Below are 90,746 nucleotides of genomic sequence, written 5' to 3'. Positions count from 1 at the left end.
GCTGCGCGGCTCGGCCTGTTGCTCACCCCACGCTGCGAGGCGTAACTAACCCAAGGACTCTGGTCGCCGCTGGATGAAAACTCAGAGGCACGTCAATGTCACCGGTCGCCATGAATGGTCTGTGGGCGACGGCCGATTGGTGCTCGACGCCAACGCCTCCTGGATCCTGGACTACGAAAACCGGACAACCCCGACCGCGCCGGCCGAAAAGGTCGCTGGTCTCATCGGCTATCCGTCAGAGTTGCGCGCGCGAACCGGGCTGACTTGGTTCCAGGGCGATCTCGAGGTGGGCGGCTACTGGAACCACGTCGCGGACTATAAGGACCGACTTGGCGCACAAATCGACGCCTGGAACACAGTCGACACCCGCGTCGCGTGGTCGCCAGACCGGCAGAGCGGCTTGCAGATCCAGTTGGCCGTCCAGAACCTCCTGGACCAGGACCCGCCCTTCTACAATGCGTCGACAGGTCTGGGCTTCGACCCGGGCCAGGCCAGCCCACTGGGCCGGGTGGTTTCGCTCCAGCTCACGCGTCGTTGGTGAGTTCGAACCATGCGGAGATTTATTCAACGCCTCGCCGGCGCGATGATGGCGGTTGCCTGGCTTGCAACAGGCGCCATGGCCAGCTCTGGGGATCCAGATCGCAGGCTGACGGTGGAAGACCTGCTCGGACTGGAGGCATTCGGACGCGCAGACATCTCGCCGGACGGCCGTTGGGCGATCTACGAGAAACGCGCCGGCTACAACACCATGACGGAGGTCCGCCTTGGCGGGCGGTCGACCTGGACGATCATGGACCTTTGGCTCGCGGACCTGAAGGAGCCCGCCACGCCACCGCGACGCCTTCTTCCCGCTGAAGGACTTGGACTGCAACGCATCGCCTGGTCCCCTGACAGCAAACGCCTTCTTGTTACCCGCCTGCGCGGCCAGACCTTCGAGTACGGGGTCGTCACGATATCGGACGGAGCCGTGACTTGGACAGGGTTGACGCCCGATCTTCCGCTGAATGGCGCAGGCGCGTTCTGGGCGTCCAGCTCCGTCCTCGTCTTCGTCGTTCGGCCGGATGGCAGCCTGCCATTGGTGTTGGGTTATGACGGCGCCGCGACGACGCGGCGCGCCGAAGCCTGGGAGCGGACAGCGGGGGCCCATGAGCCTTCGAGAACCGTGATCGAAGCCCACGGGGGCGTGGTGTCGACGGAGACGCCGGAGCCGATCCAGCGTTTGGTCCGGTACGACACCGTGACGGGCGAGGCCAAAATACTATTGGAGGCCCGGATCGGTGACTTCGCCCTATCGCCTGACGGGACCAAGGCCGTCGTGATCAGGCGTGCCGAGCAAATGCCGTTGGGTCGGCCGGAGCTTCTGCATATGGAGGATGACCGGCGGCATCGGGTGGCGATCATCGATCTTGAAAGCGGACGAGTTGTGGCGTCCCCCGACGATCTGGACGTCGCCTTCCATCTCCTCAGGTGGTCTCCCGATTCCCGAGGCGTGCTGGTGTGGGCCCGCCAGGATGGCGAACGCTGGGCCGAGGGCCGGCTGGGCCGGGTCTCGGTCGATGGCGTGGACTGGTTCGTGCGAGACAAGCTGGATGTCGGCACGTCGGCCGAGGTGGCGCTCAACGGCGTAAAGGCGGACTGGATCGGCGCATCGCCCGTTGTCTACGCCAAGGATGATGAAACCGGACGCCGCGACTGGCATCTGCTGTCGCCAGACGGACCGCCTCGGGCCTTGACGGAAGGGCTGGCCACGGCGCCGACGCGTATCGCGGCCGCCGGGCCTGACGTCCTCTATGCGTTCGCGGACGGCGCCTATTGGGCGCTGACAGGCTCAGGCGTGCGAAGGCTCATGGAGACAGGAGCCAACGTCCGCGAGGCGCTTGTGTTCGATCCGATCCTCGGCCGCCGACTGAAGGGCAATGAGGCGCCCCGGCGGAACTGGTCACCCGCGATCGCAGCAGATGGCGAGAGCCTTATCATGGGCGAGAATGGCGCGACCTCCTTCGGGGGGGTGGCAAGTAAGGATGACAGGGTCGTCGCCGTGTCCGCCGAAGGGCTTCTTATGCTGCGGTCTGAGGGTTTGTCGGAGACCCTGATCCGGAGAAGCCTCGCTCCCACCCGGAACCTCGACAATATTAATCAACGTCTTTCGGATGTCGTTCTGACCGAGGCTCAGCCGATCGTACATCTGGATATCAACGGGCGACAGACCACCAGCTGGCTGTTCCTGCCCAGGGGCGCGGCCCGTGACATCCGGGGTGTGATCGTCAAGGTCTATCCCGGCTGGGCCGACAACCTCGCCCGCGTCGATCCGTTGGCCATGACCTACAGCACTCGACCCGAGGTGTTCGTCTCCGCAGGCTATGCTGTTTTGAGTCCATCGATCCCGGGCGACCTTTCCGTCCGGGATCGCGGGGACGCCTACGTCCGGAGCGCCGACCTCGCCGTCGATGCCGCGCGTGCTGCTTTCCCCGAGGCTCCCTTCGACCGCATGGTTCTGTGGGGTCATAGCTTCGGCGGCTATGCGACATTGGAGATCGCCACCCGTTCGGATCGCTACCGGTCTTACATCGCCTCCGCCGGATACAGCGACATGCCGGGTGTATGGGGCGAGTTTGACAGCCAGGGTCGAATCCAGCCGGAAAACGGCATTTTCTTTCGCTTCAACCAAGGCTGGACGGAGGTCGGACAGGGCGGATTGGCGGCCCCCCCGTGGAGCGATCCGGACCCCTATATGTCCTCAAGCCCGTTCCTGCGCGCCGACCGGATCAAGAGGCCAATTCTGTTCCTGACCGCCGATATGGACTTCGCGCCCATGAGCCAATCGGAGCGGATGTTCAGCGCTGTTCTGAGGAACGGTGGCGACGCCCGGATGGTGACCTACTGGGGCGAGAAACATGTGATCTGGAGCCCCGCCAACATTCGCGACTACTACGCGCAGATCTTCGACTGGCTCGACCGAACCCTTTCGGACCCGGATCGGTTCACGCGGCACGCCCCAGGCGATCTTCCCAAAGACGTGTCCATCCCTCCAGCGCCGCGATCCCCAGGATGACAGAATGCTGGCCACGCCAGATCAGCGCTTCCGGTGTCAGTTCGGTCTCTGCGGTCGCGCGATCGATTAGACCGAGGGCGGCGAGGCGGCCGTCGATCAGCCAGGGCCTGAGAATGTCCAGATTGTCGACGATCAAGCGCCCATAAATACGGGTCATCTCTCCCTTGGATCGCCGGTTGACGATTGTGTCCGGAAGCCCCTCTCTGAAGACTTGCCGCGCCAGTCCGCGATCTCGTCCTCCCGCCGTCAACAACGCGGTGGGAAGGGCGAGGCAGGCCTCCACCACAGGTTGGCTGCAAAGCGGATGTCGGACATCGACGGCTCGGGAGAGGACAGACGGCCCATGGTGGGACACGCTGTCGGCGACCCCGGCGATGTGAAAGGCCTTGCTGGGCCCAAAGACGTCGAGATCCTGAAGCCAGGGATGGCCGACGAAAGGCTCGGTGAGCGGGGACAGGATTGGGTGAGCTTTGCGCGGAGGCGTTTGACCTGCTGCCGAGTATCGCACCGCCGTCCGGATCATCGACCAGATCGAAATCTCGTTGCCCGCCGCGAGTTCTGCGAGGTCCGGATGTCCCAGTGCTCGCCAGCCCCGCGACTTCCACAGATCCGTAAAGACATCGGTGGTGGCCGCCTGGAAGAGGATGCTGTCGCCCCCCTTGCCGGTCATCAGAGCGCTTGCGCCCCCATCGACGACGTGGCGCGCCCAGGCGACATCTTGGGGGTGATCGAGCCCGTTCAGTCCCGGACGGAAATCTCCGGCCATCGCCGCGAGCCAGTCCGGTGTCATCCTTCCGGTCACGTGCGGAACCGAAAGAGGCTTGAAGCCGAGCGACTGGCCCAGAATGGCGACGTAGGCGCGCTCATCGGACTCCGGCGTGGAGCCGTAGGCGTTGATCCAGAGCCGCTGACCGTCAGGCTTCTGTCGCACGAGACTCGAGGCGATGATGCTGGAATCCAGCCCTCCCGAGACTTCGGCGGCCAAGGCACCGGGCAGGCTTGCAAATCCAGACACGGCCTCATCGATCGACGAGCGAATAGCTTCCATGGCCGAGTGCGGATCGGGTGAGGTCCAGAGGCTACGGCGAGCGATGTCAGCTGGAGTCCACACGGCCAGGGCCTGCCGCTCAAGCGGGAGCGGTTGAACGGTCCCCGGCTCGAGCGCGGTGGGGCCGTCAATGAGAAGCGCGCCCGTCCCCGTAACGACGGCGTGAAGCTCCTGAGCCAGTCGAGCGCTGTTGATGCGCCACGCAGGACGTAGCGCTTTGATCAACCACTCGAAGGCCGTCGAGGCGACGATGGTCAGCCCCTTTTCGGACCAGGCCACGCATTCCAGAGCGCCGGAAGGGTCGCGAAGGAGAGCGGATAGCTGATCTCCCGCGCCGAAGAGAACGCCAACATAGCGGCCCCAGAACCTTGCCACTAACTTCCGTTCGTACCCCCAGGGATCGTCGGGATGCGCATAGGGAATGACGGGTGAGCGACGATCGAAAACGTCCCCGATAAGCGTCCAGCCACCGACCCGGACCGGCGTGGCAGGCGACGAACTGGGGACCGCAAGCCAGGCGCGTGGGTTGAGTGCAGAGACTACAAGTCCTTGCGCTGACGCCTTCTTGGCAAGGTCTTCCGACAGCGCTTGGGAAGGGAGGTCATCGGCAGCGCGGCAAACGAGCAGAAACTCTCTCACCTTCAGGCCCGCAGGATCGGTGCGTACCGTCGCACGCGTTCAAGACGATCGCCGACAACAAGGTCGCCGATCTGCAGCCAGCAATGAGCGCTGAAGGGCCAGGTCCGGACGCCGAAAATCCAGTCCGCTGCCACGCCTCTTGATGCGAGGTAGTACCGGAGCTGAAATGAACGCTGCAGACATTCGCCCTCGAACGGTATCCAGGGCCGCACTCGCCGGGCGGCTCCCGCCAAATCCGCGAGCCACGCTTCGTCCTGTTCCTCCGCCCGACCGCGCAGCGCCTTATGGTAGTCCACAAGGACGGATATCGGCTTTCCCCGGAAGATGAGGGTCGCGACGATCCAGGCGAAGGCGGCGCGAACCATCTCGGAGCGAGGCGGGCGCGACGCTGGCGTGAGTTCACGCGTCGGAGGGACAATGGGCCTGCGTACCGGGTTTGGGGCGAGGTCGCCGGCCAGCCCGGCGGTGCGCAACTCGTCCATGATCGAGACGTCCGCAAGCCCGATCCGTCCGTCTGCTTCTGGCTGGAGGAGTGATGCAGCGCCCAGCAGGCACTCGTAGCGATCGCCCGCCACATCGAGGACGACTACATCTTCGTCCACCACGGTCAAATAGATGTTGGGATGACACCAGAGGTCAGTTGTCATGGCGTTTGCAACAGGGCTTCTTGGTTGTTCAAGCGGGGCGGTGAACGTCAAGGCGGCGGCTAGCGGACGACCGCGTGTATGCGGACGTCCGCCGTACGCTCAGCCCTCGGTCGGGCGAAGGCCGTTCTTGATGCCGGCTTCCTCGAACACGGTCCCCAGCCCGTCACGGGTGAGGGCCTTGGCGCTGCCGAAGCGGACGAGGCGCAGTTTGGTCGTCTTCATCTCAGTCTCCTTTGGTTGATCGCCACGGATGTGGCGCAACCAGTGAGCGCGCAGATCAGCCGGCTGCAAAGCTATATCTGGAGTATATTTGAAACGGTTCGGGTTGGCGGGTTCGCTGTTTCGGTCCTCTTTGCCGGCGGCCCGACGCGTTTCGCACGATCGTCGCGGAGGTCCGACTGCTGCAGGCCACATTCGACGTCAGACGCAGACCGGCGGCTTCAGCCCGATGCTGGAGACACCGCTATTTTGGTTTTGGAGCCCTGCTTGGCGGGATCGTTTCCGATGCGCCCACGTCGCGCCGGCCTCGTTTGTGGTGACGAGGCGTGGACTTCGAACGATCCGATGGAGACAAGCGGACGACCGCCTGTTGTAGCCGTCGTCCGCCCTTCGCTCAGCCCTCGGTCGGATATTGACCGTTCTTGACGCCGGCTTCCTCGAAGATATTGCCCATGCCGTCGCGGGTCAGGGCCTTGGCGCTGCCGAAGCGAACGATGCGCAGTTTGGTCGTCTTCATTCCAGTCTCTCCTTGGTTGATCGCCACGGATGTGGCTCGCCAAAGGAGCGCTAGGATCGGTCAGCGGCAAAGCTATATCTGGAGTATATTTGAGCTCAACGCCCTGGTTTGGGTCGCTTGGCGCGCAGATTGGCCGAGCCTTTCTCGATCCAATCCCGGGCCGGATCTCTTTCGCGCAGCGCCTTGGCGAGCTCCTCGAACATTCGCACGATGGCGGCGATGATGCTCCGGCTGTCGAGGTTGCGGATGTCATCGCCAAGAAGGTGGTCGAACTGTTCGAGCCCGATGGTGTAGATGGAGCCCATCTGGTTCTCTGCGCACCGTCTGGCGTGCTCAGGCGATCCAATCGCCACCGCCATCAGGATCGCTTGGGCGTCGCTTTGCGTCGCGGCGGCGAAGCGGTGGATGTAGTCGAGGTTGAGACGGGTTTCTCCGGCCTCAAAGCGGGCATAGGTCCGGATGGCGATCCGCATGGCCGCAGCCGTCTCGGCTTTGGTCATCTTGCGGTAGCGGCGCAAGGATTTGAGAGTCGCCGAAAGCAGCGCGCCATCGTCTGGAAGTTCCGGGTCGTCTCGACTCATCCGCGCATACCCTTCCGTCTTCCGAAGTAGAATCAGTCCGGCTTCTGATCAACGATCACGTGTGTAGCTGGGAAAGAAAACAGGACAATCGGCCACAAAGCGGCATGTTTTGCGGCGCGTTCTGACCGAGGCTCGGACGATTTGCGACCGAGCCGGATCGGTTGGGGCTGCAACTCATTGGCGAGGCGTAGGCAGGCGCCATAGTGGGCGTTTGCCCTCGGAGGCCGGCTTAATGCGCAAGCATGATCCATTCACCCTAGCCTTGGAGAGCCTGCGCGCCCGGGCCGAACAGGGCTCCTTTACCCCGGGCGCTCCGGTGGTGATCATCGAGGAGGCGCGCCGTCTGAAACTGTCCGCGACGCCGGTTCGTGAGGCCCTCGGCTGGCTCTGCGGGTTCGGCCTCATCGAACGCGCGCCTTTGGGAGGTTTTCTGGCTCCCCGACTTGACGCTGCGCTTGTCCGCGACCGGTTCTCTTTCCGCCTTCTCTGCCTCACGACCAGCCTGAGGGGCGGTGATCCGGCGTCGCGGTCGGTCGTGCGCGGCGGTGGACAGAGGACATGCCGCAGCCTTTCCGATCACATGCTCAGGGCGGTTAGAACCACAGGCAATGCGGCCTTGGTGGACGCCTATGAACGGATGAACAGCACGCTGTTGCAACTGGCCGAGGCGGAACGTCGGCTGTTCGAGGATTTCGACCATGAGGCGGCGGCGCTGGTGGGTCTGTTCAAACGGTCGTCGGGAACAGATTTGGTCGACGCCTTGACCGCCTATCACCACCGTCGAATGGACGCCGCTCCTTCGTTGATCCTCGAAGCTGAGGCTGGCCGGGATGTCCGGCCTCCGGACTCCTGAGGTGTGGGCCAAGCTGACAGGATTGGGGCTCGGCCTCGCCGTGGGCGCCCAGGCCGCGACGGAGATGTTCGCCTGGACTTACCAGTGGGCCGACGCTCTGGGACCCACATGGCGCATCGCCCCCGACCTTGCCGTCTATCCGCCCTGGGCCATCCTGCAATGGCGGTCTGCTTTCGGTGCTGAGGCGCAGGCCGTCATGTCGCGGTGCGCACCGTTGATCCTGGTCGGCGGCGTCGGGGGGTTGGGGTTGGGGACGCTTGCGGGCGATAAGACCCATCGACGGATCCGGGGCTGGGGAGCGCTAAAAGACGCCAAAGGCGCCGGGCTGACAGCCCTCGGCGGATGCATCCTCGGCGTTCTCGGACGACGCGTTCTCGCAACGACCGACCTCCGTCCCAGTCTCGTGACTGGCGGCACCCGGTCGGGCAAGGGGCGCGGCCACGTCATGCCGACGCTGCTGTCATGGAACGCCAGCGTCCTCGTGCATGATCCCAAGCGCGAACTCTGGCGATTGAGCAGTGGCTGGCGGGCCCGGTTCAGCCATGCCCTGTATTTCGATCCGCGCGACCCGGCCTCGGCGTGCTGGAACCCTCTTGCTGAAATCCTGCCAGGACCTGGAGAGCTCGCCCACGTTCAACGCCTGGTCTCGATCCTGTCCGATCCCGGCGGCGCCCGTGACGACGAGGCGATCTGGGACAAGGCGGCGTCGGAAATCCTCGAGGCCGTGATCCTGCATGTCCTCTACACCGCCGACGACGCCGAAAAGACCCTGCTCAAGGTCCGCGAAATGCTCGCCGACCTCGACAGCGCCGCCGACGTCATGACCAAGACTTTGCACCGTCCGGGTCCAAGCGGCGAACCGGAGACCCACCCGTTCATCGCCACGGCGGTCAAGGGCTATGCGGCGATGCACGACCGCTTCCGGACTTCGGTCCAGGGGACGGCCCGGTCCTACCTCAAATGGCTCGCAGGCGAGGACATCGAGCGTTCGCTGTCCCGATCGGATTTCTCCATGGGGGATCTGATGTGCGCCGAAGCGCCCCTGTCTCTCTACGTTCAGGTCGCGCCGGCTGACAGCGCAGCGCTGAGGCCCTTGGTGCGTCTTTTCTTCTACGCCGCAGCCCAGTCCCTGACGGTTCGGGAGACCGAAGCCGCCGATGGGCGGCTCAAGCGCCATAACCTTCTCATGCTGATGGATGAGTTTCCGTTGCTCGGGCGGGTCAGTTTTTTCGAGAAGTCGCTGCGTCTGCTCAGCGGCTACGGGGTGAAGGTGATGTTCGTCGCCCAGTCTCTCAACGATATCGTCGAGACCTACGGCGCCAACAACACCATTCTCGACAACTTGCATATCTATACCGCCTTCAGCGCGCTCGATCCTCTGACGCAGGACAAGGTGTCGAAGCTGACGGGGTCCGTGCTGGAGACCCGGACCAGCCGCAGTTCACCGGCGGCGCTGGCAGCTGGGCGCAGCTCGGTGTCCCGGTCCCAGATCGAGCGGCCGCTGCTGGAGCCGGGCGAGATCCGGGCCCTTCCGGACGACATTCAGTTGGTGTTCGCCGCCGGCGCTCGACCGCTGCGGACGACCAAGCTCCTCTATGACGTCCGCGAACCGTTTCGGACGCGGGCGCTCGACCACGCGCCTGACCAAGAAGAACGGCTGGATGCGCCGCCCGGAACTCCGCACCCATGGGCAGGTCGCCGCAGTCTGGGCGAGGACGCCGACGCGTCCCTGCCGCTGTTCAAGGAGGTCGCGGCGGCGATGGACGACAAGAAGGTCGCAGCGCGTGTGGCCGATATCTACGGGCGGGTGGCGCAGGAGATGGCCGCGCAGGATGCGGCGCTCGATCATTTGCGAGGTCTAGGCGATGGCTAGGAAAGAAGCGGCGAGCGCCCGCGTGCAGGTCTATCTGACCGATCCCAAGGTCGTGTCCGGTCTCAATAGGGAGGCTCGCAGCGGCAAGATGCCTCTCAGTCAGGCGGCAGGTAGGGCCATCGCACGAGGCCTGCAGAAGAGCCCCCAAGCTGATCCAGAGGATCGGCTACTGCAGCTTGAACGGTCCCTTCGCGACCATATGAGATCCACGGCTCGCGACATGCAGATCGTCCAGGAATTGCTGATCGAGGTGGCGAGAGCCTTCTTCGTGCGGCTCCCCGACGCTATCGTCGACGAGGACCCCACGGTCCAGGCGGCCGTTGATCGTCGTATCGAACGACTGCTGGACGCCACTGCCGCCCGCATCGTCGCCGGACGTACTGAACGTCCCGTGCCCGACGAAGGCCGGGCGTTCGGCCAAGCCAACTAATGTCGGGCCATCCGATCATCGCCGAGCGCAAGCTCGAGGCGCTGCGCCATGCATTGGGCGACACCATTCTGGCGGCCCTGGTCGAGCCTGCGGTCGTCGAGATTCTCGTTAATCCCGATGGCCGTCTGATCCTCGACCGCAGCGGCGAAGGGCGTCGGGATACAGGCGCGACCCTGTCGGCCGAGTCGCGGGAGCGGGTCATTCGTCTGATCGCAGACTATGTCGGCGAGACCGTCACGCGCGACGATCCCCGACTCGCTGGAGTCCTGCCCGGGACGGGGGAACGGTTTCAAGGAATGCTGCCGCCAGTCACGAGCGCACCTGCATTCTCGATCCGCAAACGGCCCTCGGTGATCTGGAGCCTGGAGGACTATGTCCGCGACGGCGCCATGAGCCACCAACAGGCAGCCGTGTTGCGTGGCGCTGCGGAGCAGCGACTCAACATCCTCATCTCGGGAGGCACCGGATCCGGCAAGACCACGCTCGCCAACGCCGTTCTTGCGGAGCCGGCCTTCGCACGGGATCGGGTCTTCCTCGTCGAGGATACGCCAGAGCTTCAGTGTTCAGCCTGGGACACCGTGTCGGTGCTGACGCGCCGTCAGCCAATCTCGATCGGCGTGGTCGACCTGGTTCGGGACGCGCTGCGGATGCGACCCGATCGAATCGTCGTCGGTGAAATGCGCGACGGTGCGGCGGCGCTGGAGACTCTCAAGAGCTGGAACACGGGCCATCCCGGCGGCCTGTCGACCCTTCACGCCAACTCGGCCGACGATGTTCTGCGTCGTATGGAGGACCTAATCGCGGAAGTTTCGTCGCGAACACCGCGTCGGGCGATCGCACAGGCCGTCGATCGGATTGTCCACATCCGTCGTACCGCCTCCGGACGGCAGGTCCAGGCCGTACTCGGTGTCGAGCCTTTGGGCGACGACGGCTACGCGATCAGCCTCCTGGCCTGATTTTATTCGAACCAGAAACTACCGACTCAGCCTCTAGGCTGACCTTCGGAAGGTCCGCTCAAAGGGCTCGTCGGCGGCTTGAGTGGGGACATCACTAGGGGTGCGACTAAGGCCCCCCGGGGTGGTTGGCTGGCATTCGCTCAAGTCGGGCTTCTAAGCGGGCCTGTCTAGAAACCTGATCTCTGATTTCTGGCCGTGGCGCGGCTTGCAAGCTAGAGTATTGGCTCCATGTCCAAGCTCGGCCGAAATCAAAAATGCCACTGTGGTAGCGGGCGTAAGTTCAAGCACTGCTGCCTTGGATTTGAGATGGAGCGGACAGCCCCGCCAGAAATGCAGCGCGCCTACGCGGCTCATTTGGCTGACGAGGCGATCCGCCGGCGACAGCAGGGCTTTGGGAAGCCCATCATCGCGGTTCAGCACGGCGATCATCAAGTTGTCGCCGTCAAAAACCGGATCATGTGGAGCAAGAAGTGGCGGACGTTCCCAGATTTCCTGCTCGACTACATCAAGGACAAGCTGACGCTTGAATGGGGTGCGCGGGAGAACGAGAAGGCCCTCGCAGACCGCCACCCCATCATGCAGTGGCATGCCGCGTTCATCGAGTATCAAAAGCGCTTCAAGGCCGAGGCTGGGCCGATCAACAGCGCCCCGGTCACTGGCGTCGTCGTCTGCTATCTGGGCTTGGCCTACAGCCTCTACCTCATGGATCACAATGCCGACCTGCAAGCCAAGATGCTCGCGCGGCTACGGGATCCTGCTCAGTTTCAGGGGGCTTTCTTCGAAATGATGATAGCCAGTGCGCTCATCCGTGCTGGCTATGAGCTGGTGTTGGAAGACGAGGACAGCCGCAGGCAGCGGCACTGCGAGTTCGCCGCCGTAAAAACCGGCTCAGGCAAGCGTTACACGGTCGAAGCCAAGAGCCGGGCGGTGTCTGGCCTGCTTGGTCGAACAGACAATGACGGCGGCAGGGACAACCGACCGTTCAGCAAGCTGAAGACCCATCTGCACGACGCATTGGACAAGCCCAGCGACCACGAACGACTGGTGTTCATCGACATCAACGCCCCTCTGGGACCTGAGGGGGATTTGCCCAACGGTGCCCTGGTGCTCAGAGCGGTTCAAATACTCGAGCAGTATGAGGGGCATCCTGACGCCCCAAAGGAGAGCGCCTATGTCTTCGTCGTCAACATGGCCTTCCACCGCGCCTTAGAGGCCAACGCCGTTCTGGCGTTGGCACCCCTCGGCTTCCGCATCGACGATTTCAACAAGACGGGCGAAATCACCGTCATCGAGCAGTATCGGCGCAATCTCAAACACAGTGACGCGCTTGAGGTCGCTCGCAGCCTAGCCAGCCTTCACGAGTTTCCGATCACCTTCGACGGCTCTCTCGCCAGCGAAACGCTGCTTGGTGGCGAACCGCGGATCAAGATCGGTCAAGCCTACGATTTTGGCGGCCCCGATGAGCCGTTCGTGGGCATCGTGAGAAGCGCCACAGTCCTTGAGAACAGCCGTGAGTGCTACATCGTGGCCGAAACTGCGAAGGGCAATCATATCCTTAGCGAGAAGATGGACGACGCATCTTTCGAGGATTGGCAGGCCAACAAGGCCGCCTATTTCGGTGAGATTCAGGACGTGCCCACAAATGCCCAAACGCCTTACGAAATGTATGAGCGGTTCATGGACATGTTTGCGGATTTCGACCGGAAGGGTCTCGCAACGCAGCTTGGCAAAGCGCCCGACGACCCGTCTCTAGCGCATCTGGATGACAACGAGCTGCGCGAGTACATAAGCGATGGCTTCTTACGCACGTTGCTCGCGAAAAGGCCCGCTGAGACGGTAGTGTCATGACCGATCCCTACCGCGAAAAATACGTCGCATTCGTTGACATGCTTGGCTTCAGCGCCCTCGTGCAGTCGACAGCCGATGATCCGAAAAAACGCGCGAAAATCGTTGCTGCAATGGATCGACTGAGTGTGAGTACCTGCGAAAACCCCGCGCTAGGTATGAATCTAACTTACTTCTCAGACTGCATCGTCATCTCGACAGATCGGACTGAGGCTGGGCTGTACGAGATCCTCGAAAGCCTTACGACGATCGCTGAAAATCTCTTGCAGATCGACATTTTGGTTCGAGGCGGTCTGACCCTCGGAAACATACACCACGACGGTCAATTCATGTTCGGCCCGGCTATGCTGGAGGCCTACGGGATGGAGTGTAGGGAGACGATTTTCCCTACGATTCTGGTGAGTGAGAGCGTCAAGGCGGACTGTGACAGGTACTCATGGGGGGGCTTATGTCTCGTCCATGACAGCGAACAACCGGAACGCCAGTTCGTTCACTATCTGCGCCGCTTTGACGACTACGACCCGACGCCTGTTGCTGGAAAGGTCCTGCTCGACAAGCCTGCGAAGCTCATCCGTCATTACATCGCGAAGAGACTGGCGGGGCCGCCGGGCGCGGTGAGAGATAAGGCTGTGTGGCTGAAAACCTACTGGGACGACACCGCCGGCAAAAGCACAGTCCTAGGGAAGGTCAATCCGGTAGCTGACCTTGCGGAGCAGACCTACGAGGCGTCGGGTTACCGGATCGTGCGACGAATTCTGGGCTGAGCAGTCGCGTTGACCACTTTGCCAAATCGCTAAATCTGGCCCCCGAACGTCAGCTTCAGCAACACCGCATGGTCACAGGCACGGTCTGCAAAATCCCAACAGAGAAGGGGACTGATTGGGCTGCGGCTGTTGTCTGAAGCTCGACCTTCCAGAGCGTCGCTCGGCAGAGATGTAGGCTTGGAAGATGTGCGCCATCGCGTTCTGCCGACGAATGTCGCCTTCTCGGACTAGCGACAATGACCGCTCCTGGTGCGTTTCAGACCCAGGGCACGTCTCAGAGCTCTTGATCCAAGCTCCCACTATCTCACCTTGAAAGGACAGTTCGGGAGCCAGTCGTCCAATGTTTTCATCTGGACGCCTCGCCGCACGATCATCCACGGATCGATTGGATGTCCACATCTGGCGGACCGACACCGGACGGAAGGTCCAGGCTGTGCTCGATGTCGAGCCGTTGGGCGACGACGGCTACGCGATAGCCGTCCTGAACTGAAGCCAATCCTTCACCTGAAATTGAGGCGGTGTCGTTTGGCAACGAGCGCTGTCGGGCACGAAACGCAAGTCGTGCGAAGTCGCCATCGAAGTCGGGGCGACTTTCGGACCGCAAGTCATCACAAGTCGTATTTTGAGTCTTTGTGAGTTGTCGGACAGTCGTTTGTAAGTCGCGTAAAATAATTGATCCACAGAGTTGACAACCTGTGGATATATTTGCTTGCAATGTGGTGCATCGCGCTGAGACGCGCTGAACACAGGAAGCAAGACATGCGTGGAAGACTTGGGCGCCGCCTGTTCGGCGCGATGATGACGTGCGGCCTGATGATGGCCGGGCCGGCCCTAGCCGGAGGTTCAGGGATGCCCTGGGAAGGGCCGCTCCAGCAGGTGGTCCAGTCCATCACCGGGCCCGTGGTCCAGGCCGCCGCGGTCGTTGCGGTGGTCGTCTTCGGGGCCGGAATCGCGATGAGCGAGAACGGATCCTCGATGCGGCGCGGTCTGGGCATCATGTTCGGCCTTTGCATCGCCTTCGCGGCCTCGACCTTCTTCCTCGACTTCTTCGGCTTCGCCGGCGGGGCGGAGATCGGATGATGGCCGGCTCCCTCCAAGACGGCCGACCGGAGGGCTGGGATCTTCCGGTCGCCCAGGCCCTGACCGAGCCGATCCTCATGGCCGGGATGCCTCGGGACTACGCCATCGCCATGGGGACGATCGCGGTGGTGCTCGGCCTGGCTCTGCGGATCTGGTGGCTCGGCCTTCTGTGGTGGGCCGTCGCCCACGCGATCGGCTTGTGGGCGGCCAGAGCGGACCGCCGGTTCTTCGATGTGCTTCGGCGCCACCTCGCCCTGCCTGGCCATCTGGACGCGTGAGGGGCAGATGCGCTTTCTCGAAGAACATCGCAGACGCCCGGCGGCTCTGGCCGACCATCTGCCCTGGTCCGCCCTGGTCGCGCCGGGCGTGATCCTCAACAAGGACGGCTCCTTCACCACGGGCTTCCGGTTCCGGGGACCGGACCTGGAATCCTCGACCGAGGACGAGCTGATGGCCGTCCGGGCGCGTCTGAACAATGCGCTGAAGCGTCTCGGAACAGGCTGGTGCCTGCATATGGAGGCGCGCCGCCGTGAGGCCGCCCCCTATCCGGAGAGCGCGTTCGACCTGGATGTCGCCTGGCTTCTCGACGAGGAACGTCGGAGCCGCTTCGAGGCTGGCGACCCGGCCTTCGAGACGGATTTTCGCCTGGCCCTGACTTGGCTGCCGCCGGCCGACGAGACGCGGAGAATGGAGCGCTGGCTGTTCGACGGCCTGGCCAAGGGCGGCGCGGACTGGCGCCAGGCCGTGGCGGTCTTCACCCGTGAGGCGGCGACCACGCTCGACCTCCTGTCGGACGCCCTGCCCGAGATCGATCCGCTCGACGACACCGACCTGCTGACCTGGTTGCACGACTGCGTGTCGCCGAGGACCTTCCCGGTCGCCGCGCCGGATTCACCGATGTATCTGGACGCCTGGCTGGCGGACGCCGACCTTTCCGGCGGGATCGCGCCGCGTCTTGGCGACCGCTGGCTCAAGGTCGTGTCCGTGCGCGGCCTGCCGTCTATCACCCGGCCCGGCTTGCTCGATGCGCTCGGCGCCCTGCCGTTTCCCTACCGCTGGACGGCCCGCTGGATCGGTCTCGACAAGCCGGAGGCCGAGCGGGAGATCGTCAAGTTGAGGAAGCGCTGGTTCGCCAAGCGCAAGGGCGTGGGTGTTCTTCTACGGGAGGCCATCACCAAGGAGGAGGTTCCTCTCCTCGATACCGACGCGGCCTCCAAGACCGAGGAATGCGACGGCGCCCTGGCCGCTCTCGGCGCTGAGGCCTGCGCCTTCGGCTATCTGACCCTCACGGTAACGGTGCTTGATGCGACGGAAGAGGGCGTTGCCGCCAAAGCACGAGCCGTCGAGGCGGCCTTGAACGCCCAAGGTTTGCTTGCCCGGATTGAGGATTTGAACGCCGTTGAGGCCTGGCTTGGCTCCCTGCCGGGCGAGCCCTATGCCGACGTCCGCAGACCGCTTGTCTCGACGCTGAACCTCGCCGATCTGCTGCCGGTGTCGGCGGTGTGGGCCGGTCCGTCCATGGACCTCAATCTGGACGGCCCGCCGCTGGCGACGGCCCGAACGACAGGGTCCACCCCCTTCCGTCTGGTGCTCCACGTCGGCGATGTCGGCCATGCCATGGTGGTCGGACCAACGGGCTCGGGCAAGAGCGCGCTACTCTCGTTTTTGGCCCTGCAGTGGTTCCGCTATCCCGAAGCGCGGGTGGTTTTCTTCGACAAAGGCCGCTCGGCCCGGGCCGCGACGCTGGCCGCCGGCGGCTGCTGGCGCGCGCTGGAGCCCGGCGCCCGGTTTTCGCTGCAGCCTCTGGCAGGCATCGACCAGGAGATCGAACGGGCCTGGGCGTCGGAATGGATCGCCGAGACCGTCCGGCTCGCGGGGCTGGAGCCTGTTCCAAGGATCCGTGAAGAAATCTGGGCGGCGCTCGCAGCCCTGGCCGACGCCCCCGTGGCGCAGCGCACCCTGACGGTCTTCTGCGCCCTGGTTCAGGACAAGGCTGTCGCCGCCGCGCTGGAGCCTCTGACACTCAAAGGTCCGCACGGCGCCCTGCTCGACGGAGAGGGCGAGGCGCTGGTTCCCAGCCGGTTCGACACCTTCGAGCTCGAAAGCATGATGGCCACGCCCTCGGCTGTAGCTCCGGTTCTGTCGGCCCTCTTCCATCATCTGGAGCGCAGCTTCGACGGTCGACCCACACTGCTGGTGCTCGACGAGGCCTGGCTGTTCCTTGGGGAGACCGCATTCGCGGCCAAGATCCGGGAGTGGCTGAAGACGCTGCGCAAGAAGCGGGTCGCCGTCGTGTTCGCGACCCAGAGCCTGGATGACGTGGCCGCCTCGCCGATCGCGACCAGTCTGATCGAGAGCTGCCCGACTCAGGTCTTCCTGCCCAACCCCCGCGCGCTCGAACCGTCTTCGGCGCGCCTCTATCAGGGGTTCGGCCTGAACCGGCGCCAGCTCGAGCTGATCGCCTTCGCCACGCCCAAGCGGGCCTATTACTGGCGCCAGCCGCGCGGCCGACGCCTGTTCGATCTGCGCCTGACCGGCGTGGCGCTCGCCCTGTGCGGGGCCAGCGCGCCGGAAGACCAGACCCTCATCGACGACATCCTCGCCGCCTCCGGAGAGGCCGGATTCGCGCGGGAATTTCTCACAGCCAAGGGAGTGCACAATGTTGATGCTGTTTTCGACGCCTTCGCCCGACCGCTCGCGGCCGAATAGGCCGGTCCAGATACTGGCCATCGGCCTCGTCGCCGTCAGCCTGCTGGCGACTGCGACGCCCGTCCCTGCACAACAGGTCGTCTTCGACCCTCGAAACCATATCGAAAACGCCCTGCAGGCCGCGCGGCAACTGGAGAGCCTGGCCAACGAGGCCAAGAGCCTTGCGGCCTCGCCTTACAGCCACCTGACCGGCAACAGCCAGTCGTTGCGCGACATGGCCGAACTGGCCCGTACGGCGCGCGGGATCGCCAGCTCGGTCAGCGGCCTGGAGCAGCAGTTCCAGAGCCTCTATCCCGATGACCTGTCCGGTTCGGACATGCTGCGTCTTCTGGAGCAGGGGCAGGCCCGGACCGCCAACGCCCGGCGAACGGCCGAGGATGTGGCTCGCACGGCAGCCGAGCTCGAACGTCTTGGACAGGGACGCAATCAGCGGCTGACGGGCGCCCTCTCGGCCAGCGAGGCCGCTTCAGGCCAGACCGCCGCGATCCAGTCCTCCAACCAGATGCTGGCCGTCCTTGCCGAGGATCTGGCGGCCTTGCGCACCATCATGCTCGCCCAGTCCCGGCTTCTGGCCGAGGCGACGGCGCGCGACGCCGCGACCCAGGCCTCGGGGGACGAGGCCCGTCGCCGCCGCTGGGCGGGCTCGGCCGGAACGCCCGCCGCACCGACCTTCGATCCCCTGTCGCACGCGCGGGACTGAGGAGCGCAAGCGATGTCGGTCGGAGTGGAAACCCCCAATGAGCTGATGGTGGTGTTCTCCAACACCATCTCGGCCGGGTTCGACGCCCTGCAGGGCGCGGTCAACGGCGTCTTCGGGCTCCTGATTGTCCTGGTCGTCGCCCTGACCGGGATCCAGTGGGCGATGTCTTCCAATCGCGAAGTGCTGGCCTCCGGCTTTGGAAAGGTGCTGCTGATCGGAGCCTTCGCTTGGCTGATCAACGACTGGCAACAGCTGTCCGAGACGATCTACGCCGGGTTCATTGAACTGGGTCTGACGGCCGGGGGCGGATCGCTCAGCCGGGCCGACTTCCTCAATCCGGGGGCCATCCTGGCCCAGGGTTGGGAGATCGTGAAGGCGTTGGGCGAGACCCCTGCGCCCGTCGACAATCCGCTCGACGTGGTCGGCAACATGGCAGACGCTCTGATCCTGGGCCTGGCCATGATCGGCATCATGCTGGCCTTCGCCGTGCTGGCGCTGCAGATCATCGTGGCCCTGCTCGAGTTCAAGATCGTCACTCTGGGCGGGTTCATCCTCCTGCCCTTCGGCATCTGGAACAAGTCCGCCTTCCTGGCCGAACGGCCCTTGGGCTACGTCGTGTCGTCGGGCCTGAAGGTGCTCGCCCTGGCCATCGTGATCTCCGGGGCCCGAACCGTCTTCGACCAGCTCCAGCCTTCGGCCAATCCCGACATCTACGAAGCGTTGAGCATCCTCGTCGCCTCGATCCTTCTGGCCATGCTGGCGATGTTCATCCCCAATCTGGCTTCGGCCCTGGTGACGGGCGGGCCGGCCCTGGGCGCCGGGGCCGCCATCACGGCCGGAATCGCCGTCGGCGGCAGCGCCGCTTTGGCCGGAGCCGGGATCGCGGGTGCGGGCACGGCGGTCGCAGGCGGCGCGGCTAAGATGTCTGGCCCGGCCCGGGCCGCGGCCGGCGCTGGAGGCGGCCGATCCCCGACCCCGCCAATGTCGCCTCCGCCCTCGACGCCTCCCAAACCCTCCAATGACAATCCGTCGCCGTCCGGTCCGCGTCGACCATCGGGCGGGGCGATGTCAGCCGCGCCCTCGCCTTCCCCTGGCGGCGTGTCTGAGCCCGCCGTGGCTTGGCAGCCTCGCCAGGCATCGGGTTCGGCTTCGGGCGAAGCCACAGGATCCGGCGGCGCGGCCAACGATGGCGGCGGGGCGCGTCCGGGCCGGCCGGCCGAGAAGATCGCCGCGGAGACCAAGGCCGCCCGGTCCGACTTCCATCAGGCCGCCGCTCGGTCGGCTGCGTCCGGCGGGTCGAAGCCGCCTGCGCGCGCCCAGGCCCTGCAAGCCTTCTTCGTCGCCAACGCCGGGCGCGGCCTCATGCCTGCTGGCGAAACCAGCGGCGTCCTGTCTCCCAACCTGAGAAACGAGGAGTCCTGACCATGCACCCCTTCTTTCGTCCCAAACGCGCCTTGGCCTCGGCGCCCGAGACGACCCCCTATCAGCGCGCCGGCCAGATCTGGGACGACCGGATGGGGCTGTCCCTGGCCCATGCCCGGAACTGGCGCCGTATCGCGGTGGCCAATCTCGTCCTCGCCGGTTTCCTCGGAGCGGGCTGGTGGGTGCAGGCCGACAGGGCCGTCGTCAAACCCTTCGTGGTCGAGGTCTCCGATCTCGGACAGACCCAGAGGATCACAGCGATCGGCGGCCGCTACGAACCGACCGAAGCCCAGATCGGACACGCGCTGGCCGGCTGGGTGCGTGACGTCCGCTCCAAGTCGATCGACCCGATCGTGATCCGGCAGAACTGGCTTCGGGCCTACGACCTGATGATGCCCAAGGCGGCGAGCTTCCTTAACGCCTGGGCGCAGAGCCACGACCCCTTCGCCGAGGTCGGACGCGAAGCCGTCAACGTCGAAGTGCTCAACGTCGTGCGGCGCACCGAGCGGACCTACGATTTGCAATGGCGCGAGACCCGTTTCGTCAACGGCCAGCAGGCCGGCGTCGAGCGCTGGCGCGCCCTGATCACCACAACGACCCAGCCGCCCCGCACCGAGGCCGAGCTGATGAAGAACCCCCTTGGACTGAAAATCGAGGACGTATCATGGACCCCCGACGCTTCCTGATCCTGGCCGGCCTGGGCCTCAGCCTGTCCGGCTGCGCCGTGTTCGGCCGAACATCCGGGCCGCCGCCGATGTCGCCCCTGCCTGTCGTGGAGGCCGAGGCTGCCGTCATCGCCGAAGCCGGAGCCCTGCCGCAATCGACGGTACAAGTCGATGATGCGCTGGTCGCCGATGCGACCCTGGCGCCCGCCGTTCCCGTCGGCACGCCCTATGAAGCCCAGCCGACCGCCGTGGCGCCAGCGACGGGGATGACCGGCCGCCGCGCCATCGTCGCCGCCAACCTCGACGCCCGCGCCGCCTCGCGATCGGACGCCTTCGTCGGCGGGGTCCAGGTGTTCGCCTGGTCTCCGGGTCGGGTGTTCGAGGTCTGGACGGCGCCTCTGCGGGTCACCACCCTGACCCTGGGGGCCGGCGAGATCCTGGTCTCCAAGGCAGCCGGCGACACCGTCCGCTGGCAGATCGGGGAGACCACGTCCGGGGAGGGCGCAGGTCAGCGAACCCACGTCCTCCTCAAGCCGCTGCAACGAGGACTCGAGACCAACCTGGTCCTGACCACCAACCGGCGGGTCTATTTCATCGACCTGAAGAGCGGTGACGCCTCAGGGTTCAACGCGGCGGTCGCCTGGGACACCGGGGCGATGGATCCCCCGGCCATGGCGCCGATCGCCGAGGCGGCGGAAATCCGCGTGTCGGACCCGGTGGCGATGCCGGAGGGGCCTATCGACGCCCGCTATCGGATAGAGCCGCAAGGGCGCCGTGCACGGTGGACGCCGGCCTCGGTCTTCAACGACGGGCAGCGCACCTTCATCGCTTTCGACCCCGATCTTCAGATCGACGAAGCGCCGGCCCTGTTCGTGATCGCCGCCGACGGCGAGACCCAGATGGTCAACTACCGCCAGGCCGGGGGTCTGTTCATCGTCGATCGCGTCTTCGATCGCGCCGAGCTCAGGCTCGGCGATCGTCGCCCCCAGATCGTTCGTATCCGCCGCCTCCAGGGAGCCGCCCGATGAGCTCGTTCCAGGATACCCCCCACAATCCCGACGACGTCGCTTCTTCGGCAGGGTCCGGCGTCGACCCTGAGGTCAGACCCGACCTTACCAGCAAGGCCAAGGCGCCGCCGCCTGGTTTGTCGATGCGGGCGCCGCGTCCGCCGGTCACCCGGCTGCGCAAGTCGGTCGTCCAGACGATCGTGATCGGCGGCGTGATCCTCGTCTCCGGCTCCCTGGCCTGGGCCTTCGTCGTCCAGCCGGAACTGCGCGACAGCGCCCGGCTCCGCGCCGTCGAGGGCCGGGAAGAGCAGGCCCGGGGCTCCGTTCGACCCTCCGAAGCGGTCACCGACCAGCCCGCGACCTATGACCGGCTGCCCGAGCCGCGCCATGGGGCCGAGCCCGAGACGGCTGAGCCTGGTGTTCCCCCGCCGCCGCCCGCGCCGGCCCGGTATAGCGCCGGTTATGCGCCATCGCGGACGAACCGGGCGACCGGGCCAAGTCCGGGCGAACAGGCGGCGCGATCGGGCTTGTTCTTCGAGGGGGCGTCAACCGGGGCCGGTCCTGCCGCGCATGCCGGGGCGGGTCCAGCGACGGCCGGCGCTCGTGCGGACGCTGCGGACGTCGGCGCCACCTATAATGGCCACACCCTGACGGCGCCGCTGTCGCCCTATGAGCTGAAGGCTGGCGCGATCATTCCTGTGGTCCTGTTGACCGGGGTGGACACCGCGCGCGCCGGGCCGGTCGTCGCGACGGTGTCGCAGAATGTCTATGACACCGTCAGCGGCCGCCATCTCGTCCTGCCCCAAGGGACCCGGCTTATCGGCCGTCATGAGGGCGAAAGCGCCTATGGCGACCGGAGGGCCTTCCTGACCTGGGACCGGCTGATCCTGCCCAACGGCAAGAGCTTGGTGCTGACCGGTGAGCCCGGCGTTGATGCGCAAGGCGCCGTGGGCGTGCGCGGCCATGTCGATCGGCGGCTATTCCCCTTGCTGGTCGGAACCCTGTTCGCCGGCGCGATCACCACCCTCGGCCAAATCGCCCGAGACGGAGATGGCGAGGGTTCGGGCGGCCTGCTCGGCGACGCCGGGGACGCCGCCGCCATCGAGGGCTCCCAGGTCGGGGGGCGGCTCGTGGACCGGGAGCTGGACGTCCGGCCGTCGATCCGTCTGCGCGCCGGCGCGCCGGTCCGCGTGATGATCACCCGCGACCTGATCCTGGAGCCTTACCGGCCATGACCTGGACCCCTCTCGATACTGGAAACCGCTGGGCCGTGCTCGGCGTCACCGTCTTCTTCCTGAGCCTGGGCGCTCTGATTGCCGAGCAGACGCCAGCCCTGGCTTTGGTCAACGAGAGCCCCAGCGTGCCGCGTGGCCTCTATCTGCGACAGCCTGGAGGCGCGCCGGAGAGGGGTGCGATGGTCGCTTTGCCCCAGCCTTCCATCGCCCGGCACTACCTGGGCGCGCTCGGCATGCCGGCGGAATTGCTTCTGATCAAACGGGTCGCGGCGGTCGGCGGCGATCTCGTCTGCCGGCAGGGAAGTGCGGTTCGAATGCCCGGCCGCGTGGCTCACGTTCTGGATCGTGATCGGCGCGGCGCGGCTCTGCCCGGCTGGACCGGCTGCCGTCGGCTCGCGCCGGACGAGCTCTTCCTGCTCGGCGACACGCCGGGAAGTTTCGACAGTCGCTATTTTGGCCCCGTCCGGACCCGAGACCTGGAGGGGGTGTTTCGGGAGACCCTGACATGGTGAGACCCTTTCTGGCCGCTCTGGCCCTGGCGCTTGCAGCGGGTAACGCATCCGCTCAAACGGTCGACTGGCGCAACGCCGGCGGCGATCTGTTCGGCCGTCCCCCCGCGCAGTCTGTGTCGGACGTGGCGGGCGTCGACGACCTCACGCCCCGACTTCCGCCCCTGTCCCAGCCGTTCATGGACGCGATCGCCGTCGCCGCCGAGCGCCACGGGATCGACCCCAAGATGCTTCATGCCCTGGTGATCGTGGAATCCGCATACCGGGTCGATGCCGTGTCTCCGGTCGGCGCCGGTGGCCTGACGCAGTTGATGCCTGGAACGGCGGCGGATCTCGCGGTCAGGGACCGGTTCGATCCGATCGAGAACCTCAACGGCGGAGCGGATTATCTGGCCCGGCAGCTGCTCCGCTTCGGGGACGTCCGGCTGGCGTTCGCGGCGTATAATTCGGGACCGGATCGCGTCGCCCGGCTCGGGCGCATACCGAACATAGCGGAGACGCAAGCCTATGTGGCCGCAGCCGTTGACTGCTACCTCGCGCTCTCGGCCGGGAGGGGCGCCCGCAATTCCCGGGAGTGCCGGGCCCCGGAGCCCAGCCGATGATTCCCGCGACAGAACCGGTGGCGGCGGTGACTGACGCCGCCGATGAGGATCTGCTGACCCGCAAGGAAGCGTCCGCCTTCCTGATCCAGTTCGGCATCCGCATGAAGCCCGAGACACTCGCCCGGCTGTGGTCGACGGGCGGCAACGGCCCGCCTTGTCTCCACGTTCGGCACAGGCCCTACTATCCGCGCGGCGTGCTGCGCGCCTGGGCCTTGAACCAGGTCAGCGACCTTCGCGCGTCTGCCCCGCCCGCAGCCAGGGGGCGGCGTCATGGCTGAGGCGGGATTGGAAGGGTTCAGAACGGAGTGGGTGCCCAGCGTGGCGGACCTGCTGATCGACCCGGCGGTCAGCTTCGCCCTGAAGGACGTTCTTCGCAGCTGGGAGGTTCGAGATCCGGTGGATGCGGCGCGAGACGCCCGCTTGCTGGCCGAGGTTCTGGAGCGCCGGGCAGACGAGGCGGTGTCATGGACAGTGTGAGCGAGCCGCCTCCGTTCGACGATTTGGAAGACCGGATTCTCCCCTGGTCGCAGGTGAAGGTGATCTGCGGTCTGAGCCGGACAACGGTCTGGCGCATGCAGAAGACCGGAGATTTCCCGGCCTGCGTCCAGGTCTCGCAAAACCGGGTCGGATGGTGGCAGAGCGAGCTGCTGGCGTGGCGACGGGCGAGGACACCGAGGCGTCTGCCGGAGCCCCGGGCCATAGTGGCGGCGCCGGCACCGGTTAAACCGCCAGTCAGGAGAACCCTGGAAGAGCCGCCTAGATCACCGGCGCTTGAGGTTGCGACCGGTTCGGATCAGCCCGTCCGGAGCCGTCGGAAACGGAAATCTGGTGTTCCGGAGAACCAGGCTGCGTTCGACTTCGGAGGCTAGGGGGCGGACCGGGTCGATTAGACCCGCTTGAAACGGACGCGGTCGGCGCCGGCGATCAGAAAGGCGTCGAAGCCGGCGTCGCCCCAAGCCTTGCGTTGAACGTGGGTCGCGGCCGGGTCGGTTGTGTTCGCCCACCACTGCGGCAGGCTGGCGCTCTTGGGCAGCATATAGCCGATCTTTCGCTCCATCTCGGCGAAAGAGAGCTCGACTTCATCGGTCTTCAGTTTGCGGAGATAGTCCCGAAGCGGATCGTACTTGCCCATGACCTACAAAGCCGGACAGCGCCGCTATTGCCAAGGGACAGACGCGATGAAAACCTATGCGGAGGCGCTGGAGCCCGACGCCCGATACCGGATCGTAATGACGGATGACCCGGTCGACGGCCTGCGCCCGTTGAGCTTCCGCGACCACTACGACATGGTCGCGGATCTGGAGCTGCCTGCGGGCGCGCCGGACGTCGTGGTCAGGATCTACGCGCGCGCCCTGAACGCCTTGATCTACGGCTGGCTCGATTATGAACTGATGGTGGTCGCCACCGGCCAGGCCCTGGCCAGTCTCGAGTTCGCGCTGAAGACCCGACTGGGCGCTGACGCCAAGAAGATGCCCGGCCTCGCAAGGCGTCTGAGCTATGCGGTTGATCGGAACATTTTATCGCCGCCGCAAAAAAGTCAGTGGGGCGACGATCACCAGTTGCTCGTCCAGATTCGCAACGAGATCGCCCACGGGAGCGAGCACGTCTATCCGCCGAACCTGGCAGCGATCATATTCGATCGCTGTCGGGCCCTGATCTGTGAGCTCAACGACCTTCCGGCGTCGAACCTCAGACAGCGATGACGGCGTCGTTCTTCAGGGCCTGGTGAGACCGATATGGACAAGTTCGAGCTTCTGAGGACGTTCTGCGAAAGCGCGATCTCGCGATCGGAACAGAGCAGGCCGGTCGTCATTTCGTGGAGCGACCAGTCTCGGCTGCTCTGGCCGGAGGCGCAGTATTTCGCGCCGTGGCACGACGTCGCCTATGCCCCGGCATCGGAACCCGCAGCCGACGCGGCGATTGAGGATCGCGTGCGCCTCAAGCGCTGGAAACGGGTTTCGCCGGAGGCCGGCCGGGTGCTGGGCTCTCGCCTGACGCAGGCGCTTTCAGTGATCCAGGTCAATGAAATCGCCGGCGAGCGTGCAGGAACGACCTTTCCTTCGGGAATGGACGACAGGGCGCTGACCGAGGCCCTGTTGATCTACTGGTGCTACGCGATGGAGCTGCCCTTGGCGGAGTCAGGCGGCGCGCCGGCCGGACGCGCCTGACTACTCCCGACCCGCGAGCTCTGGAACCGGCGACCCCCGAGTCGATGTCGAACGAACGTCCGAATCTGGCGCACACTCGAGGCAGTCCGTCTTGAACATCCGGATTCCTCGATGACCGCATCCTTCTCACTCGTCATGCCCGACCTCAGAGCGGTTTCCGACGAGGACCTTGAGTCCCTGCTTCCTCAGGCAGACGGCGCCTGGAGCCGGCAAACCAAGGCCCTGATGCTCAGCCTGGGCGCGCAGAAGCTCAATCTGAACAGCAATTGGGCCGAGGTCCGGCGTGACTGGGTCTGTGAGGCCTGTCAGCGCCGCAAGCCCGAGATCGCGCGGGTCAGCGATAACGGTGTCCTTCTGTGCCAGCTGGAATGGCATCACGACCACCTGCGCGATCACGCCAAAAAGATGCTCCGCCCGCTCGTGAACATTGAGGACCGGACCCCGGAAAGCCGGGACCTTCGGCGCGGCGTCGACGCCTGCAAGGACCTCACCATGCGGTTCTTCACCACCCTGATCTGCAACGATTGCAATACGGCCGAGGGGAAGGCCAAGGGCCGGCTCGGCGACCTGATCCCCAGCTATTTCAGCTTCTCGCCCCGCGAGATCATGCGCTTCATCCGGGTTCAGCCCAACCGGATGCATGGGATCGACGACGAGGCGGTCCGTGACGTCTGGAACGAGGTCGAGCGCGACGTCGCGGACCGGCTCGCCTTTCTCGACATTCTTGCGGGGCGTCTGAAAGCGGGAGGCCATCGCATCCAGGGCAATCCCCCGCAGTTCTGGAGCCCACACGTCCTGACGTCGATCGTGCCCCGCCTCGCATCGCAGCAGGGCCACGACGCAGAAAGCCTTTATCGGATACCCGGCATCGTTTCGGAGCGCTCGGTGCGTCACGACGGCTTTGGCGTTTCGCCCCGTCTCAAGCGGACCGCCTCGCGAAGACCGAGCCTCGAAGACCTCGCGGCCTTCAGGACCTCCCAAGGCGTCGAGACACCCTGGCGGCGGGTCGTCCCGGACTGGCGGTGCGAGGTCTGCCGGCGCGATCGGAGCGAGGCACTCCGACTTTCGGGAAAGGGCAAATGGACCGGACGCCTGCATCGTCATATGGTTTTCACGGCCGAGGCCGATCCCCAGGCCTTGTTCTGGCGTGTCGGGGATGAGAGCTGGATGGGGGCGTTCCGATCCTATCGGGTCGTATACATCTGTCAGGACTGCCGCCAGGTCGTGACGGACCTGCGATCGATCGACGCCTCGTATTCGGAGAATGCGCTGAGCATCTCCGATCTTCGTGATCTCGCGACCGATATCGCGCCCAACCGAAAACACGACGTCGACATGCCCGCCGCGCGAGCGCGCGCAGATGAGAACTATGAGTATCTGGGGCTGATCGACGACTACAACCGGCATCGGTCCCAGAGCATCAGCCTGACCATCGAACTGACCACCCTGACGGGGGAGTTCCGGATGGGCCAGGAGGAGGCGCTCATCGAACTGACGCCGCTCGCCTGGGCGCCCGGCTTTTCTGACGATCAACTCCGGGAACGACTCGACTGGCTGCTCCTGGAGGGGCGTCGGCTCAGGCGCGAAGACCTCGAACGTGACGCGGACCTTCTTCCAATGGAGCCCCGAGCCTGACGTTGGCGATTGCAGGCGGACCGGTGGCTGAAACGCCGTCACGACAACAATAATAACATTAGATTGAATGGTAACATTGCCAGTGTTATCGTGCGGCCCAATGTTATCGAACGCGACATCTTTTGGGAGCTTGGGCCGTCTCTTCGACGATGCGGCGGCCTACGTCACGCAGCTGTTCGACATCCGATTGACGTTCAAGGAGGCCGACGTGGGCCTCCTGCCGTTCTTCCTGACGGATCGCTATCGTCTCGCCGAAACGAGCCTGTTTGGACGAAAGCTGCTCATTCTCGCCACGCCCGGCCAGGACGCGGAAACCCCGGCCACGATCGCCAAACATATCCAGACCGCCCGCTCGACATCGGACGCGTTCATGGTCGTCTTCCTCACGGACGCCCTGAGCTCGGCCAACCGACAGCGTCTTATCCAGCAGGGCGTCAACTTCATCGTTCCCGGCAATCAGCTGTTCCTGCCCGAGCTCGGCGCTGATCTGCGCGAGTATTTCCGGTCAGAGGTCCGGCCGGCCGTGGAGCAGTTGACGCCGGCCGCCCAGGTCGTGGTCCTGGCCTCGTTGCTTCGTGAGGACCTCGATGGCCAGACGCCCAAGTCCCTGGCCGAGCGGTTTCAATATTCCGCCATGAGCACTGGGCGGGTGGTTGATGAACTGCAGCGGCACGGCATTCTCGGCATCGATGTTCGCGGCCGGGAGCGTCGCATCGCTTTCAAGCAGGAGGGCGACGACCTCTGGCGGGCGGTCCGTGACTTGCTTCAGTCGCCCGTCCGTGCCCGTCGCTTGGTCAGGCCGTTTCCTGAGGCCCAGGCACTGCCGCTGGCCGGGGAATCCGCTTTGTCGGAGTACACCCTCCTCGGTCCTCCCGTTCATGAAGTCCGGGCGGTCTCCGCACGTCAGTGGAAGGGGCTGGTCTACCAGCACGACCTTCAGCCGGCCGACGATCGGGACCCGGAAGCCATCCGCATCGAAACCTGGTCTTACGATCCCCGTCTGCTTTGCCATCACGGACCCGTCGTGGATCGCCTCTCCCTGTATCTGAGCCTGGAGGATCGTCATGACGAACGCCTCGATCAGGCCGTCGACACCCTCATGGAGCCCTTCGGATGGTCGTAGGCATTGATGTGTTCAAGGCGGCCTTCGCGGGCTTCGAGGACCAGTACACATTGATCGGCGGCGCAGCGGCCGAGATTCACATGACCGGCGCCGGTCTGCCGTTCCGACCGACCAAGGACCTCGACCTGGTCCTCTGTCTCGAGGCCCTGAAGCCGGAGTTCGTCCGATCTTTCTGGGCCTTCATCGACGCCGGCGGCTACCAGACCCGCGAACGCAGCGACGGCGCGAGGAATTTCTTCCGGTTCACCCATCCCTCCGACAAGACCTATCCGGCGATGATCGAGCTGTTCTCGCGGCTGCCCGATGTCATCACCGTGCCGGAGGGCGCGCGCCTCACGCCCATACCGCTGGACGGGACGGTCGAGAGCCTGTCAGCCATGCTGCTCGACGACGCCTATTACGCGTTGCTCAAGGACGGAACGACAGAGATGGACGGCGTCCCTGTCATCGACGTCCAGACCCTCATTCCCTTCAAGGCGTTCGCCTACAACAACCTGGCGCGCGACCGGGCGGACGGCCAGCAGGTCGATAGCCGGAATGTCACCAAGCATCGCAACGATGTGTTCAAGCTCCTTCAGCTCTTGGGGCCGACGATGACCCTGGCGCTCCCGGACGGGATCGCCGCCGATCTGCGGGCCTTTGTCGAAGCGGTCGAGGCGGACAAAACCTTTGATCCGAAGGCGCTGAAACTCACGCCGCCTGACGCGGGGCGACTCGTCGCGCGGCTCAAGGCCGTCTACAACCTCTAGCGAGATCGCGACGGCGAAGCGTGCGACGGATCAACAAACAGCGCGGCGGAACAAAACAGGAAGAGTTTTGGAAATCACGCTATGGTTCCTGAGTGATTCCATCATCCGTGACCTCGCCATCGCCTCAAACGCCCGCCGGACTCGGCCGTCGCCTCGTCTTCATCAGCCATGCCAATCCGGAGGAGAACGATTTCGTCCGATGGCTCGGCGTTCAACTCGCCAGCGCCGGTTATGAAGTCTGGTCGGATGTCACCAAGTTGATCGGTGGTGAGCTGTTCTGGGACGACATCGAAGACGCCATTCGCCATCACACGGCGAAATTCATCCTCGTCGTTTCCGCCGCCGCCTTGAACAAGGAGGGCGTGAAAGACGAAATCCACCTCGCCGTCACGGTGGAGCGCAGCGACAAGATCGCCAATTTCCTCCTGCCGGTCAGGGTGGACGATGTCCCCTTTTCGGACTTCAAAGCCAATATCGCCCGCAAGAACGTCATCGACTTCAAGGCCGGGTGGGCTCCCGCCCTGGCGAGAGTCTTTCAGGTCCTTGAGCGTGACGGCGTGCCGAAGGGTGCAATCGCTCCGGCTGACGTCGCAGCCTGGTGCCTCCGACGGTCCGACGCCGATCAAATGCCCCGGATCGAGCCCGAGCAGCTGTACTCGAACTGGCTCCCGATTGCCGCGCTGCCTCCCAAAGTGTCCCTTTTCTCGCTCGGCGTCGCCGAGACGGCGGTCTCGGGCGTCATGTCCGGAACCCGTCTCCCCTGGTTCAAATACTTCAGGCTGGTGGGGACGTTCGGCACGGAAGTGGACCTGAAGCTCGCGCTGCCGGAACAGGTCATCGAGCGTCGCTACACCTTGCCGCTGGAAGACATGTTAGCCGGGATGCCGGCGGCGATGCCCGGCGTCAAACGCGCGGACGCCCGGCGCATGGTCGTCAATCTCCTGCGGCAATCCTGGAACAACGCCATGGCGGCCAAGGGATTGTCCGCGTTCGAGATGGCCGACAACTCGGTCGCATGGTTCTTCACCAAGGACGTGATCGAAAAGGATACCGCCTATTTTGTCGATCACACCGGCAAACGCAGGCGCAAGGCCATGGTGGGCCGGAGTGAGAAGCGGGGCGTCTATTGGCACCTCGGCTTCATCGCCAAGCCCGTCATGACGGACACGCCCCATTTCGTCATGAAGGCGGCCATCATCTTCTCGCACGACGGCAAGACGCCGCTCGACAGCGTGGAGAAGATGCACAAGCTCCGGCGCGGTTTCTGCCGAAACTGGTGGAACGGACAATGGCGCGACCTGATGCTTGCCTACGTGGCTTGGATCGGTGACGAGGACGGCCGTCTGAAGCTGCCGATGGGCGATTTCGCAGAGGTGGTCGTGGATGCGCGGCCAGTCCTGTTTGAATCGCCGGTCTCTTGCGCCGATCCCGCCGTGAAATCCCGGGCCGTGGTCCCGGACGATGAGGACGAGACGCCTCCGGAGGCGCCTGTGGAACCGGACGAGGCCTTCGAGATCGCGGGCCTGGCGGAGTCCGCAGATGACTGAGCCGATCCAGGGCCTGCAGATCCTGACGGAGCCGCTACTCCAGTTCGGACACGGCCAGATGCTGCCCGACCCTAAGGATGGTCTGTTCCTTTTCGGCCCCATGATCGACGAGGCCAAACCCGCTGAAATGAGAGTCGGCGTCATCGGCACGGACGAAGGGATAGCGCGGTACAAGAAGTGGGTATCCCAGATCACGGGATATATCCCGGCCGCCAAGGCGGAGCAGCATCACCTTGCGTTTCCGGGCTTCGAAGCAGCCTTCAAGACCAAATGGCCCGCCAACCCCGTCGCGACCATCTCGATTTCAGCGGCGGCCTTGTCGAGCACAGTCCGGATCCCGGACGGCCACGAGCGCGTGTACAAGACCGTCGATCTCTTCGACCAGGCCATTCGCAAGTTCCTCCGCGAGGAGGACAGCGTTCCGGCGGTCTGGTTTGTCGTGATACCGGACGACGTACACCGTTTCTGTCGGCCGAAGTCGATCGTTCCCTTGCCCGAACGGACCCGAACCAGCCAGAGGTTCTCCGCCCGTACGGCGAGGAGCTTTGTGCAGGCGCCGTCGATGTTCGCAGAGGACAACGCCGCCGCCGAGCCCTACCGGTACGAGGTCGATTTCCACAACCAGCTCAAGGCGCGGCTGCTCGATCAGAAGGTGGTTCTTCAGATCGTCCGGGAATCGACGATCGATCCGGAGGGCGTCAATGCGCTCGGCGGCAAGCCGCGGATGCTGCAGGATCCCGCCAATATCGCCTGGAACCTGTCGACCACAGCCTTCTTCAAGGCCGGGGGGCGTCCCTGGGCATTAGCGGGTGTCAGAGAGGACGTCTGCTACATCGGTCTCGTCTTCAAGAAGACCGATACCGCCGGATCGCCAGGGAACGCCTGCTGCGGCGCCCAGATGTTTCTCGGATCCGGAGACGGCGTCGTGTTCAAGGGTGCCGTGGGCCCCTGGTATTCGCTGACGACGTCCGAGTTCCACCTCGATGAGGCAAAGGCGAAGGAGATCGCCGGCCTAGTGGTCGAGGCCTACATCGCCAAGCACGGCCGCCCGCCCAAGGAGCTCTTCATTCACGCCAAGCAGCATTTCAACGAGGCTGAATGGCGGGGCTTTTCCAGCGCCGTGGGACCTGACACACGGCTCGTCGGCGTACGGATTCAGACGACGCGCGAGATCAAACTCTTCCGTCAGGGACGGAGCCCTGTCCTGCGGGGAACGGCTCTGACGGTCAGCCCGCGCAAGGGCTATTTGTGGACCGTCGGCTTCGTGCCCGATCTCCAGACCTATCCCGGGCGCGAAGCGCCCAACCCGCTGTCTATCGAAGTGACCAAGGGCGACGCGGATCTGACCCAGGTCATGCAGGACGTCCTCGGTCTCACCAAGCTAAACTTCAACGCCTGCATCTACGGGGACGGCACGCCGGTGACCTTGAGGTTTGCAGACGACGTCGGCGAAATCCTGACCGCCGCGCCAATCGCCAACCTGCCGCCCTTGCCCTTCAAGCACTACATCTGAACGCTGCGCACAGCCGCAGTTCTGGCCCCGCACGTGGGATGGGAGCAAGCCCTTGACGGAAACATCCACTTCGTGGAAGTTAAAACTTCTAGAGAGTGACAGTTTACATGGGCCGCCCTTCGAGATCGACACAGGACTTACTGACCTCGCGCGAAGTGGCGTTGGCGGCGGATATTACGCCGCGCAATTTCGCGCTGCTCCACGATCAGGGACTCGCGCCCAGAGCGCGGGACAGCATTTCGGGCAAGGCGGGCGCGCGGGTCTACGACGGCGTCGGGCTGGCGCATGCCGCGCTGATCGGAGCGCTTCACCTGAGCGGTCTCGAGCTCCTGGTCGCCGGCCGGCTGGCCGGCGCGTTCGCGGACCAGTTCGACGCGAGCTATGGCAAGCTGCCGTCGAACCTTGGGGCCTATATTCACGCGCCGCTCAATCCTCGGTCCGGCTATCGGCCGTGGGTCGATCATCCGGGCGAAGCGCCGATCGATACGGATCAGGACTACTGGCTCCATGAAAGGCTCCGGAACCGGTCGGGCCTCTATCAGCTTGCGACGGCGCTTACCGGCGACTTCATCATCGACATCGCGGACCACAGCTTCGTCACCACGGAGCACAAGGGCCGGGAATCGATCAAGGTCTTCTCGCCCGTCTCGGGCGGACTGCCCGCGAGCCCCGACTTCCGCATCGTCGGCCGGGGCTCGACTGCGCAGATCGTCGCGGTTCATGAGGAACTCAATAGTCTCGACGTCTTTAGCGATGCGCGGGCCGCAGACCAACTGCGCCGCCTCGAACGAGACTATCTCGATGGCCGCGACAATGCGGTGACGCGCCTGCGCATCAATCTGTCTCTGGCGATCCGTAACGCGTTCGATCGCCTCCAAGATCAGCGGGCCCGCGACCCGACGGACTGACAGCGCCATGCGCCTGCTAGTCCTCCGCTTCCCCATGTAATCTTGCGTCACCGCATCGCGGGCCGCTGGAACAGAAGCGTCCCTCTCAGGATTCACCGGCCTCGCCCAGTCGCGTGCGGGCCTCATGCAGGGCGTGGCCCATGACCTGCCAGCGCGCCTGAGGGCCCCGCAGGTGAATGCCGTCCTTGCCGAGGTCGAGCATGACCCCGATCGAGAGCTGCATCTCCCTTCGCCCCGTGGAGGTTTCGAACGTGAGCATTGTTTCCGCACGCGAGCTGCTTGGGGTGTTGTCCTCGAACCGTAGGATGCGGAAATCCGTCAGCTTAAGCCCGCGCGCGTCGCGACGGGCTTCGTAGGCGAGCTTTCCGGCGCTCTTGCCGACGAGGTTGATCGATCGGCTCGACATCAGCATGAAGTTGCCGCTGCCCCAGCCGACCAGATAGTCGTGAAGCGCTTCCTCTGGCGAGCCGGGTTCGAGACTATCTGGCAGGCCGGGGAGGTCTCGGGCCGTCCAGGCGTCGAGCGCCTTTTTCTCCGCGTCTCGACGCGCCGCGCTTGATACGGCCTCGTCGATAATATCGCCAAATGACTGTGAGGCCTTGCGCTTCTGGACCGCGATCCGGTCCGGCTCGGCGGCCTTCTCTTGAGCCCAATCGACCAAGGCCTGGAACAGGTGCCAGGCCTTGGCGCAGGCGATCCGGTTCCCGTAGCCGCTATCACGACCATGCAGGATGCCGTGCCGGTAGGGGATTGAGATCGGGTCCCCCGTCGTTTTGGTGCGTGGCGCCCTGATGAGACCGATCAGGGCGGGCAAGCCGGTCGGGTGACCGACGATGGAATCAAAGGCCGTGAGATCGGCGTGCTCGGAGAAAACGCTGAAGCCGCCGACGTCGTAGGCCAGTCCGTCAGAGGCCATAAGCAGGAGTGGCGTGGCGGCGAGATAGCGGCCCTCAAGGAACAGCGCCTTGGCCTCTTCAAGTTGGGGCTTGCGCTCGTACACCTTGTGGAAGCGATGGGAGCGCATGATCAGGAACCTCAGCGTCGGCTCATCGAAGATGTCGGCCAGTAACTGCTCCGCATCGACCGCCCTGCCTGTAGCCAGCCACGAACCTGCGCGGCGGGTGCCAAGATCGCCGCCCGCGGGCTGCCATCATAAATGACCAGCCCGCGCCACCGCGATGCCCATCTTAGACAATCAGGCCGCTAGGGTAAGCTGGCGGCCTGATCGGTTTCAGGCTCCTGACCTGAGTCTGCGCATGCTTTCTCCGGTCAGTTCCAATCGGAACGAAGAATGCATGATGCGATCCAGTATGGCGTCTGCGAGCGCGGGTTCGTCGATATGGTCGTGCCAGTCCTGGAACGGTAGTTGGCCGGCGATGATGGTGGACTGGGCACCGACGCGGGCATCGAGGATTTCGAGGAGATCCAGCTTGCCGCGAGGAGAGAGGCGGGCGAGGCCGAAGTCGTCCAGAATGAGCAGCTTGGCCTTGGCCAGTGTTGCTCGGAGCTTGGAGATTGATCCATCCTGGTGCGCCAAGACCATGGCTTCGAGCAACAGGCTGATCCGATGGTAGAGCACCGGGAGACCATTACGTGCCGCCTGCATCGCCAGGGCGCATGTGAGCCAGGTCTTACCAGCGCCGCAGGGGCCAGTGATGATACCATTACGCCCGCGTTCGACCCAATCGCAGGTCAGTAAATCCGCGACCATCGTCCGGTCGAGACCCCGCCCGTTGCGGAAGTCGATGTCTTCCGGCATGGCCTGAACCTTGAGCCTGGCCAGTTTCAGGATACGCTTCAGACGCCGATCCTCTCGGGCTGATCTCTCGGCATCGATCAAGGTCGCTAGCCGTTCGTCGAAGCCCAGCCCCATGAAGGTCGGGAGTCCACGCTGACGCTCCAGCGCCGTCGCCATGCCGCTCAAGCCCAAATGATGCAGGCGGTCGCTGTTCTGGCTGGTCATGATTCACCGCCGAAATAGACGGCTCCGCGCACATTCCGGTGCGGACTAAGGGCCAAGGGCTGCGACGACGCCTCGTATATGGGGGCGTCCTCCATATGGGCCTTGAGCATAGAGCGGATCGAGCTGACGGCTCGTGCGCCAACCAGCAATCCTCGTCGGCAAGCCTTGTCCAGCCGCTCATGCCCATGTTCACGCGCAAGGGCTCTGAGCGCGCCCAGCTTCTGCTGTCGGATCAGGGGGTTGGAATTTTCTTCGATATAGGATTCGACCATGGATTTTACGCCTGGCCCGATGCTGGCCGCCCAAACCATGGTGTCGTCGGGGTCACGCTCCGCCCAGGCGCGATGGTTGCGAGGGCGGTGGGCTGCCAGAGTCGTGGGCTCGTAACCTTCAGTCCGGCGGGGATGAACAGCGACCTCCTGCCCCTGATGATAGACCCGAACCAGCCGGTCGCCGAGCCGGATGCGGACGGATTTCCCGATCAAGGTGTGAGGGACGGAATAGGCCCGGCCATCGGCCAGGACATGATAGTCCCGAGGCGTCTTCATGCTGGACCAGGCGCCAAACTCAAACCGGTTCAAAGGCAGGGAGCGCAGTTCCGCACGTTCGACGCTGTCGAACAGCAGACGCCGGCTCTGATCCTTGCGACGCGTGAAGCGGCGGTCGTTATAAGCGTGCAACAACGGTAGGATGGCGGCATTCACCTCGTCCAGCGAATGGAAGGTGCGATTGCGTAGTGCCGCCAGAATCCAGCGTTGAGCCAGTAGAACGGCGCGTTCGACCTGGGCCTTATCCTTGGGTCTACGTGGCCGTGCCGGAATGACGACGGCGCCGTAGTGCGCAGCAACCTCAGCATAGGTCGGATTGATCTCGACCTCGCCCCGCCTCCAACTCGTGACGCCGGACTTCAGGCAGTCGGGAACGAAAATCTTTGGGGTGCCGCCGAAGAACTCCAGCGCTCGGACATGGGCCATGGTCCAATCCGGCAATGTCTGACTGCGCACCGCCTCGACATAGGTATAGCCGGAGGCGCCCAGTGTGGCGACGAAGACTTCGCAGAGGATTTTCCGCCCCTCATCGGTTTGGTAGCCGATCCTCTTTCCGCTGAAGTCCACGAAGAGCTTCTCCCCCGCCTTGTGGACCTGCCGCATGGAGGCGGAGAGGGTTTTCCTGAACGCGTAAAGGCGACGCCCGAACTCGCGTTCGGACAGCATGACTTTCCCCGACGGCGGCAAGGTCGAACGGTACTCCTGAAACAACAGTGTGACGGTCACGCCGGGACGCCGAAGCTCTCGCTCAACCAAGGACCAGTCCGGAACCACGAACGGCTTAGTGAGGCCTTTGATGCCGTCGTTGATCAGGGACAGAAGCGCCGCGTCACTAATGAATTGAACTTGGTCCCACGACATCTGGAGCTCTTCCAGCCGGTGTCGATAACGGCGAACTGTGTTGGGTGCGCATTTGAGAATGCGAGAGATCTGGCGGTTGCCGAACTCGGTCGTGAGGATGAGGCGCGACAGGTCGCGCACGAGATCGATCATTTGAAAGGCCCTGGATGCGTATGGCCGCGACTGCGGCGGTATGGAGTTCGAAGGCATCGGCCGGAGCCCGACGTAGGCGTGATTCATCGCCGCCTCTAGGAGCGCGTTGACTTTCTGCCTGTTCGAAGGGAAGATCAGTAGTCGGCTAGAAACGACATTGATCTCAGGGGCTCTGCGTTTGGCGACGCGAGCCCCTTTTCCTTGGATGCATGGTTTCTGCGGATCAGATCATCGCACCTCCACCGAGTTAGCGTCGTTGTAGCGATCTGGCCAAAGCGCGTCCGGCGTCATGCCGAGCGCGCTGGCGATCGCAGCTTCGATACGCCGAGATCGCCGAATGCCCTTGCTGACGATCGTCACGGTCGTCGGAGCAACGTCCAGCGACCGTGCGACAGCGGAAAGCGAGGAGCCCCGGAGTTTCAGCGCCCCCTTGATACGTTGGTGTTGCCGTTCGGCGATCATCATGGCTATATCCGAAACTAGCAATAACGAGTCTCAGATTAGCAATAATGGTAACATTAGCAACCCACCAGGACAACCGACGTCTCGGTCAGCGCCTCGCGTCGCTTCGCACGCGTCTGGGCAAGACCCAGATCGAGATGGCTCAGGCTTTGAACGTCGCGCCGCGCACCTATCAAAACTACGAGCGGGGTGAGCGGGAAATTGCCGCATCCTCTGTGCGGAATCTTCATCGCCTGTTCGACGTCGATCCCGTTTGGCTGCTGGACGGCCAAGAAGAGGAACCAGAGTTTCGGCGAGACGGCCAGTATCTGGCGCTGATGAGGATTGCGATTGAAGAGGTGGAGAAGAAACTGGTGAAGGCGCGAAAAACGATGACGCCGGCTAAGAAGGCCGATTTGATCCTTCTGATCTACCGCCATTTTGCAGCGCAGGATGGGTCGGATGACACGTTTGTCGATCAGGCTCTCAAGTTGGTGGCTTGACCATGAAAGATGACAACCTAGTCCAACTGCCGCGCAGCAAAGGTGCTTCTGACCGTGCGCCTGACCTTGTAAAGATTCGAGAACAGATGCAGGTGTTGCTGGATGACGCCATGCCGGATGCCGAAACGTTTCCATCGCTCGATTCATTCGCGGATCACCGTCCCAACAAGATCGCTATAGGTGTGTTGACTGGCCTGTCCGTAGTCAGCTTCTTGGCAGCTTACCTGACAACGGTGACTGCCGACGACGGCGTTAAGTTGGACGCTGCAATGGCCATGGTCTTCGGTGTCATCTCGTTGGCTGGCGCTCTGCTGTCTCGATACAGCAGGGAGTTTTGGATGCCTCGACGCGGTTAATAATCGCCCCTCTGATGCTGGCATCGGTCTTCGTGTGGGAGGGGTGATGCGAGGCTCACACCACGTCGCGATTAATTCGCTTTCGTTTGATTTGTGATCGCCATACATCTCTCGCGCGAGTTGAGCGGGGGTTTGGGTGGCGTTAGGCGAAACGGAGGTACAGCCTCCTGATGAGCGGGACACGGGCTTGTCTTGCCTGGCGATGCTGCTGGGTTTTCACCAAATCCCTTCGGATCACAGTCAACTCAGGCATGACCTCGGCCATGCGGCTCCAGCGGATGATTCCGATCTTGTACGGCTCGCCAAGCGTCTCGGCGCCAAGGCCAAGATCGCCACCCTCGATGTCGCCGCGCTTGAGAATTCGCCTCTGCCAGCGATCGTGAAGGATCGGCAGGGGCAGTATCTGATCGTCGGCGCTTTTCGGGATGGGCAGGTCCTCGTGCAGCGCCCGGGCGAAGCTCCGGCGGCGATGACAACAGAGGCGTTCGAGGCTCTATGGTCTGGACGCGCCGTCTTCATCACCACACGCGTCGCGGGTTCGGCCTCGACCAGGTTCGACGTCACCTGGTTCATTCCCGCTCTGGTTAAGTATCGCTGGATGCTCGGCGATGTTCTTGCCGCGTCGCTGGCGCTGCAGCTGTTCGCCCTGGCCACGCCGATGATCTTCCAGGTCGTCATCGACAAGGTGCTGGTGCACCAGGGGCTGACCACGTTGGATGTCTTGGCCATCGGCCTGATCACGGTCGTTGTGTTCGAGAGCTTCCTGGGCGGCCTGCGAGCCTATGTTTTTTCGCACACCACCAGTCGGGTCGATGTCGAGCTGGGCGCGAAGCTCTATCGCCACCTGCTCAACCTACCATTGGCCTATTTCGAATCCCGACGCGTGGGCGACACTATCGCGCGGGTGCGTGAGCTCGAGACGATCCGGGAGTTCCTGACCTCATCGTCGGTGACCCTGTTCGTGGACCTCTTGTTCACCGTCATCTTCCTGGTGGTGATGTGGTTCTATTCGCCGTTCCTGCTGGCGATCGTCGTGGGGACCATCGTCCTCTATGCGATCATCTGCTTCGTCATCACGCCGCCTTTGCGACGCCGGATCGAGGAGCGGTTTCAGCGTGGCGCCGAGAGCCAGGCCTTTCTGGTTGAGAGCGTGACGGGCGTCCAGACGCTGAAAGCGGCCGCGGTCGAGCCGCAGATGCAGGGGCGCTGGGAGAAACTTCTAGCCGCCTACGTCAAGGCCGGGTTCAAGGCCGCCCAGTTGAACATCTGGGGCGGTCAGGCGATCCAGTTGGTCAGCAAGGTTTCGACGGCCCTGATCCTCTATGTCGGCGCCCGGCTGGTGATTGGCGGCAATCTGTCGGTCGGCGAACTGGTGGCCTTCAACATGCTGGCGGGGCGTGTGGCCGAACCGGTGCTGCGCCTTGCCGGGCTGTGGCAGCAATTCCAGGAGGCCCGCGTCGGCGTGGACCGGTTGGGCGATGTGCTGAACGCCCCGACGGAATCTCAGTTCTCGGCCTCGCGCGCCGCCCTGCCGCCGGTCAAGGGCGCGGTGGCCTTCGACGATGTCACCTTCCGCTATCGCCCCGGCGGACGCGAGGTGCTGCGCCGGGTGTCGCTGGACGTGAAGCCGGGCGAGATCATCGGCATCGTCGGTCCGTCGGGTTCCGGCAAGTCGACCCTGACCAAGCTGGTCCAGCGCCTCTATGTGCCCGAGAGCGGCCGGGTCCTGGTGGACGGAACGGATTTGTCTCTGGTCGATCCGGCCTGGCTGCGGCGTCAGGTCGGGGTGGTGCTGCAGGAGAACCTGCTGTTCAACCGCTCGGTCCGTGACAACATCGCCCTGGCGGATCCTGGCATGTCTACCGAACGGGTGATCGCCGCAGCGACCCTGGCGGGAGCGCACGAGTTCATCCTTGAACTGCCCGAGGCCTATGACACCCAGATCGAGGAGCGTGGTTCCAACCTATCGGGCGGCCAGCGCCAGCGCGTCGCCATCGCCCGCGCGCTGGTCACCAACCCCCGCATCCTGATCCTGGACGAGGCGACCTCCGCCCTCGACGCCGAGTCCGAGGCCATCATCCATCGCAACATGCGCGCCATCGCCAAGGGCCGCACGGTGATGATCATCGCCCACCGCCTGTCGGCCATCCGCATGGCCGACCGCATCATCACCATGGAGAACGGCGCCATTACAGAAATGGGCACGCACGACAGCCTGATGTCGGCCGGGGGAAGGTATTCTCAGCTCTGGCGCACCCAGATGTACGGCGACGGCCATGGAGGTGGGGCATGAGTCTGCGACGCCATCTCTCCGTCCTGAAGGACGCCTGGAAAGATGAGAACGCCCGCCGTCGCGCCGGTGTGAAGGACTGGCGCGAGAAGGAGTTCCTGCCCGCCGCGCTTGAGATCGCGGAGACCCCGCCGTCTCCGATCGGCCGGGCTATCCTCTGGACCATCATCGGCGCCGTCGTATGCGCCCTGGCTTGGTCGATTCTCAGCTTTGTCGATGTCGTCGCCGTCGGCGAGGGGCGGCTGGTCCCGACCGGACGGCTGCGCAGCGTTGAGGCGGCGGAAGCCGGTATCGTCCGCGCCATCGATGTCCGTGAAGGTCAGCATGTCACGGCCGGGCAGCCCTTGATCGAACTGGACCCCACCATCGCCGATGCGGACGTGGACAGTGCGCGCTCCGAACTGGCTACGGCTCGTCTGGCGCGCGCGCGATCCGACGCCATTCTCGGCTATCTGGCGACGGGACGTGTCCAGTTCGTCGCGCCGGAAGGGGCTGAGCCTGCCGCCGTCGCCGCCGAGCGTCAGGTGGTTGACGCCCGCATACGCGCCCATCAGGCCAATCTGGCGGCCCTGACCGCTCGTCGTTCCGGCGCCGTGTCCGCCGCCCTGACGTCGGATGAAAACATCGCCCGCTACGAAGAGGTCCAGCCCATCGCGCGCCAGCAGCTGACCGCGCGCCAGGATCTTGAACGCCAAGGCTATGGCGCCCGTCTGCGCGTGCTGGAACAGGAAGAGCGCTACATCGCCGTCAGTCGTGAACTCTCGGCGGAACGGCATCGCGCAGCTGAGGCCCGATCACAGGTCTCGATGATCGATCGCGAGCGAGCCCAGGCCCTGGAGCAGTTCCGCGGCCAGGCGGCGCAGGAGAAGGCCGAGGCCGAGGCCATTGTCGCCACCCGCACGGAAAGCCTGACCAAGGCCGATCAGCGCCAGTCGCTTCAGCGTCTGAAAGCCCCCGTGTCCGGCACAGTGAACGAGGTCTCGGTCACGACCCTGGGCGAGGTGGCCGAGGCGGGACAGACCCTGATCACTGTCGTCCCCGATGGCGAAGACCTGATCGTCGAGGCCCTGATCCTGAACCGCGATGTGGGCTTCGTGCGTCCCGGCATGTCTGTGGTGGTCAAGCTGGAGGCCTACCCCTTCACCCGCCATGGCAGTTTGACTGGCGTCGTCGAGCATATTTCTCCAGACGCCACGGTGGACGAAACGCGCGGACTGGTGTTCCCTGCTCGCATACGTCTGGTTGCGTCGCAACTGCGCACCGGAACGGGGGAGAAAGCCGTGATGCAGCCAGGCATGGCCGCGACTGTTGAGATCGTCACCGGGCGACGTCGGGTGATCGACTATGTGCTGTCGCCGATTGCACGGACAGTGGGGACGGCAGGGAGGGAAAGATGAACATGCCGATATGCAGGTCTGCTAACAGGCGCGGGAGGCGGCCAGCTTACGGCCGAGCCGTAAATGTCGAGGTTTCCTTATGACACCGATTTGGGGCGCAGTTGCTCTGGCAATGATTTCAGCGGGTCTTCAAGACGACGCATTAGATTTGCCGAGATCAGAACCTGTCGTCTGCAAGAGGTCGGAACGTAACCCCGCATCAAACGAGAGGCTGTGGTGCCCGGGAGAACTAAATTTACAGATTCCACGAACAGTTCTGGCCGCAGCTCCGATCCCAGGGGTGGGCAGTGGATGGGCTTTGCTTCAGTGCGAAGTGGGCGAGGCGGGGGCGACAGTCGCGTGCCGCTTGCTAGAGGAATCTGAACCCGGAACGCGTTTTGGACGATGGGCGGTTCGAGCCCAATCGCGAGCAGTCGCTGTCGCGAGGGACGATGGACCGTGGGCTGGTGACCAGTACTACGCCTTTGCGCGCTGGGAATTACGGTGAGATCCTGTGATGTTCCCGCCCGGTGCGGGTTAGCAGACAGTATTAAACAATGCTGCCATACTTGGTTAGATCTAGTGCCAAAAAGTGTTTAGAGCGCTCGTAGTAGCGGTGGCGTTCGCTCTGTATTGGATGCTGTCGAACTTTGGCTATCTGTCTCCGCATGAGCATCACTGGGGCGGCAGTTACAGGGAGGTAACCGGTCAGATCGATTACCATGAAGGCGGAACTTCGTTGACGGTCGAAAATGAAGGAATTCTGTGGTTAAATTGCTCTTCTATCGTTACCATGAGGGAGTGTTTTAGAGGTGATGCACAAAGCTTGCATGGAAGAAAGGTTTCCGTGAGGCTGCTTGTTATTAAAAAATTCCCTGTGGGGGGTATTAATATAGTTCAATCTATTTCATATAATGGAATTATATTTGTTTCTTTCCAGCAGCAGGATCAGACCCTGCAAAAAGTCAAAGTTAGAATAAACATGATTACAGGCCTAATTTTCAGCATTATTGTTATCATGTCCGCTGCGCTGTGTTTAAATCGATCAAGATCTGGAAAAAATTGATATGTCGATCGGTGATAAAGTAATCTTATTCCAAGCTAGTGTAAAAAAGTTCCAGATCTCGGTTCTGACTGTGTTGGTTGCCGCGCGCCAGTTAAAGGCGACGGACAATCCAGATAATCGAGCTGCCTTCGGCCGTGCAGTCGCGTCTATGACGATATCCGGAGCCGCCGTTGGGATTGAGGGCGTTGAACTTGTGAGGTCAACGCCAGCAGGGCGCGTAGCGGCTGACCTTTCCGGTATTGCGGGACTAGCGGACAGTGCCGCGAATCTCGTTGGTGTAGGCATCGAGCTTGAGCAGTTGCTGGATAACCCGTCAGCTACTCAAGCTGCCATCGATGCGAAACTATTGGAGGTTCTGTGGGGTGGGGCGGCCGTGGTCGCGGACACGGCATCGATAGTCGTTCCTCAGCTTCGCATCGCTGGTAAGGCGGGGAAGGTTCTCGGAACCTGGGCCCCTGCGGCCTTAGGGGTGCTGGCGTCGGCGGCGGATGCAATTGGGGAACTGAGTGCGGCTCGAGAAATTCGTCGGGCCATGAATATCACGGAAAGGGGACAATCAGACATAATAGCAGAGCTAGAATTAAGGGCAGTGGTCACTCATCAGCTAGCAGGGGGCGGAGTGATAGCGTGGGATCTAAACCCAGACGACACCTCATACCTAATGAGAGTCCTCAGGGACGGAGAAGCCTTGGTCAGGATATACCTCCCTGAGGGTACTGTGCCTGACTGGAGTCAAAACCTGTCCGGAGGGTACACATACACGCTCAATAACGGAAATGCGGTTTCTGTTTCTGCCGCAGGCACGGTATCCGTAAAAATAAATGGCGTCTCCGTCATCGTCCAGAATGGTCATACAGTTCGGGTCGAGGGTGGCGTTATCAGCGTCGTTCCTTTGAACATAGACGTAGACTTCCTCGACTATGAGAGTAGCAAACTTTCTAGCGCATCGGGATTCGACGTCGCGCGTATCGTTCAAGCTGGCCAGTTCGGATCTGTTTTTGGGTCAAGTCTCGGTCAACACCTTGCCGGATCCAATAAAGTTACGGGGGTTCTCTATTCCTCACTGCTGGGTGAAATCGGTGAACGTATCGCCGTGGCGATTGTTGCAGGAAACTCAGCTGAGCTTGTGTATGGACAGAATGTTCAAGGGGCGCTGGGGGAGTTTTCTCAGCAGGTGGCGGTTCGAGCAGGTCAGGCCGCTATTGGAACCATTAGTAGTTGGATAGCGCTTGAGCTAGGTGAAGCTCTCGGGCTGGAGGGATTTGGGGCTGAGCTCTTCAACGTAGCGGGGTCTTCCGTCACTCAACACATCATCGGAAACCTCCTAAACAGTCCCGCATCGCCCTTTGCCGGATTGAACGTCGGCGGCATAGCGGATGGAATTGGCGGCTCGACCGCCAATCTAGCGTCGGCGCTTAGCAGCGCTGTTGGTGCCTTTATTGGTGCCAAGCTGGGCGCGATGGTGGTCAGTCCTCAGACACAGGCGGCAGTCGCTCTTTCGTCCATCGGCTCAGCCGTGGGAGCTTATGCCGCAGTTTCGTCCACGCTGGCGTGGGCCGGGGGAACCGCCGCAGGCGCGAAGTTGACGTTATTGGGATCATTCGTCGTCCCGGGGGTTGGCGCCTTTGTAGGCTTCGTACTCGGCGCTCTGATCGGCAATCTGTTCGGCCGAAAGAAGCCGAAAACGCCGACGGCCAACGCGGAAGTCTATCTCGACTACACTAGCGACCAGTTCCAGCTCGGTGCGTCCTCGGCGTCGAACGGCGGCAATCTTCAGCTTGTCCGCAACATGGCAGAAACCGCGCGGGATACGCTGAACGGCTTCCTGACAGTCTTGGCGGGCGACATGCCCTATGAGGCGACCAGTTGGGGCAATGGGCTGTGGCGGAACGGTCAGTATTTCTCGATGCCTGCGGGGGTGCAGAGCTTTTATGGTCACACGGGCGGCCAGCTCTGGGTCAAGCTGGGCAGCCCCACCGCCGCGCAGCAGAATGTGAACTCGGCGGACGACGCCGTGTCCAAGGGCGTGATGTGGTCGATCAAGCAGACGCAGGTGATCGGCGGCGACATCTTCGCCAAGCGGGCTCTGGCCAACTCGGCCGCGACCGACCTGACGGCCCTGCTGGGTGATCTTCAGATCGCGTCGGACTATCGCTTCTATGCCAACAACCGCGAACTCATCAACGGCTACATAACCGGCGCCTACAACAGCCTGAACCAGGGCGAGAAGGACTATTACGCCGCGAACAAGGCCGTGATCGACAAGGCCCATACCAAAGGTCTGGACGCCCTCGACGCCAATGAACGCAATTTCTACAACGCCAACAAGGCGACGATCGACAAGATCATCTCGGCTCTGGAAGACCAGGCCATCGCCAACCCCTGGATCATCACGCTTCAACGCATCAACGAACTGAAGCTGGACCAGTGGAGCGCCTCCGACTTCCACGGCGGCCTGCAGGGTTTCCTGACCAGCATGGGGCTGGAAAGCTACGGCGTGTATATGGAGGATATACGCGTCGCGGCGCAGGGGGGCTCCGGAGGGCGTTTGAGCGTAGCCGGAACAACCACCACAACTGACCCGACATCCAGCGCCGCTCAGACTTGGCGCCTTTATGATGCGGCCCATGATCGTGCTGCAGATGTTTCTGGTCTGCATTGGTGGACTGGGCAGTTGGATAGCGGTCGATCGCTGGTCTCCATTGCTGAGGATGCATTGACCAGCGCCGAATTCATGGCTGTGGGTTCGCTGACAAATGCTTAATTTGTCGTATTGTTGTATCAACGCGCTCTCAATCGCACGCCAGCGCAATGGGAAGTGGACGCCAAACTGCTTGAGATTGCAGGGGGACGTTCACGCGCGCAGATACTTGTCGATATTTCCGAAAGTACGGAACACAAGGCCATAACGGCTGCGGCGATTGCTGCAGGCTTATCTGTTGAGCGTGGCCAAGGAGTCTTTTCGCTTCTTTCTCAGGCGGAAGCTGGAGGACGGTCTCTCATTATCGATGATCTAGCCAAGATTGGCTACACCAAGTTGGCTAGCGGAAATACCGCGGGCAAAGACTTCCTGGACTTTTCACAGCGGACGTCCGCGGTTGGTTGGAGCGATTGGAGCGAAACGATCCAGACCAACACCTATTGGGACTCGTGGGCCTATGAGTGGGTGGAGTATACGACCTCTGTCGTAGTGACCGGCGGTGACGACATCGTCATCGGCAGCCGGTTTGGGGATTATCTGGCTGGCGCGGCCGGTTGGGACTGGCTGGACGGAGGCGACGGCGACGACACGCTGGACGGCGGTGATGGCAACGACGTTCTGCTCGGCGGCGCAGGAGCGGATCGCCTGATCGGCGGCGCCGGCGATGACTATCTCGTAGGCGGGGCCGGCGACGACAATCCGTGGGACGGCAATCCCGGAGCGGGCATGTGGGGCGGCACGGGTAATGACACCTTCGTCTTTGCTGGCGGTCGTGACGCAGCGTTCGGTGAGGACGGCGATGACGTCTTCCTGATGGAGCAGGACGGTTACACGCCGGGCCTGGAGGCTAGCGGCAACCACGACTGGTCGAAGATGGACTATGTCGATGGCGGCGCGGGTTCTGACACCATCTCCTACGAGCGATTCAAAACCCCAATCACAGCGCCGCTTGACGCGTTTTGGGTGCATGCCGGTAACGCAAGCATGATGCCTGCGGGCGGCATCAATGGTGTGCGGGTGGCTTTGTGGAACCATCCGGCAAGCTGGAGCAACGGAGATGCCTCTTGGGCGGATGCCAAATACATCATGGGTGATTGGGTCAAGAACGTTGAGAACGTCACTGGAAGCCAGTTCAATGATTATCTATGGGGCGACGCTGGCAGCAATATTCTCAAAGGCGGCGCGGGCGACGACTTCCTCGATGGCCATGATGGGGATGATATTCTTGAGGGCGGGTCTGGTGCGGACTACCTGTTCGGTGCGGGGGGATCCGACACCGCTTCGTATGAGAGTTCAAACGCAGGTGTTTTCATCGATCTGACGACAGGTGAAGCTTTTGGAGGTCATGCGACTGGCGACCGTTTCAACTCGATCGAAAACCTGAAGGGTTCTCGCTTCGCTGATGAGCTTAAGGGCGATGCGGGCGACAACCGAATTGATGGCGGCGCCGGAGATGACTGGATCGTCGCGACCAAGGGCAACGACACCTATATTGGCGGCGATGGAGTAGACACAGTTGATTATTCCGTCGGCTTTGCTTCCGGTACATCCACCTATCAGATCTGGGTCGATGACAGTTACTGGGAGTGGGACGACTGGGAGAAGCAGCACGTCTACGTTGATATGGGCGGTCACTATGAAACGGTCACGAATACACGTTTAGGGCTTCAGGTCTCCGGCGGCATTGCCAACTGGCGGGCCGTTGACGGCTCTGCGGGATCGCACACTTTGATCGGCGTTGAGCACATCATCGGCACCGCAGGTGATGACAACATCGCTATGGGCTCTGGCGACGACTACATCACTGGCGGGAAGGGCAATGACATCCTGTCGGGCGGCGCCGGTGGCGACACCTACTACTTCAATCTCGGTGACGGCGTTGACATCATCAACGAAACCAATGTCGGCACCAATGTCATCTCTTTCGGGGCAGGCATTGGCTTCAATCAACTGACCTTCTCGGCTGCCGACGGTCCTGGCGGTCATTTGACGATCTATTACAGCGCGACCGACTCAGTGCGCATCAACGGCAATATGCCGACGGTGAACCAGGGCAAGCTGGCCTCAGCTGATGATAATCGCATCAAGACGCTCGACATGAACGGATCGGGGCAACTCGATGTGTCGCAGTTCGAGATTTATCGCGGCGGGACGGCCTGGGGCGACACAATCACTGGGATTCGCACGCTGGGTGATTTCATCGCTGGTTTTGGCGGCAATGACATCATCTACGGCATGCAACCCGGTCAGTGGGAGGACCACGGCAACATCATCATCGGTGGGGCCGGCGACGATACGATCTATACGTCCGCGGGAGATGATCAGTTCGCGTTTGAACGTGGATCGGGGCGTGACACGATCAATGATACAGGCGGGGAAGACGTGCTTGTGTTCGGGCCAAACGTGGCGGCCGATGATGTGATCTACAAGGTCGTCGGCAACGACCTCTATATCGGCATCGCCGAGGCGGGAGCGCCGCATCTGGAGGCGCATCAGGTCACGGATTATGTGCGTGTGGTCAACGGCGGCATCAAATGGCAGGACGTTTACAGCGGCGGCGCCGGTTTCAATACGGTGGAGTTCATCAATGCGGGCGGGACCTGGATCGATCTGCGCAAGCTCGATCTGAACTGGACCGTTCAGTACACCTTCAACGGCGGCGTCATGCCGATCGTGTTCGACCTTGGCGGTGATGGGCTCGAACTGACCAGTGTTGAATCCTCAATGGTGGTTTCGCGGCTCTCCTCAGGTGAATACGCGCGGACCTCATGGGTCGGGCCGACCAACGGCATCCTCGCCTATGATCGAAATGGCGACGGCCAGATCAACAACCTGTCAGAGATATCGTTCGTACAGGATCGAGAGGGCGCCAAGACCGACCTTGAAGGCCTTCAGGCCTGGGATACGAATGGCGACGGCAAGCTCAATGCGCTGGATGAGGGGTGGTCGAAGCTCAAGATATGGGTGGACCGCAACCAGAATGGCCGTTCGACTGCGCAAGAACTCCGCACGCTTGAAGAGGCGGGAATCGTCGAGATCGATCTGACCGGTGTTGCGACTGGAAACACGGCGGAAACGACGCGCGACAGCTTTGTGCACAACACCATGTCGTTCACCTGGGCCTCTGGCGAAAAGGGAACGGCCTATGATGTTCAACTTGCGCGTAGATTGCTGGACGAACTGGGCCTGTCGGCAGAAGAGGTTCGCGCGGCATGGGGTGATGGCTCTGCGCAAGGCGAGTTAGGGCGGTTGGCGTCCAATCCGACCGTCGCGGCGGCCGCCAATGCTGTTTTCTCCAGCGAAGCACGTGCTCAGCGTGAGCGACGCAGCGCGCGATTTGACCAGGTAGCTGCGGCCTATTTGAGCGATGATGGCGAAAGTGATCTGGCAGGGGGGGACCTGGCGTTCCCGAATGCCGGGCAACAGGGGAAAACGGTCCCGGTTGTAGACCTCAATGACCATGACGATCTTTACGCGGAAGATGAGGCTCGTTGGTCGGATGTGCTGAATGGCAAGGTGTCCAACACCGGGACCGTTGGTGAAACGGATGCTCATGTCCGTGCGACCCTGAATGATATCCTGCAATCGATTGGACGGGGCGGATACGGTCACGCTTTCGGTCGGCCCGTCATAGAAGATGAGCCGCAGGAGACGTTCGGCCCTGTGACGCAATCCCGTTCAAGCGGTTTCACAGCACCGTCGACGCCTGATGTCCAAGGGGTGTGGTTGGATCCGACTGCGGATCAAGGCGTGCACGGGCGACCGTCGAGCTATGGTCAGCTGTTTGATGTTAATGCTGCGGCGGATCTGCTCAGTGCAGCTCCGCAAGCTGAGGATGTCTGGGCACCGGCAGAGTTCAGCCGCGCCGCTGTCTCAGACGGAAGGGCGTGGTGGCGAAGCGCAGTCGGCTCAGCCGACGATGCGCCCGTATTCATGCCGCTCTCTCAGGGAGATCAGGACGATGAGGTTCAAGGGACGGGATATCAGCCGTCGGCCTCTCAACATCAGCAACTGGTGCAGGCTCTGGCGGCTTTCGGTCCGAAAACGACGGGCGGAAGTTCAGCCATTTGGAAACGGTCAGGTGAAGCCGATGCTGAGGGTCTGGCTGCTGGGGTGACAGATGCGCGCTGGCGGTTCGCCGGACCGTCGCGTATCCATGCTTGAAATCTTACTTGAGTATCTTGATGACTGAAGCCAACCCTTCTCCGAAGACTGTCGCCCAAATGTTAGGTGAGATCACCTGGCTGATGACGCAGTCGCCGATCCACAAACAGCTGTTCATTGGGGATCTGGAATGGTTCGCGATGCCGGCGGTTCTGCTGGAGCAGTTCCGCATCTTCTATGGTCCCAATAGCCCAGCGGCTGTGGCGCTGTGGGCTACGGTGTCTGAGGAAACGGAGAAACGCCTGAAAGAAGGGGCGCATAAGCTGCGGGCTGACGAGTGGCAGGGCGGCGATCGACCCTGGCTCATCGAGCTCGTGGCGCCATTCGGCGGTCAGGATGAAATCCTCGCCGATCTGTCCGCTTCTGTTTTCAATGGCAAGCCGTTCAGCTTCCATACGGCGACGCCGGACGGACAACGTGTCGTGAAGACCTATGAAGCGCCTGAACCTGCGACCCTCAACTAGATCACGGGCTATGGCTGTGTTGGCGGCGGCAGGCATATGTCTTGCCGCCTGCCAGACCTTGGTGACGTCGGCACCATTGGCTGAGTTGCTCGCCCCTCTCGACGTGGCGATGTCGGAACAGCCCGGAACGATTGAAGCCCGCGCCCACAACGGTGATGGTCAGGCGCAGCTCGCCATGGCGATCATCGATGAACATGGTCTGCAAGGTCGGTCGCCAGATAGGGCAAGCGCGGCGCAGTGGCGACTGAGAGCTCTGGAAAACCGGCGTTTCATGCCCATCACCCAATATACCGCCGCCTTCAACGGCCAACCGTCACGGGTGAACATCATCAATGTGCCGGTCCAGTCGATCTCGATTGCCCAATGGCAAGCCGTCGACAAATGCGTGGCGCTCCTGTCCGGCGTTTTAACCGAGGCTTCAGAAGCCTGCGGCGATGCTGAACGGACGCTGCAGCGTCGTGCCGTCTGGAGGCAGGCAGCACAGAGATGAAGCGTCAAGCAGCATCTGTTTAACCGCGAGGGCCACGACGGCTGCGCGATGTGAAAGCTGCGCCGACGTGGCCCTCGCTACATCAGAAAGTGTGCAAGTCGTTGGTGTGGGGTGGGCGCCTTCGCTGGCGACCGGTGGGCATTCGGGTGGCTGACGACACCCTGCCTGCGGTCTTGAGTGCGATCGCGGATTCCATCGCCTCTGTGGGCATGCTTCCGCAAGTGACCCAACCCACGCCCGAGAAGGCGGTGTTGAAGCGGTCGGGCAGGGTCAAGACGCCGGCCTTGTCGACGACGTCCGCCAGCGCTTTGGCGGCGTCTGCCAAAGGGCCATCCGGCGGCACGATCCCGAGGCTCGCGATGAGACGCGCCGCCTCAGCCGCCTGCATCATCTCGGCTGCTGTCGGGTTGTCTGAGATCTTCTTGCCCATGACGGATCGTAGCAGCCGATTCGCTTCGGCAACCGTTTTGTCGGAACGTCGCGGGGCCCGTCAGCCGCCTTGGGGCCCGGCCTCGGCGTCGGCCTTGCCGAGATCAGTAAGCTTCGTTCGCAGCGCCGAAAGGATGTCGTTCGCGTCACGCACCTTCACCAGCGCTGCAAAATAGCGCGTCGTGCGCGCCATGGCGTCGATCGCGAAGAAAAGCGCCTTGGGAATCTCGGTTTCAAACGGTCCCAGTATCGGCCGGACGCCCTTGTCGCCCGTCCGTAGCTTCAGGGCGTCCAGACTATTTTGCGAGAGATGCCCGTAGAAGCCGCTCGCGAGACGATACTGGAGGTAGCCGGGGTCTCCGGGCAGGCTCGCCGCCAACGCCTTCATGGAGATCGGTCGGCGTTTGCCCAGCAGCGCGGCATGAGCCGCTTCTCTTTGCACCGACGCGGAATGGAGCTCGGCGTTTCCTGGGTAGGCCGCCCGGAGGAGCTGTTCCCGATCGACCGCGTGCTTGTGGTGATCGATGTCCAGCTCCTCGAGCGCCTTCTCCGGATTGGTCGCCAGAAGGCTGAGCCAGAACCCGGCTTCGTGGATGGGGCGCACCGCTCCCACGGCCTCTATCGTCATGGCGCGCTCGGCAAGCATGATGCTTGCCGTGTAGGCGTTGAGTGCACGGCCGTAGACGCGGACGGCGGTCGGCGCCGCCGCATTTGCAGGTCCGCCGTCGCCGGCATCCTGATGATCCTGGAATAGGCTCACGGCATACCGGTTCAGCTCGCGCGCGAGCTCGAACCAGTCACGGTAGTTGTCGATGTAGATATGTCGCCACGTCTCGACCTGTGGTGACAGCAGGCCCTCATCGGCCAGCGCCTCGCGAGGGTCTGCCTCTTCTCGTTCCATCATGTTTCCAGCCCGTTCGTTCCAGCTTCGCGAACCTAGCCCGGGCATAGGCGATCCGCACAAGACAGCGCGTTGTCCGATGGCCGTCGCCAGGCAGATGACCCCGACGACCGGTGTGGCGATTAAGAATGACGAATACGACTCCCTTTTCATCGGGGATGGTGAAGGATGGATGGGGCTACTTTCGCGGCGCGTCAGGTCTCAGAAAGGGGGGGAAAGGATACCGCCATGCCGACTTCCTCGCTCTACGACCGCCTCGTGGCCCTGCCGGCCCCAGACCCCGGAATCGATGCTTCCGTCCCACCAGAAATCATCGCGTTCAATGTGTCGGTGACACGAAGACTTCGGTCGTGGAAACAGTCCACGCTCGCGGATATGGCCGGCATTTCTCTCTCCACCCTCGAACGGATCGAACGCGGGGAGAAGGTTCAGCCCGAAGCACTCGACCGGATAGGCGCGGCGTTCGGTTTCGAGCCAGGATATTACACGGCAGCCCGGCGGCCGCTGATGCCCGAGGAGCTGGCAGAGCCGGAAAACAACCCCTAAACGACCGTTTGTGTCAGTTGCTCATAGCGTCCGAACCTCGGAGTCTGTGAGCATGCTGCGGTCTGGCGGTATTGTCAGACTGATTGCGGCCAAGTCTGTCGAAGCCGTTCGACCATGTCCGCGCGCCGGGCGGGCTCCAGGCGGTCGAGGTTTAACTGCTTCCAGCGCACGGCGGGGAGGTCGGCGGCGTCGGGCAGGCCAATGAGGTCCCAGTCAGGCGCGCCGGCTTTGAACCCGATCAGGAAGGTGCGGTGCGCCTCCGGCATGTCATCGACGATGGCGGTGATCAGGGCCGTGCGCGCGACGATGAGGTCGCCAAGGTCCACCGGGTCTTCGGTCATTCCATCGAACCCGCGCTCGAACTCCTGGGTCAGATCCTTGGGATTGGCGCGGAGCACCTCGGCCATGGGCCGGTGGTGGCTGGCCAAATAGATCACAAAGGCCTGTCGCAGTGCCGGCGTGATCCCCTCGTTGGCCAGAAGGTCGCGCACATCGAACAGGTCGCGGGGATGCTGGCGGTCCAGCGCCGCCATGATCTTTCCCGCATAGAGATCGGCGTGGGAGACCATCCGGGCCTCGGCATAGCCGAAGCGCTCTTCCACCGCTGCTGAAACCGGACGGACCTCGGGCTCGAACACCACGCCGCGCAGGACCGGCGTCACCTCCACCTTGATCACCGCGCCGTCCGCGCGGACGAGCAGCTTGTCGATCACGGGCTGGGCTCCACCCTTGCCGCGCACGACGACCGAGCCCGGCAGGGCGTGTTCGATGGCGTCAGCGATCCGCCTCAGCGCCGCGTCGATTGCGGCGAGCGATGTGTCCCGATCCTCGACCGGCAGATAGGTCAGGTCGATGTCCACCGACAGTCGCGGGAGATCGCGGACGAACAGATTGATCGCCGTGCCGCCCTTCAGGGCGAAGCAGGGTTCCTGGAACACGAGGGGAAGGGTTTGGACGAGGAGGCGGACCTGCCGGGCGTAGACGTCACTGACCGGCATCGAGCGACCTCGGCACGGTGATCTTGTAGGTCGGGTCCAGTCTGCCGCCTTTGGCGAGCACGCGGTTGCCGCTGCCCAGATCGATGGCGTCGCGGTCCAGGGCTTTAAGCCACGCATGACCGTGCCGGTCGGCGAAATAGAAGAACAGGCGTTTGACCTTCACGCTCACGCAATCCTCGAGCAGGCGCTGCAGCCGTCGCGGGCTGAGGGTGGCCAGGGCGCCCATCAGCTGATCCACTTGGTCGAAGCTCTCATGATCGGGGAGTTCGTCCAGAAGTTCGAGGATGGCGCGCTCGGGCGTCGACTGGCGCAAGGGCCATTGCCAGTGGCCCAGGGGGGTGTCCACCACTGCGGCGCGGGCCCAGTCCGCCAGGAGGCCGGTCTCGCTGGAGTCCTCGCGGAGCCGGGCGACCTCGAAGTATCGGGCGTTCCGGAAGAGCCTTTGGGACGGGTGATATTTGAACTCTACGTCCAGCGGCAGGTCGGCGAGCCAGGTCGGCGGGGTCTCGTCGCCATAGAGATGAACTTCCTTGCGGGCGGCAGGAAGGTAGTGGGCATAGCCCTGCAACTCGAGCGCGGTGCGGCCTCCGATCACAATGGAATAGTCGAGGAGGGCCTGGAGCGAGAGAACGGCTGTCGGCCAGTCGAGGGTTCCGCGTGGACGGCGATAGACCCGCCGCGCCGTCCGTTCCAGGCGTCCCGACGCGACGTATTTCGCCCGCAGCGAGTTGGGGTAGCCGTTCTCATTCATCCAGCCGGAATCGACCAGGAGGCCTTCAGGGAGGATACGTTCGAGCTTGTTTAGCTTTCCCAGCATTTGAACACTCATAGTGTCCTAATATGAAAATTGTCAAACTAACCAGTTTGACACTCGGCACATTGCAGCACCGTGGGTGTCTTAGAAGCGTTCCCAGTCAAACTAGGCACCTTCCATCCGGAGCTTCGATGGGGCGCCTTTCCCTGATGCTGAGCCTGTTGGAGTGTAGGTCTTCGATCTTACCGATCACCGCCATGAGGATCGCGGCCAACATTTCCCGTCCATAGCTGGCGCCCCCTCCAGCTGACGTCGCGGCCGGAGGCGGTCAGGGTGAGTCGCGTGGCGCCTCGACGGACGGCTGAAACGGGGTGGAACGCCCCGCGCAAGGGTGAAATCGCGCCAGCGCAGCACAACTTGAAATATCAAGGTTTGTTACCCCGGTGTTACCCAGCAAGCAAAAGGGGCTAGCAGTTTCCTGCTAACCCCTTGAAAAATTGGTGGAGCTTAGCGGAGTCGAACCGCTGACCTCTTGCATGCCATGCCCGCCGCGCCCTTCTCCAAGGAAGACGGCGAGGTCGTGATCGACGCCGACGGCAAGCGGGTCGGCGCGTGACCGATCAGGCCTCGCCGCCCCGCCGCCTGTCCTTTCTGGATCGCTGGCTGACGCTGTGGATTTTCGCGGCCATGGCGCTGGGTGTCGCCCTGGGGTCGCTCGTTCCCGGACTGCCGGCCTGGATGGACAGTCTGTCGATCGGATCGACCAACATCCCGATCGCCATCGGCCTCATTCTGATGATGTATCCGCCGCTGGCGCGGGTGAAATACGAGGAACTGCATCGGGTCTTCGCCGACCGCCGCGTGCTCGCTCTGTCCCTGTTCCAGAACTGGGTTCTCGGGCCCGTGCTGATGTTCGGTCTGGCCGTCGTCTTCCTGCGCGACCAGCCGGAATATATGACCGGCGTGATCCTGATCGGCCTGGCGAGGTGCATCGCCATGGTGCTGGTCTGGAACCAGCTTGCGCGGGGCGACAGTCAGTATGTGGCCGGTCTGGTGGCCTTCAACTCGATCTTCCAGATCGTCTTCTTCAGCCTCTATGCCTGGCTGTTCCTGACGGTCCTGCCGCCGCTGTTCGGACTGGAAGGCAGCGTGATCCACGTCAGCGTCGGGACCATCGCCGGCGCGGTTCTGATCTACCTCGGTCTGCCGTTCCTCGGCGGCTTCCTGACTCGACGTATCTTCATCGCCAGGAAAGGCGCCGACTGGTTCGAGACCCGGTTCCTGCCCCGGATCGGGCCGATGACCCTGATCGCCCTGTTGTTCACCATCGTCGCCATGTTTAGCCTAAAGGGCGGCGAGGTCGTCGCCCTGCCGTTCGACGCCCTGCGGATCGCCGTGCCCCTGACGATCTACTTCCTCGTCATGTTCATCGTCAGCTTCGCGATGGGGCGCTGGATCGAGGCGGACTATCCGCGCACCACGGCCCTGGCCTTCACCGCCGCGTCCAACAATTTCGAACTGGCCATCGCCGTCGCCATCTCCGCCTTCGGTCTGGCCTCACCGGTCGCCTTCGCCGCTGTTATCGGGCCGCTGGTCGAGGTCCCGGTGCTGATCCTGCTAGTGTCCGTCGCCCTCTGGCTCGGCCGGCGATGGTTCCCCGCCCTCTAGCGCAGCCGGTCATTGCTGGTCGGCTGTTCTATTATCAAACGCCGGGGCCAAACACCTAGACAACGGCGCCGACCAATCCCCCGACGCCGGCGGTTATCGCCATCGCGAGGCTTCCCCAGAAAACGACTCGTGTCACAGAGTGGACGATACCGGCGCCGCCCGCCATCGCGCCCGCGATCCCCAGTGACGTGAGCGAGACCAAGGTGGCGACGACGACGGCGGGGACGACAAGACCCAGGGGCGCGGCCACCACGGCGAGCAGGGGTAGCGCGGCTCCGACCGAGAACGTCACTGCCGATGCGAAGGCGGCCTGGAGCGGGCGCGCCGTTGTGATTTCCGATATGCCGAGTTCGTCACGCGCATGAGCGCCCAGGGCGTCCTTGTTCATCAATTGCTCGGCGACCTGCCGAGCCAGGTCCGGGGTCAGGCCGCGCGTTTCGTAGATGCCGGCCAGTTCCCTGACTTCAAACGGGTAGTCCTCGGTCAGCTCCTGCTTTTCGCGCGCAAGGTCGGCCTTCTCGGTGTCGGCCTGGGCGCTGACCGACACATATTCGCCAGCGGCCATCGACATGGCTCCTGACACCAGTCCGGCCACGCCCGCGACCAGGATCGCGTCCTTGCCTGATGATGCGGCGGCGACGCCGACGATCAGGCTGGCGGTCGAGACGATCCCGTCGTTGGCGCCCATGACTGCCGCCCGCAGCCATCCGACGCGCGAGGAGAAGTGGGTTTCGGCCTGGGGCTGTCGTCGGCTCATGTTTCTGTCCTTGGGCTGGCGGCGGCTTTCACCGCATCTGGAAGGATTCCTGGTGGAAGCGCGTGGCGGGCAATCCTCGCGCCATCATTGCCCTGCGGATGGCTTGTCCGAAAGGCGCAGGACCGCAGAACCAGATCCCGGCGTCCTTCCAGTCGGAGACCCGGTCTGCGAGGCGGTCGAGCGTGAGCAGGCCGTCTCGCGGCGTGACCAGAAGATGAAATCGGACGCCGGCCCGTTCCGCGAGCCGTCGGATCGTTTCGATGAAGGCTTCGTCCGGGGCGCTGGTGGAATAGACAAGATCCACTGCATCCGCTTCGGTCAAACCCAGGCGCTGGTCCGCCAGCGCCTGCAGGCGGGCGATGAAGGGCGTGATCCCGACGCCACCGGCGATCCAGACCTGGCGGCCCGGCGCATCGCGAAAATCGAAACGGCCGTAAGGACCCTCGACGGTCACGGCCTGGCCCACGAACAGATGGTCCGGCAGTCGCCGCGTATAGTCGCCCAGCCCTTTGATGCTGAACGTCAGTCGGCCGTCACGACGCCAGGCCGAGGCGATGGTGAAGGGGTGAGCGCCTTCGACGCCACCCAGATTGACGAAGGCGAACTGGCCGGCCCTATGTCCCGGCCAAGCCGTTTCGAGGCGGACCTCGACATCCAGGACGGCGTTCCCTTCATAGGGTGTCAGGTTCTCGATCCGTCCGACGGCCTTGCGGGAAACGCCGGTGCGTCGAACGAGCGCCGAGACGGCTGCGACGGCCCCGCCCAACATCAGCAACGCCAGCACCGGGCCGAGCGGTGCGGTCCAGTAGGATCGGTCGATCATGATGATCGCGTGGAACAGCAGCACGAGATAGATCGCCGGCATCAGCCTGTGGGTCTTCAGGAAGGCGCGGTAGGGAAACCGCTTCCACAAGGCCAGGGCCGCCAGCGCCAGCACCAGATAGAGACTCCATTCGGCCAGTTGCACCGCGATCCCCTCCAGGTCGCGGAAAGGATCGAAGCCGGCGGGAATGACGGGTTCGGCGGCAGCTGGCGGCCTTTGGGGACGCGCGATCCAGCCCCTTTGGGCGAGGGACCGCGGCACGACTTCCAGCAGCCAGTGGGTCACGGCGAAAGACAGCGCCGCGATCGCGAACCATTTGTGCAGGCGATAGAATTTGTCGAGGCCGCCCAGCATCCCCTCGATCCAGACCGGCCGCGACGCCAGGATCACGGTGATGGACATCGAACCGAGGGCCAGCACACCCGCGCCATAGATGAGTGTTTCACGCAATGTCCAGAAGCTCGCCGCAAGGGCGCCCGGCGCCAGGCTGACCAGCCACAAGCCGCCGATCGTCAGGAGAACGGCGGCGAAGAATAACGTCAACCTCTGGAAGTCCGTCGTGCGTCTCGACATCAATATCTCCGTTTCATCGTGCTGCCGGGCGCGGCCGGAACCTCCAGGATGGCGCGGAGTCCCCCTGACGGCGCCTTTTCGAGCCAGGCCCGGCCACCGTAGAGCGTGGCGAGGTCGCGGACGATGGCCAGCCCCAAGCCCGAACCCGGCGCGTGCTCGTCCAGCCGCTCGCCGATGTCGAACACGACATCCCAAGCCTCGGGGACCAGGCCGGGACCGTCGTCGTCGATGGTGACGCGCAGGATGTCGGGACGCGGCCGATCGAACGCGACCTCGACCGTTGTCGCGGCCCATTTGCCCGCGTTGTCGAGCAGGTTGGCCAGCATCTCGCTCAGGTCCTGGGCCTCGACGGCGGCCGAGGCGGGCGAGGAGGCGCGAACCCTGTATTCGATGCCGCGCGGCCCGTGCAGGCGGCGCATGGCGCTGAGGATCGGGGTCAGCACAGCCTCGGCGTCGGCGACGGCGCCCGGCGTGCTGCGTGAGGCGGCCGCTCGCGCCCGCGCCATCTGATAGTCGATCTGGCGACGCATCCGTTCGCATTGCGTCAGGATGGTGTGCGCCGCCTCGGCCTGCCCCTGCGCGTTCAGCCGCGCGCCTTCGTCGGCCAGGATCGCCAGCGGCGTCTTCAGAGCATGAGCCAGATTGCCGGCCTGCGCCCGAGCGCGCCGGATCATCTCCGCATTGGCGTCGATCAGCGCATTCAGATCCTGGACCAGGGGGCGAACCTCGCTGGCTGTCGTCGGGCAGGCGAGCGGCGCGCCCAGAACGGACTGCCGCCAGGGCGCTTCGGATCTTGCCAAGCGGGCGCAGTCCGAACGAGATCTGCAGGAAGGCGGCTCCGACCAGTCCCAGGGCGATCATGCTGAGAGACAGAGCCAGGGTTCGGTTGAATTGGGACAGGACGTCGTCGAGTAATCTCTGGTCCGCACCGATGGCGATCCGCAGGCTTTCACCCGTTCCCGTCGGCGTCACCGTGCGTTCCAGCAGCCGCACCTCGCCGGTTGGGCCGGATATGAAGGACTGGCGCGATACGCCCGGACCCGGCGGCGGTCCGACCATGGGCAGGGCGGCCCCACCGAGCGACGACGACCGGGCCAGTTCCCCGCCCTTGCGTCGAATTTGCCAATAATAGCCCGATCCCGGAGGCTGGAAGCGAGGGTCGCTCAACCAACGTTGAAGATAGGGCGCGCCGTCTGGCGGAACGTGAACCAGCACCGCCAGTTCGTCGGCATGGCCTTTAAGCTCCGTGTCGAACTGGGCGGTCACATGCTCCCTGAAGATTTCCGACAAGACGAAGCCGCTCACAGCCACCCCGGCGAAAATCCAGATCACGGAGCCCAGCAACAGGCGAGCGCGGAAACTTCTCCAGAGGGTGCGCATTCCCTATCCGACCCTGTATCCGAGCCCGCGGATCGTGCGGATGCAGTCCTTGCCCAGCTTTTTTCGCAGGCGGCCGACATAGACTTCGATGGTATTGGACTCCCGGATGTCATCCAGGGCGTAGACATGGTCCATGAGTTCGGCCTGGGAGACGATCCGACCTTGGCGATGCATCAGATAGCCGAGGATGCGCAGCTCGCGCGCCGTCAGGTCCACGGGCCGGCCCTCCAGGGTCGCCGCGCCGCCGGTCACGTCCAGGCGGACGTCCTCGTGCACGAGGATGGGAGACGCATCGCCGGCGGAACGGCGCACCAGGGCTCTGAGACGCGCCACGACCTCGGCCGTCTGGAAAGGCTTGCCCAGATAGTCGTCGGCTCCGGCGTTCAGACCATCGACCCGCTCGGTCCAGGCGTCCCGCGCCGTCAGCACCAGGACAGGCATATTGCGCCGCTTCGCACGCCATCGCCGCAACACCTCAAGCCCTGGCAGGCGCGGCAGGCCCAGGTCCAGCACGACCGCGTCGAAGACCTGGGTCTCGCCCAGTTCGACGGCGGTCTCGCCGTCGGCGGCATGGTCCACGGCGAAGCCAGCCTCGCCGAGGCCCAGCTTCAGCCGGCGCGCCAGCTCTTCATCGTCCTCGACCAACAGAATTCGCATCACATCCGATTCCATGGCGACTCTACCCCGCTAGGCTGAATTCAACCTGACAGCCAGGAGGGGGCGGCGCCGGAAGGCCCGGACGAGATCCCTTTCAGCCTGGGTTCAGCCTGGTGTCAGGGGCGTTTCAGCACCGCTTGCGACACCCCCCCGACGCCGCAAGTCGCGGTGTGGAGGGGACCGACCATGGCCAGACCTATTCGCATCACACCCTTGCGCGTTACGGCCGTAGCCTTGTCCGCACTCGTCGTCGCCCTGGCCGCCGGCAAGGTGATGGGCGACCAGACCCTGGTCAGGCTGACGCCGGAACAGTCCCGGGCCATGAGCCTCAAAACCACCGTCGCCGTGGCCGCGACCGACACGCCCCTGGCCAGCCTGCCCGCCACGGTCACGCCGGCGCTGAACGGTCGGGTGGTCGCCGCCGTCCCCTTCGCGGCCGTGGTGGTGCGCGTGGACGTCCTGGAGGGCCAGGCGGTCGGCGCCGGCCAGCCCCTGGCGGTCCTGTTCAGCCAGGACGCGCTGAAGGTCTCGGCCGAGCTGGCCCAGGCCAACGCCGAGGTGCGGATGACCGAGGCGGCGGCGCGGCGCACCCGCACCCTGGCGAGCGAAGGTATTATCGCCGAAGCCCGGTCCGAAGAGGCGTCCACCCGCGCCGAACAGGCGCGCATTATGGCCAATGAACGGGGTCGACTGCTGGCCTCCGCGGGCGGCGCCGGTCGGCGTGCCGGCGAATATGTGCTGAAGGCTCCGATCGCGGGGCGGGTGTCGCAACTGAACCTGCAACCCGGAAGCGGCGTGGAGGCGATGGCGCCGGGCGCCGTCATCGACCGCGACGACCGCCTGTGGGTCGAGGCGCGGCTGCCGGCCGACATCGCCGGGCAGGTCGAGATCGGCTCAATCGTGGAGGTCGCGGGCGCGCGTGGCCGGGTCGTCGCCGTGGGGTCGGCCATCGACCCACGCACCCGTTCGGTCGTGATGCGGGCGGAACTGGCGAGCGGGGCCGATGTTGTCCCCGGCGAGGCGACGATGATCACGGTCACGCGACGCTCGAGCCCCGACGCGGTCGCCGTGCCGCGCGTCAGCCTCATCCAGATCAACGGTCGGGACACGGTGTTCGTTCGACGCGCCAACGGATATCTGCCGGTGGCGGTCACGGTCGAGGGGCGTTCGGACGCCCAGGCCGTCGTCACCGGCCTGAACCCGGGCGACGAGGTCGTGACCTCGGGCGTCAGCCAGCTCAAGACCGCCTCGGAAGGCTGAGCCCATGCTGTCCGCTATCGTCAGGGCGGCGCTGTCCCAGCGTCTGCTGGTCCTGGTCGCCGCCATCGCTCTGTTGCTGTTCGGGGTCAACGCCTATCGGCAGTTGCCGGTGGACGCCTTTCCCGACATCTCGCCGACCCAGGTCAAGATCATCCTCAAGGCGCCGGGCATGACCCCCGAGGAGGTCGAGAGCCAGGTCATCACGCCGCTGGAGATGGAGCTTCTGGGCATCCCCCGCCAGGCGATGCTGCGCTCGACCGCCAAATACGCCATCGCCGACATCACCCTGGATTTCGAGGCGGGAACCGACGTCTATTGGGCGCGTCAGCAGGCCGCCGAGCGGTTGAGCAACGCTCTGGCCAACCTGCCGCCCATCGTGACCGGCGGGCTGTCGCCGATCTCCACGCCTCTTTCCGACGTCTTCATGTTCACCCTCGAAGGGCCGGGCCTGTCGCTGGAGGAGCGCCGCACCCTGCTGGATTGGACCGTGCGGCCGGCGCTGAGGGGATTGCCGGGCGTCGCCGACGTCAATGTGCTGGGCGGCCGGGCCCGCGCCTTCGAGATCGCCCCCGACGCCGGCGCCCTGGCCGCCTCCGGCCTGACTTCGTCCGACTTGCGTCAGGCGATAGAGGCCGCCAACCGCAACGACGGCGCCGGCCGTCTGGTCGAGGGCGAGGAGGCGCTGGTGGTCCGCGTCGTCGGCGCGGCGACGACGCTCGACGACCTCAGACGGACGCCCGTGCCCCTGCCTGCCGGCGGAACGATCCCGCTTGGCTCCGTCGCCACGATCCAGACCGGCGCCCTGACCCGCTATGGCGCGGTCACGGCCGACGGCGCCGGCGAGACGGCGCAAGCCATCGTCATCGCCCTGAAGGGCGCCGACGCCAAGAGGGTGGTCGCGGCCGTCAAGGCCCGGTTGAACGAGGTCCAGGCCAGCCTGCCCAAGGGCGTGATCGTCCGCCCCTTCTACGACCGTTCCGAACTGATCGAAAAGGCGACCGGCACCGTGACCGAGGCGCTGATGGAAGCCACGGTGATCGTGCTGATACTGCTGCTGCTGTTCCTCGGCGAACTGCGAGCCGCCGTCGTGGTGGCGGTGATGCTGCCGTTCGCGGTGCTCGGAGCCTTCATCCTCATGCGGGTCTTCGGCCTGACCGCCAATTTGATGAGCCTGGGCGGCCTGGCCATCGCCATCGGCATGCTGGTGGACGCTTCGATCGTGGTGGTCGAGAACACCGTCGAGCGCCTCAACGCCTCCGCTGCATCGGGCCGCAAGACCTCGCGCCTGCACGAAATCTACGAAGCCTGCCGCGAAGTCGCCACCCCCGTGGTCTCGGGCGTCGTCATCATCTGCCTGGTGTTCACGCCGCTGCTCACCCTTCAGGGACTGGAGGGCAAGATGTTCGCCCCCGTGGCCCTGACCATCGTCTTCGGCCTGGCCTCGTCGCTGATCCTGTCCTTCACCCTGGTGCCCGTGCTGTCGTCCCTGCTGCTCAAGCCGACGGCGCATCAGGAGTCCTGGCTGATGCGCCGGATCGGCCCTGCCTACGGGCGGCTGCTGGACTGGGCGCTGAGACGGCCCGCGCCGGTGGTCATCGCCGCCCTGGTCGGCTTCGGAGCCGCCGCCGGAGGCTACGTCCTGGTCGGCAAGAGCTTCATGCCCACGATGGACGAGGGCACGATCATCATGCAGCTGTTCAAGGCCCCGTCGATCAATCTCGACATCAGCGCGCAGCAGGATCTGGCCATGCAGCGCGCCATCCTGGCGCGGGTTCCGGAGGTGGAGCGGATCGTCGCCCGTGTCGGCTCCGACGAGATCGGGTTGGATCCGATGGGGCTGAACGAGACCGACAGCTTCCTGGTGCTCAAGCCCAAGAAGACATGGCGGCGGCAGGATAACGCCTGGCTGGCCGAGGAATTACGCAAGGTCACAGCCGACTTTCCCGGCATCCAAACCTCCTTCACCCAACCGATCGAGATGCGGATATCCGAGATGCTGACCGGCAGCCGGGGCGATCTGGCGGTCAAGGTGTTCGGACCGGATCTGGCGACCCTGGGCGATCTGGCCCGCGAGATCGAAACGGTCCTGAAGGCGACCCCGGGCGCCTCCGATGTCTACACCGTCGCCGGCGACAGCATGGCCTATCTCCAGCTCGATCTGGACAGGACGGCCGCCGGGCGCGCCGGCCTGTCGATCGCCGAGGTCCAAGATGAACTGCGCGCTCGTATCGACGGCTCGCCCGCGGGCTATGTGTTCGAGCCGGGCCGGCGCACGCCGGTGATCTTGCGTGGTCCCGAGACCCTGCGCGAACAGTCTGAACAGCTTGGACAGTCCGAACTGGCCACGCCCGGCGGCGGCCTGGTGCGGGTGTCGGACCTGGCTCGGGTCTCGCACGTCGACGGCCCGGTCAAGATCGATCGCGAAAAGGCCAGCCGATTCGCCGTGGTCCAGGCCTATGTCACCGGCCGGGACCTGGTCGGCTTCGTCGAGGAGGCCCAGGCGAGCGTGGCCGCCAAGGTGCGCCTGCCACAGGGCTACAGCATCACCTGGGGAGGCCAGTTCGAGAACCAGCAGAGGGCCGCCGCGCGGCTGTCGCTGGTCATTCCCCTGGCCTTGGGGATGATCCTGCTGGTGCTGTTCGTGACGTTGAAATCGTTGCGCCAGTCGGTGCTGATCCTGGCCAACATCCCCTTCGCCATGATCGGCGGTGTGCTGGCCCTATGGGCCTCGGGTGAATATCTCTCGGTGCCGGCCTCGGTGGGATTCATCGCCCTGCTCGGCATCGCGGTGCTGAATGGTCTGGTGCTGGTCTCGCACTTCAACGACCTGATTCAGCAGGGGCTCGACATATCCACGGCCGTGGTCGAAGGCGCGCGCCGGCGTCTGCGGCCCGTGTTGATGACCGCCAGCATCACGGCCCTGGGTCTGACGCCGCTGTTGCTGGCCAGCGGCCCCGGCTCGGAGATCCAGCGTCCTCTGGCCATCGTCGTGGTCGGCGGCCTGATCACCTCGACCCTGCTGACGCTGGTCCTCCTTCCCATCCTCTACCGGCGCTTCGGGCTCGAACGCGGCGCCGCCGCCCTGGAGACGGCTGCATGACGCGGGTCGCTATTCTGCTGGCCTCGGCCAGCCTCATCGTCGCCGTTCCTGCCTGGGGCGCGGAACCCGAAATCGGTCCTGGCGTGACCCGACCCGCCTTCCTCCCGCCGGACATCCTGATCCTCGACGCGCTCGACGCTTCGCCGACGGTCAATGAGGCCCAGGCCAATCTCAGCGGCGCACAGGCTGCATCGCGCCAGCTCGCGGCCGGCGATCATGAGACGGTCGTCTCGGCGACGCTTGACGAACGGGACGTGCGGACGGACGGCCGCTTCACCGAATGGTCATTGCAACTGACCCGGGGCCTGCGCCTGCCGGGCAAGGCGGCGCTGGACCGGGCGGCCGGCGCCGTCGGCGTCCGGGCCGCCAGCGACGGGATCGAGGACGCCCGCCACCAGACCTCGCTGATCTTCGCCGAATACTGGGTCGTGTGGCTGGCGGCGGTCGAGCGGCGCGTCATCGACGAGGCCGAACTGACGACCTATGCGCGCGACGTTCAGGCGCTCTCACGGCGCGTCGACCTGAAGGACGCCGCCCTCGTGGACCTCGAACAGGCCCGCGCGGCCCAGGCCCGGGCCGCAGCCGCCCTGGCCGTTTCCGAAGGCGAGCAATCGAACGCCAGGGCCATGCTCGAAGGCCTGTTCCCCAATCTGGCAGGCGTCGCGCCCGGTGAACTGACGCCGCCGATCGAACCGTCGCGGCCCTATGACCTGTGGGCCGATATTATCATCCAACGCAGCCACGAACTGACGATGGCGCGCGCCCTGGCCGATCAACAGCATCTTTTCGCCCGCCGCTCCGCGCGAGACCGTACGCCCGATCCCAGTGTCGGAGTTCGCCTGTTCAACGAACGCGGCGGCGACGAGACCGGCGTCGGTCTGGTCTTCAGCATGCCGTTCAGCGGCGCAAGGCGCAGCGCCACTGCCGACCGTCAAGCGGCCGAGGCCTCGGCGGCGGAAGCGCGCTTCGCCATGACCGCCCGCGAGGTCCGCTCCAACGCCCAGCGGGATGTGATCTCGGCCGCCGGTTCGCTGCGGGCCTGGCGGGACTCGGAGGCCGCGCGCGCCGCCGCCGAGCAATCCGCCCAGCGGATCACACGCGGCTATGATCTGGGCGAATTCGACCTGGCGGATCGCCTGCTGGCCGAACGCCAGGCCTTCGAGATGCGCCGGCTTGAGCTGGAGGCGCGGGCGCGGGCGCATCTCGCCCTGCTCAAGATGGCGCTCGACGCGCACGAGTTCTGGCTCGCCGAAGATGAGTGAGATCAAGCCGGATTCCCGAGAGCCGGCTTCCAAAGGGACTGTCGTCGACTGCGCGCCCGAAACGCCGAACCTTCGTACAGTTCAGCTCATACGCAAGGTCGCCATTCTGCTCGCCCTACTCCTGCTGGTGGCCTTGGCGGCCGTTAGTCGATCCTCCGACGACATGGACGGTAACAGGCATGAAACCATAGAGACCATCGGACGGGTCGCCATCATCATCGCCATCTTCGGACGCGCCTGGTGCTCGCTCTACATCGGCGGACGCAAGAAGGCCGAAATCGTCGACCGGGGACCCTATTCGATCAGCCGCAATCCGCTCTATGTCTTCAGCTTTCTTGGGGCTTTCGGCGTCGGGGCTCAGAGCGGAACCCTGACTATCGCCACCCTGTTCGTTCTCGCGGCGGTATTGGTGTTCCACTTCACCGTGCGGCGTGAGGAAATTTGGCTGGATAAGGAATTCGGCGAAACCTACCGGCAATACTGTGCACGGACGCCGCGATTCTGGCCAAATTTCACACGGTGGAGCGACGTCGAAGAACTGACAATCCGCCCGAAATTCTTCCTTTTGACGATTCGCGACGGGCTCGTGTTCCTGCTCGCCATTCCAGTATTCGAGATGATCGATTTTGCCCAGATTCTCGGGGTTCTGAATGTCTTTATGAGGCTGCCTTGAAGCGGTCCGGGTGTTTGGTTCCGGAGATTGGCGGCTCGGTTTGATCCTGAATCGTTCGGGTTCCTTTGTCCATGATTTGCAGATGAACTTGAAGGACGGGAGACCGTTCAGGGTCTTGAGGCGTCGGCCGTAGGTTAGGCGTCGATGAAGACGTGGAGGTGGGCATCGAGTTGCTGACAGCTGTCGTCATGGTATCGCGTCGCCCGCGACCACAACGAGCGATATCTCGTCAAACCATGCCTCGATTTGCGTTCGTGTTCGTGGTGCGGTCTCGTCACGACCCTCAATACCTTGGTTGTAAATGCCCGTGATCGCCTCGGGGTCCGACCGCTGCGCGTGGCAGGCCGTCATCATGTGAGTTTTCCCGTGGTCACCAGAAAAATCGACGTTCCCAGCAGAGCCAACGGGTGTGGCTCCTCCACAAAACGCTACCAATTCTCGCTAAAGATGATGCCAATCCGGTGAGACGAACGCCGCTTCGGGTGGCTCGGTATTCTTTCATGTTCTTGTTGCGCGATGTTTTCTGGACGCTCGGGCAAGGAAGGATGGCAGTCCTCGCTGATCCCGGGTGGAGCGGGAAGGTTCCATCGTCCCCACCACCACCGCGCCCTCGACGCCGCAGAGGTGGAGCGTCAGGTCTTATCGCGGTCGGGCGACTGACCGAGGCCGTGTGGTCGAGGTCCTAGTTGCCGCCCTTCCAACCGCCGACGACCCGCAACAGATCGCCGCCACGACGGCCGTTCAGCCGGCACGGTGCGATGACGCGGTCATAGACGATGGCCCGGCCGTTCCGCCCCCGGACGGCGACACAGGCCAGGAACCTGCTTCGCACCAGCCTAGACAGATGATCACGGTCGGTCCGGCCTGTCGGACCGTGAAACTCCGGTGCGTCAAAGTCCGACGGCCGGACCTCAATCCACATGGCCGGATTTGCACTGGGACCGAGGCACGGGCTATCGCCGTCGCCGATGTAGCGGACGACGCCGGAGACGGTCTCACCGTACCGGCTCGGGAGACGTCCCTCACAGGGGGCCGCGTGGGCGACGGCCGGGGCCAAGGATGAGGCTGGCGAGGATCAGGATCAATTTCATCGACGCACGATGGAGCGCGTCTGTCGCTCCGCCAAGCCGCGACCGCAGCAAAGGGGAAAGCGAGGGCGGCGGCGGCGCTCCAACGGGGAGCGCAGACCAGGAGGTCGCCATGAGATCCCTTCCGCGCCACGCAGAGGCCCCCCCGCTGGCCTCGATGCCGCACCGCGCGACGCCGGAGCCCTCGACGCTCACCGCACTCGATGACCAGACCTTGCTCGGCCTGCTGTTGGGCCGGTGTCTGGCCGGGTCGGATGTCGATCCGATCGCCGAGGCCTTGCTGGATCGGTTCGGATCTCTCGGCGACATAGCTGCCGCCGAAGTCTCCGAACTCGGCCGTCTCCCGGGACTGGGTCCGACCGCAATCCTGGATCTCAAGCTTCTGCGCGAGCTTAGCATCCGGCTGGCCCGAAGCGCCGCCTGCGCCCGCCCGGTCCTGTCGTCATGGAACACAGTCCTGGCCTATGCGCGGACAACCTTAGCCTATCTCCCGCGGGAGCAGTTCCGGACGCTCTATCTGGATCGCCGCAACATCCTGCTGTGCGACGAACTCGTCGCCGACGGATCCGCTTATCGGGTCGATGCCGTGTCCCCGGCCGGGGCCGGCGGCCTGACCCAGTTGATGCCGGGGACGGCGGCCGACCTCGCTGTTCGCGACCGATTTGACCCGATCGAGAACTTGAATGGCGGGGCCGACTATCTGGCGCGGCAGTTGCTTCGTTTCGGGGAGGTCCGCCTCGCCCTTGCAGCGTATAACTCGGGACCGGACCGCGTCGCTCGTCTCGGCCGCATCCCGCACATCGCGGAGACCCAGGCCTATGTGGCTTCCGCAGTGGACTGTTACCTCGCGCTCACGGCCGGGCGCGGCGCCCGGAACTCCCGCGAGTGCCGGTCGCCGGAGCCCGGTCGATGATCCCCGCAGCAGAGCCTGTGGTTCCTGCGTCAGAGGCGGCTGACGAGGATCTCCTGACCCGCAAGGAGGCGTCCGCCTTCTTGGTCCAGTACGGCATTCGCATGAAGCCCGAGACCCTTGCGCGACTGTGGTCCACTGGCGGCAATGGGCCTCCCTGTCTGCACGTTCGGCACAGGCCCTACTATCCGCGTGGCGTGCTTCGCGCCTGGGCTCTGACCCAGGTTAGCGACCTTCGCGCGTCTGCGCCGCCCGCGGCCAAGGGGCGGCGTCATGGTTGAGGCGGGACTGGAAGGGTTCAGAACCGAGTGGCCGTCGACGGTAGCGGACCTGCTGATCGACCCGGCGGTCAGCTTCGCTTTGAAAGATGTTCTTCGACTCTGGGAAGTCCGCGATCCGGTCGATGCGGCGCGAGACGCCCGGTTGCTCGCCGAGGTTCTGGAGCGCCGGGCAGACGAGGCGGTGTCATGGATACGGTGACCGTCCCACCCTTCGATGAACTGGAGGATCGCATTTTGCCGTGGTCGCAGGTGAAGATTATCTGCGGGCTGAGCCGGACGACGGTCTGGCGCATGTCGAAGACCGGGGATTTCCCGGCCTGTGTTCAGGTCTCGCAGAACCGGGTCGGATGGTGGCAGAGCGAACTGCTCGCATGGAAACGGGCAAGAACGCCACGGCGTCTCCCGGAGCCCCGGGTCGTTTTGGCAGCCTTGAAGCCGCTCGAGCCGACGCAGGTCAGCCAGACCGTGGAGGAGCAGCTGGATACCTCGGCATCGGTCGTCGCGACTGGCCAGGATCCAACCGCCAAGACCCGCCGGAAACGAAAGCCGGTCGTCCCGGAGAACCAGACGACGTTCGACTTCGGTGGCTGAAGGGATGGTCAGGTCGATCCCGCTCGCCTGAAACGCACGCGGTCGGCGCCGGCGATCAGGACGGCGTCGAAACCGGCATCCGTCCAGGCCTTGTGCTGAACAGGGGCCGTGGCCGGTTCGCTCGGGCTGGCCCACCACTGCGGCAAGCTCGCGCTCTTGGGCAGCATATAGCCGATCTTGCGCTCCATCTCGACGAAAGAGAGTTCGAGATCATCGGCCTTCTGTTTGCGGAGATAGTCCCGAAGCGGATCGTACTTGCCCATGACCTACAAAGCCGGACAGCGCCGCTATTGCCAAGGGACAGACGCGATGAAAACCTATGCGGAGGCGCTGGAGCCCGACGCGCGATACCGGATCGTGATGACGGACGACCCGGTCGACGGCCTGCGCCCATTGAGCTTCCGCGACCACTACGACATGGTCGCCGATCTGGAGCTGCCTGCCGGTGCGCCTGACGTCGTGGTCAGGATCTACGCGCGCGCCCTGAATGCGCTGATCTACGGCTGGCTTGACTACGAACTGATGGTGGTCGCCGCCGGCCAGGCCCTGGCCAGTCTCGAGTTCGCTCTCAAGATCCGCCTGGGCGCTGACGCGAAGAAGATGCCCGGTCTTGCGAGGCGTCTTGGATATGCGGTTGAACGGAACATTCTATCGACCCCGCAGAAAAGTCAGTGGGGCGACGATCATGTGTTGCTGGTCCACATTCGCAACGAGATCGCTCACGGAAGCGAGCACGTCTATCCGCCCAACCTCGCCGCAATCATATTCGACCGTTGTCGGGCGCTGATTTGCGAGCTTAACGACCTTCCGGCGCCGAGCCTCCGAAAACGATGACGGCGTCGCCCTTCCGCGCCTCGTGAGACCGACATGGACAAGTTTGAGCTTCTGAGCACGTTCTGCGAAAGCGCCATTTCGCGGCCGGAAGAGAGCCGGCCGGTCATCATCCCCTGGAGCGACCAGTCCCGGCTTCTCTGGCCGGAGGCGCAGTATTTCGCTCCGTGGCGCGATGTCGCCTATGCCTCGGCATCAGAACGCGCTGCAGATAACGCGATCCAGGACCGCGTCCGCCTCAGGCGCTGGAAACGGGTTTCGCCGGAGATCGGGCGGGTGTTGGGCTCTCGCCTCACGCAGGCGCTGGCCGTTATCCAGGTCAATGAGATGGCCGGTGAGCGTGCAGGAACACCCTTTCCGTCGGGACTGGACGATAAGGCGCTGACCTCGGTCCTGTTGATCTACTGGTGCTACGCAATGGAGCTGCCGCTGGCGGAGTCGGGCGGCGCGACGGCGGGCCGCGCCTGACGAGGCCTGACCCGCGGCCTACGGGATTGGCGACCTCGGAATTGAAGTCGAACGGACGTCCGAATCTGGCGCACACTCAAGGCAGTTCGCCTTGAACTTCCGGATTCCTCGATGACCGCATCCATCTCTCTCGTCATGCCCGACTTCAGAGCGGTGTCCGACGAGGACCTTGAGTCCCTGCTACCCCAGGCGGACGGCGCCTGGAGCCGGCAGACCAGGGCCCTGATGCTCGGCCTGGGAGCGCAGAAACTCAATCTGAACAGCAACTGGGCCGAGGTTCGGCGTGACTGGGTCTGCGAGGCCTGTCAGCGGCGCAAGCCTGAGATCGCGCGGGTCAGCGATCACGGCGTCCTTCTATGCCAGCTGGAATGGCATCACGACCACCTGCGCGACCACGCCAAAAAGATGCTTCGCCCGCTGGTGAACATCGAGGACCGGACCCCGGAAGGCCGGGATCTCCGGCGCGGCGTCGACGCCTGCAAGGACCTCACCATGCGGTTCTTCACAACGCTTATCTGCAATGACTGCAATACCGCCGAGGGGAAGGCCAAGGGCCGGTTGGGCGACCTGATCCCCAGCTATTTCAGCTTCTCGCCCCGCGAGATCACGCGCTTCATACGGGTGCAGCCCAACCGGATGCATGGGATCGACGATGAAGCGGTCCGTGAAGTCTGGAACGAGGTCGAGCGCGACGTGGCGGACCGGCTCGCCTTTCTCGACATCCTCGCGGGGCGTCTGAGAGCGGGAGGCCATCGCATCCAGGGCAATCCCCCGCAGTTCTGGAGCTCACCCGTCCTGACGTCGGTCCTGCCTCACCTCGCGGCGCGACAGGGGCAGGACGCCGAAAGCCTTTATCGGATACCCGGCATCGTTTCGGAGCGTTCGGTTCGTCACGACGGTTTCGGCGTTTCGCCCCGTCTCAAGCGGACCGCCTCGCGTGTGGATCGGCGTGGAAAAGGGACCCCGTTAGCGGTGTGATCGGCGTCGAATAAGGACCCCTCATTCCTGAGGTCTAACGGTGGCGGCTTGGCGGATGTCAGGCGGCGAGTTCGGGATGTTGGTGTTGGAGACGGTGTTGAGGATTCGGCGCGAGTTTGCGTCCGGGAAGGCGATCAAGGCGATCGCGCGTGACCTTCGATTGTCGCGCAAGGTGGTGCGCAAGGCGATCCGGGAGCCGGATGCGGAGTTCGCCTATCGGCGGGCGGTGCAGCCGTTGCCGAGGCTGGCGCCGTTCCAGGCCAGGCTCGATGAGCTGCTGGAAGAGGACGAGGCGCGGCCGCGGCGCGAGAAGCTGCGGATGACGCGGGTTCATGACCTGCTGGTGCGCGAGGGGTTCGACGGGTCGTACGACGCGGTCCGGCGCTACGCGGCGGGGTGGCGGCTGAAGCGACGCCGGGGCGTGGCGGACGCGCCATCGTTCATCCCGCTGATGTTCCGGCCGGGCGAGGCCTACCAGTTCGACTGGAGCCACGAGGACGTGGAGATCGCGGGCAAGCCGATGCGGGTGAAGGTGGCGTACATGCGGCTGTGCGCCTCGCGGGCGATCTATGTTCGGGCCTATCCGCGCGAGACCCAGGAGATGCTGTTCGACGCGCATGCGCGGGCGTTCGCCTTCTTCGGCGGCGTGCCGACGCGCGGGATCTACGACAACATGAAGACGGCGGTGACGACGGTGTTCACGGGCAAGGACCGGGTGTTCAACCGGCGCTTCCTGGTCATGGCGAGCCACTACATGGTGGAGCCGACGGCCTGCTCCCCGGCGGCGGGCTGGGAGAAGGGCCAGGTCGAACACCAGGTCCAGACGGCCCGGGGACGGTTCTTCCAGCCGCGCCTGCGCTTCACCAGCCTGGAGGAGCTGAACGGCTGGCTGGAGGCGGAGTGCCGGCGCTGGGGCGAGCTGCGTCAGCACCCCGAGCAGAAAGAGCTGACGGTTGCTCAGGCCCTGGCCGCCGAGCGGCCGGCGCTGCAGCCGATGCTGGGCCCGTTCGACGGCTTCCACGAGAGCGAGCACGCGGTGACGGGGACCTGCCTGATCAGCTTCGACCGCAACCGCTACTCGGTGATGGCTAGAGCGGGACGCCGTACGGTGCAGGTCCGCGCCTATGCCGACCGGATCGTCGTGCGTTGCGAGGGTGAGGTCGTCGCCGACCATCGCCGGTTCTTCGGTCGAGACCGCACCCTGTATGACCCATGGCACTACCTCCCGGTGCTGGCGACCAAGCCCGGCGCCCTGCGCAATGGCGCGCCGTTCCAGGACTGGGAGTTGCCGCCGGGGCTGGCCCGCCTGAGGCGCAAGCTGGGTGCGGGCGACGAAGCCGATCGCCGGTTCGTGCGGGTTCTGGCGGCGGTGCTGGAAGACGGCCTGGAGCCGGTCGAGGCCGCGGCGCGCGAGGCGCTCGCCGCCGGGACCGTCAGCGACGACGTCATCCTCAACATCCTGGCGCGCCGGCGCGAACCGCCCCGGCCGCTGAGCATCGTCACGCCCGATGACCTGGCGCTGCGGCATCCGCCTCTGGCGGACTGCGACCGCTACGACAGCTTGCGAGGCCTGCATGCAGCGGCATGAGATGATGGCGGCCCTGACCGGCCTGGGCCTCAAGGGCATGGCCGGAGCCTTCGACGAGGCGGTCACCACGGGCCTGCAGCGCAAGCGCACGACCATGGAGATCCTCGCCGACCTGCTGCGCGCCGAGACGACCCACCGGCATGCGGCTTCCATCCGTTACCGGATGGCGGCGGCCAGGCTGCCCGCCGTGAAGGACCTCGACGCCTTCGTGTTCGACGACACGCCGATCAACGAGGGGCTGGTGCGCTCGCTTCACAGCGGCGCCTTCCTGGCGAACCGGCGCAACATCGTGCTGGTCGGCGGGACAGGCACGGGCAAGACCCACCTGGCCACCGCCATCATCGCCAACGTCGTGCGGGCCGGGGCGCGTGGCCGGTACTTCAACACCGTCGACCTGGTGAACCGCCTCGAGGAGGAGACCCGCCTGGGCAAGGCCGGTGCGCTGGCTGCTCACCTCTGCCGCCTCGACGTCGTGGTCCTCGACGAGCTTGGCTACCTGCCGTTCGCCCGCTCGGGCGGCCAGCTGCTGTTCCACCTGATCAGCAAGCTCTACGAGCGGACCTCGGTGATCGTCACGACCAACCTCGCCTTCGGCGAATGGCCGACCGTGTTCGGCGATCCCAAGATGACCACGGCCCTGCTCGACCGCATCACCCACCACTGCGACATCGTCGAGACCGGCAACGACAGCTGGCGCTTCAAACACCGCAGCTAACCCTCCACGAAGAACGCCAGGCGAGGGTTGAGCCTCCGGTCGGGCTACGCCCTCCCTACGCCCCAACCCTCGCAAGCGGTGCGCTCGTGACGTCCATCCCGAACCTCAAAAGGGGGTCCCTATTGCACGCCGATAGGGGGTCCCTTTTAGACGCCGATTGACATTCCTATCATTTGAACACTCATAGTGTCCTAATATGAAGATTGTCAAACATGTTGGTTTGACATTCGGCATATTGGAACACCGCGAGCGTCTTACTACGCTCAAAGTCAAACCATGGCTCCGGATTGATATCGGCCCGTGGACCCGAGTTCAGGCCTTGGGACTGAAACGCTCACCGATCCGCTCTGCAAGCGCGCGAACAGGATCGTCGCTCAGATGGGCATACCGTTCCGTGGCGCGACTGTTGGCGTGTCCCAGCGCCTTGCCGATCATCGGGAGGCTGGCCCCGTCGGCTAGGGCGAAGCTTGCGAAACTGTGGCGCAGGTCGTGGATGCGGACGCCTTCCAGCTTGGCTTTGGGGAGCACCTTGTCCCGCCAGATCTTGGACTCGGAGGTCGCATATCCGTTGTCGCCCTTGGCGGCCGGGAAGACGAATTGGCTTCGACCGCGGGTCTTGTAGAGACGGTGCAGGATTCCGAAGGCCATGTCGTTGAGCGAGATCCGACGATCCCCCGTGCGGCCACCGGCCTTGGTGCGGCTCGGCGGCAGCACGAGCCGACGCCGATCAAAATCGACCTCCGTCCAGCGCAGGCCCGCGATCTCGTTGCGCCTTGCGCCCGTCAGAAGCAGAAGCCGATAGACAGCGCCCTGCCGTTCGGAGATCGTCGCACCCGCTTCCAGGGCGTCCAGCGCTGCGATCAAATCCTGAGCCTGGGACTCGGACAGGAAGCGCTCGACCGCCGGCCTAATCTTGCGTTCGACTTTGGCGCAGGGGTTCGGGCCGGCGAAATGGCCCTTGTCGATCGCCCAGTTGAAGGTCGCCCGCAGGGTGGAATAGGTCCGGTCAGCGATGCCTGCCCCGCCCTTTACGATGGATCGACCACGAAGTTTGGTCTTCACATCCTTGGCGGTCTTCCCGGCCGTGATCGATCGGATCATCCCGGTGATGTGGTCGCGAGTGACCGTATCAAGCGCCATCTTCCCGAGCAGGGGCACGACGTGGCGCTCGAGGTTCGTCCGGTCCATGGCCCATGACGAATCCCGTTTGGTCGGTTTGTCGTCCGGCCCCCTCTCCAGATAGAGCTCAACCAAGCCTTTGACGGTAAGGCCCTCGATGCGCCTGCGGGCTTCGCCGGGATCGATGCCGCGCCGTGCGTCGACCACCACCGATGCGGCCTCCTTGCGAGCGCGGTCCGCGGTGAGCTTGTCCGGACCGTCCCCATGCTCGCCAAGCGTCAGCCAGCGTTGGATCCCGCGGACCCGGTACTTGATGGCGAAGATTCTTCGGACCGGCTTGGCTGCATGGCCCTGTCGGGTCTCGGTCCCTGGATAGATCCGAAGGCAGAAGCCTGCGATCTCGCTGTCCCAGATTCGACCCTCGCCGGTCTCCGGAACGGGCGCGCTCTCAACCACGCGCTTGGTGAGTTTTTGCTTCGTCATGGCGATAGAAATATACGCTCATTTCCGAGCCACCGCTACCACTCCGCTACCAACTCAAGTGAAACCGGCCGAAACGCTCCGCAACCGGATAAACAAGAAACTCTATGCAAAACAACATACAAAGCTGATTTTTGGAACGTCCTGAAAAGCCCGGAAATGCTGATCCCCAACATTGCCAAGGTTGGGGTCGAGAGTTCGAATCTCTTCGCCCGCTCCAAGTCGAGAACACGAAACGGCCCGTCAGAAATGACGGGCCGTTTGTCGTTTCAGGTCTGTTTCTCATCTGGATTTCGGAAGCGGGCGGCCTTTCGTCCTCTCGACCTGTCGGACAGGATTTGCTTGGCTGGGCCGCACCATTCGATGAGGCCGTCCATGATCCGTCACCGCCGCAAACTGGTCGCGTTGGCCGCACTCGCCGTCTCTGGCATCGCGCTGGGCGCCTGCGCCTATAACGAGGCCCTGGGCCGCAGCCAGTTCCTGATCGTCGACAACGCCTCGATGATCCAGCAGTCGAACGCCGCCTGGGCCGAGGCTGTCCGCACCCAGAACGTGACCACGACGGGCGCCCAGGTCGACCGCATCCGCCGGGTGGGGAGCAAGCTGGTGCAGGCGGCCCGTCTCGACAATCGGACCTGGGACTATGCGGTCTTCACCAACACCAGCCCCAACGCCTTCGTCCTGCCGTCCGGCCAGATCGGCGTGACCACGGGTCTGTTGTCGCTGGTGCAGAACGACGACCAGCTGGCCGCCGTCATCGGCCACGAGATCGCGCACGTCGTCGCCAATCATGCGGCGGAGCGTTCCTCGTCCCAGGCCGTGACCTCCATCGGCCTGCAGCTGGGTCAGAGGATCGCGGGCGACTATGGGCAGGCGGTGGGCGCCTATGGCGGTCTGGCGGCCCAGTACGGGGTCCTCCTGCCCTATTCGCGTCGCGACGAACTGGAGGCGGATCGGTTGGGCGTGGACTATGTTCAGGCGGCCGGGTGGCGGCCCAGCCAGTCGGTGGCCCTGTGGCGGCTGATGGCGGCGCAGCGTCAGACGGCGACGCCGCAGTTCGCCTCGACCCACCCGTCCGATGCGACGCGCGTCACGGCGCTGGAGCAGTATATCGCCAGCCGCGGCTGGAGCTGATCAGACCCGAATGTCGAGATAGGTCCCGGGGCGCATGATCCGGGGCTCCTCGCGCTGGGCGCTGGGCGGCGCCTCGGCCGGGCGGGTCGGGCTGACCGTGAGGATCGTGGACATGACGGCGGCGGAAGGCAGGGGCGCCGATGGAGCAGCCGCAGCCTGCGCCTGGTTCATCGCCGCCCGGAAGAAGGCCGCCTGGGCGCTGCGTGCGCTGGGCAGGTCCAACCCCTGCTGGGTCGGCGTCAAAGACATTCCGGGGCGAATCGCGCTCATGCGGACATGGTTAACGCATACCGTCGAGAAATGGTTAATGCGCCGGTGAAGCTTTCAGTGTTTTGCGCTGGGCGGCTGGCGCGGCGGGGCCTGCATCGAGGCGACCAGGCGCTCGATATCCGCATCGTTCAACAGCGGGCCGGAGTGTTTGGCGGTGATCCGGCCCATGGCGTCGACGGCGAAGGTCTCGGGCACGCCTGAAATCCCCAGGTCCAGCCCGGCGCGTCCCTCATGGTCCACCAGAACCAGCGCGAACGGATCGCCCAGTTCATCCAGGAAGGCGCGGGTGGCCACCGGTTCGTCCTTGTAGGCGATGCCGACCACATTGACGCCGCGCGCCTTCAGTTCCAGCAGCTTGGGGTGCTCCACCCGGCACGGCGCGCACCAGGAGGCGAAGACATTGACCAGCATGGGTTTGCCCACCCCGGCGGTCTTCAGGTCCAGATTGCCTGGGCCGGGCTGGTCGCCGGTCAGCATGGGCAGGACCGTCTCGGGGATCTGCTGGCCGACCATGGCGTCAGGCTTGTAGGCGGGGTCACGATTCAACGACCAGCCGACGAACAGTACGGCGAGAGCCGCAAGCACGGCCAGGGGGATCAGCGCCAGCCAGCGGTTCATTGTTCCTGTCCTGCCGCGCGTTGCGCTGCTTGAGAACGCGCTGCCTCATCGGCGTCTGTCAGGTGCTTGAGTTCGCGCTTCCACCGGCGCGAGGCGATGAGGGCGCGGGCGGCCAGAGCGATCAGGACCAGGGCGCTGGCGCCCCAGGCGGGCCAGACGAACAGCGCGTAACGGCCCATGTCGAGGTCCAGCATTCAGGCCTCCATCCTTAAGCTTCCAGCGCCTGTCGGGCGCGCAGGGTGACGACGCGGCGACGCCGGACCTCGGTGCGGATCGCGGTAAGCCACAGGGCCAGGAACAGCACGCCATAGGCCGCCAACATGGTCAGAAAGGGCGGCAGATAGACTGGGTCCAGCCCCGATGATCCGGGCGTCAGAAAACTGGCGGGCTGGTGCAGGGTGTTCCACCAGTCGACCGAGAATTTGACGATCGGCAGATTGATCAGGCCGACCAGACCCAGCACGGCGGCGGCGCGCGCTCCCTTCTGCTCGTCGTCGATGGAGGCTCTCAGCGCCATATAGCCAAGATAGAACAGGAACAGCACCAGCACACTGGTCAGCCGCGCGTCCCACACCCACCAGGTGCCCCACATCGGCTTGCCCCACAGCGAACCAGTGAACAGGGCCAGGGCGGTGAAGGCCGCGCCCGGCAGGGCGGCGGCGCGGGCGGCGGCGTCGGCCAGGGCGTGACGGAAGACCAGGGCAAAAAAGCTGGACACGCCCAGGGCCGCATAGGCGCCCAGCCCCCAGACGGCGGCGGGCACATGGACGAACATGATCCGCACCGTCTCGCCCTGCTGATAATCGGCGGGCACGGTGAAGCTGAGCCAGCTTCCGACCGCCAGCAACACGACGGCCAGCCCCCACAGAATGGGGGTCAGCGGCCCGGTGAAGGCCATGAAGCGCTGCGGGTTTGACAGGCCGAACATCGGTCAGCGCTTACGCGGCGTCGCGGCGAGGGGCAAGCGGCGGTCCTGCATGATCTCTGGCATCATCTCTGGCGTCATTCCTGGGCGTTCCTGACGGCGGCGGCGCTGGCGAAGGCGGTGATGACGGCGGCGAACAGGACATAGGCGCCCAGGAAGGCCAGCGCGGGGACAGGCGACTGGCCGCTGGACGCCCGTTCCAGGGCGCCTGCGCCGAAGACGACGGGCGGAATGAACAGGGGCAGGACGACGACCGCGATCAGCAGGCCGCCGCGCCGTGCGCCCAGCGCCAGGGCGGCGCCCAGCGTCCCGGTCAGGGCGAAACCTGCTCCGCCGATCAGGGCGGACAGGGCCGTCAGGGGGGCGAGCCCAGGCGGCAGGCCCAGCGCCATGGCGGCGATGGGGGCCGTCAGGCCCAGCGGAACGCCGACGGCGATCCACTGGGCCAGGGCCTTGATCATGACCACGGCCTCCATCGGCAGATGACCCAGCGCGAGCAGGTCCAGCGCCCCATCCTCCAGGTCACGTTCGAACAGCCGCTCCAGCGACAGCAGCGACGCCAGGGCCAGGGCCAGCCAGGCGACGCCGCCGGCGACAGGGCCCAGCGTGCGAAAATCCCCGCCGACCGCCAGGGGCAGCACCGCCGTCAGACAGACGAAGAAGCCGCAGGCCAGCAAGGGCCCGCCGCCGCCGCTCCAGGCCAGATCAAGCTCACGCTCCAGCAGCACGCGGGTGGCGCCGCGCAGGCCCGGCGGACGCGGTTCGCGCTGAACGGAGGGGCGGCTCATCCCAGACCTCCCAGATCAAGCGTGCGGACGGGAATGGGCAGCGGATCATGTACGGCGGCGACGATCAGACCGTCAGCGTCCAGATGGCGGCGCATCTGGTCGGCGAAGGCCTCGCGCCAGCGCACATCCAGCGGCGCCATCGGTTCGTCCAGAAGCCACAGGGCGCGTGGCGACCCGATCAGCCGACCCATGGCCAGACGACGGCGCTGACCTGCGGACAGGCGGCGCACCTCCAGGTCCAGCAGGGGCTGCAGGCCGAACGCCTCGGCGGCGTGGTCAAAACCGTGCTGGGTGTGGCCCAGCCAGTCGCACTGGAAGCCCAGTTCTTCCCGCGTCGTCCGTCCCGTCTTCAGCGCGTCCTGATGGCCCAGGAAATGGACCTCGCGCCCGCGCGCCGTGCGCTCGTCCAGCAGATTGCCGTCGCCGTCGCGGAACGCGATGGTCCCGGCGTCGGGCCGCAGCAGACCGGCGATGGCGCGCAACAGGCTGGTCTTGCCGGCGCCGTTCGCCCCTGTCAGCGCCAGGGCCTGGCCTGCCTTCAGTTCCAGGTTCAGGCCTTTAAACAGCCTGCGCTCGCCGCGTATGACGGTCAGGTCGGCCAGGGTCAGGGTGTGGATCATGCGGGCGGGCCGATCTGGGCGATGCCGATCTGGGCGATGCCGATCTGTGCGATAATGTTGCGAACCCTTCTCAATGTCCACGTCAGGGGTGTGGACTCATGGACGGTGGGATCACGCAGGACTATATGCGCGGTTGCCGCAGCAGGCTTTCGCCGCGCGCGCAGGGGTCCTGTGAGCCGCTGCGTCTGTCGCGCGAAGGCGCAACCGGATTGTCGGGCGGCGCTGACCAGAGGAATGCTCCATGCCGTCAATCGACAGCCTCAAGACCCGCCAGGACCTCGCCGTCGGGCGTAAGAAATACGCCTATTACAGCCTTCCCGCCGCTGAGGAAGCCGGTCTGACCGGGATTTCCCGTCTGCCGCGCTCGATGAAGGTGCTTCTCGAGAACCTGCTGCGCAACGAAGACGGCGTCTCCGTCACCGAAGCCGACCTGAAGGCCGTCGCCGCCTGGATCGAGAACAAGGGCGCCGTCGAGCACGAGATCGCCTTCCGTCCGGCCCGCGTGCTGATGCAGGACTTCACCGGCGTTCCCGCCGTGGTCGACCTGGCCGCCATGCGCGACGCCATGTCCGCCCTGGGCGCCGACGCGGCCAAGATCAACCCGCTGGTCCCCGTCGATCTGGTCATCGACCACTCGGTCATGGTCGACAATTTCGGCACCGCCAAGTCGTTCGGCCAGAACGTCGAGCGCGAATATGAGCGCAACATCGAGCGCTACAATTTCCTGCGCTGGGGTTCGTCGGCCTTCAACAACTTCCGCGTCGTTCCCCCCGGCACCGGCATCTGCCACCAGGTGAACCTGGAGAACCTGGCCCAGACCGTCTGGACCATCGACGAGGGCAAGAAGACCGTCGCCTATCCCGACACCGTCGTGGGCACCGACAGCCACACCACCATGATCAACGGCCTGGCCGTCCTGGGTTGGGGCGTGGGCGGCATCGAGGCCGAGGCCGCCATGCTGGGCCAGCCGATCCCGATGCTGATCCCGGAAGTCATCGGCTTCAAGCTGACCGGCCGTCTGCCGGAAGGCGCGACCGCGACCGATCTGGTCCTGACCGTCACCCAGATGCTGCGCAAGAAGGGCGTGGTCGGCAAGTTCGTCGAGTTCTTCGGCGACGCCCTGCCGAACATGACGATCGAAGATCAGGCGACCATCGCCAACATGGCCCCGGAATACGGCGCCACCTGCGGCTTCTTCCCCGTGTCCGCCGCCACCATCGGCTATCTGACCGCCACGGGCCGCGACAAGGCGCGCGTCGCCCTGGTCGAAGCCTATGCCAAGGCCCAGGGCCTGTGGATCGACGAAACCTCGGAAGATCCGGTCTTCACAGATGTGCTGGAACTGGACATCTCAACCGTCGTGCCGTCGCTGGCCGGTCCCAAGCGTCCGCAGGACCGGGTCGAGCTGACCACCGCCGCCCCGTCGTTCGAGACCGCCCTGACCGAAGTCTTCAACCGTCCGTCCGACGCCCCGCGCGCCGATGTCGAGGGCCAGAAGTTCACCGTCGGCGACGGCGACGTGGTCATCGCGGCCATCACGTCCTGCACCAACACCTCCAACCCGTCGGTCCTGATCGCCGCCGGTCTGGTCGCGCGCAAGGCCCATGCCCTGGGCCTGAAGGCCAAGCCCTGGGTCAAGACCTCGCTGGCCCCCGGCTCGCAGGTCGTCACCGACTATCTGAACGACGCCGGTCTGCAGAAGGACCTGGACGCCCTCGGCTTCAACCTGGTCGGCTATGGCTGCACCACCTGCATCGGCAACTCGGGCCCGCTGGACCCGGCCATCTCCAAGGCGATCAACGACAACGCCCTGGTCGCCACCTCGGTCCTGTCGGGCAACCGCAACTTCGAAGGCCGGGTGAACCCGGACGTCCAGGCCAACTATCTGGCCTCGCCGCCGCTGGTCGTGGCCTACGCCATCGCCGGTTCGATGCGGATCGACATCACCAAGGACCCGATCGGCCAGGACAAGAAGGGCAAGGATGTCTTCCTGAAGGACATCTGGCCGACCAGCCAGGAGATCGCCGACATCCAGAAGAAGTCGGTCACCCCGGCCATGTTCGCCAAACGCTACAAGGACGTCTTCAAGGGCGACAAGCACTGGCAGGCGATCAAGGTCACCGGCGGCCAGACCTATGAGTGGGACGACAAGTCGACCTATGTCGCCAACCCGCCCTATTTCGAAGGCCTGTCGATGGAGCTGACCCCGGTTCAGGACATCGTGGAGGCGCGCGTCCTGGCCATCTTCGGTGACAGCATCACCACCGACCACATCAGCCCGGCCGGTTCGATCAAGAAGACCTCGCCCGCCGGCGTCTATCTGACCAACCACGGCGTCGAGGCGGCCGAGTTCAACAGCTACGGCGCCCGCCGCGGCAACCACGAAGTCATGATGCGCGGCACCTTCGCCAACATCCGCATCAAGAACCGCATCACGCCGGAAATCGAAGGCGGCGTGACCAAGCACTTCCCGTCGGGCGACACCATGTCGATCTACGACGCGGCCATGCGCTACCAGTCGGAAGGCCGTCCTCTGGTCGTCTTCGCCGGCAAGGAATACGGCACCGGCTCGTCGCGCGACTGGGCGGCCAAGGGCACGAACCTGCTGGGCGTCCGCGCTGTCATCGCCGAAAGCTTCGAGCGCATCCACCGTTCGAACCTGGTCGGCATGGGCGTGGTGCCGCTGCAGTTCAAGCAAGACGGCTGGCTGAAGCTGGGCCTGACCGGCGAAGAGATCGTCACCATCCGCGGCCTGACCGACGCCAACATCGGCAAGCTGAAGCCGCGTCAGGACCTGTGGGTCGAGCTGTTCCGCCCGTCGGACGGCAAGATGGCCCGCTTCCCGGTCCGCTGCCGCATCGATAACCAGACCGAGCTGGACTACCTGCGCGCAGGCGGCGTCATGCCCTACGTCCTGCGCAACCTCGCAGGCGGCCCGGAAGCCGAAGCCCCCATCGCCGCCGAGTAAGGCGCGGCTTCAGTCGAATACGGCAAAGGCCGGTGGAGCAATCCACCGGCCTTTTTCGTGGGTGATGGGACCGTGATTTGTGGAAACTTTCCGCTGACGTGCATCCGTTCGCCCTGCCGGAAGCCTCCTTGATGCGTGAAGACCGCAGAGAGAGCCTCATGATCCGAACAATTTCCGCTGCCTGCGCGGCCGCGATCACCCTTGCGTTCATTCCTGACGTTTCTGCTGCACAACCGGTGTCGAATGCGGACCCATCCGCCGTGACGATGAGCGCCGCCGATAATCGCGCGGTGGTTCTGTCGCTGGCGCAGGTGCTGAGAGAGCGGTTCGCCTTTCATGATCGGGGCATCGCGGCAGCACGGACGATAGAGGCGATGGAGCGGCGCGGCGCGTTTCGCGAGGCGCGCACCGCCGCCGGATTGTTGGCCCTGATCGACACCCAGATCGCGCCGGTCGTCGATGATCGCCACTTCCGCGTCCGCTATGTGGGGCCAGAGGTCACGGCAGGCTTCAATGAGGCGCCGCCGACAACGGAAGACGTGGCGGCCTTTCAGGAAGAGGTGCGTCTTCGCGGCGGCGAGATTCCCGAGGTCCGCTGGTTGGCCGGCAATGTGGGCTATCTACGTGTTCGAATGTTCCTGGACAGCCCGCCCAGCGCCGAGAAACTGGCCGCCGGATTGAACATGCTGTCGGATGTCAGCGCGCTGATTATCGATGTCCGGGGCGCGCCTGGCGGCGATCCGGCCGGGGTGGCGAATGCAATTGGCCATCTGGTGAGGGAGCGCACCCCTACCGTCAGAACCCAGAACCCGCACGACGCCACGGCCAGTCGAACCTATTACGCCGAACCCAGGACGCCGAACTTCGCGGACAGGCCGGTCTTTGTGCTGATCGACAAGCGAACCGGCTCCGGCGCTGAAGAGTTCGCCTATGACCTGCAGGCCCTGCGCCGGGCGACCCTGATTGGACAGACGACCTATGGCGCGGCCACGCCGGGTGGTTTACGACCCCTGGCCAAGGGTTTCGCCGCCTTCATTCCGATGGAGCAGGTCGCCAACACCCTGACCGGCGCGAACTGGGAAGGCGTCGGCGTAAGCCCTGATGTCGAGGTTCCGAGCGAACAGGCTTTGACCCGCGCCCATCGTCTGGCGCTGGAGGCCGTCCTTAAGGACGCACAAGGCGTCCGCCGCGAGATCGCTGAGGAGGGACTGGCCTCGCTGGATGCGTCGTCGGGGGATCAGCCCTGACTGCGCCCTTGTCGGATCCAGTCTTTGGTTGAGGTCAGGATTTCATCGGACAGGGCCTCGTCCTCCACGGACCGGGCCAGGATGAGGGCGCCGACCATGGCGGACCATGTGCCGATGGCTTCGCGGCGGGCGTCTTCGGCGCCGTCGTGCGTGGACAGGGCGTCGGTGAAGCGTGCGATCTGGGAGGCCACGGCGTCGGACATGACGGTCCGGCCCTCGCCGGACTGGCGCCGGGCGTCGGACGCCAGGGCCGCTGTGGCGCAGCCGCGCCCGAGGTTGTCGCGATGCTGGGAGGACAGATAGTCGTCCACATAGGCGTCCAGACTGGCCGGGCGCCTCTGCAGGCTTTGGTCCGCCAGATGTGACAGGGTTTCGGCGATCAGATCGTCCTTGGACGAGAAATGGCCGTAGAAGCCGCCGTGCGTCAGACCGGCCGCCTTCATCACCTCGGAGACGCTGACGGCCTCGAACCCCCTTTCGCGAAACCGCTCCCCGGCTGCATCGAGGATGCGTCGGCGGTTCGCCTGCATCTGGTCGCGGCTGACCTTCATGGCCTCGTCTCCTGTTCAGGCATTGACGGATACATGATGGGCGTCATATTTGGCAACAATCATGATGCCTGTCATGATTAAACTGGCGACAGGAGCCGACGACATGTCCACCCTTCCTTCCGTTCTCATCACCGGCGCCTCCAGCGGCATCGGGGCGACCTATGCCGACCGGTTCGCGCGGCGCGGGCATGATCTGGTTCTGGTCGCCCGCGACAAGACGCGGATGGAGACCCTGGCTGAACGGCTGCGGGCGGAGACCGGCGTGAAGATCGAGGTGCTGGCCGCCGACCTGACCCGGGTCGAGGATGTGGAGGCGGTCGTGGCGCGTCTGCGGGACGACGAGCGGATCGGGGTTCTGGTCAACAATGCGGGCGCCAGCCTGAGCGGCGGCTTCACCCGACAGGAGGCAGGCGACATCATGCGACTGGTCAGCCTGAACGCCTCGGCCGTCGCCGCCCTGGCCAGCGCGGTCGCGCCGCGCTTCATCAAGGCGGGGCAGGGGGCGATCATCAATATCGGCTCTGTCGTCGGACTGGCGCCGGAACTGGGTTTGTCGGTCTATGGGGCCACCAAGGCCTTCGTCCTGTATCTGTCGCAGGGTCTGGCCAACGAGCTTGGTCCCAAGGGCGTCTATGTCCAGGCGGTGCTGCCGGCGGCCACGCGCACCGAAATCTGGGATCGCTCCGGCGCGGATCTGAGCAGGATCCCGTCGCTGATGGAGGTGGATGATCTGGTCGACGCGGCCCTGATCGGCTTTGACCGGCGCGAACTGGTCACCATACCGCCGCTGGACGACGCGGGGTTGTGGGACAGGCTGCAGACCGCGCGCCAGGCCATGCTGCCCAGCTTCGGCGTCAACCAACTGGCCGACCGCTACCGCAGCGAGGCCTGAAGTCGCGGCGTGTCCCGCCGCTTCCTTCCAGAAGAAAGGGCCGACGGATATTTCCGTCGGCCCTTCGTCATTTCAGACTGTCGTTCCGCCTATTCAGCAGCAAACCGATCCGCATATTCCGGGATCTGGTCGAAGTTCATGTAGCGGTAGACCTCGTCGCGGGCGCCGTCGATGACGCCCATCTCGGCCATGTATTCCGCCACGGTCGGGATGCGGCCCAGCTTGGAGGCGACCGCCGCCAGTTCGGCCGAGGCCAGATAGACGTTCGAACCCTTGCCCAGACGGTTGGGGAAGTTGCGGGTCGAGGTCGAGACGACGGTGGCGCCTTCCTTCACCTGGGCCTGGTTGCCCATGCACAGCGAACAGCCCGGCATCTCCATGCGCGCGCCTGCGCCGCCCAGGGTCGAATAGTGGCCCTCCTTGGTCAGTTCGGCGGCGTCCATCTTGGTCGGCGGGGCGACCCACAGACGGGTCGGGATGTCCTTCTTGCCCTTCAGCAGCAGCGAGGCCGCGCGGAAGTGGCCGATGTTGGTCATGCACGAACCGATGAAGACCTCGTCGATCGGGGTCTCCTGCACCGACGACAGCAGGCGCGCGTCGTCGGGGTCGTTCGGGGCGCACAGGACCGGCTCGGTCACGTCCGCCAGGTCGATCTCGATGACATGGGCGTATTCGGCGTCGGCGTCGGCCTCCAGCAGGGTCGGGGCGGCCAGCCAGGCCTCCATGGCGTCGATGCGGCGCTGAAGCGTGCGGGCGTCGGCGTAGCCATCGGCGATCATGTTCTTCATCAGCACGATGTTGGAGGTCATGTACTCGATGATCGGCTCCTTGTTCAGCTTGACGGTGCAACCCGCCGCCGAACGCTCGGCCGAGGCGTCGGTCAGTTCGAACGCCTGCTCCACCTTCAGGTCCGGCAGACCCTCGATCTCAAGCACGCGGCCCGAGAAGGCGTTGATCTTGCCCGCCTTGGCCACCGTCAGCAGGCCCTGCTTGATGGCGTAATAGGGGATGGCGTGGACCAGATCGCGCAGAGTGATGCCCGGCTGAAGCTCGCCCTTGAAGCGGACCAGGATGGATTCCGGCATGTCCAGCGGCATGACGCCGGTGGCCGCGCCGAACGCCACCAGACCCGAACCGGCGGGGAAGGAGATGCCGATGGGGAAGCGGGTGTGGCTGTCGCCGCCCGTGCCGACGGTGTCGGGCAGCAGCAGGCGGTTCAGCCACGAGTGGATCACGCCGTCGCCCGGACGCAGGGCCACGCCGCCGCGGTTGGAGATGAACTCGGGCAGTTCTCGGTGCGTCTTGACGTCGACCGGCTTGGGATAGGCGGCGGTGTGGCAGAAGGACTGCATCACCATGTCGGCCGAGAAGCCCAGGCAGGCCAGGTCCTTCAGCTCGTCGCGCGTCATCGGGCCGGTGGTGTCCTGCGACCCCACGGTGGTCATGCGCGGCTCGCAATAGGTGCCGGGACGGATGCCCTTGCCTTCCGGCAGACCGCAGGCGCGGCCGACCATCTTCTGGGCCAGGGTGTAGCCCTTGCCGGTGTCCTCAGGCTCGACTGGCAGGCGGAAGACGGTCGAGGCGGCCAGGCCCAGGGTCTCACGCGCACGCGCCGTCAGCGACCGGCCGATGATCAGGTTGATGCGGCCTCCGGCTTGAACTTCGTCCAGCAGGACCTGGTTCTTCAGGGCGAAGGTCTCGACCACGGCGCCGTCGCGCTCGATCTTGCCCTCATACGGATAGATGTCGATCACATCGCCCATGTTCAGCTGGGTGACGTCCACCTCGATCGGCAGGGCGCCGGAATCTTCCTGGGTGTTGAAGAAGATCGGGGCGATCTTGCCGCCCAGGGTCACGCCGCCGAAACGCTTGTTCGGAACATACGGGATGTCCTGGCCGGTGGCCCAGATCACGCTGTTGGTCGCCGACTTGCGCGACGAGCCGGTGCCGACCACGTCGCCGACATAGGCGACCAGATGGCCCTTGGCCTTCAGGTCTTCGATGAACTGCATCGGCCCGCGCACGCCGTCCTGCTCGGGCGTGATGCCGGGGCGGGCGTTCTTCAGCATGGCCAGATAGTGCAGCGGAATGTCGGGGCGCGACCAGGCGTCGGGCGCGGGCGACAGGTCGTCGGTGTTGGTTTCGCCCGTCACCTTGAACACCGTGACGGTGATCTTGTCGGCGACCTTTTCGCGGCTGGTGAACCACTCGGCCTCGGCCCAGGATTCCAGCACGGACTGGGCGTTGGCGGCGCCGGGCTGCTTGCCGCTCTTGGCCAGTTCGGAGACGTCGTGGAAGAAGTCGAACATCAAAAGGGTCTTCTTCAGACCCTCGGCGGCGGTCTGACCGACGGCGGCGTCGTTCAGCAGGTCGATCAGCGGTTTGACGTTATAGCCGCCGACCATGGTGCCCAGCAGTTCGGTGGCGCGTTCGCGCGACAGCGACGGCACGGCGAAGTCGCCATGCGCCACGGCGGACAGGAAGGAGGCCTTGACCTTGGCCGCGTCGTCCACGCCGGGCGGCACGCGATGGGCCAGCAGGTTCAGCAGCTCCTGCTCGGATTCTCCGGCGGGCGGGGCCTTGATCAGCTCGATCAGATCGGCGGTCTGCTGCGCCGAGAGCGGAAGCGGCGGAATGCCGAGGGCCGCGCGTTCGGCGACGTGAGTGCGATATGATTCCAGCATGTGCGGCCTTCCTTGATCCGGTCCGCGATCAGGCGCGCCCGCTGGCCCGCCAAACCGCGCGGGGCCTTTCCCACATAAGGAATGGGGTCGCAATAGAAGCAGGGCTGATGCAGCCTCGACCTCCGTCGTAGGTGGAGCCCCTCAGAGGTGACGGCGGTGGTCATTTCTCCTCTTATCGAGCACTGTTCGCCTGCGCGGGCGGTCATCCAAACCTTGATGACCCGACGCTTCACGCGGTTCGGGGGAAATATGAGGCAGCTATGGGGCGCAGCATTCACCTTGCCGCTGTTGTTTGGCGGCATCGCATCTGCAACTGAGGCGACTGACCCTCGACGCATTGTGGAAGAGGTCGCACTTACGATTGAGGTTAACTATTTCGACGCTGCGGAGGCCCGGAGCCTGGCGGCCTCCTTGCGGGCGGAAGTGCAGGCGGGCGCTTACGACCGATATCCAGACGGCGAGCAGTTAGCGGGCGCATTGACTCGCAGGCTAAAGCCAGTGGACGGACATTTTGGTGTTGCCGGGCCGCAGGTGCTGTCGGCTGGTCCGGAAGAGCCCGGCCTGAATATCGATTATGAAGATCAGGTTCGGCGTATCAATTACGGGTTTCGCACGACGGAAATTCTTCCAGGCAACATCGGCTATATCGACCTCAGGTTCTTTCCCGATATCGATTTCGAGACGCCGGACAGTCCTGAAAAGCTGGCGGCCGATGCGGCGCTCCAGACCCTGGCGCATACCGATGCCGTGATCGTTGATTTACGCGACAATGGCGGGGGATCACCCGAAATGGCCATGTATCTGGCCAGCGCCTTCCTGCCTCCCGACAGCAACGCCTATATGTACGAGCGAGACGAAAGCGGTGCCGAAACAAGTCTTCGGCCGGTCCGGTCTTATTCGCGGCCCCGCCTCGATACGCCCTTGATCATACTGATCAGCGCACGCTCCGCCTCGGCTGCCGAAGCCTTCCCCTATATGCTGCAATCCGCTGGGCGGGCGACCATCGTCGGTCAACCGAGCATGGGTGCGGCCAGTATGGCGCGTCCGGTTGCTACGCCGTCCGGTTTTTCGGTCTTCCTGCCCTTCGCCGTGACGCTCAGCCCGGTGACCCGGACCAACTGGGAGCGAACAGGCGTGCAGCCGGATGTCGTGGGGCCTGTGGAAGGCGCCAAAGACCATGCCTGGGCCTTGGCCTTGCGCAAGGTGCTGGAGCGGGGTGCTCCGCGCGCGATTGCCGCTGAAGATCGCTGGATTATCGAGACGTTAGAGACGGCGGAGTATGCGACGTCGCTTCAACCCTATGTCGGTCAATACGGCGAGGTGCAGGTGTTTCTAGAGAAGGGCCTGCTGCAGTATCGCCAAGGTCAACGGCCGCCGTGGACCCTGCGTGGGCTATCGGCGGACCTGTTCACGGTCGTGGGCGAACCGACCCAACGGGTGCGTTTCAATCGGGACGAGCGAGGGGGGATCAGTGGGCTGAATGTCCTGTGGTCGGAAGGTTCGACGTCCCCGACTGCTTTGCGACAGGACTAAGCAAAGGTCACTCCAACTTCAGGGCTTCGGCCAGCAGGCGGGCTTCGGCGGCGCGGCTGGAGCCGGCGCGCCAGGCGACGACGATTTCGCGGTGGGGCGGGGCGCCGTCGGCCTGGTTCTCGAAGGCGCGGATGGCGACGGACGGATTGTCGGCCAGGCCCGCCTGAACCGCCATCTTGGGCAGGAAGGAGACGCCCAGGCCCGAGCCGACCATCTGCACCAGCGTATGCAGGCTGGTGGCGGCGAAGACGTCGTCGCCGCGCGGGGCCTCGATATCCAGCGCCGCCAGGGCGTGGTCGCGCAGGCAGTGGCCGTCTTCCAGCAGGATCAGGTCTTCGGCGCGCAGCGAGCCGGGGCGGATCGGCCCGGGCGCGGCCAGCGGGTGGTCGTGCGGAGCGGCGGCCATGATCTCGTCGTCGCCGATGCGCGCGTGTTCGATGCCCGGCGCATCATAGGGCAGGGCGATGACGGCGGCGTCGATCTGTCCGGCCTTGAGCGCGGCGATCAGGCGCGGCGTCAGATCCTCGCGGATGAACAGCTTCAGGTTCGGATAGGCGGCCTTCACCGACGGCAGTTTGCGCGGCAGCAGGAAGGGAGCCACGGTCGGGATGACGCCCAGCCGGAAGCGTCCCGACAGGGGGCGGCCCGCGTTCTTGGCGGCCTCGACCAGATCTTCGGTGCGGGCCAGGACGTCTTCGGCGCGGCGAACGGCCTCTGCGCCCACGGCGGTCAGCAGGACGGCGCCGCGCGTGCGTTCGACCACGGGGGTGCCCAGGATCCGCTCAAGCTCCTGCACCCCGGCGCTGAGGGCGGGCTGGCTGACATGGGCGGCCTCGGCGGCGCGCGAGAAGCTGCCGTGCTCGGCCAGAAGCTTGAGATACTGGAGCTGTCGCAGGGTGGGGAGCATGGCTGATGGATAGGTGAAATCTATGAAGGTGGCAAAGATAATCGATTGGCCTTATCGCACCAAGCGGTGCTGAATGGCCTCGTCTTCAAAGAGGTCTTCGCCATGTCCGACACCAAAACGCCCCCGACCCTGACCACCAGCGCAGGCGCGCCGGTCGCCGACAACCAGAACAGCCTGACGGCGGGGCCGCGCGGCCCGGTGCTGATGCAGGACTGGCAACTGTTGGAGAAGCTGGCGCACCAGAACCGCGAACGCATTCCCGAACGGGTTGTCCATGCCAAGGGCTGGGGCGCGCACGGGACGCTGCGGATCACGGGCGACATCTCGAAATACACCCGCGCCAAGGTGCTGCAGCCGGGCGCCGAGACGCCGATGCTGGCCCGGTTCTCGACCGTGGCGGGAGAGATGGGCGCGGCGGACCATGAACG

General features: G+C 64.5%; 88 protein-coding genes (1 of these 88 running past the window's edge). 58 read left to right on the top strand and 30 right to left on the bottom strand.

All coding sequences use genetic code 11. The features are described 5' to 3' along the window. Positions 1–139 precede the first annotated feature (139 nt). Complete coding sequence (locus JKF87_RS10115; RefSeq protein ID WP_201099758.1) at positions 140–541, top strand: TonB-dependent receptor; 402 nt, start codon at positions 140–142, stop codon at positions 539–541. A gap of 9 nt (positions 542–550) precedes the next feature. Next, on the top strand, positions 551–3,052 hold the full coding sequence (locus JKF87_RS10110) for a S9 family peptidase (RefSeq protein WP_201099757.1): 2,502 nt from the start codon (positions 551–553) through the stop codon (positions 3,050–3,052). Here the strand turns inward: JKF87_RS10110 and JKF87_RS18590 are convergent. From JKF87_RS18590 to JKF87_RS10095, 5 genes are all read right to left on the bottom strand, one after another. Next, positions 2,982–4,739 carry an asparagine synthase-related protein gene (locus JKF87_RS18590; protein ID WP_201099756.1) on the bottom strand — a complete coding sequence of 586 codons (1,758 nt, stop codon included), beginning with the start codon at positions 4,737–4,739 and terminating at the stop codon, positions 2,982–2,984. The genes JKF87_RS10110 and JKF87_RS18590 overlap by 71 nt on opposite strands. Before the next feature lie 2 nt (positions 4,740–4,741). Beyond that, the gene (locus tag JKF87_RS10100) at positions 4,742–5,386 is read right to left on the bottom strand and encodes a lasso peptide biosynthesis B2 protein (protein ID WP_201099755.1); all 645 of its coding nucleotides are present in this window, start codon (positions 5,384–5,386) and stop codon (positions 4,742–4,744) included. Positions 5,387–5,485: 99 nt separating this feature from the next. Beyond that, positions 5,486–5,608: a hypothetical protein gene (locus JKF87_RS18500; protein WP_258522574.1), complete on the bottom strand. Its 123-nt coding sequence runs from the start codon at positions 5,606–5,608 to the stop codon at positions 5,486–5,488. 391 nt (positions 5,609–5,999) lie between these two features. After that, positions 6,000–6,122: a hypothetical protein gene (locus JKF87_RS18495; protein WP_258522575.1), complete on the bottom strand. Its 123-nt coding sequence runs from the start codon at positions 6,120–6,122 to the stop codon at positions 6,000–6,002. Between the two features lie 95 nt (positions 6,123–6,217). Beyond that, entirely contained in the window at positions 6,218–6,703 is a 486-nt protein-coding gene (locus tag JKF87_RS10095) for a helix-turn-helix domain-containing protein (RefSeq protein ID WP_201099754.1), read from the bottom strand. 262 nt (positions 6,704–6,965) lie between these two features. Here JKF87_RS10095 and JKF87_RS10090 point away from each other — a divergent pair, with 262 nt between their 5' ends. The 19 genes from JKF87_RS10090 (at position 6,966) to JKF87_RS10000 (ending at position 24,222) form a co-directional block, all read left to right on the top strand. Then, positions 6,966–7,556: a GntR family transcriptional regulator gene (locus JKF87_RS10090; protein WP_201099753.1), complete on the top strand. Its 591-nt coding sequence runs from the start codon at positions 6,966–6,968 to the stop codon at positions 7,554–7,556. A gap of 1 nt (position 7,557) precedes the next feature. Next, positions 7,558–9,429 carry a type IV secretory system conjugative DNA transfer family protein gene (locus tag JKF87_RS10085; RefSeq protein ID WP_317134892.1) on the top strand — a complete coding sequence of 624 codons (1,872 nt, stop codon included), beginning with the start codon at positions 7,558–7,560 and terminating at the stop codon, positions 9,427–9,429. Then, complete coding sequence (locus tag JKF87_RS10080; RefSeq protein ID WP_201099752.1) at positions 9,422–9,859, top strand: hypothetical protein; 438 nt, start codon at positions 9,422–9,424, stop codon at positions 9,857–9,859. The genes JKF87_RS10085 and JKF87_RS10080 overlap by 8 nt, the downstream gene beginning before the upstream one ends. Further along, positions 9,859–10,815, top strand: a complete 957-nt coding sequence (gene trbB, locus JKF87_RS10075) for a P-type conjugative transfer ATPase TrbB (protein WP_201099751.1) — start codon at positions 9,859–9,861, stop codon at positions 10,813–10,815. Before JKF87_RS10080 ends, trbB begins: the two co-directional genes overlap by 1 nt. Positions 10,816–11,043: 228 nt before the next feature. After that, complete coding sequence (locus JKF87_RS10070) at positions 11,044–12,663, top strand: YecA family protein (RefSeq protein ID WP_201099750.1); 1,620 nt, start codon at positions 11,044–11,046, stop codon at positions 12,661–12,663. Continuing rightward, entirely contained in the window at positions 12,660–13,424 is a 765-nt protein-coding gene (locus JKF87_RS10065) for a hypothetical protein (protein ID WP_201099749.1), read from the top strand. Before JKF87_RS10070 ends, JKF87_RS10065 begins: the two co-directional genes overlap by 4 nt. 759 nt (positions 13,425–14,183) lie before the next feature. Continuing rightward, positions 14,184–14,504: a TrbC/VirB2 family protein gene (locus JKF87_RS10060; RefSeq protein WP_164952685.1), complete on the top strand. Its 321-nt coding sequence runs from the start codon at positions 14,184–14,186 to the stop codon at positions 14,502–14,504. Then, complete coding sequence (locus tag JKF87_RS10055; RefSeq protein ID WP_201099748.1) at positions 14,504–14,782, top strand: VirB3 family type IV secretion system protein; 279 nt, start codon at positions 14,504–14,506, stop codon at positions 14,780–14,782. The genes JKF87_RS10060 and JKF87_RS10055 overlap by 1 nt, the downstream gene beginning before the upstream one ends. A gap of 7 nt (positions 14,783–14,789) precedes the next feature. Further along, on the top strand, positions 14,790–17,213 hold the full coding sequence (gene trbE / locus JKF87_RS10050; protein WP_201099747.1) for a conjugal transfer protein TrbE: 2,424 nt from the start codon (positions 14,790–14,792) through the stop codon (positions 17,211–17,213). Beyond that, on the top strand, positions 17,164–17,913 hold the full coding sequence (locus tag JKF87_RS10045; protein WP_201099746.1) for a conjugal transfer protein TrbJ: 750 nt from the start codon (positions 17,164–17,166) through the stop codon (positions 17,911–17,913). Before trbE ends, JKF87_RS10045 begins: the two co-directional genes overlap by 50 nt. A 12-nt stretch (positions 17,914–17,925) precedes the next feature. Next, positions 17,926–19,335 carry a P-type conjugative transfer protein TrbL gene (gene trbL, locus JKF87_RS10040; RefSeq protein ID WP_201099745.1) on the top strand — a complete coding sequence of 470 codons (1,410 nt, stop codon included), beginning with the start codon at positions 17,926–17,928 and terminating at the stop codon, positions 19,333–19,335. 2 nt (positions 19,336–19,337) lie between these two features. After that, the gene (gene trbF / locus JKF87_RS10035; protein ID WP_201099744.1) at positions 19,338–20,021 is read left to right on the top strand and encodes a conjugal transfer protein TrbF; all 684 of its coding nucleotides are present in this window, start codon (positions 19,338–19,340) and stop codon (positions 20,019–20,021) included. Further along, a complete protein-coding gene (trbG, locus tag JKF87_RS10030) occupies positions 20,000–21,028 on the top strand; it encodes a P-type conjugative transfer protein TrbG (protein WP_236261261.1) in 1,029 nt (342 codons plus the stop codon). The genes trbF and trbG overlap by 22 nt, the downstream gene beginning before the upstream one ends. Then, on the top strand, positions 21,025–22,242 hold the full coding sequence (locus tag JKF87_RS10025) for a TrbI/VirB10 family protein (protein WP_201099743.1): 1,218 nt from the start codon (positions 21,025–21,027) through the stop codon (positions 22,240–22,242). The genes trbG and JKF87_RS10025 overlap by 4 nt, the downstream gene beginning before the upstream one ends. Continuing rightward, a complete protein-coding gene (locus JKF87_RS10020; protein ID WP_201099742.1) occupies positions 22,239–22,754 on the top strand; it encodes a S26 family signal peptidase in 516 nt (171 codons plus the stop codon). The genes JKF87_RS10025 and JKF87_RS10020 overlap by 4 nt, the downstream gene beginning before the upstream one ends. Further along, a complete protein-coding gene (locus JKF87_RS10015) occupies positions 22,748–23,353 on the top strand; it encodes a lytic transglycosylase domain-containing protein (protein WP_201099741.1) in 606 nt (201 codons plus the stop codon). The genes JKF87_RS10020 and JKF87_RS10015 overlap by 7 nt, the downstream gene beginning before the upstream one ends. Further along, the gene (locus tag JKF87_RS10010; RefSeq protein WP_201099740.1) at positions 23,350–23,631 is read left to right on the top strand and encodes a hypothetical protein; all 282 of its coding nucleotides are present in this window, start codon (positions 23,350–23,352) and stop codon (positions 23,629–23,631) included. The genes JKF87_RS10015 and JKF87_RS10010 overlap by 4 nt, the downstream gene beginning before the upstream one ends. Further along, the gene (locus JKF87_RS10005) at positions 23,624–23,830 is read left to right on the top strand and encodes a hypothetical protein (protein ID WP_201099739.1); all 207 of its coding nucleotides are present in this window, start codon (positions 23,624–23,626) and stop codon (positions 23,828–23,830) included. The genes JKF87_RS10010 and JKF87_RS10005 overlap by 8 nt, the downstream gene beginning before the upstream one ends. Beyond that, positions 23,818–24,222 carry a helix-turn-helix transcriptional regulator gene (locus JKF87_RS10000; RefSeq protein WP_201099738.1) on the top strand — a complete coding sequence of 135 codons (405 nt, stop codon included), beginning with the start codon at positions 23,818–23,820 and terminating at the stop codon, positions 24,220–24,222. The genes JKF87_RS10005 and JKF87_RS10000 overlap by 13 nt, the downstream gene beginning before the upstream one ends. Positions 24,223–24,239: 17 nt before the next feature. Here the strand turns inward: JKF87_RS10000 and JKF87_RS09995 are convergent, their stop codons facing one another. Next, entirely contained in the window at positions 24,240–24,485 is a 246-nt protein-coding gene (locus tag JKF87_RS09995; protein WP_201099737.1) for a DUF7662 domain-containing protein, read from the bottom strand. Here JKF87_RS09995 and JKF87_RS09990 point away from each other — a divergent pair. The 8 genes from JKF87_RS09990 to JKF87_RS09955 all read left to right on the top strand — a co-directional run bounded on the left by JKF87_RS09990 (position 24,484) and on the right by JKF87_RS09955 (position 32,996). After that, positions 24,484–25,056 carry a hypothetical protein gene (locus JKF87_RS09990; protein WP_201099736.1) on the top strand — a complete coding sequence of 191 codons (573 nt, stop codon included), beginning with the start codon at positions 24,484–24,486 and terminating at the stop codon, positions 25,054–25,056. The genes JKF87_RS09995 and JKF87_RS09990 overlap by 2 nt on opposite strands. Before the next feature lie 33 nt (positions 25,057–25,089). Continuing rightward, positions 25,090–25,521, top strand: a complete 432-nt coding sequence (locus JKF87_RS09985) for a hypothetical protein (protein ID WP_201099735.1) — start codon at positions 25,090–25,092, stop codon at positions 25,519–25,521. 111 nt (positions 25,522–25,632) lie between these two features. Further along, positions 25,633–27,156, top strand: a complete 1,524-nt coding sequence (locus JKF87_RS09980) for a hypothetical protein (RefSeq protein WP_201099734.1) — start codon at positions 25,633–25,635, stop codon at positions 27,154–27,156. Between the two features lie 130 nt (positions 27,157–27,286). Then, the gene (locus tag JKF87_RS09975; protein ID WP_201099733.1) at positions 27,287–28,279 is read left to right on the top strand and encodes a hypothetical protein; all 993 of its coding nucleotides are present in this window, start codon (positions 27,287–27,289) and stop codon (positions 28,277–28,279) included. A gap of 8 nt (positions 28,280–28,287) precedes the next feature. Continuing rightward, positions 28,288–29,028, top strand: a complete 741-nt coding sequence (locus JKF87_RS09970; RefSeq protein ID WP_201099732.1) for a hypothetical protein — start codon at positions 28,288–28,290, stop codon at positions 29,026–29,028. A 107-nt stretch (positions 29,029–29,135) separates the two neighbouring features. Beyond that, positions 29,136–30,575 (top strand): toll/interleukin-1 receptor domain-containing protein, encoded by a 1,440-nt coding sequence (locus JKF87_RS09965; protein ID WP_201099731.1) that lies wholly within the window; start codon positions 29,136–29,138, stop codon positions 30,573–30,575. Beyond that, the gene (locus tag JKF87_RS09960; protein WP_201099730.1) at positions 30,568–32,088 is read left to right on the top strand and encodes an argonaute/piwi family protein; all 1,521 of its coding nucleotides are present in this window, start codon (positions 30,568–30,570) and stop codon (positions 32,086–32,088) included. The genes JKF87_RS09965 and JKF87_RS09960 overlap by 8 nt, the downstream gene beginning before the upstream one ends. Before the next feature lie 107 nt (positions 32,089–32,195). After that, on the top strand, positions 32,196–32,996 hold the full coding sequence (locus JKF87_RS09955; protein ID WP_201099729.1) for a hypothetical protein: 801 nt from the start codon (positions 32,196–32,198) through the stop codon (positions 32,994–32,996). An 85-nt stretch (positions 32,997–33,081) separates the two neighbouring features. Here JKF87_RS09955 and JKF87_RS09950 read toward each other — a convergent pair whose 3' ends face one another. From JKF87_RS09950 to JKF87_RS09935, 4 genes are all read right to left on the bottom strand, one after another. After that, positions 33,082–34,020 (bottom strand): hypothetical protein, encoded by a 939-nt coding sequence (locus JKF87_RS09950; protein ID WP_201099728.1) that lies wholly within the window; start codon positions 34,018–34,020, stop codon positions 33,082–33,084. 207 nt (positions 34,021–34,227) lie between these two features. Further along, the gene (gene istB / locus JKF87_RS09945) at positions 34,228–34,959 is read right to left on the bottom strand and encodes an IS21-like element helper ATPase IstB (protein WP_201099727.1); all 732 of its coding nucleotides are present in this window, start codon (positions 34,957–34,959) and stop codon (positions 34,228–34,230) included. Then, the gene (gene istA / locus JKF87_RS09940; protein ID WP_201099726.1) at positions 34,956–36,500 is read right to left on the bottom strand and encodes an IS21 family transposase; all 1,545 of its coding nucleotides are present in this window, start codon (positions 36,498–36,500) and stop codon (positions 34,956–34,958) included. Before istA (JKF87_RS09940) ends, istB (JKF87_RS09945) begins: the two co-directional genes overlap by 4 nt. 228 nt (positions 36,501–36,728) lie before the next feature. After that, positions 36,729–36,965 carry a helix-turn-helix domain-containing protein gene (locus JKF87_RS09935; RefSeq protein ID WP_201099725.1) on the bottom strand — a complete coding sequence of 79 codons (237 nt, stop codon included), beginning with the start codon at positions 36,963–36,965 and terminating at the stop codon, positions 36,729–36,731. A gap of 44 nt (positions 36,966–37,009) precedes the next feature. On the opposite strand from JKF87_RS09935, the gene JKF87_RS09930 reads away from it, so the two are divergent. The 9 genes from JKF87_RS09930 (at position 37,010) to JKF87_RS09890 (ending at position 50,351) form a co-directional block, all read left to right on the top strand. Continuing rightward, a complete protein-coding gene (locus tag JKF87_RS09930; protein ID WP_201099724.1) occupies positions 37,010–37,444 on the top strand; it encodes a helix-turn-helix domain-containing protein in 435 nt (144 codons plus the stop codon). Positions 37,445–37,446: 2 nt separating this feature from the next. Continuing rightward, positions 37,447–37,800, top strand: a complete 354-nt coding sequence (locus tag JKF87_RS09925; protein WP_201099723.1) for a hypothetical protein — start codon at positions 37,447–37,449, stop codon at positions 37,798–37,800. 136 nt (positions 37,801–37,936) lie between these two features. Further along, on the top strand, positions 37,937–40,093 hold the full coding sequence (locus JKF87_RS09920) for a type I secretion system permease/ATPase (protein WP_307417747.1): 2,157 nt from the start codon (positions 37,937–37,939) through the stop codon (positions 40,091–40,093). Next, on the top strand, positions 40,090–41,487 hold the full coding sequence (locus JKF87_RS09915; protein WP_201099722.1) for an HlyD family type I secretion periplasmic adaptor subunit: 1,398 nt from the start codon (positions 40,090–40,092) through the stop codon (positions 41,485–41,487). The genes JKF87_RS09920 and JKF87_RS09915 overlap by 4 nt, the downstream gene beginning before the upstream one ends. Before the next feature lie 595 nt (positions 41,488–42,082). Next, entirely contained in the window at positions 42,083–42,532 is a 450-nt protein-coding gene (locus JKF87_RS09910) for a hypothetical protein (protein ID WP_201099721.1), read from the top strand. A gap of 1 nt (position 42,533) precedes the next feature. Beyond that, a complete protein-coding gene (locus tag JKF87_RS09905) occupies positions 42,534–45,296 on the top strand; it encodes a hypothetical protein (protein ID WP_201099720.1) in 2,763 nt (920 codons plus the stop codon). 9 nt (positions 45,297–45,305) lie between these two features. Next, positions 45,306–49,397, top strand: coding sequence for a hypothetical protein (locus JKF87_RS09900; RefSeq protein WP_394368879.1), 4,092 nt, complete (start codon positions 45,306–45,308; stop codon positions 49,395–49,397). A 20-nt stretch (positions 49,398–49,417) separates the two neighbouring features. Beyond that, positions 49,418–49,861, top strand: a complete 444-nt coding sequence (locus JKF87_RS09895; RefSeq protein ID WP_201099718.1) for a toxin-activating lysine-acyltransferase — start codon at positions 49,418–49,420, stop codon at positions 49,859–49,861. Between the two features lie 10 nt (positions 49,862–49,871). Beyond that, positions 49,872–50,351, top strand: coding sequence for a hypothetical protein (locus JKF87_RS09890; protein ID WP_201099717.1), 480 nt, complete (start codon positions 49,872–49,874; stop codon positions 50,349–50,351). An 82-nt stretch (positions 50,352–50,433) separates the two neighbouring features. On the opposite strand, the gene JKF87_RS09885 is transcribed toward JKF87_RS09890, so the two are convergent. Together JKF87_RS09885 and JKF87_RS09880 are read right to left on the bottom strand one after the other, a co-directional pair. Beyond that, complete coding sequence (locus JKF87_RS09885) at positions 50,434–50,781, bottom strand: hypothetical protein (protein ID WP_201099716.1); 348 nt, start codon at positions 50,779–50,781, stop codon at positions 50,434–50,436. Positions 50,782–50,841: 60 nt separating this feature from the next. Further along, entirely contained in the window at positions 50,842–51,681 is an 840-nt protein-coding gene (locus tag JKF87_RS09880) for a hypothetical protein (protein WP_201099715.1), read from the bottom strand. A gap of 228 nt (positions 51,682–51,909) precedes the next feature. On the opposite strand from JKF87_RS09880, the gene JKF87_RS09875 reads away from it, so the two are divergent. Next, complete coding sequence (locus tag JKF87_RS09875) at positions 51,910–52,227, top strand: helix-turn-helix domain-containing protein (RefSeq protein WP_201099714.1); 318 nt, start codon at positions 51,910–51,912, stop codon at positions 52,225–52,227. Positions 52,228–52,301: 74 nt separating this feature from the next. Here the strand turns inward: JKF87_RS09875 and JKF87_RS09870 are convergent, their stop codons facing one another. Together JKF87_RS09870 and JKF87_RS09865 are read right to left on the bottom strand one after the other, a co-directional pair. Continuing rightward, on the bottom strand, positions 52,302–53,225 hold the full coding sequence (locus JKF87_RS09870) for a nucleotidyl transferase AbiEii/AbiGii toxin family protein (RefSeq protein WP_201099713.1): 924 nt from the start codon (positions 53,223–53,225) through the stop codon (positions 52,302–52,304). Continuing rightward, the gene (locus JKF87_RS09865) at positions 53,212–54,042 is read right to left on the bottom strand and encodes a type IV toxin-antitoxin system AbiEi family antitoxin domain-containing protein (protein ID WP_201099712.1); all 831 of its coding nucleotides are present in this window, start codon (positions 54,040–54,042) and stop codon (positions 53,212–53,214) included. Before JKF87_RS09865 ends, JKF87_RS09870 begins: the two co-directional genes overlap by 14 nt. Before the next feature lie 549 nt (positions 54,043–54,591). Here JKF87_RS09865 and arsB point away from each other — a divergent pair. After that, the gene (gene arsB, locus JKF87_RS09860) at positions 54,592–55,647 is read left to right on the top strand and encodes an ACR3 family arsenite efflux transporter (protein WP_201099711.1); all 1,056 of its coding nucleotides are present in this window, start codon (positions 54,592–54,594) and stop codon (positions 55,645–55,647) included. A 55-nt stretch (positions 55,648–55,702) separates the two neighbouring features. On the opposite strand, the gene JKF87_RS09855 is transcribed toward arsB, so the two are convergent. The 4 genes from JKF87_RS09855 to JKF87_RS09840 form a co-directional block, all read right to left on the bottom strand. Then, entirely contained in the window at positions 55,703–56,404 is a 702-nt protein-coding gene (locus tag JKF87_RS09855) for a VIT1/CCC1 transporter family protein (protein WP_201099710.1), read from the bottom strand. A gap of 28 nt (positions 56,405–56,432) precedes the next feature. Beyond that, positions 56,433–57,800 carry a ferredoxin reductase family protein gene (locus tag JKF87_RS09850; protein ID WP_201099709.1) on the bottom strand — a complete coding sequence of 456 codons (1,368 nt, stop codon included), beginning with the start codon at positions 57,798–57,800 and terminating at the stop codon, positions 56,433–56,435. Then, positions 57,800–58,600: a sensor histidine kinase gene (locus JKF87_RS09845; RefSeq protein ID WP_201099708.1), complete on the bottom strand. Its 801-nt coding sequence runs from the start codon at positions 58,598–58,600 to the stop codon at positions 57,800–57,802. Before JKF87_RS09845 ends, JKF87_RS09850 begins: the two co-directional genes overlap by 1 nt. A 583-nt stretch (positions 58,601–59,183) precedes the next feature. Further along, positions 59,184–59,837 (bottom strand): response regulator transcription factor, encoded by a 654-nt coding sequence (locus tag JKF87_RS09840; RefSeq protein ID WP_201099707.1) that lies wholly within the window; start codon positions 59,835–59,837, stop codon positions 59,184–59,186. A gap of 186 nt (positions 59,838–60,023) precedes the next feature. On the opposite strand from JKF87_RS09840, the gene JKF87_RS09835 reads away from it, so the two are divergent. From JKF87_RS09835 to JKF87_RS09820, 4 genes are read left to right on the top strand one after another with little or no spacing between them, the layout of a single operon-like run. Beyond that, positions 60,024–61,097, top strand: a complete 1,074-nt coding sequence (locus JKF87_RS09835; protein ID WP_201099706.1) for an efflux RND transporter periplasmic adaptor subunit — start codon at positions 60,024–60,026, stop codon at positions 61,095–61,097. Positions 61,098–61,101: 4 nt separating this feature from the next. Then, complete coding sequence (locus JKF87_RS09830; protein WP_201099705.1) at positions 61,102–64,197, top strand: efflux RND transporter permease subunit; 3,096 nt, start codon at positions 61,102–61,104, stop codon at positions 64,195–64,197. Further along, positions 64,194–65,459, top strand: coding sequence for a TolC family protein (locus JKF87_RS09825; protein ID WP_201099704.1), 1,266 nt, complete (start codon positions 64,194–64,196; stop codon positions 65,457–65,459). The genes JKF87_RS09830 and JKF87_RS09825 overlap by 4 nt, the downstream gene beginning before the upstream one ends. Beyond that, positions 65,452–66,132 carry a methyltransferase family protein gene (locus JKF87_RS09820; RefSeq protein ID WP_201099703.1) on the top strand — a complete coding sequence of 227 codons (681 nt, stop codon included), beginning with the start codon at positions 65,452–65,454 and terminating at the stop codon, positions 66,130–66,132. The genes JKF87_RS09825 and JKF87_RS09820 overlap by 8 nt, the downstream gene beginning before the upstream one ends. Before the next feature lie 682 nt (positions 66,133–66,814). Here JKF87_RS09820 and JKF87_RS18300 read toward each other — a convergent pair. Continuing rightward, positions 66,815–66,964 (bottom strand): hypothetical protein, encoded by a 150-nt coding sequence (locus JKF87_RS18300; protein WP_236261259.1) that lies wholly within the window; start codon positions 66,962–66,964, stop codon positions 66,815–66,817. A 368-nt stretch (positions 66,965–67,332) separates the two neighbouring features. On the opposite strand from JKF87_RS18300, the gene JKF87_RS09810 reads away from it, so the two are divergent. The 3 genes from JKF87_RS09810 to JKF87_RS09800 all read left to right on the top strand — a co-directional run bounded on the left by JKF87_RS09810 (position 67,333) and on the right by JKF87_RS09800 (position 69,002). Continuing rightward, entirely contained in the window at positions 67,333–68,133 is an 801-nt protein-coding gene (locus JKF87_RS09810; RefSeq protein ID WP_236261258.1) for a transglycosylase SLT domain-containing protein, read from the top strand. A gap of 270 nt (positions 68,134–68,403) precedes the next feature. Next, positions 68,404–68,610, top strand: coding sequence for a hypothetical protein (locus JKF87_RS09805; RefSeq protein ID WP_201099702.1), 207 nt, complete (start codon positions 68,404–68,406; stop codon positions 68,608–68,610). Further along, positions 68,598–69,002: a helix-turn-helix transcriptional regulator gene (locus tag JKF87_RS09800; RefSeq protein WP_201099701.1), complete on the top strand. Its 405-nt coding sequence runs from the start codon at positions 68,598–68,600 to the stop codon at positions 69,000–69,002. Before JKF87_RS09805 ends, JKF87_RS09800 begins: the two co-directional genes overlap by 13 nt. A gap of 8 nt (positions 69,003–69,010) precedes the next feature. On the opposite strand, the gene JKF87_RS09795 is transcribed toward JKF87_RS09800, so the two are convergent. Further along, positions 69,011–69,265, bottom strand: coding sequence for a DUF7662 domain-containing protein (locus tag JKF87_RS09795; protein ID WP_201099700.1), 255 nt, complete (start codon positions 69,263–69,265; stop codon positions 69,011–69,013). On the opposite strand from JKF87_RS09795, the gene JKF87_RS09790 reads away from it, so the two are divergent. From JKF87_RS09790 to istB (JKF87_RS09770), 5 genes are all read left to right on the top strand, one after another. Continuing rightward, entirely contained in the window at positions 69,264–69,836 is a 573-nt protein-coding gene (locus tag JKF87_RS09790) for a hypothetical protein (protein ID WP_201099699.1), read from the top strand. The genes JKF87_RS09795 and JKF87_RS09790 overlap by 2 nt on opposite strands. Positions 69,837–69,869: 33 nt before the next feature. Continuing rightward, positions 69,870–70,301, top strand: coding sequence for a hypothetical protein (locus tag JKF87_RS09785; protein ID WP_201099698.1), 432 nt, complete (start codon positions 69,870–69,872; stop codon positions 70,299–70,301). 111 nt (positions 70,302–70,412) lie between these two features. Next, the gene (locus JKF87_RS09780; protein WP_201099697.1) at positions 70,413–71,279 is read left to right on the top strand and encodes a hypothetical protein; all 867 of its coding nucleotides are present in this window, start codon (positions 70,413–70,415) and stop codon (positions 71,277–71,279) included. A 76-nt stretch (positions 71,280–71,355) separates the two neighbouring features. Then, positions 71,356–72,867: an IS21 family transposase gene (istA, locus tag JKF87_RS09775; RefSeq protein WP_201099696.1), complete on the top strand. Its 1,512-nt coding sequence runs from the start codon at positions 71,356–71,358 to the stop codon at positions 72,865–72,867. After that, positions 72,854–73,582 carry an IS21-like element helper ATPase IstB gene (gene istB / locus JKF87_RS09770; protein WP_003170613.1) on the top strand — a complete coding sequence of 243 codons (729 nt, stop codon included), beginning with the start codon at positions 72,854–72,856 and terminating at the stop codon, positions 73,580–73,582. Before istA (JKF87_RS09775) ends, istB (JKF87_RS09770) begins: the two co-directional genes overlap by 14 nt. 312 nt (positions 73,583–73,894) lie before the next feature. Here istB (JKF87_RS09770) and JKF87_RS09765 read toward each other — a convergent pair whose 3' ends face one another. Then, positions 73,895–75,184 carry a tyrosine-type recombinase/integrase gene (locus JKF87_RS09765; protein WP_201099695.1) on the bottom strand — a complete coding sequence of 430 codons (1,290 nt, stop codon included), beginning with the start codon at positions 75,182–75,184 and terminating at the stop codon, positions 73,895–73,897. 372 nt (positions 75,185–75,556) lie between these two features. Here JKF87_RS09765 and JKF87_RS09760 point away from each other — a divergent pair, with 372 nt between their 5' ends. Next, the gene (locus JKF87_RS09760; RefSeq protein WP_201099694.1) at positions 75,557–76,315 is read left to right on the top strand and encodes a M48 family metallopeptidase; all 759 of its coding nucleotides are present in this window, start codon (positions 75,557–75,559) and stop codon (positions 76,313–76,315) included. Here JKF87_RS09760 and JKF87_RS09755 read toward each other — a convergent pair whose 3' ends face one another. The 6 genes from JKF87_RS09755 to ccmA form a co-directional block, all read right to left on the bottom strand. Then, positions 76,316–76,585 (bottom strand): hypothetical protein, encoded by a 270-nt coding sequence (locus JKF87_RS09755; protein ID WP_201099693.1) that lies wholly within the window; start codon positions 76,583–76,585, stop codon positions 76,316–76,318. A 54-nt stretch (positions 76,586–76,639) separates the two neighbouring features. Next, complete coding sequence (locus JKF87_RS09750) at positions 76,640–77,203, bottom strand: DsbE family thiol:disulfide interchange protein (protein WP_201099692.1); 564 nt, start codon at positions 77,201–77,203, stop codon at positions 76,640–76,642. After that, entirely contained in the window at positions 77,200–77,397 is a 198-nt protein-coding gene (gene ccmD, locus JKF87_RS09745; RefSeq protein ID WP_201099691.1) for a heme exporter protein CcmD, read from the bottom strand. Before ccmD ends, JKF87_RS09750 begins: the two co-directional genes overlap by 4 nt. A 14-nt stretch (positions 77,398–77,411) precedes the next feature. Next, the gene (gene ccmC, locus JKF87_RS09740) at positions 77,412–78,131 is read right to left on the bottom strand and encodes a heme ABC transporter permease CcmC (RefSeq protein WP_201099690.1); all 720 of its coding nucleotides are present in this window, start codon (positions 78,129–78,131) and stop codon (positions 77,412–77,414) included. A 74-nt stretch (positions 78,132–78,205) separates the two neighbouring features. Next, positions 78,206–78,916, bottom strand: a complete 711-nt coding sequence (gene ccmB / locus JKF87_RS09735; RefSeq protein ID WP_201099689.1) for a heme exporter protein CcmB — start codon at positions 78,914–78,916, stop codon at positions 78,206–78,208. Next, on the bottom strand, positions 78,913–79,536 hold the full coding sequence (gene ccmA / locus JKF87_RS09730; RefSeq protein WP_201099688.1) for a heme ABC exporter ATP-binding protein CcmA: 624 nt from the start codon (positions 79,534–79,536) through the stop codon (positions 78,913–78,915). Before ccmA ends, ccmB begins: the two co-directional genes overlap by 4 nt. A gap of 241 nt (positions 79,537–79,777) precedes the next feature. On the opposite strand from ccmA, the gene acnA reads away from it, so the two are divergent. Beyond that, entirely contained in the window at positions 79,778–82,504 is a 2,727-nt protein-coding gene (gene acnA, locus JKF87_RS09725; protein WP_201099687.1) for an aconitate hydratase AcnA, read from the top strand. A gap of 266 nt (positions 82,505–82,770) precedes the next feature. After that, positions 82,771–83,751 carry a S41 family peptidase gene (locus JKF87_RS09720; RefSeq protein WP_201099686.1) on the top strand — a complete coding sequence of 327 codons (981 nt, stop codon included), beginning with the start codon at positions 82,771–82,773 and terminating at the stop codon, positions 83,749–83,751. Here the strand turns inward: JKF87_RS09720 and JKF87_RS09715 are convergent. Beyond that, the gene (locus JKF87_RS09715; protein ID WP_201099685.1) at positions 83,742–84,302 is read right to left on the bottom strand and encodes a TetR/AcrR family transcriptional regulator; all 561 of its coding nucleotides are present in this window, start codon (positions 84,300–84,302) and stop codon (positions 83,742–83,744) included. The genes JKF87_RS09720 and JKF87_RS09715 overlap by 10 nt on opposite strands. Before the next feature lie 103 nt (positions 84,303–84,405). Here JKF87_RS09715 and JKF87_RS09710 point away from each other — a divergent pair, with 103 nt between their 5' ends. Beyond that, a complete protein-coding gene (locus tag JKF87_RS09710) occupies positions 84,406–85,194 on the top strand; it encodes an SDR family NAD(P)-dependent oxidoreductase (protein ID WP_201099684.1) in 789 nt (262 codons plus the stop codon). A gap of 89 nt (positions 85,195–85,283) precedes the next feature. Here JKF87_RS09710 and acnB read toward each other — a convergent pair whose 3' ends face one another. Continuing rightward, entirely contained in the window at positions 85,284–87,878 is a 2,595-nt protein-coding gene (acnB, locus tag JKF87_RS09705) for a bifunctional aconitate hydratase 2/2-methylisocitrate dehydratase (protein ID WP_201099683.1), read from the bottom strand. A gap of 147 nt (positions 87,879–88,025) precedes the next feature. Here acnB and JKF87_RS09700 point away from each other — a divergent pair, with 147 nt between their 5' ends. Continuing rightward, positions 88,026–89,411: a S41 family peptidase gene (locus tag JKF87_RS09700; RefSeq protein ID WP_201099682.1), complete on the top strand. Its 1,386-nt coding sequence runs from the start codon at positions 88,026–88,028 to the stop codon at positions 89,409–89,411. Between the two features lie 7 nt (positions 89,412–89,418). On the opposite strand, the gene JKF87_RS09695 is transcribed toward JKF87_RS09700, so the two are convergent. Further along, positions 89,419–90,318: a hydrogen peroxide-inducible genes activator gene (locus tag JKF87_RS09695; RefSeq protein ID WP_201099681.1), complete on the bottom strand. Its 900-nt coding sequence runs from the start codon at positions 90,316–90,318 to the stop codon at positions 89,419–89,421. A 102-nt stretch (positions 90,319–90,420) separates the two neighbouring features. Between JKF87_RS09695 and JKF87_RS09690 the strand changes: the two genes are divergently transcribed. After that, positions 90,421–90,746: the start of a catalase gene (locus JKF87_RS09690; RefSeq protein WP_201099680.1), read on the top strand. It continues 1,198 nt past the right edge of the window; the window shows 326 of its 1,524 coding nt (coding positions 1–326); its start codon is at positions 90,421–90,423; its stop codon lies beyond the right edge, outside the window.

It is taken from the genome of Brevundimonas nasdae (assembly GCF_016654005.1).
Lineage (GTDB): Bacteria > Pseudomonadota > Alphaproteobacteria > Caulobacterales > Caulobacteraceae > Brevundimonas > Brevundimonas nasdae.
The sequence above is the reverse complement of the archived record's forward strand: the minus strand, read 5'-3'. Positions and strand labels throughout refer to the sequence as shown.

Bases quoted from the DNA above. Each gene is read 5' to 3' on its own strand.
- JKF87_RS09750 (WP_201099692.1), bottom strand. From the start codon at position 77,203: ATGAACCGCTGGCTGGCGCTGATCCCCCTGGCCGTGCTTGCGGCTCTC.
- JKF87_RS10005 (WP_201099739.1), top strand. From the start codon at position 23,624: ATGGCTGAGGCGGGATTGGAAGGGTTCAGAACGGAGTGGGTGCCCAGC.
- JKF87_RS09960 (WP_201099730.1), top strand. From the start codon at position 30,568: ATGACTGAGCCGATCCAGGGCCTGCAGATCCTGACGGAGCCGCTACTC.
- istA (WP_201099726.1), bottom strand. From the start codon at position 36,500: ATGATCGATCTCGTGCGCGACCTGTCGCGCCTCATCCTCACGACCGAG.
- JKF87_RS10110 (WP_201099757.1), top strand. From the start codon at position 551: ATGCGGAGATTTATTCAACGCCTCGCCGGCGCGATGATGGCGGTTGCC.
- JKF87_RS10010 (WP_201099740.1), top strand. From the start codon at position 23,350: ATGATTCCCGCGACAGAACCGGTGGCGGCGGTGACTGACGCCGCCGAT.
- trbG (WP_236261261.1), top strand. From the start codon at position 20,000: ATGGACCCCCGACGCTTCCTGATCCTGGCCGGCCTGGGCCTCAGCCTG.
- JKF87_RS09720 (WP_201099686.1), top strand. From the start codon at position 82,771: ATGAGCGCCGCCGATAATCGCGCGGTGGTTCTGTCGCTGGCGCAGGTG.
- JKF87_RS09950 (WP_201099728.1), bottom strand. From the start codon at position 34,020: ATGCGCTCCCATCGCTTCCACAAGGTGTACGAGCGCAAGCCCCAACTT.
- trbB (WP_201099751.1), top strand. From the start codon at position 9,859: ATGTCGGGCCATCCGATCATCGCCGAGCGCAAGCTCGAGGCGCTGCGC.
- JKF87_RS09765 (WP_201099695.1), bottom strand. From the start codon at position 75,184: ATGACGAAGCAAAAACTCACCAAGCGCGTGGTTGAGAGCGCGCCCGTT.
- trbL (WP_201099745.1), top strand. From the start codon at position 17,926: ATGTCGGTCGGAGTGGAAACCCCCAATGAGCTGATGGTGGTGTTCTCC.
- JKF87_RS10070 (WP_201099750.1), top strand. From the start codon at position 11,044: ATGTCCAAGCTCGGCCGAAATCAAAAATGCCACTGTGGTAGCGGGCGT.
- JKF87_RS09695 (WP_201099681.1), bottom strand. From the start codon at position 90,318: ATGCTCCCCACCCTGCGACAGCTCCAGTATCTCAAGCTTCTGGCCGAG.
- ccmA (WP_201099688.1), bottom strand. From the start codon at position 79,536: ATGATCCACACCCTGACCCTGGCCGACCTGACCGTCATACGCGGCGAG.
- JKF87_RS09755 (WP_201099693.1), bottom strand. From the start codon at position 76,585: ATGAGCGCGATTCGCCCCGGAATGTCTTTGACGCCGACCCAGCAGGGG.
- JKF87_RS10100 (WP_201099755.1), bottom strand. From the start codon at position 5,386: ATGACAACTGACCTCTGGTGTCATCCCAACATCTATTTGACCGTGGTG.
- JKF87_RS09795 (WP_201099700.1), bottom strand. From the start codon at position 69,265: ATGGGCAAGTACGATCCGCTTCGGGACTATCTCCGCAAACAGAAGGCC.
- JKF87_RS10095 (WP_201099754.1), bottom strand. From the start codon at position 6,703: ATGAGTCGAGACGACCCGGAACTTCCAGACGATGGCGCGCTGCTTTCG.
- JKF87_RS09980 (WP_201099734.1), top strand. From the start codon at position 25,633: ATGACCGCATCCTTCTCACTCGTCATGCCCGACCTCAGAGCGGTTTCC.
- JKF87_RS10025 (WP_201099743.1), top strand. From the start codon at position 21,025: ATGAGCTCGTTCCAGGATACCCCCCACAATCCCGACGACGTCGCTTCT.
- JKF87_RS09800 (WP_201099701.1), top strand. From the start codon at position 68,598: ATGGATACGGTGACCGTCCCACCCTTCGATGAACTGGAGGATCGCATT.
- JKF87_RS09820 (WP_201099703.1), top strand. From the start codon at position 65,452: ATGAGTGAGATCAAGCCGGATTCCCGAGAGCCGGCTTCCAAAGGGACT.
- JKF87_RS09905 (WP_201099720.1), top strand. From the start codon at position 42,534: ATGTCGATCGGTGATAAAGTAATCTTATTCCAAGCTAGTGTAAAAAAG.
- JKF87_RS09810 (WP_236261258.1), top strand. From the start codon at position 67,333: ATGAGATCCCTTCCGCGCCACGCAGAGGCCCCCCCGCTGGCCTCGATG.
- JKF87_RS09930 (WP_201099724.1), top strand. From the start codon at position 37,010: ATGGTAACATTAGCAACCCACCAGGACAACCGACGTCTCGGTCAGCGC.
- JKF87_RS09835 (WP_201099706.1), top strand. From the start codon at position 60,024: ATGGCCAGACCTATTCGCATCACACCCTTGCGCGTTACGGCCGTAGCC.
- JKF87_RS09880 (WP_201099715.1), bottom strand. From the start codon at position 51,681: ATGGAACGAGAAGAGGCAGACCCTCGCGAGGCGCTGGCCGATGAGGGC.
- acnB (WP_201099683.1), bottom strand. From the start codon at position 87,878: ATGCTGGAATCATATCGCACTCACGTCGCCGAACGCGCGGCCCTCGGC.
- JKF87_RS09925 (WP_201099723.1), top strand. From the start codon at position 37,447: ATGAAAGATGACAACCTAGTCCAACTGCCGCGCAGCAAAGGTGCTTCT.
- JKF87_RS10055 (WP_201099748.1), top strand. From the start codon at position 14,504: ATGGCCGGCTCCCTCCAAGACGGCCGACCGGAGGGCTGGGATCTTCCG.
- JKF87_RS09825 (WP_201099704.1), top strand. From the start codon at position 64,194: ATGACGCGGGTCGCTATTCTGCTGGCCTCGGCCAGCCTCATCGTCGCC.
- JKF87_RS10000 (WP_201099738.1), top strand. From the start codon at position 23,818: ATGGACAGTGTGAGCGAGCCGCCTCCGTTCGACGATTTGGAAGACCGG.
- JKF87_RS09790 (WP_201099699.1), top strand. From the start codon at position 69,264: ATGACCTACAAAGCCGGACAGCGCCGCTATTGCCAAGGGACAGACGCG.
- trbE (WP_201099747.1), top strand. From the start codon at position 14,790: ATGCGCTTTCTCGAAGAACATCGCAGACGCCCGGCGGCTCTGGCCGAC.
- istA (WP_201099696.1), top strand. From the start codon at position 71,356: ATGTTGGTGTTGGAGACGGTGTTGAGGATTCGGCGCGAGTTTGCGTCC.
- JKF87_RS09890 (WP_201099717.1), top strand. From the start codon at position 49,872: ATGGCTGTGTTGGCGGCGGCAGGCATATGTCTTGCCGCCTGCCAGACC.
- acnA (WP_201099687.1), top strand. From the start codon at position 79,778: ATGCCGTCAATCGACAGCCTCAAGACCCGCCAGGACCTCGCCGTCGGG.
- istB (WP_201099727.1), bottom strand. From the start codon at position 34,959: ATGACCAGCCAGAACAGCGACCGCCTGCATCATTTGGGCTTGAGCGGC.
- JKF87_RS09760 (WP_201099694.1), top strand. From the start codon at position 75,557: ATGATCCGTCACCGCCGCAAACTGGTCGCGTTGGCCGCACTCGCCGTC.
- JKF87_RS09840 (WP_201099707.1), bottom strand. From the start codon at position 59,837: ATGCGAATTCTGTTGGTCGAGGACGATGAAGAGCTGGCGCGCCGGCTG.
- JKF87_RS09875 (WP_201099714.1), top strand. From the start codon at position 51,910: ATGCCGACTTCCTCGCTCTACGACCGCCTCGTGGCCCTGCCGGCCCCA.
- JKF87_RS09850 (WP_201099709.1), bottom strand. From the start codon at position 57,800: ATGTCGAGACGCACGACGGACTTCCAGAGGTTGACGTTATTCTTCGCC.
- ccmD (WP_201099691.1), bottom strand. From the start codon at position 77,397: ATGCTGGACCTCGACATGGGCCGTTACGCGCTGTTCGTCTGGCCCGCC.
- JKF87_RS10060 (WP_164952685.1), top strand. From the start codon at position 14,184: ATGCGTGGAAGACTTGGGCGCCGCCTGTTCGGCGCGATGATGACGTGC.
- JKF87_RS09855 (WP_201099710.1), bottom strand. From the start codon at position 56,404: ATGAGCCGACGACAGCCCCAGGCCGAAACCCACTTCTCCTCGCGCGTC.
- JKF87_RS09805 (WP_201099702.1), top strand. From the start codon at position 68,404: ATGGTTGAGGCGGGACTGGAAGGGTTCAGAACCGAGTGGCCGTCGACG.
- JKF87_RS09780 (WP_201099697.1), top strand. From the start codon at position 70,413: ATGACCGCATCCATCTCTCTCGTCATGCCCGACTTCAGAGCGGTGTCC.
- JKF87_RS09785 (WP_201099698.1), top strand. From the start codon at position 69,870: ATGGACAAGTTTGAGCTTCTGAGCACGTTCTGCGAAAGCGCCATTTCG.
- ccmC (WP_201099690.1), bottom strand. From the start codon at position 78,131: ATGTTCGGCCTGTCAAACCCGCAGCGCTTCATGGCCTTCACCGGGCCG.
- JKF87_RS09990 (WP_201099736.1), top strand. From the start codon at position 24,484: ATGACCTACAAAGCCGGACAGCGCCGCTATTGCCAAGGGACAGACGCG.
- JKF87_RS10015 (WP_201099741.1), top strand. From the start codon at position 22,748: ATGGTGAGACCCTTTCTGGCCGCTCTGGCCCTGGCGCTTGCAGCGGGT.
- JKF87_RS09985 (WP_201099735.1), top strand. From the start codon at position 25,090: ATGGACAAGTTCGAGCTTCTGAGGACGTTCTGCGAAAGCGCGATCTCG.
- trbF (WP_201099744.1), top strand. From the start codon at position 19,338: ATGCACCCCTTCTTTCGTCCCAAACGCGCCTTGGCCTCGGCGCCCGAG.
- istB (WP_003170613.1), top strand. From the start codon at position 72,854: ATGCAGCGGCATGAGATGATGGCGGCCCTGACCGGCCTGGGCCTCAAG.
- JKF87_RS18500 (WP_258522574.1), bottom strand. From the start codon at position 5,608: ATGAAGACGACCAAACTGCGCCTCGTCCGCTTCGGCAGCGCCAAGGCC.
- JKF87_RS09935 (WP_201099725.1), bottom strand. From the start codon at position 36,965: ATGATGATCGCCGAACGGCAACACCAACGTATCAAGGGGGCGCTGAAA.
- JKF87_RS10020 (WP_201099742.1), top strand. From the start codon at position 22,239: ATGACCTGGACCCCTCTCGATACTGGAAACCGCTGGGCCGTGCTCGGC.
- JKF87_RS10080 (WP_201099752.1), top strand. From the start codon at position 9,422: ATGGCTAGGAAAGAAGCGGCGAGCGCCCGCGTGCAGGTCTATCTGACC.
- JKF87_RS09915 (WP_201099722.1), top strand. From the start codon at position 40,090: ATGAGTCTGCGACGCCATCTCTCCGTCCTGAAGGACGCCTGGAAAGAT.
- JKF87_RS09955 (WP_201099729.1), top strand. From the start codon at position 32,196: ATGGGCCGCCCTTCGAGATCGACACAGGACTTACTGACCTCGCGCGAA.
- JKF87_RS09710 (WP_201099684.1), top strand. From the start codon at position 84,406: ATGTCCACCCTTCCTTCCGTTCTCATCACCGGCGCCTCCAGCGGCATC.
- JKF87_RS18495 (WP_258522575.1), bottom strand. From the start codon at position 6,122: ATGAAGACGACCAAACTGCGCATCGTTCGCTTCGGCAGCGCCAAGGCC.
- JKF87_RS09715 (WP_201099685.1), bottom strand. From the start codon at position 84,302: ATGAAGGTCAGCCGCGACCAGATGCAGGCGAACCGCCGACGCATCCTC.
- ccmB (WP_201099689.1), bottom strand. From the start codon at position 78,916: ATGAGCCGCCCCTCCGTTCAGCGCGAACCGCGTCCGCCGGGCCTGCGC.
- JKF87_RS09870 (WP_201099713.1), bottom strand. From the start codon at position 53,225: ATGCCGGTCAGTGACGTCTACGCCCGGCAGGTCCGCCTCCTCGTCCAA.
- JKF87_RS09895 (WP_201099718.1), top strand. From the start codon at position 49,418: ATGACTGAAGCCAACCCTTCTCCGAAGACTGTCGCCCAAATGTTAGGT.
- JKF87_RS09885 (WP_201099716.1), bottom strand. From the start codon at position 50,781: ATGGGCAAGAAGATCTCAGACAACCCGACAGCAGCCGAGATGATGCAG.
- JKF87_RS09830 (WP_201099705.1), top strand. From the start codon at position 61,102: ATGCTGTCCGCTATCGTCAGGGCGGCGCTGTCCCAGCGTCTGCTGGTC.
- JKF87_RS09865 (WP_201099712.1), bottom strand. From the start codon at position 54,042: ATGCTGGGAAAGCTAAACAAGCTCGAACGTATCCTCCCTGAAGGCCTC.
- JKF87_RS09995 (WP_201099737.1), bottom strand. From the start codon at position 24,485: ATGGGCAAGTACGATCCGCTTCGGGACTATCTCCGCAAACTGAAGACC.
- JKF87_RS10045 (WP_201099746.1), top strand. From the start codon at position 17,164: ATGTTGATGCTGTTTTCGACGCCTTCGCCCGACCGCTCGCGGCCGAAT.
- JKF87_RS10065 (WP_201099749.1), top strand. From the start codon at position 12,660: ATGACCGATCCCTACCGCGAAAAATACGTCGCATTCGTTGACATGCTT.